Source organism: Streptomyces tardus (assembly GCF_018101125.2).
Lineage (GTDB): Bacteria > Actinomycetota > Actinomycetes > Streptomycetales > Streptomycetaceae > Streptomyces > Streptomyces tardus.
In genome coordinates this window covers 1-115,343 of the sequence record NZ_JAELVF020000001.1, presented here as the reverse complement: position 1 = coordinate 115,343, position 115,343 = coordinate 1, and the positions used below count along the sequence as shown (strand labels likewise).

The window sequence follows — 115,343 nt, the reverse complement described above, 5'->3', positions numbered from 1 at the left end:
CGCACACGCGGCAGTTCCGGTGACCACCACCCGCCCGCCACGGGGGAGTGAACGCCCCGCAGGGGCAAGGGAGTTGAAGCCCATGAGCAGCGCCGTCGAACCCGGGGCCGAGGAGCTCGCCCACGCTGCACCCGAACGTGCCGGCGACTCCGACTCCGACTCCGGCTCCGGCTCCGGAGCCGTCCGGGCGGACACCCACCGCGCCGACGCCCACACCCGCACCGTGGAACCCGATTACGCGGAGGCCCGACTACGGCTGTTGCGGCAGCAGGACGACCCCCTCCCGCAGGGACGCGCCCGCCGCGCCGCACTCGCCGCACTGACCGACCGTTGGCTCGCCTCGCTGCTCGAACGCAGCCCCGTCGGCGGAGTCGCACTGGTCGCCGTCGGCGGATACGGGCGCCGAGAACTCTCTCCGCGCAGCGACCTCGATCTGCTGCTCCTGCACGACGGCACTCTGCCGACCGGAGAACTCACCGCGGTGGCCGACCGGATCTGGTACCCCGTCTGGGATCTGGGCCTCGACCTCGACCACTCGGTGCGCACCCCCGAACAGGCACGAGGGCTGGCCGCCGTCGATCTGAAGGTCCAACTCGGTCTGCTGGATGCCCGGCACCTCGCGGGCGACGCCGGTCTCACCGCCCGGCTGCGCACCGAAGTGCTCGGCCAGTGGCGCAACCTCGCCGCGCAACGCCTCCCGCAACTGCGGGAGTTGGCTCTCGAACGGTCCGAACGTCATGGAGAGCTCCAGTACCTGCTCGAACCCGATCTCAAGGAGGCCCACGGCGGCCTCCGCGACACCACCGTGCTGCGCGCCGTCGCCGCCTCCTGGCTGGCCGACGCCCCGCGGGCGGGGCTGCCGCAGGCCGGCGACACGCTGCTCGACGTGCGTGACGCGCTGCAGCTCACCACGGGGCGCGCCGGCAACCGGCTCGGGCTGCATGAACAGGACCAGGTCGCTGCCGCCCTCGGCCTGCTGGACGCCGATGTGCTGCTGCGCCGGGTCTACGAGGCCGCCCGCGCCATCTCCTTCGCGAGCGAGGTGACCTGGCGCGAGGTCGGCCGGGTGCTCCGCGCCCGCCGACCTGCCCCCATTCCCTCCGCCACCGCGGACCTCGCCCCGCACGCCCCGCCCTCCTCGGCCCCGGATCCGAACACTCCCTGCGCCCCGTACGCCGTCCCTGTGCCGCTGCGGGACCGGTGGCCGTACGTCGCCGGGGGCGACGGGCGTCCGCCCACCGGCGGGCGCGGTCGCCGCCCGGCCATCGCCGTGCCGCTCGCCGAGGGTGTCGTCGAGCAGGACGGCGAGGCGGTGCTCACCCGTACCGCCCGGCCCGGACGCGACCCGGGCCTCGTACTGCGGGCCGCCGCCGCCGCGGCCCGGGCCGGGGTCCCGCCCGCGCTCGCCACCGTTCGTCGGCTGGCCCGGGAGGGCGCAGCGCTCCCGACGCCCTGGCCGGCCGAGGCGCGCGAGAATTTCGTCGCGCTGCTCGGTGCGGGCCGGGCACTGCTGCCGGTCTGGGACGCCCTGGAGTCCGAGGGCCTGGTGTGCGCCCTGCTGCCGGACTGGGAACGGGTGCGGTGCAGGCCCCAGCGGAACGCCGTCCACCGCTGGACCGTGGACCGCCATCTGGTCGAGACGGTCGTGGAGGCCTGCGCTCTGACCCGTCGTGTGAGCCGGCCCGACCTGCTCCTCGTCGGTGCGCTGTTGCACGACATCGGCAAGGGCTGGCCGGGGAACCACAGCGTCACCGGCGAGACCATCGCTCGGGACATGGCGGCCCGAATGGGTTTCGGCGCAGCCGACACGGAGGTGCTCGGGAGGCTCGTCCGACACCATCTGCTGCTGGTGGAGACCGCGACCCGGTGCGATCCGGACGACCCCGGAACGGTCGCCGCTGTCGCCCAACCGGTCGGCGACCGCGGCACGTTGGAGCTGCTCCACGCTCTGACCGAGGCGGACGCGCGGGCGACCGGCCCCGGTGCCTGGTCGAAATGGCGGGCGGGCCTCGTCGCCGACCTGGTCCGCCGAACCGCCGCCTCGTTCGACGACCGCCCGGCCGAGGAGGCCGCCGTGTCCGGGCCTGGTCCGCACAGTCGCCGTCTGGCGGCGGAGGTCGGCAGGACGGGGCGTCCTGCGCTCGTACTGCTCACTCCGGAGCAGCCGGAGTCCGTGGCACCGGACCCGTCCGGTCCCGGTCGCTCCGCGCCCGCCGCCACCCCTCCGGGCCCCGCCGGTGTAGAGCTGCTGATGGCCGTGCCCGGCCGGCCCACGGCCCTGTCCACCGCCGCGGGAGTGCTCGCGCGCCACCGCATCACCGTGCGCTCGGCCGAATTGACCGTGTCGGACGCGGTCCGCGGGACCGCGGTGACGCTGCTGAGCTGGCGCGTCCTTCCGGAGTACGGGGCGCTGCCCCCGCCCGCGCGGCTGCGCGCCGATCTGGTGCGGGCCTGGGACGGCAGCCTCGACGTCGCCGTCGAACCGGCCGACCGCGGGCACTCCGGGAGCACCGTGGGGCGCGCGCGTCCCGCACCACGGGTGAGCGTCCTGACCGGCGACACCGACACGGTGGTCGAGGTGCGAGCCGCGGACGGCACCGGGCTGCTCCGTCGCCTCGCAGCCGCCCTCGAGACGTACGGCGTCGTGGTCCGCGCCGCGTACGTCAGTACGCTCGGCGCCGACGCGGTCGACACCTTCCGGGTGACGGGCCGGGGCGGTGCGCCTCTGTCGCCCTGCGGGGCACGGGCGTTGGCGGAGGCGGTGGAGCGGGCCGCAGCGGTCTGAGGCAGGTGTGGTCCAGGCTCACCGGACCCGCGGGGGCCAGATACCCTTGGGGGTCACCGTCGACTTGACCACCCAGACCGACAACGCGAAGGATCCGCGACCGCCGTGTTCGACACTCTCTCCGATCGCCTGGCAGCGACGTTCAAAAACCTCAGGGGCAAGGGCCGCCTGAGCGAGGCGGACATCGACGCCACGGCGCGCGAGATCCGTATCGCCCTGCTGGAGGCGGACGTCGCGCTTCCCGTCGTGCGGGCCTTCATCAAGCAGGTGAAGGAGCGTGCGGCCGGCTCCGAGGTCTCCAAGGCGCTCAACCCCGCCCAGCAGGTCATCAAGATCGTCAATGAGGAGCTCGTCGGCATCCTCGGCGGCGAGACCCGCCAGCTCCGGTTCGCCAAGAAGCCGCCGACGGTGATCATGCTCGCGGGCCTCCAGGGCGCGGGCAAGACCACCCTGGCCGGCAAGCTCGGCCGGTGGCTGAAAAACAAGGGCCACACCCCGCTGCTGGTCGCCTGCGACCTCCAGCGCCCGAACGCGGTGAACCAGCTTTCGGTCGTCGCCGAGCGCGCCGGTGTCGGGATCTACGCTCCGGAGCCGGGGAACGGCGTCGGCGACCCGGTCCGGGTCGCCCGCGACTCCATCGAGTACGCGAGCACCAAGCAGCACGACGTGGTCGTCGTCGACACCGCGGGACGCCTGGGCATCGACCAGGAGCTGATGGAGCAGGCCGCCGACATCAGGGACGCGGTCAGCCCGGACGAGGTCCTGTTCGTGGTCGACGCCATGATCGGCCAGGACGCGGTCAACACCGCCGAGGCCTTCCGGGACGGCGTCGGCTTCGACGGCGTCGTCCTCTCCAAGCTCGACGGCGACGCCCGCGGTGGTGCCGCGCTCTCCATCGCGCAGGTCACTGGCCGTCAGATCATGTTCGCCTCCAACGGCGAGAAGCTGGACGACTTCGACGCCTTCCACCCCGACCGGATGGCTTCGCGCATCCTGGGCATGGGTGACGTCCTCAGTCTGATCGAGAAGGCCGAGCAGACCTTCGATCAGCAAGAGGCCGAGAAGATGGCCGCCAAGCTGGCGAAGGGGCCCAAGGAGTTCACGCTCGACGACTTCCTGGCCCAGATGGAGCAGGTCCGCAAGATGGGCTCCATCTCCAAGCTGCTCGGGATGATGCCGGGCATGGGCCAGATGAAGGACCAGATCAACAACCTGGACGAGAAGGACGTCGACCGCACCGCCGCGATCATCAAGTCGATGACCCCGGGGGAGCGGCACGAGCCGACCATCATCAACGGCTCCCGCCGCGCCCGTATCGCGGCCGGTTCCGGAGTGGACGTCAGCGCCGTGAAGAACCTGGTCGAGCGGTTCTTCGAGGCCCGCAAGATGATGTCGAAGATGGCCCAGGGCGGCGGAATGCCGGGCATGCCGGGGATGCCGGGCATGGGTGGCGGCCCGGGCAAGAAGAAGGGCAAGCCGCAGAAGAAGGTCAAGGGCAAGCGCCGTTCCGGCAACCCGATGAAGCGCAAGGAAGAGGAGCAGGCCGCCGCGGACCGCAAGGCGGCCTCCGGCAGCGGCGCCTTCGGGCTTCCCGGCGGCGGCGAGGGGCCGGAGTCCTTCGAACTGCCCAAGGAGTTCCGGGACATGCTCCCGCCGGACCAGAAGTAGCGCGCGCACGCCGCCCCGCCGTCGTACCGGCCCCCGCCCTCGTGGTGGGGGCCGCCGCGTTCTCGGCCCACCAGCGGGGCAGCGGCGCGCGGCGAAGGCAGAGTGGAAGCCCGGGGTCAGGCGGCGCGTGCCACCACGTAGTGGAAGAGGTTGGAGAGCCACACCGTGCCGTCGGGGCGCCGCTGCTCCCGCAGCACCTCTGCGAGTTCGCGGCCCACCCGTTCCTCGTCGGCCTCCTGTTCGAGCCGTCGGTGCACCCCGGTCGACAGCAGCCCGCGCACGGCACTGTCCACATCGGCGTATCCGAACGGGCACTGCACCTCGCCGCTGTCGGCGATGTCCAACCCGGCGCCGGCGGCCAAGCCCTCCAGCGCGTCGCGACCGTTCGTCGGCTGGTGGGTGCCGTCCGGATCGGAATCGGAGAGCCGGTGTGCGCGGCGCAGCGCGTCAGTGGCCGCGCACTCCTCGGCCGTGCCCCAGCCGGCGAGGACGACGGGGCTGCCCGGCTGCGTTCTGGCCGCCGCCTCCTGCAGTGCGCCGGCGGAGGAACCCGTGTCGAAGACGGTCACCAGGTCGTAGCTGCGGCCCTGGGGCAGCCGGTCGGGCCCGCCCGGCAGCAGCTGCACCGACCAGGACCGGGCGCCCCACTGCGGTGCGGGGGCGAGCCGGGCACGTGCCAGGGCGAGACGGGCGGGATCGATCTCGGTGCCCACCACCCGGGCGCCCCGTGCCGCGGCCAACAGCAGTGCCAGCCCGGAACCGCAGCCGAGGCCGAGCATCCGGGTGCGGGCGCCGACGCCGAGATGCTGGTACACGGCTTCGTACAGCGGCACCAGCATGCGTTCCTGGATCTCGGCCCAGTCCTTGGCGGATCGCAGGTGCTGGGGGGTGAGCGTTGACATCATGGCGGGCGCCCCAATCGCGGAGGACGGATCTTCGGAACGTGCGTGCCCCCGGTGCCGGCGTACGTCCTCCGGGACGGTCTGCCCGCTCAGCCAGGGAACGTCCATATCCGGGCCCCGTCCAGCGGGACACGGTCGCTCCGGCGGCCTTGCGGTGGGTGTGGTCGGCACGCAACGGTGGGGCGGTGTGGGTGAGACGGTGGTCTCGCCGTAACATGCTTGCCATGCACACGTTCGTTTGAGCGGTGCGTCGCCCGCTCTCCACGGGCGACGAGGCCGAACGGAGATCCGCGGCGGAGCCCGGACGTCCCGGCGGAGCGGCACGCCCTCCCCGGTACGGGTGGCGAGTCGTGAACCGGCGGAGCAGCCGGAACGGTCTTCCCCTGCTCGAGTGAACCGATCTGTGCGCAGGGGGCGACGCGAGAGCGTTCGCGACGGACGGCGGCGGTGCACGGCATCCCGCCGCGCTCCGGCGGGAGCCGATCGCGCCGAGGTGCCGATGTACCGATTCGGCACTACGTCCCGTACTGGGTCAGCTGTGCGAGTCCTCCCGGGATGCTCGCGAACTGACTGGTACGTGCAAAATATTCGATCTGCTCGGGAATCGGAACACTGGGGGCCCTAGGCTCGTTATGTACGACGTGAGCACGACACCACCTGTCCTGGCCGCCGAGCTGGCAGCCGCCTGGGGCGACATTCAGCGCAATCACCCCGAGCTGCCCGACCTGGCCGCGCCCGAATCACTGATCGGAGAGTCCTCGTCCGCCTGCGGCGCGGAGCTCTCTTTCGAACGGCTGCTGCACGAGGCAGTCCACGGCATCGCCGCCGCGCGCGGAATCCGGGACACCTCGCGGGCGGGCCGTTACCACAACCGTCGATTCCTTTCCGTCGCCGAGGAGTTGGGCCTCCAGCATGTGGAGGAACCGCACCCGAGCAGCGGGTTCTCGCTCGTGGCGATGACGCCGGAGTGCCGCAAGCGGTACCGGTCCACCGCCGACCGCCTGCGCCGAGCGCTGCGGGCGCACTCGGTCGCCACCCGCGGTGACACCCCTCGCAGTTTCCGCGGCCCTGCCGCGCGGCACGGCTCCTCCGGGGGTGGTGTGCGGGTCAAGGCCGTCTGCGACTGCGGTCGCAACGTCCGGGTCGTACCGTCCGTGCTGGAGCAGGCGCCGATCATGTGCGGTGCCTGCGGCAAGCAGTTCCGCATTCCGCCCGAGCGCGAGCCGGTCGCGGTGGCGTGAGAGGTCGCGTGAGAGTGAGTGCGCGGACGGTGTCGGCAGTCGTCGGTGACGTCCGCGCCGGGTCACCGGTTCGATGTGATATCGACCGGTGACCGGGCGGGTCCGGCGGTGTGGCACAATGGGCGGCTGTACTCGACAGCCGCACGGACCCCTCTCTCCTCCGGCTGACGCGTCCATCGGACACCTCGGGTACCACAACCCCACGTGGCACCCACCGTGCTCCACCACGTCAAGACCAGGAGACACCACAGCTGTGGCAGTCAAGATCAAGCTGAAGCGTCTGGGCAAGATCCGTTCGCCTCACTACCGCATCATCGTCGCCGACTCCCGCACCCGCCGTGACGGCCGTGCGATCGAGGAGATCGGCCTGTACCACCCGGTGCAGAACCCTTCGCGCATCGAGGTCGACTCGGAGCGCGTGCAGTACTGGCTGGGTGTCGGCGCGCAGCCGACCGAGCCGGTGCAGGCGATCCTCAAGGTCACCGGTGACTGGCAGAAGTTCAAGGGTCTGCCCGCCCCGGAGCCGATGAAGGTCGCCGAGCCGAAGGCCGGGCACGAGGGTCTCTTCGAGTCCCTGACCAAGGCCGCCGGTGACGAGCCCAAGGGCGAGGCCATCACCAAGAAGGCCAAGAAGGCCGACAAGTCCGCCGACGCCGAGGAGACCTCGGCCGAGTCGACCGAGGCCTGAGGATGCTCGAGGACGCCCTCGAGCACCTGGTCAAGGGCATCGTCGATCATCCCGACGAGGTGCAGGTCGAATCCCGCAACCTCCGTCGTGGACGGGTGCTGGAAGTCCGGGTCCACCCGGACGACCTGGGGAAGGTGATCGGCCGCAACGGCCGTACCGCTCGTTCCCTGCGCACCGTCGTGGGCGCGCTCGGAGGCCGTGGCATCCGCGTCGACCTGGTCGACGTCGACGCCATCCGCTGACGCGGAACACAGCACGTCACCGGCACGGGCCGGGGACCGAAGGCCGTTTCGGCCCGCCGTCCCCGGCCCGTGCCGCGTTGTTACACCGGCGCGCGCATCCGGCGCCGCAGGAGACGCGAACCCAGCAGACGCGAAGGACAGACAGTGCAGCTCGTAGTCGCGCGGATCGGCCGTGCTCACGGGATCAAGGGCGAGGTCACCGTGGAGGTGCGCACCGACGAGCCGGAGCAGCGGCTCGGCCCCGGCGCCGTACTGCACACCGACCCCGCCGAGCGGGGCCCCCTCACCATCGAGACCGGCCGGGTGCACAGCGGGCGTCTGCTCCTGCGCTTCGAGGGGGTGCGGGACCGCACGGGCGCGGAGGCGATCCGCAACACTCTGCTGATCGCCGACATCGACCCGGAGGACACCCCGGAGGACCCCGAGGAGTACTACGACCACCAGCTGATCGACCTCGAGGTCGTCACAACCGAGGGCGTCGTCGTCGGGCGCATCGAGGAGATCGCCCATCTCCCGGCGCAGGACCTGCTCATCGTGCGTCGTGCCGACGGCGGCGAGGTGCTGGTGCCCTTCGTCACCGAGATCGTTCCGGAGATCGACCTGGACGAGCAGCGCGCCGTCATCGATCCGCCACCCGGCCTGCTCGCAGAGGATGGCCCGGAGTGAGGCTGGACGTCGTCACCATCTTCCCCGAGTACCTGGAGCCCCTGAACGTCTCGCTCGTCGGCAAGGCGCGAGCGCGCGGTCAGTTGGACGTGCGGATCCACCATCTGCGGGAGTGGACCCACGACCGCCACCACACGGTCGACGACACGCCCTACGGAGGCGGCCCCGGCATGGTGATGAAGCCGGATCCCTGGGGCGAGGCGCTGGACGAGGTCATCGGGTCGGGCGAGGGCGAGCCGGTGATCGTCGTACCGACCCCCAGCGGCCGGCCGTTCACCCAGCAGCTGGCCCAGGAGCTCTCCGAGCGCCCCTGGCTGGTCTTCACCCCCGCGCGGTACGAGGGCATCGACCGCAGGGTGATCGAGGAGTACGCCGAGCGCCACGACGTGCGGGAGATCTCCATCGGCGACTACGTGCTCGCGGGCGGCGAGGCGCCGGTGCTGGTGATGGTCGAGGCGGTGGCCCGACTGCTCCCCGGAGTGCTCGGCAATGCCGACTCCCACCGGGACGACTCCTTCGCGAGCGGCGCCATGGCCAGTCTTCTCGAGGGCCCCGTCTACACCAAGCCGCCGCTGTGGCGGGACCGCGGGATCCCCGAGGTGCTGCTCAGTGGCCACCACGGCCGGGTCGAACGCTGGCGCCGGGACCGCGCACTGGAGCGCACGAGCGCCCACCGCCCCGATCTGATCCGGGAGTTGGGCGCCGGGACACTCGACAGACACGACCGGGCGACTCTTGCCGAGCTGGGCTGGCAGGAGGACCGGAACGGCCGATTTTGGCGACCGGACGTCCCCGTGGAAGAATGACCGGCTGTGCCCGGCGTCGGCGCGCGACCCTGCCACAGGGGGACCAACGCCGCCGGATGTGGGGCAACTCCATCATCATCCACACACTTCCGCCGATGACCTGTGGCATGGGCGAGGAAAGCAGACGAGCATGTCCAACCTTCTCGACTCCGTCGACTCCGCATCGCTGCGCAGCGACATCCCGAACTTCCGGCCCGGCGACACGGTCAACGTGCACGTCCGCGTCATCGAGGGTTCGCGCTCGCGTGTCCAGCAGTTCAAGGGCGCCGTCATCCGCCGCCAGGGCTCGGGCGTCCGCGAGACCTTCACGGTCCGCAAGGTCAGCTTCGGCGTGGGCGTCGAGCGCACCTTCCCGGTGCACACCCCCGTGGTGGAGAAGATCGAGCGCGTGATCCGCGGTGACGTGCGTCGCGCGAAGCTGTACTACCTCCGTGACCTGCGTGGCAAGGCCGCCAAGATCAAGGAGAAGCGCGAGAACTGAGGCCCTTCGCGAGGCCGTGCGCCTCGCGGAGACCCATCGGGTCCGGGTCCGCGAAGAGCTGGACCCACCGTCCGATGGACACCGATCCGATGGACACCTCCGCTCAGCAGCCGGAACGCGACCGCTCGCCCGACCCTTCGCGGGGACGGGTCGGACGGTCGCGTTTCGTGCGTGCGGCCCTGGTCGGGGGCGGGCTGATCGCGGTCCTGATGCTGTTCAGCGGCCTGGTGGCACAGCCGTACGCGATCCCCAGCGGCTCGATGGCGAACACCCTCGAGCCGGGCGATCGCATCCTGGTGAACAAGCTCGCCTACCGATTCGGCAACCTTCCGCAGCGCGGAGACGTTGTTGTCTTCGACGGGACCGGGTCATTCACCGAGGCGACCGAGTCCGATCCGCTGGGTGACCTGGTGCGCTCTGCGGGCGCCGTAGTTGGACTCGCGTCGCCTCCGGGTAGTGACTACGTCAAGCGCGTCGTCGGCACCGAGGGCGACCGCATCAAGTGCTGCGACTCAACGGGGAGGCTCGAGGTGAACGGCAAGCCGCTGGAAGAGCCGTACATCCACCCGCAGGACCGGCCTTCCGAAGTGCCGTTCGACACGGTGGTGCCGATCGGTCGGCTGTGGGTGATGGGCGACCACCGCTCCGATTCCCAGGACTCCCGGCACTTCCTGGGACACCCCGGTGGCGGGACCGTGCCGGTCGACAAGGTGATCGGCCGGGTGGAGCGGGTCATCTGGCCGATCGGCCGATGGGCGGACATCGGGGCGTCCCGTGGGTAAGCGCGGAAAGCCCACATCGGGGCAGAGCCGTGTGGCGGCCCACGGCCGTCACTCCTCCGACGGGGAGCAGCCGCCCGTGCCCACACCCGTCGGCCCGACCCTGCGCGGTCCGGGCGAGGGGCGCGCCGCCCGGCGTCGTGCCGCCAAGCGCATCAAGCGTCGGCGTCGGCTCTCCGCGACCAAGGAGATCCCGATCCTGATAGGGGTGGCGCTGCTGATAGCGCTGTTCCTGAAAACGTTCCTCGTGCAGGCGTTCGTCATCCCGTCGGGCTCGATGGAGCAGACGATCAAGATCGACGACCGAGTGCTGGTCGACAAGCTCACCCCGTGGTTCGGCTCGCGGCCGGAGCGCGGCGACGTCGTCGTCTTCAAGGACCCGGGCGGATGGCTGGAGCCCGGCGAGCTTCCCACGGCCAACGATCCGCCGGTGATCAAGCAGCTGAAGCAGGGGCTGACGTTCATCGGGATCCTGCCGAGCGACGACGAGCAGGACCTGATCAAGCGCGTGGTCGCCGTCGGCGGCGACAAGGTGAAGTGCTGCGACAAGAGCGGCAGGGTGTCGGTCAACGGCGAGCCGATCGACGAGCCCTACCTGTACCCGGGCAACAAGCCCTCCACGATGAACTTCGAGGTGGACGTCCCCGAGGGCCGCATCTTCGTTCTGGGGGACCATCGCGAGAACTCGGCGGACTCCCGCTACCACCTCAAGGACTCCGGGAAGGGGACCATCTCCGAGGACCTGGTGGTGGGCAAGGCGGTCGTGATTGCCTGGCCGTACAAGAACTGGGGCAGCCTGGAGGAGCACGGCGCGTACGCCTCGGTCCCCGACGGCGGGAGCAGCGGCCCCGAGGTGACCAGCAGCAGCGCCGCGCAGCCGGGCAGTATACGCGACGGGCCCGGGCCAGGAGTGGGAGAGAATCTCCTGGTGACTCTCCCGAGCCCTGCGGAACTCCCGCTCGTTATGGGAGTGGTGGGCCTGCGTCGGTTGTCGACCAGGCGGCGAAGCAGCGTGAGGAGTGGATGTGGGGGACTTGGCGGTTGGCGCACGGTCCGGTTCTGGCGGAGACGAGCCCGAGGGGCGACTCGACGACCGGAACGGCGGGCGACTCGGGGCCGAGCACCGCGAGCCGGCCGAGGCGGAGAAGCCGACCGGGACCGAGGAGGCCGAGGACCACGGGACCGGTGGTGACGACGCCGGGCGGCACGCGAAGCGCAAGAAGCAGCGTTCGTTCTGGCGGGAGCTCCCGCTGCTCATCGGTATCGCCCTGATCCTGGCTCTGTTGATCAAGACCTTCCTGCTGCAGGCGTTCTCGATTCCCTCGGACTCGATGCAGAACACCCTTCAGCGCGGGGACCGGGTGTTGGTCGACAAGCTGACACCGTGGTTCGGTTCGACGCCGGAGCGGGGCGAGGTCGTCGTCTTCCAGGACCCGGGCGGCTGGTTGGACGGCCCGGAGGTCTCGGAGAACTTCATCCAGAAGTCGCTGAGCTTCATCGGCCTGATGCCGTCGGCCAACGACAAGGACCTCATCAAGCGAGTGATCGCCACAGGAGGCGACACCGTCGCCTGCGAGGAAGGCGGTCAGGTCACGGTCAACGGCCGGACGCTGGACGAGTCGTCCTACCTCTTCCCGGGCAACATCCCGTGCGAGCGGGACGGGTTCGGCCCTGTCAAGGTGCCCGAGGACCGGCTCTGGGTGATGGGCGACCACCGCCAGGACAGCCTGGACTCGCGCTACCACCAGCAGCTCCCGGGCAAGGGCACGATCTCCGAGGAGGACATCGTGGGCCGCGCGGTGGTCATCGGTTGGCCGCCCAACAGGTGGAGCACGCTTCCGGTGCCCGACGCCTACGAGCAGAACCTCTCGGCTGCCGGAGCGGCGACGCCTGCCGCCCTCGGGCTGCTCGGTGCGCTGCCGATCGTGCTGGTGCGCAGGAGGCGCCTGTTGCGCACCGACCAGGGCGACTGAGCGGGAGCATGCGGCGGGCCGCACGGCCGGTCCGGCCGATTCGTCGGCCGCCGGCCAGCACGCGGTGAGTGATGTGACTCGGCGGTAGGGTGCGCCCAGACCGGCGGATCTCGGGAGCTGTGATGAGCACTGACACGGAAGAACGAGCGGGACGGCAGGCCCGTACGGGACACGCGATCTCCTCGGTCGCGGTGGCGCTGGGCTGCGTACTGTTCCTCGGCGGCTTCGCCTGGGGCGCGTACCAGTACCAGCCGTACACCGTCCCGACGGACTCGATGACTCCGACGGTCTCGGCAGGGGAGCGCGTGCTCGCCCAGCGCATCGACGGCTCGGAGGTCCGCCGCGGTGACGTCGTCGTCTTCGAGGACCCGCAGTGGGGCGACATGCCGATGCTCAAGCGGGTGGTGGGTGTCGGCGGCGACAAGGTCGTCTGTTGTGACGGGCAGGGCCGCCTCACCGTCAACGGCACTCCGGTCGAGGAGCCGTACCGCAGCGGCGGCAAGCGTGCCTCGCCGACCGATTTCAGCGCCACCGTCCCCTCCGGCAGGCTCTTCCTGCTCGGTGACAAGAGGGACAGTTCCCTGGACTCGCGCGAGCACCTCGAGGACAGCGCGGAGGGCGCGGTGCGGCGGGACACCGTACGGGCCAGGGTCGACGCGACCGTCTGGCCGATGGGGGACGCGGGGAAGGTCGGCCGGCCGCCCGCGTTCACCGAGCTGCCGGGAGGCGTCTCTGCGCCGGGTCCGCTGGAGCCGGTGCTGTGGACCTCCGGGGTGGGCGTGGTCCTGATACTGGCGGGCGCCGCGTACGGCCCGTTTGCGCGGCGGGGCGGACGGCAGGCTGCACCCTGACGCACAATGGGGGAACGCACGGCTGAAGGGGAACACCGCCATGAGCGCCGAGGATCTCGAGAAGTACGAAACCGAGATGGAGCTGAAGCTCTACCGGGAGTACCGGGATGTCGTCGGTCTGTTCAAGTACGTGATCGAGACCGAGCGGCGTTTCTATCTCACGAACGACTACGAGATGCATGTCCACTCCGACCAGGGCGAGGTCTTCTTCGAGGTCGCCATGGCGGACGCCTGGGTCTGGGACATGTACCGACCCGCCCGCTTCGTCAAGCAGGTACGGGTGCTGACGTTCAAGGACGTGAACATCGAGGAGCTCAACAAGAGCGACCTCAATCTGCCGGAGGACTCCGGCTTCGGCACCTGACGCCGCAGTCCGTGCCGCCGGCCCGGGCGCCGCAGGGCGTCCGGGCCGGCGGCACGGACTGCGCTTCGGTCCGGGCGGAGGTCGTCATGGGTGCCCCTTCGCCTGCCGGTGAGTTCGCTCGTGCCTGTGCCTTGCCTGTACCGCGCGGGTCCGTGGGGCGCGGTTCTGTGCCGTGTCCGCGTCTCGGCCGTGCTCGGAGTCGAAGGTATCTCCAAGATCACCGCAGCGCGACGGTCGTCCGGCCGAATCACCCGATGACGCGAATCCTCCGCTTTCGCCGGTGCGACCCGGGGCGGATCAGGTAGGGGCGCCCGGGTGCGGTCGTACCGCAGAGAGGTCTGCCTCCCGGCGTGACTTTTCCCCGCCGATGGTGTGGCCCTCTGCCCGAGTGTTGTTGCATCGGCCGCACACAACACCACCGGCCAGTACGGCGTCCGGTGGTGCGAGCGGCGGCGGGTGGCGCACGGCGAGGTGCACCGTTGAGCCGTCGGAGCCGTCGGAGCCGTCGGAGCCGTCGATCGGCGCGTCCGCGGACCGGTGGCTGCCCTCAGGGAGCAGAACGCCCCTTTCGGGTGGCGGAGTTGTCCACAACTGGTGAGTTGTCCACAGAAATTCATCAAGATCCACTTCCTCCTGATTCCTCGTCCAGAGTTCGGCGTGGAGGTGGTGCAGATGAACATGCGCAATGCAATCGGCCGCTATGGAGAGGACCTCGCGGCGCGACGGCTGCGGGAGTCCGGGATGGCGATCCTGGAGCGCAACTGGCGTTGCCGGGAAGGGGAGCTGGACATCGTTGCCCGCCAGGCGGACGCACTGGTGGTGTGCGAGGTGAAGACCCGCCGGCTCGGCGGCTTCGAGCATCCGTTCGCAGCCGTCACTCCGCGCAAGGCTGAGCGACTCCGCAGGCTCGCCTCGCGCTGGCTGTGCGAGCGGTGGATCAGCCGGTACGGCCGCCCGCCGCACGGCGGGGTGCGCATCGACCTGGTGGGCGTTCTGCTCCCCGCGGCGGGCGCGCCGCTGGTCCAGCACGTCAGGGGGATCGCCTGATGGGCTTTGCCAGGACCTGCTCGGTCGCTCTGGTCGGTGTCGAGGGCGTGTTGGTCGAGGTTCAGGCGGATCTGGAGCCGGGCGTCGCGACCTTCACTCTCGTCGGACTGCCCGACAAGTCGCTTGTCGAGAGCCGGGATCGGGTGCGCGCGGCGGTGGTGAACTCCGGTGTCGACTGGCCGCAGAAGAAGCTCACCGTCGGGCTCAGCCCGGCAGCAGTGCCCAAGGGCGGCAGCGGCTTCGACCTGGCGGTCGCCTGCGCTGTGCTCGGGGCGGCGGAGCGAATCGACCCGCGTCGGCTGACCGATCTGCTCATGATCGGGGAATTGGGGCTCGACGGCAGGGTGCGGCCGGTTCGGGGCGTGCTGCCCGCGGTGCTGGCGGCCGCCGATGCCGGGTACCGGCAGGTCGTCGTGCCGGAGCAGACCGCGGCAGAGGCCGCGCTCGTGCCCGAAGTGGCGGTGCTCGGAGTGCGGAGCCTGGGTCAGCTGATCGCGGTGCTGATGGACGAGGCTGTGCCGGAGGAGGAGCCGGCTGCGTCCGACGGCTTGCCCGACCTGGGCCTGGCCGGGCTCGCCGTGCCCGGGGGCGGGCTGTCGGCCGGGGGCGGCGGTGAGGTCGACCTCTGCGAGGTCGCCGGCCAGCACACCGCCCGCGCCGCGCTGGAGGTGGCGGCCGCAGGTAGGCACCACCTCTTCCTCAAGGGGCCTCCGGGTGCCGGCAAGACGCTCCTCGCTGAGCGGTTGCCGGGGATCCTGCCACCGCTCAGCAGGCAGGAGTCGTTGGAGGCGACCGCGGTGCACTCGGTTGCCGGGGTGCTGCCCCACGGTCAACCGCTGGTCTCGCGGCCGCCGTACTACGCGCCGCACCACTCCGCGAGCATGGCCTCGCTCATCGGCGGCGGCACCGGTCTGCCGAGGCCCGGGGCGGTGTCCCTCGCCCATCACGGGGTGCTCTTCCTCGACGAGGCCGCGGAGTGCGCACCGAGGGTGTTGGACGCGTTGAGGCAACCGCTGGAGTCCGGCCACGTCATGATCGCCCGGTCCCAGGGGATGCTGCGGATGCCGGCGAGGCTTCAGCTGGTGCTGGCCGCCAACCCCTGCCCCTGCGGCAGGCACGGCACCACCGCGGGGGAGTGCGAGTGCCGTCCTGCGGCCGTGCGCCGCTACCGGGCGAGACTGTCCGGGCCGTTGCTGGACAGGGTCGACCTTCGGGTGCAGGTCGAGCCGGTGAGCCGGGCGGAGCTGCTCGGAGCCGTTCGCAGCGCGGAGAGCACGGCGACCGTCGCGGCGAGGGTGGCGGTGGCGAGGCAGCGCGCGCAGGAGCGTCTGACCGGCACACCCTGGCGCACCAACAACGAGGTGCCCGGGCACGAGCTCAGAACTCGCTGGCCGCTGGAGCGAGGCGCGCTGAGCACGGTGGAAAGCGATATGGAGCGGGGCTTTCTCACCGCGCGGGGTCTGGATCGGGTGCTGCGGGTCGCCTGGACCCTGGCCGACCTTGCGGACCACGCGCGTCCTACCAAGGAGGATGTCGATCTCGCGCTCGAGTTGCGGACGGGGGTGAGCCGTGGAGCGGTGGCCACCGGAAGCGGCGCGGCGCGGTGAGTGCCGAGGGCGTGGGGCTGCCGGCACGGGGCGAGGGCGGCGGTGTCGGGCTGCCCGCGCAGGGCGGTGTCGCCGGTGAGCCGGACACCTCGCGGCACGAAGACCCCGCGGAGAGCGTCCTGTTGGCCGAGCGCTGTGCCCGTGCCGCGTTGACGAGGGCGGCGGAGCCGGGGGACGTACGGCTGGGACAGCTGCTGGCTGAGCAGGGGGCGCAGTGGGTCTATGGCGCATTGTGCGAGGGCCGGCCGCTTCCGGGGGTCGGTGAGCGTCGACTGAGCACCTGGCAGACGCGTATCGAGGAGGCCAGGCCCGAGGAGGAGCTGGCGGAGGTCGCCGCGCTGGGTGGCCGGTTCCTGTGCCCGGGAGACCGGGAGTGGCCAGTGCAGCTGGACGATCTGGGCGAGGCACGGCCAGTGGGGCTCTGGGTGCGTGGCAGATGCTCGCTGCGGTTCGCCGCACTGCGGTCGGCCGCCGTGGTGGGCGCGCGTGCCTGTTCCGGGTACGGGTTGCAGGTCGCCGCGCAGCTCTCGGCCGAGCTGGCCGACCGCGGTTGGTGCGTGACGTCCGGTGCCGCCTTCGGCGTCGACGGCGCCGCGCACCGCGGGGTGCTGGCAGCGGAAGGGCTGACGATCGGAGTGCTCGCCTGCGGAGTCGACCGTGCCTATCCGGCGTCCAACGGCGAGCTGATCGCCCGCATCGCCGAGAGAGGCGTGCTCGTCGCAGAGCTCCCGCTCGGCGCTCACCCCACCCGGAGCCGGTTCCTCGAGCGCAACCGGCTGATCGCGGCGCTCACCCGCGGGACGGTGGTGGTCGAGGCCCAGGTGCGCAGCGGCTCGCTGGTGACCGCCCGCCGAGCCGCGGAGCTCGGGAGGTATGTGATGGGAGTGCCGGGGCCCGTGACCTCCCAGCTCTCGGCGGGAGTGCACCGACTGCTGCGCGAGGAGGGAGAGTTGGTCACCAGTGCGGCGGAGGTCATCGAGCTCATCGGGGACATCGGCGAGCTCGCGCCCAGGCAGGAGGGTGCTGTTCTGCCTCGGGACCTGCTGCATCCGCGCTGCCGGGAGGTCCTGGAGGCGCTGCCCGCCCGTACGGCCGTTACAGCGCTGAGCCTTTCCCGGCGGCTTCGCATGGTCGAGCCGGAGGTGCACGCCAGGCTGCTGGAGCTCGGCACCCTCGGTTTTGTCGAACGCCAGGGAGGTCACTGGCAGCTCACACGTACGTGCGAGGACCACCAACGGGTGACCGAACGGTCCTTGAACTGCGGCGATTCAGTGAAAAGGTGAGGTCATGCACGCAGTTCGGTGGACTTCGGGACCGCGCGGACGAGGTCAGCCGGCTTGCGTGTACCACCAGGGTGCGGGGCGAAGAACGTATCTGCGGATGTCGGATGGAAGGTTCCTCGCCGGTTGTGGTCGATTGATCACGTTACGCTCACGTGGTTCCCCCACCACGTCAGCCCCTGGTGAATGACCCCGGCGTCAGACCACCGGCCCGCCGATGCCGCCGCCCGGTACTCCGGCACCCTCCGCTGACGCCTCAACCACGGCAGAACTGCTCCAGGTGACGAATGCCCCACCAGACCCCCGTCTCCACACGTATGGCGCCAGCAGCCGCGCCGCGTCCCGCGCCCACCACGTTGGAGGAGCTGTGGGAGCGGTACAAGGGCACCGGGGACGAGAATCTGCGCGAGCAACTGATCCTGCACTACTCGCCGTTGGTCAAGTACGTCGCCGGGCGGGTCAGCGTCGGCCTCCCGCCCAACGTCGAGCAGGCCGACTTCGTCTCCTCCGGAGTGTTCGGACTCATCGACGCGATCGAGAAGTTCGATCTCGATCGCGCCATCAAGTTCGAGACCTACGCGATCTCCAGAATCCGCGGCGCGATGATCGACGAGCTCCGCGCGATGGACTGGATTCCCCGTTCGGTGCGGCAGAAGGCGAGGGCGGTCGAGCGGGCGTACGCCACGTTGGAGGCCGCCCTGCGCCGGACGCCGAGTGAGGCGGAGGTGGCGGCCGAGATGGGGGTCGGCGTCGAGGAGTTGCACAGTGTCTTCAGCCAGCTCTCGCTGGCCAACGTGGTGGCGCTGGAGGAACTGCTCCACGTCGGTGCGGAGGGTGGTGACCGGCTGAGCCTGATGGACACGTTGGAGGACACCGCCGCCGACAATCCCGTGGAGATCGCCGAGGGGCGAGAGGTGAAGAGATTGCTCGCTCGGGCGATCAACACTCTTCCCAACCGGGAGAAGACCGTCGTCACCCTCTACTACTACGAGGGTCTGACGCTCGCGGAGATCGGTGCCGTCCTCGGTGTCACAGAGAGCCGGGTGAGTCAGATCCACACCAAGTCGGTGCTTCAGCTGCGCGCGAAGATGGCCGATGTGGCGGGGTGACGCTGTCGGTGCACTGCGGTGCGGCAGGACTGCGTGCAGGGTGCGGCAGTGACGTGTGTGCTCCGGGGCTTTCGTCGAGCTGGTCGCTTTATCTAAGGTGGGAGCGTGCCCAGGATTCGAGCGGCCTCGGTGGCCGAGCACCGGACGATGCAGCGCGGCGCCCTCCTGGACGCTGCGAGGTCACTGCTGTCGGAAGGCGGCACGGAGGCGCTGACCTTTCCGGCGCTCGCCGAGCGTACGGGCCTCGCCCGCTCCTCCGTCTACGAGTACTTTCGCTCGCGCGCCGCTGTCGTCGAGGAGCTGTGCGCGGTCGATTTCCCGATCTGGGCCGCCGAGGTGGAAATGGCGATGCAGTCGGCCACCAGCGCCGAAGCGCAGATCGAGGCGTATGTTCGCACCCAGCTCGCGCTGGTGGGCGACCGACGCCACCGGGCAGTGGTCGCCATCTCCGCCAGTGAGCTGGACCAGGGCGCCCGGGAGAAGATTCGCGCCGCACACGGCGGGCTGATCGCCATGACCGTCCAAGCGCTGGAGGAACTCGGCCATCGGCAGCCGAGGCTTGCGGCGATGCTGCTGCAGGGCGTGGTGGACGCGGCCGTGCGCCGTATCGAGCTCGGTGTCGCGGAGCCAGGCTCCGAGGTTACGGAGGCGGCCGTGGCGATGGCGCTGCACGGCGTGCGGGGCGAGCGCCCCGGGGCGGCGGGCTAGAGGTCCGCCGGACTCTGCCCCGCCTTCTGGTACGAGACGGTTCGGTGTCCTTCGTTGGCCGCGTGGTCTCGGCGCGGACTCGGGAGCCGGCCCACAGTGCGGCAACCGTGAGGGCCAGAGCCGGCCCGGCCAGGGCGAGGCTCTCCGAGCTCAGGCGGCGTTGGCCGCCGGCCTGTTGTCTGCGATCCAAGATCGCTCCGACGGGCTCCGACGGGTCTTCGCCCGCCGGTCGGCGCCGGTCGACACCGCCGATACCGCCGGCAGAGCCGCCCTCCCCAAGGTGCCCGCCCTCCGCGCGACGCCCGGCCTCTCCAAGGTGCCCGCCCTCCCCGCGACCCCGACCCCCGCCCTCGGCTCCTGAGCCGCCCGCTGCCTGTGTCGGCGCATACTCGGGCAGTGCCGGCCCGGACGAAGGCACCGGTAGCAGGACGGGGCGGACGGGCCGTACGTGCGCCAGTGGATCGAGGTAGCGCTTCCCGCGGAGCAGGCCCCAGTGGAGGCAGACGCGACGGCCGCAGTGAGCGGCTCCGGCCTGCAGCGTGCCGACGGGCTGTCCTGCCGACACCCGCTCGCCCGCGCTCACTTCGGGCTCCACCGGCTCGTACGTCGTGCGCAGCGGAGGGCTCCCGCTGCCGTCGAGCACCAGCGAGACCACCCCTCGGTTTGCCACTGTGCCGGCGAAGGCGACAGTCCCGGGGCCTGATGCGAACACCTCCTGCCCTGCCGGGCCCGCCAGATCCACTCCCCGGTGACCCGCGGCCCACGGCTTCGGAGGCGGCTCGAAGCGGCGCTCGACCCGGACCTCGGACAGCGGCCAGACCAGGGAGAACGCCGCGCTGAGGGCGGCAAGAAGAGAGAGCCACATGCCCAGCACTCTGACACTGCCTCAGATGACTTGGGCGGTTCGGGTGGAATCTGTGGACAACTGCCCAGTTGTGGAAAACTCACCGTGGCGTCAGGTGCCGCGGGGGTCCCGTACACTTCTGAAGGCGACCCGGGTCATCGGGTCGACTTCGCGCGCCCCGCCACCTCGCGAAGGTGGCCGCGTCGCTCGGTCCCTCGAATCGCCCTCACTCCGGGCGGTATCGCGGGCAGCCACGCGCAGGGGCGCCAGGAGCGCTCGCCATCCCGGCGGCGCTGACAACCGAGTACCACAAGGAGAACGGCCATGGCCGTCGTCACGATGCGGGAGCTGCTGGAGAGCGGCGTCCACTTCGGTCACCAGACCCGTCGCTGGAACCCGAAGATGAAGCGGTTCATCTTCACCGAGCGCAACGGCATCTACATCATCGACCTGCTCCAGTCGCTGTCGTACATCGACCGCGCCTACGAGTTCGTCAAGCAGACCGTCGCCCACGGCGGTTCGATCATGTTCGTCGGCACCAAGAAGCAGGCCCAGGAGGCCATTGCCGAGCAGGCCACGCGCGTGGGCATGCCCTACGTCAACCAGCGCTGGCTCGGCGGCATGCTGACCAACTTCTCCACCGTCCACAAGAGGCTGCAGCGCCTCAAGGAGCTCGAGCAGATCGACTTCGAGGATGTGGCCGCCTCCGGCCTCACCAAGAAGGAGCTGCTCGTCCTCTCCCGTGAGAAGGCGAAGCTGGAGAAGACCCTCGGCGGTATCCGCGACATGGCCAAGGTGCCCAGCGCCGTGTGGATCGTGGACACCAAGAAGGAGCACATTGCCGTCGGTGAGGCGCGCAAGCTCCGCATCCCGGTCGTCGCGATCCTCGACACCAACTGCGACCCGGACGAGGTCGACTACAAGATCCCGGGCAACGACGACGCGATCCGCTCCGTCACGCTGCTCACCCGTGTGATCGCGGACGCGGTCGCCGAGGGTCTGATCGCCCGCTCCGGTGCCGCCGAGGCCAAGGGTGGCGAGAAGGCCGCCGAGCCGCTGCCGGAGTGGGAGCGCGACCTGCTCGAGGGTGAGGGCGAAGCCAAGAAGAGCGAGGACGCTCCGAAGGCTGACGAGGCCAAGGCCGAAGACGCCCCCAAGGCTGAAGAAGCTCCGAAGGCTGACGAGGCGAAGGTCGAGGACGCCCCCAAGGCTGACGAGGCTGCCGAAGCCCCGAAGGCTGACGAGGCGCCCAAGGCCGACGAGGCCGAGAAGCCGGCTGAGCAGGCCTGATCTGCGCGTTGGGGCGGGGCACCCGGTGGTGCCCCGCCCCACTCGAACCACTTTCCTCCGCCGAGCGGACTCCGGCAGGCGCCACTCTGCGCCAGACGCCGCCCCCCCCGACCGGGGAGGCGGCCGTCCAGCCGACCGTGACGGCGACCTCATGACCGACGAGCCCATCGAGCGCCGAGCGCCGTACGGGCCCAGTGGACACCAAAGGAACTGAAGGATGGCGAACTACACCGCCGCTGACGTCAAGAAGCTCCGTGAGCAGACCGGCGCCGGCATGATGGACTGCAAGAAGGCCCTCGACGAGGCCGACGGCAACGTCGACAAGGCCATCGAGGTCCTGCGGGTCAAGGGCCAGAAGGGCGTCGCCAAGCGCGAGTCCCGCACCGCCTCCAACGGCGCCGTCGTCTCCCTCATCGCCGAGGACGCCACCTCCGGTGTGCTGGTCGAGCTGAAGTGTGAGACGGACTTCGTCGCCAAGGGCGACAAGTTCCAGGCTGCCGCGAGCGCCCTCGCCGCGCACGTGGCCGCCACCAAGCCGGCCGACCTCGCCGCGCTGCTCGCCTCGGAGCTCGACGGCCAGACCGTGCAGGCCTACGTCGACGCGAAGAACGCCGAGCTCGGCGAGAAGATCGTGCTCGACCGCTTCGCCCAGTTCTCCGGCGGCTTCGTCGCTTCCTACCTGCACCGCACCATGCCCGACCTGCCGCCGCAGGTGGGTGTGCTCGTGGAGCTGGACAAGGAGAACGCCGAGATCGCCAAGGACGTGGCGCAGCACATCGCCGCGTTCTCGCCGAAGTACCTCTCCCGCGAGGACGTTCCGGCGGAGACGCTGGCGCACGAGCGTCACGTCGCCGAGGCGACCGCCAAGGAGGAGGGCAAGCCCGAGGCTGCTCTGCCCAAGATCGTCGAGGGTCGTGTCTTCGGCTTCCTGAAGGAGAACTGCCTTCTGGACCAGCCGTTCGCCAAGGACAACAAGAAGTCGGTCCAGAAGGTTCTGGACGAGGCCGGCGTTTCGCTGAAGCACTTCGCCCGCTTCCGCGTCGGTGCCTGACCGTCTCGCTTACGCCGTAGCCGGTGAGGTGATCGGAGACCGACCCGATAGGGTCGATCCGGCAGCTCTGACCGGGCCGGACACCGCGTCCGAGCCCGTGCGGAGCGCCACAGCTGACACGAGCTGAACCGAGGAGGCCATTGCCCGAGGGAGCCGCGAGGACCCGAGGCAGTGGCCTCCTCGCATGTGCACGAGGAGATCTTCATGAGCAGCAACGGCAGGAACAGCAAGGATGCGGGCGATGCCCACGAGGCCGACGGCGACAGTTCCCGCCGTTTTCTGCTGAAGCTCTCCGGGGAGGCGTTCTCCGGCGGCGGAGGTCTGGGCGTCGACCCCGACGTCGTGCACAAGATCGCCCGCGAGATCGCCTCCGTGGTGCGTGACGGTGTGCAGATCGCCATCGTCATCGGCGGCGGCAACTTCTTCCGCGGCGCGGAGTTGCAGCAGCGCGGGATGGAGCGGGCGCGCTCCGACTACATGGGCATGCTCGGCACCGTCATGAACTGCCTCGCGCTTCAGGACTTCCTGGAGAAGGAGGGCATCGACTCCCGGGTGCAGACTGCGATCACCATGGGGCAGGTCGCTGAGCCGTACATCCCGCTGCGCGCGATCCGGCACCTGGAGAAGGGCCGTGTGGTCATCTTCGGCGCCGGCATGGGAATGCCGTACTTCTCCACCGACACCACCGCCGCCCAGCGCGCGTTGGAGATCCACGCCGAGGCCATGCTGATGGGCAAGAACGGAGTGGACGGGGTCTACGACTCGGACCCGGCGAAGAACCCCGAAGCGGTGAAGTTCGACGAGCTGACCTACGACGAGGTCATCGTGCGCGATCTCAAGGTCGCCGACCTGACGGCGATCACGCTCTGCCGGGACAACAAGCTGCCGATCGTCGTGTTCGAGCTGCTGGCCGAGGGCAATATCGCGCGGGCGGCCAAGAGTGAGAAGATCGGCACGCTCGTGGGCGCCCAGTCGTCCCGCGGCTGACGCCACGAGCCGTACCACAGCGGCAACTTGGGGCCGGTGCCGCCTTCGCGGTTCGGTTCCGAGCGACTCGCCCGCCGGCCGGACACCGCGCGGGTACGGTCTACGAACGGTCGGCAACCGAAGTGTCCCGCAAGGGACGTGGCCGGTGCGTGACCCCGCCGTCCGACCCGAGTCACACCTTTCCTACCCGCTCAGTCATCGAACCCAGGAGCACGTGGTGATCGAAGAGACCCTCCTCGAAGCCGAGGAGAAGATGGAGAAGGCGGTCGTCGTCGCCAAGGAGGACTTCGCCGCGATCCGTACGGGCCGTGCCCACCCGGCGATGTTCAACAAGATCGTGGCGGAGTACTACGGTGCCCCGACCCCGATCAACCAGCTGGCGTCGTTCTCGGTGCCCGAGCCGCGCATGGCCGTGGTGACCCCGTTCGACAAGAGCGCGCTGCGCAACATCGAGCAGGCCATCCGCGACTCCGACCTCGGCGTCAACCCGTCCAACGACGGCAATATCATCCGGGTGAACTTCCCCGAGCTGACCCAGGACCGCCGCAAGGAGTTCATCAAGGTCGCCAAGGCGAAGGCCGAGGACGCCAAGATCGCGATCCGCAGCATCCGTCGCAAGGCCAAGGAGACCATCGACAAGGCGGTCAAGGACGGCGACGTCGGCGAGGACGAGGGCCGCCGCGCCGAGAAGGAGCTGGACGACACCACCTCGAAGTACGCGGCGCAGGTGGACGAGTTGCTCAAGCACAAGGAAGCAGAGCTGCTCGAAGTCTGAGGCGACTCGGGCTGCAAGAGATTTAGGGCTGCCATCAAGTGAACGACTCATCCTGGGGAGCGAACCCGCCCGCCGGATTCCGGGGTCCCCCCGACCAGGGTTCCGCACAGCCGACGGCAGTCTCGCCCAGCGCGCGAGGCACCGCGAAGCCCTGGTCAGGAGGACCCATGTCGACCCCGTCCGACGGCGGAGCCCGGGACGGTCACGAGAGTGACAGCCGGCAGCCCGCGCCCGGCGGCCCGGTCGGCGCCCCGCTCGGCGGTGGCGGCGACCGGAGCCCGCGCGTGCCCGACGGTGCGGCCACCCCCCGGCCGGCCGCCGGGAAGCCCGGTGGCAAGAAGCGCGCGGGCCGTGATCTGCGGGCCGCGATAGGGGTCGGTGTCGGTCTCGGCGTGGTGATCGTGGCCTCGCTCTTCCTGGTGAAGGAAATTTTCGTCGGGGTCCTCGTGGTCGCCGTGGCGGTCGGACTCTGGGAGCTCACCAGCCGGCTGGAGGAGCGTCGCGGCATCAGGGCGCCTCTGATCCCGCTCGCCGTCGGCGGTGCCGCGATGGTGATCGCGGGGTACGTACGGGGCGCCGAGGGCGCCTGGGTGGTGATGGCGCTCACCGTGCTCGCGCTGCTGGCCTGGCGCATGGCCGAGGCGCCGGAGGGGTTTCTCAAGGACGTGAGCGCGGGGGTCTTCGCCGCGTTCTACGTCCCCTTCCTGGCCACCTTCGTGGCGCTGATGCTCGCCGCCGACGACGGCCCGTGGCGGGTGATGACCTTCCTGGTGCTGACGATCGTCAGCGACACCGGCGCGTACGCGGTGGGTTGGCGCTTCGGCAGGCGCAAGCTCGCGCCGCGCATCAGCCCCGGCAAGACCCGCGAGGGACTGCTCGGCGCGGTGACGTTCGCCATGGTGGCGGGTGCGCTCTGTATGCATTTCGCCATCGACGACGGCCGGTGGTGGCAGGGACTGCTGCTGGGCTTCGCGGTCGCCGCCAGCGCGACTCTCGGTGACCTCGGCGAGTCGATGATCAAGCGTGACCTGGGCATCAAGGACATGGGGACACTTCTTCCGGGCCACGGCGGGATCATGGACCGGTTGGACTCGTTGCTGCCGACCGCTCCGGTGGTGTGGCTGCTGCTGGTGATCTTCGTCGGATCGGGCTGAGCCCGACCGGTTACCCTGGTGAGGCCCGCCGCTCCAGTCGGCGGGCCTTGTCGCTCCTCGCGGGTCGCGGGGAGATTCTGAGGGGTCCACCGGCATCCACCGCCTCGACGGCGCCCGCGAAGGCGCCGCGTGAGGGATGCCGGGTCGCAGCGCGGTAGGGCCTCGTTCGTTGGAGGAGTTTTCGTTCATGGCCCCGCCGAAACCCGGAGAGCTCACGTTTGTCGCGCCCCGCGGCGCGAAGAAGCCCCCGCGGCACCTCGCCGATCTGAGTCCTGCCGAGCGCAAGGAAGCCGTCGCCGCGACGGGCGAGAAGCCGTTCCGGGCGAAGCAGCTCTCGCAGCACTACTTCGCCCGGTTCACCCAGGACCCCGAGCAGTGGACGGACATTCCGGCCGGCGCGCGTCAGAAGCTCGCGGACGAGCTGCTGCCCGAGCTGATGAGTGTGGTGCGGCACGTCTCCTGCGACGAGGACACCACCCGCAAGACGCTTTGGCGCCTGCACGACGGCACCCTCGTCGAGTCGGTGCTGATGCGTTATCCGGACCGGGTCACGATGTGCATCTCCTCGCAGGCCGGCTGCGGGATGAACTGCCCGTTCTGCGCGACCGGCCAGGCCGGCCTCGACCGCAACCTCTCCACCGCCGAGATCGTGCACCAGATCGTCGACGGCGTACGGGCGCTGCGGGACGGCGAGGTCCCCGGCGGCCCCGCCAACCTCTCCAACATCGTCTTCATGGGCATGGGCGAGCCGCTGGCCAACTACAAGCGGGTGCTCGGATCGATCCGGCGGCTGACCGACCCCACCCCCGACGGCCTCGGCCTGTCCCAGCGCGGTATCACGGTCTCCACCGTCGGCCTCGTGCCGGCGATGCTGCGTTTCGCCGACGAGGGGCTGAAGTGCCGCCTCGCGGTGTCCCTGCATGCGCCCGACGACGAGCTGCGCGACACCCTCGTCCCGGTGAACACCCGCTGGAAGGTCCGCGAGGTGCTCGACGCGGCGTGGGAGTACGCGGCGAAGTCCGGTCGCCGGATCTCCATCGAGTACGCCCTGATCAGGGACATCAACGACCAGGCGTGGCGCGCCGACCTGCTCGGCCGGCTCCTCAAGGGCAAGCGGGTGCACGTCAACCTGATCCCCCTCAACCCCACTCCCGGCTCCAAGTGGACCGCCTCCCGGCCGGAGGACGAGCAGGAGTTCGTACGGGCACTGCGTGCGCACGGGGTGCCGACGACGGTTCGCGACACCAGAGGGCAGGAAATCGACGGGGCCTGTGGTCAGTTGGCCGCGTCCGAGCCGACCGAGTAGGGATCTCGCCGCCCCCGACGTCCGCCGGGGGCGGCTGATATCGTTCGAACGTACAAGCTCATGCCATCCGACAGGGGAGCGCGCGCAGCGCTGAGAGTGCGGCACCGTCAGGCCGCAGACCCTCGAACCTCGCCCAGGTCATGCTGGGTAGGAAGTTCGGTCTCTCTCGTGCTGCCGCCGTGCGCCCGTGAGCCGAAAGCAGCACGATGAAGCGCCGCACCAACGCCGTTGCCCTCGTCACCGCCCTGGGAGTGGTGGGCCTGACCGCCTGTGGTTCCGGCGGTGGCGAGTCGGATGCGGAGAAGAAGGACGTCACTCTGGTCACGCACCAGTCCTTCGAGGTCTCCAGGGACGTGCTCAAGGAGTTCGAGCGCGAGAGCGGCTACCGAGTGAAGGTGCTTCGGGCCGGGGACGCCGGCGCCGCGGTGAACCAGGCGGTGCTCAGCAAGGGCAGGCCGCAGGGTGACGTCTTCTTCGGTGTGGACAACGCGATGCTCTCCAAGGCGTTGGACGAGGGCGTTTTCGCGCCGCACAAGACCAAGGGCCTGCACAAGGTGCCCGACGAGCTGCGCCTGGACGCCGGCCAGAACCGCGTCACCCCGATCGACACCGGCGACGTCTGCGTCAACTTCGACCGGAGCTACTTCCGCGACAAGGACATCGAGCCGCCCAGCACCCTCGACGACCTGGTCAAGCCCGAGTACAAGGATCTGCTGGTCGTGCAGAACGCCGCCACCTCCTCGCCGGGGCTCTCCTTCCTGCTCGCCACCGTCGGCAAGTACGGCGAGGACGGCTGGCAGAGCTACTGGAAGAAGCTCAGGTCCAACGGGGTCGCAATGGTCGACGGCTGGGAGCAGGCGTACAACGACCGCTTCACCGGCTCTGCGTCCGGCCGGGAGAAGGGCGACCGTCCGCTCGTCGTCTCATACGCGAGCAGCCCGCCTGCGGAGGTCCACTACAGCGAGGGCAAGGCCCCCAAGGAGGGCCCGACCGGCGTGGCCGAGGGCACCTGCTTCCGGCAGATCGAGTTCGCGGGTCTGCTGGAGGGGGCGGGCAACACCGAGGGCGGCAAGGCGCTGCTGGACTTCCTGCTCACCGAGGAGTTCCAGGAGGACCTCCCGCTGAACATGTTCGTACGCCCGGTGCACGAGGACGCCGAGTTGCCCGAGGTCTTCACCCGCTACGGCGTGGAGATCGACGAGCCGCACAACGTGGCTCCCGAGCGCATCGCCGAGAACCGGGACCGGTGGGTCAAGCAGTGGACAAGTCTGCTCAAGTAGCCACCGCGCGGAGCGCGCCGCCGGACACGACGCGTCCGGACGGCCTGCCGGGCTCGCCGGAGCGCGGGACGCCGCGGCGCGCGCTCCGGCGTACGCGGCGCGACTTGTCTGTGCGCCTGGGGCTGATGGCCCTGCCGGTCGCCTTCTTCGGGCTCTTCTTCGGCTACCCGGTCGCCACTATCGTCGGGCGCGGGCTGCGGGAGGACGGGCGGTGGCAACTGGCCCGCGCCGCCGAGGTGGTGACCTCCCCGGACACCGTGCAGGTGCTGTGGTTCACGCTCTGGCAGGCCGCCGCCTCCACCGCGCTCACGCTGGCGATCGCGCTGCCCGGCGCGTACGTCTTCGCCCGCTTCGACTTCCCCGGCAAACGCCTGCTGCGCGCGGTGGTGACGGTGCCCTTCGTACTGCCGACGGTGGTGGTCGGTTCCGCCTTCCTCGGGCTGCTGGGGCGCGGCGGGCTGCTCGATGACCACTTCGGAGTCCGGCTGGACACGGGGGTGTGGGCGATCCTGCTGGCCCACGTCTTCTTCAACTACGCCGTGGTGGTGCGCACCGTGGGCGGGCTCTGGGGGCAGCTGGACCCCCGGCAGGAGGAGGCCGCCCGAGTGCTGGGCGCGAGCCGGTTCGCTGCCTGGCGCAGAGTGACGCTGCCCGCCCTGGCGCCCGCCGTCGCCGCCGGTGCACTGATGGTTTTTCTCTTCACCTTCACCTCCTTCGGCGTCATCCAGATCCTGGGCGGCGCCCGCTACGCGACGCTGGAGGTGGAGATCTACCGGCAGACCGCGCAGCTCCTGGACCTCCCCACCGCGGCGGTGCTCAGCCTGCTCCAGTTCGCGGCCGTCGGCGGGCTGCTGGCCGTGCACGCCTGGACGGTGCGGCGGCGGGAGGGCGCACTGCGGCTCGTGGACGAGCGCCATGCGGCGCGCAGACCGAGCGGCGCGGGTCAGTGGGCGCTGCTGGCCTCGCAGCTGGTCGTCATCGCGGTGCTCCTGGTGGGGCCGCTCCTGGTGCTGGTGGAACGTTCACTCGCGGCTCCGGGCGGCTACGGACTGGACTTCTACCGGGCGCTCAACGCCCCGGTGGACGCCGCCAGCACCTTCGTCGTGCCGCCGCTCGCCGCCGTCGGCAACTCCCTGTCCTACGCCGCGGTGGCGACCCTGATCGCCGTCACCGTCGGCACGCTCGCCGCTGCGGCGCTCACCCACCGGGCGGGACCGCTGGTGCGAGGGTTCGACGCGCTGCTGATGCTGCCGCTCGGGGTGTCCGCGGTGACGGTCGGCTTCGGTTTCCTGATCACGCTGGACGAGCCGCCGCTGGACCTGCGCGCCTCCTGGATTCTGGTGCCGCTGGCCCAGGCGCTGGTCGGAGTGCCGTTCGTCGTCCGCACCATGCTGCCGGTGCTGCGTGCGGTGGACGATCGGCTGCGGGAGGCCGCCGCGGTGCTCGGAGCATCGCCGCTGCGCGCTTGGCGGGAGGTGGACTTCCCGCTGGTTCGCCGCGCGATGCTGGTTGCGGCGGGGTTCGCGTTCGCAGTCTCGCTCGGCGAGTTCGGCGCGACCGTCTTCATCGCCAGGGCGGACGAGCCGACGCTGCCGGTGGCGGTGGAGCGGCTGCTGGGCCGGGCGGGCGAGCTCAACTACGGGCAGGCGATGGCGCTCAGCACCATCCTGATGCTGGTCTGCGCGGTGACGCTGCTGGCGCTGGAGAGGGTTCGTACCAACCGTTCGGGAGAGTTCTAGATGGCCGCGCTCAGAGTCGAGTCCGCCACCGTGCGCTTCGGTGACCGCACCGTGCTCGACGACGTCGACGTCGGGGTCGAGGAGCAGGAGACGGTGTGTGTGCTCGGGCCGAGCGGCAGCGGCAAGTCGACGCTGCTGCGGGCGGTCGCGGGTCTCCGGGAGCCGGACAGCGGGCGGGTGCTGCTCGACGGAGCGGACCAGCGGGGCGTACCGGTGCACCGCCGGGGGCTGGGGCTGATGTTCCAGGACCACCAGCTCTTTCCCCAGCGCGACGTCGGCGGGAACGTCGCTTTCGGGCTGCGGATGCACGGTGTGTCGAAGCAGCGGGCCGCGGCACGCGTCGCCGAGCTGCTGGAGATGGTCGGGCTGCCGGGCGCCGAACATCGCGCCATCGCCTCGCTCTCCGGCGGCGAGCAGCAACGTGTGGCGCTGGCCAGGGCGTTGGCGCCGCAGCCGCGGCTGCTGATGCTGGACGAGCCACTGGGTCAGCTCGACCGTTCGCTCCGGGAGCGACTCGCACTGGAACTCCAGCAGTTGTTCGCGGAGTTGGGCACCACGGTGCTGGCCGTGACCCACGACCAGAGCGAGGCGTTCGCGCTCGCGGACCGCGTACTGGTGATGCGCGAGGGCCGGATCGCTCAGAGCGGCACCCCGCTGGAGGTCTGGCAACGGCCTGCCTCCGCCTTCGTCGCCCGCTTCCTGGGGTTCGACAACGTCGTACGGGCGACCGTCGCTGAGGGCGTCGCGCGTACGCCGTGGGGGCCGATTGCGCTGCCCGGCACGCCTGCGGGCGAGGGGGCTCTGCTGGTGCGGCCGACGGGCGTACGACTGCGCGCGGCCGGCAAACTGGCGTGCCGGGTGCGGGCGCGCACCTTCCGCGGCGACCACGTCGCGCTGCTGCTCGCCCCCGAGCGCGGACCGGAGCTCCAGGCGTCCTGCGCGCTGCGTGAGGCGCCGCGGCCGGGCGAGGCGGTGAGTGTGGACCTCGATCCGGCGGAAGCGGTCTGGCTGGGCGCGGACGAGGAACTCCACCCGCGAGAGGGCGCCCGCTGGGAAGACGGTGACCGCCGGGAAGACGGTGACCGTCCGGACGAGGGTGACCGCCCGGGCTCCTAGCCGAGCTGCGCGGTGAGTGCGGCGGTGGTCGGCAGGAAGACCGCCAGCAGGGCTCCGGCCCGCAGAAGGGCCGCCCGGCGAGGCAGCCCGGCGGGCGCACCGATGCAGTGCAGCGCGGCCCTGGTGGCGGTGCGTCTGGGAGTGCGCCGTCGCGCTGCGAGTACCAGACCGGCCAGCGCGCAGAGCAGCACGACCGCGCAGGCCAGACCGATGTGCGGGGCGGCTGGGTCGGCTGGGGTGAGACGCTGCCGCACTGCCGTGACCGTGTACAGCAGGGCCGTCAGCCCGCCCAACGGGGCTCCCAGCACGCTCGGTTCGGCGAGCAGCGCACGGCCGGCAAGCAGTCGGGCCGGGCCCGGGCGGGCCTGAGTGAGGAGGTGCCCGGCCGCGGCGGTGAGTCCGGGACCGGAGGCCAGGAGGCCGAGCGCGACCAGCGCGGCCCCGGGACGCGAGGCGGTGCCCAGCACCAGCGCGGCCGTGATCGCCACGCCCCCGCACCCCAGCAGGATGAGCGAGCCGCGAAGGGCGGGAAGCGGGCGGCCGACGGTGCGCGAACGCGTCGCCAGGGCGGTGGCGCAGCCGGTGGCGCAGGGCAGCACCAGCAGCAGCGTCAGGGCGGCCGGCAGCGGCAACACTGCGCCCTCGACGGCCGGTTGGGCCGACGCACCGATCACCGTCAGCCCGCCTCCGCCGGTGCCCGTACGCGGCGTCGTTTGGAAGGCGAGCGCCGCGGCACTTCCGAGCAGCGCCGCGGCGGACAGGCAGCGCCAGGAGGCGAGCGCCGCCCGCCCGCGGCTCTCCGCGCCGGACTCCGCAGGGCCGGATGCGGTGGCGGAGCTGCTGCCGGACGCCGTCCACACCGCCAGGGCGACCACAGCCGTCAGCGGTGGAACGCACCACAGCAGTCGCGCGGTTGCGGCCTCCCCGGGTTCGCGCACGGCCTGGGTGAGAGCCGCCAGCAGCAGTACGCCCACCGCGGCGGAGGCGGCGGCGACGAGCGCCGGCGGTGCCAGGGTCGCCAGCCGGGCGCCGCGGATCAGACGGAGGGCGAGCACGGAGCCGCATCCCGTCGGGGGCCGGTGACAGCGGGGCGTACGGGCTCTGGGGGAGCGGGGCGTGCGCGCCCGGTCGGCGTGGGGCGTGCGCGCCCGGCGCGCGCCTGCCCGCCCTCGGCGCGCGGTCGACCGCCGTCTGCGCGCGGTCGACCGCCGTCTGCGCCGGGCCGGCCCTGCTCGGGCGCCCGACGAACCTCCGTGCACCGGCCGTCGACCAGGCGTACCGTGCGGTCGGCCAACTGCGGCGCCTCGTACGGCAGTTGGTCGATCTCCTCGGTCGGCGACGCACCGGCAACCGGTGCGTCCGGACCGGAGAGCACCACGGTCAGACCGTGTGAGCGGGCGGCGGTGGCGAGGGTGCGGAGCAGCAGTCCGCGGTCGCGGCGGTGGAGCGCGGCGGTGGGTTCGTCGGCGAAGAGCACGGACGGTTCGCGGACCAGAGCGCGGGCGAGCGCGACTCGTTGACGCTGCGCCGGGCTGAGTGCGGCCGGGCGCAGATCGGCGAGTTCCGCGACGTCCAGCCGAGCCAGCCAGTCGTTGGCCTGCTTCCGTGCCTGCCGCCCGCGGTGGCCGTCCAGCAGCAGCGGCAGTGCGGTGTTCTCCAGGGCGGTGAGCTCCGGTACAAGATCGGCGCGGCTGCCGACCCACCCGAACCGTTCTCCGCGCAGCCGGTCGAGTGCGGCGGTGCGCAGGGTGTGCAGCGGCCTACTGTTGAACCACAACTCACCGGTGGCCGGGCGCAGTTGACCGGCCAGGCAGCGCAGCAGCGTGGTCTTTCCGCTGCCCCTTGGGCCGACGACGGCGAGGATCTCCCGGTCGCGTACGGCGACGGTGACCCCGGTGAGTACCGCAAAGCCGTCCTGCACATGGTTCAGCGCGAGGGCGCGGAGCACATCGTCGTCGGGGCGGTTGCGGGCGGTCCCGCACGGGTGGCCGCCGCGCGGGACCCGGCCGGCGCTCCTCGACGGCCCGGTGCTGCTGTGCACTGCCCTCACCTCCGCGGCTCGACGTTCCCCCGGCAGAGTGAACGAGCCCCCGGCGCTTCGGTCACTGCGGGGCGCCCCGAGGGGCAGTCAGGTGCGGCGCTCGCCGGGCCGAGCGGAGGGCCCGCCGAGCAGTCGGTCCCGCCGCCCGAGGTGGACGAAGGTCTCGGTGGCGCGCACCCCGGGATGCGTGCGGATGCGGCGGTTGACGATCTCCAGCAGATGGTCGTCGTCCTCGCAGGCGATCTCCACCAGCAGATCGAAGGAGCCCGCGGTGACGACCACGCACTCGACCTCGGCGAGTTCCGCCAGGGCGTCCGCGACGGGCTCCGGGTCGCCCTCGACGGTCAGCCCCACCGTCGCCCGGCGCCACAGCCCCAGCGCCCGCGGGTCGGTGACTGCCGCGATCCGCGTCGCACCCTGCTCGACGAGGCGCTGCACCCGCTGGCGCACCGCGGCCTCGGAGAGCCCGACCGCCTTGCCGATGGCGGCGTAGGGGCGGCGGCCGTCCTCCCGCAACTGCTCGATGATCGCCAGCGACACATGGTCGACGGGCGCCGGCCGGGGGGCTGTTCTGCGGTTGCGGGGCACGGGCCCCACAGTGCATGAGGACTCCTCTGTCACACAAGGCAGTTGCGAGGTGATCCGTTGCGCGGAAGCCCGTTCGCAACGGTATCCGTGGCACCTGGTTCCATAGCCTGTCGAATACGTGAGGAACCCGGTTAGGGTGGATGTCTCACCCATCGGACAACGGAGCAGGAGGGTGCCACGTGACCACTGAGCTGCGTCGACTGCGCAACTACATCGACGGTGAGTTCCGGGACGCCGTGGACGGGCGCACCACGGACGTGATCGACCCGACGACGGGCGAGACCTACGCTCGGGCCGCGCTCTCCGCCGCCGCCGACGTCGACGCCGCCATGGCTGCCGCCCGGACCGCGTTCCCCGGCTGGCGCGACGCCACGCCGGGCGCTCGTCAGCTCGCGCTGCTGAAGGTCGCCGACGCGCTGGAGGAGCGCGCCGACGAGCTGCTGGAGATCGAGTGCCACGACACCGGCAAGCCCCTGGAGCTGACGCGCCAGGAGGAGCTGCCGATGATGCTCGACCAGATCCGCTTCTTCGCGGGCGCTGCCCGCATGCTGGAGGGCAAGTCCGCCGGCGAGTACATGGAGGGGCTCACCTCCTTCGTCCGCCGCGAGCCGGTCGGCGTCTGCGCCCAGGTCGCGCCGTGGAACTACCCGATGATGATGGCCGTGTGGAAGTTCGCCCCGGCCATCGCTGCGGGCAACGCGGTCGTGCTCAAGCCCTCGGACACCACCCCCGCCTCCGCGGTGTTCCTCGCCGAGGTGCTGGGCGGCATCCTGCCCAAGGGCGTCTTCAACGTCGTCTGCGGCGACCGTGACACCGGCCGGCTGATGGTTGAGCACCCCGTCCCCGCCATGGTCTCCATCACCGGTTCGGTGCGTGCCGGCATGGAGGTGGCCGCCTCCGGCGCCAAGGACGTCAAGCGCGTCCACCTGGAGCTCGGCGGCAAGGCGCCCGTCGTGGTCTTCGACGACGTCGACCTCTCCGCCGCCGTCGAGGGCATCCGGGACGCCGGTTTCTTCAACGCGGGTCAGGACTGCACCGCGGCCACCCGGGTGCTGGTGCAGGAGGGCGTGCACGACGAGTTCGTGACCGCGCTCGCCAAGGCAGCGGCCGAGGTCAGGACCGGTGACGTCACCGACGAGGAGTGCGCGTACGGCCCGCTGAACAACGAGGTCCACCTGGAGAAGGTGCGCGGCTTCATCGACCGCCTTCCGGCCCACGCGAAGGTCGAGCACGGCGGCGAACGGGTCGGCGAGAGCGGCTACTTCTTCGCCCCCACCGTCGTCTCGGGCCTGCGTCAGGACGACGAGATCATCCAGAACGAGGTCTTCGGCCCGGTCATCACGGTCCAGAAGTTCAGCGACGAGGACCAGGCCGTCGAGTGGGCCAACGGCGTGGAGTACGCGCTCGCCTCCTCCGTGTGGACCCGTGACCACGGCCGGGCGATGCGGCTCTCCAAGAGCCTGGACTTCGGCTGCGTGTGGATCAACACCCACATCCCTCTGGTCGCCGAGATGCCGCACGGCGGCTTCAAGAAGTCGGGATACGGCAAGGACCTCTCGGCGTACGGCTTCGAGGACTACACCCGGGTCAAGCACGTCATGACGGCGCTCTAGCTGTAGTGATTACGAGCGTTGTCGACGTCCGCGCCGTGACCCGACGGAGGCGCACCGGACACCTCGGGTGTCCGGTGCGCCTCCGCGTTTCGGGGGAAGACCCGGCGACGGGCGACGGGCACTCGTCGACCGCTGAACCGGCGTCGGTGCGCGTGCCGTTGGTGCGCCGGCGGTCCTCGGCCCGGTGCGCCGACGTTCCGAGCTCGGGGCGCCGGCCTCCGAGAGGGCCCGCCGTCCGCGCGGTTCAGCCGTCGTGCGCGGCGAGGTGGGCGTCGATCTCGGCGTTGAGCCGCTTCGCCTCGTCCCGCTCCATGAACGAGGCGGTCACCGCGTTGCGGGCGAGGTCCGCCACCCCGGCCGCGTCCAGCTCCAGCAGCCGCGCGGCGATGGCGTACTCGGTGCACAGGTCGGTGCCGAACATCGGCGGATCGTCGGAGTTGATCGTCACCAGCACGCCGGCGTCCACCATGCTGCGCAGCGGGTGGTGGACGAGATCGGGCACCGCCCTGGTGGCCACGTTGGAGGTGGGGCAGACCTCCAACGGGATGCGGTGCTCGGCGAGATGGGCCAGCAGCGCCGGATCCTGCGCGGAGCTCGTACCGTGGCCGATGCGCTCGGCCCGCAGCACGGTCAGCGCGTCCCACACGGTCGCCGGCCCGGTGGTCTCACCGGCGTGCGGCACGCTGTGCAGCCCCGCGGCGATGGCCCGGTCGAAGTACGGCTTGAACTGCGGTCGCGGTACGCCGATCTCCGGTCCGCCGAGGCCGAAGGAGACCAGCCCCTCGGGCCGGTGCTCGCACGCCAGCCGTACGGTCTCCTCCGCGGCCTCCAGCCCGGCCTCGCCCGGGATGTCGAAGCACCAGCGCAGCGAGAGCCCGAACTCGCGGGCCGCTGCCGCCCGTGCGTCCTCTATCGCCTCCATGAACGCCTGCGGGGCGATACCGCGCCGGGTCGAGCTGAAGGGGGTGACGGTCAGCTCGGCGTAGCGGATGTTCTGCGCCGCCATGTCCCTGGCCACCTCGTAGGTGAGCAGGCGTACGTCCTCCTCGTCCTTGATGAGGTCGACGACGGAGAGGTAGACGTCGATGAAGTGGGCGAAGTCGCGGAAGGTGAAGTAGTCCCCCAGCGCCTCCGCGTCGGCCGGGACCTTCGACTCGGGGTGCCTGGCGGCCAGTTCGGCGACGATGCGCGGCGAGGCGGAGCCCACGTGGTGGACGTGCAACTCGGCCTTCGGCAGCCCGGCGATGAACGCGGTCAGATCGCGGCGGTCGCCCCGGCCGGCCCGGTCGGTGGTGTCGGTGTGTGCGGTCAACGAAGTGCCCTCCCTCGGCAGATCCCACATCGTAGGCGGCGGCTGCGCGGGGGAGACGCTCGGCCGAGGGGCGGTGGCCCGGGGCCGGGGCGTTGACCGACGCCTGACTGTGCGTCCGCCCGGAGTGGCCGGTATCGCCCCAGGTGGGCGACGGCCCGGCCGCACCTCACCCCCTACGATGGAACAGCAGCGCTAGCGGGAGGGGCACCATGACGCACGAGCACGAGCACGAGCCGGACGCGCAGCCGGAGCAGTCCGGCCGACCGGACGCACCGCAGGCGAAGCAGCGACCGGTACGGCTGGACAAGCCCGGCGGCGCCTCTCTCGCGGAGCAGCCGACGCTCGCGGGCGACGGACCGCCGCCCGGGCAGGGCGGGTATCCGCAGGCCGGGTACGCGCAGCCCGGGCCCGCCGCCCACCACCCGTGGCCGGCGCCGGCGGGCCACGGGGGCCCGGGCTGGGCCGGCCCGCCCCCGCGCACCGGCGGAGTCGGTACCGCGGCGATGGTCGTTGGCATCATCTCCGGCGTGCTGGCGCTGACGGTGTACGGGCTGGTGCTCAGTCTCGTGCTCGGCCCGATCGCGCTCGGGCTGGGTATTTCGGCCAGACGGCAGATCGCACGCGCACGGGCCGACGGTGCCGGCCGCCCCGACGGTTCCGGTCTGGCGACCGCGGGATTCGTCCTCGGCATCGTGACCACCGCGATCTCCTGGCTCCTGCTGGTGGTCGTGCTGATCGCGGTGTCCAACACCTAGGTGTACCTGGCAGGGACGTCGCTCGGATCTTCGCCGGGCTCGCGACGCCCTGCACGCGCATCCGCCACGCGGCCGTCAGTCGCCGCCGCTCCGCGGGAGACCCCTCCGCCCGTACTGCACGCACGAGACGCCTCCTCCTGATCCAGAGGGATTCACACGACATATTCGAGGCCGGGCGGCGGGCTGATCCGTGCCCGGCCCGGTGCCCCGTGCGGGGTGCATCGAGCCAGGAACAAACTCGTTCCCCGAACCCGCGTAATAACTCGTGCCCCCGTCGCTCTCCCCTTGGACAACCTGCCCGGACCGTGGGCAGCGCCGAGGGAAGGCAGCAAGCGATGAACGGCGACGCGGGGGCGAAAGCAGCGGTGGAGTGGCTGGCGGCAGCCGCCCCGGATCCGGTGGTCTGCAGGCAGGAGTGGGAGAGCAACCCGCTCGCCGTGACGCTGCTGCCGGCCGGGCGCAGATGGGACGTGCTGATCCTCACCGGCACACTCGGTTGCCCCACCCTGACCGCGCTCCGCCGCTTCGCCGAGCAACCGGGGCCGGTGCTGGGCGACTTCGGGCAGTCGCGCACCGGCTTCTTCGTCCCGCCCGGCACCGCGGACCGCTGGGTCGGCACCGGAGTGCGGGCCGCGGGACGCGGGTCCTGGATCGTGGTGCCCTATCCGGGCCGCCGCACCGGAGGGGTCCGCTGGCTGGTGCCGCCGGACGGCAGCGGAAGGCTCACCGATCCGGTGGCCCTGGAGCTGGCAATGCACGAGGCCGCCGGCGGTCCGATCGGCGGCTGAGGTGTGCCGTCCAGCGGTCGCTGAGGGCTGCCGCCCACAGCAGCAGCCCGCCGAGCGCGCAGCTGGCGACCACGTCCAGTGGCCAGTGGTACCCCCGTACGACCAGCCCGGTTCCGGTGGCCGCCACCAGTGCGAGCGCCGCGACCGAGGCGCACCACCGCGCGCCTCGACGACGCAGCGGCGCCCCCAGCAGCAGCGCCGCGCCGCCGTAGGCGACCACCGCGGTGGCGGTGTGCCCGGAGGGGAAGAAGCCGCTGCCGCCGAGCGGCCCCGGCCGGTCGAAGAGCAGCTTCAACGGGCCCACCAGCAGCGGTACACAGGCCATCGCCAGGGCGCAACCGGCAACCGCCGCGCCCGCCCGCCTCCGCAGCAGCGCCAGGCACATCGCGACGGCGAGGACCGGTAGTGCCACCTCGATGTTGCCGAGATCCGCGGCGAGTTCGGCCGGCCCGTCGGTCACCGGGACCTGCTGTCGGTACTGGCGGGAGAGCGACTCGTCGAAGGTGCGCAGCGGCCCGTCGACCGCCAACTGCCAAGCGGTCAGGGCGAAGAGGAGCACCGAGAGCAGCGGGAGGAGGAACGTGGGGGGCCGCCGCACCGGCTCCTGCGCCCGTCCGGGGCGGGGCATCACCGCGTGCCGGGCGCGGGATCCGCGGAGAGCGGGACGAGCGGGACGGGGGCGAGGCGCCCGGCGAGCGGCTCCCGGACCGGGCGCGCGGAGGCACGGGTTCGAGGGCCGAGGCGTGAGCGCGGCAGCGTCGCGCGGCGTACCGCCGGGGGTGAGCTGGACATCCGGCACACGTTAGTCGGCTGTCCGGTGCGGTGGCCCGTCCGGTGCGGTGGCCCGCTGCCCGGGAACGGCGGCGCGGGGCCGACAACAGTCGGTCGCCGGCCCCGCGCCGAGGGCCGGGTGCGCCTGGACGGAGGCCGTCCGGCGTACGGGCCCCACCGCGAACGGGTCCTACCGCGTACGGGTCCCACCGCGAACGGGCCCCGTCCGGGCCTGGCGACCCGGACGGGGGTGGATCAGCCCACCGATGCGAGGGCGTTCTCCAGGATGTCCAGTCCCTCGTTCAGCAGGTCCTCGCCGATGACCAGCGGCGGCAGGAAGCGGACCACGTTGCCGTACGTGCCGGTGGTCAGGACGAGCAGGCCGTTCTCGTGGCAGGCCTTGGCCACGGCGGCGGTCGCCTCGGGCGAGGGGTCCTTGGTGCCGGGCTTGACCAGCTCGATCGCGATCATCGCGCCGCGTCCGCGCACATCGCCGATCACCTGGTACTGCTCGGCGAGCTTGTGGAGACGCGGCTTCATGACCTCCTCGATGCGCTTGGCCCGGGAGTTGAGGTCCAGCTCGCGCATCGTCTCGATGGCGCCGAGGGCGGCGGCGCAGGCGACCGGGTTGCCGCCGTAGGTGCCGCCGAGACCGCCGGCGTGTGCCGCGTCCATCATCTCGGCGCGGCCGGTCACCGCGGCCAGCGGGAGGCCGCCGGCGATGCCCTTGGCGGTGGTGATGAGGTCCGGCACGACGCCCTCGTCCTCACAGGCGAACCACTGGCCGGTGCGGCAGAAGCCCGACTGGATCTCGTCGGCGACGAAGACGATGCCGTTGTCCTTGGCGAACTCGGCGATTCGCGGCAGGAATCCGTTCGCCGGCTCGATGAACCCGCCCTCGCCCAGCAGCGGTTCGATGATGATCGCGGCGACGTTCTCGGCGCCGACCTGCTTGCTGATCTGGTCGATGGCCTGTGCCGCGGCCTCCTCCGCGCAGTTCTCCGGACCCGTCAGCCAGCGGTACGGGTAGGCGACCGGCACCCGGTAGACCTCGGGCGCGAACGGGCCGAAGCTGTGCTTGTACGGCATGTTCTTGCTGGTGAGCGCCATGGTCAGGTTGGTGCGTCCGTGGTAGCCGTGGTCGAAGACCACCACCGCCTGGCGCTTGGTGTAGGACCGGGCGATCTTGACGGCGTTCTCCACCGCCTCCGCCCCGGAGTTGAAGAGCGCGCTCTTCTTGTCGTGGTCGCCCGGCGTCAGCTCGGCGAGCTGCTCGGCGACCTCCACGTACCCCTCGTAGGGGGTGACCATGAAGCAGGTGTGGGTGAAGTCCGCAAGCTGCGCGCTCGCCCGGCGCACCACGGCCTCGGCGCTGTTGCCCACCGAGGTGACCGCGATGCCGGAACCGAAGTCGATCAGCGAGTTGCCGTCCACGTCCTCGACGACACCGCCGCAGGCGCGCTTGACGTAGATCGGCAGGACGTTGCCGACGCCGTTGGCGACGTACTTCTGCTTGCGCGCGGCCAGTTCCTGCGACTTGGGGCCGGGGATCGCGGTGACGACCCGCCGCTCCTGGGGCAGGGCGTGGGGGCTCGGGGACGAGGTCGAAGGGGAGGTCATCGCGCACTCCTAGGGTCGGGCTGGTGCTGCTCGCTCCTCGCAGGCTAGGGGCAGCGCGAGGGGCGAGACATGCACCGCCCTGGAGAAGTGCCCGTGTCGTGTTGGCCGGGACGGACAGTGGCGTCGCCGCCCTCGCGCACCGACCATCGGCCCGTACGCGAGTTCGCGTCCGGCGAGTGCCACCCGAACGTGTACGAGCAGGACCGTTCGAAGCCGTGCGCCCGCTCCACCCGAAAGTGTGAGGCCCAGAACGCCCGGCCGGGCTCTCCCGCGCTCGCGCATCGGGGCGCACGGGGCTGTGCGCCGGTACCCGTCCCGGGCCCAACACCCCTTCCCCTCCTCTACATTGGGACCGCCGCACACTTCACACAGCGGGTACGCACCCGCAGGTCGGTCAGGGGGCAGGGCGCCATATGAGCACGGACGGTTCCTACAGCGGATACAGCAGCGAAGCCGTACCGCGACCGCCCGCGCAGCCGCCGACACCGCCGCTGCCGCAGCAGTTGCCGGGCACCCGGCTTCCCGCGCTGATCCGCTGGCTGCGGGACCCCAGGCCGGTGGCCGAGCCGGGCGTCTGGCGCCAGGGGTACGAGGCCAGGCCGGAGGAGGAGCCCGAGAAGATCGGCGACCGTCACCTGCTGGGGGCCGCGCTGCTGTCGCTGCTGGTGGGCATGCTCCTCTGGTCGCTGTGCTGGAACGGCTACATCAAGGCCTGGCTCTGGCCGCTGCTGTGGTTCACCCCGGAGAGCTGGCGCGAGGCCGGCGGCAATGTGGCGGCTTTCGATCTCGCCTCGCGCTTCTACTATGTGCTCTTCGGCACGTTGCTCGCGGCGGTCTGCGGCCACTACGGCCGCTGGCCGCGGGTCTGGCGCCGTTTCGCGCCGCGGGAGTGGCAGCGCAGACTCCGCCCGCCGGCCACCGCCCTCGCGCGGACGAAGCCGTACATGCGCGCGGTGGTGGCCCTGCTGTTCGGGGTGCTGGTCGCGCTGCTGTGCGCATCCGGTGCCTGGACGTTCTGGCTCACACCGGGCTGGACGGTCACCCCGGACGACTGGCACACCATGGAGCCGGTCGCCGGACTGGTCTTCTTCAACGTCTACTACCTGCTTGCCGGAGGGCTGCTGCTGGTCCTCACGGCACTGGTCGGCGGCTGGCCCGCCCTGTGGCGCAACCGCAGCGGCGCGAAGAAGGACGGTCAGCCCTGGACCCCGATGCCCGACCGGGCGCCCTCCTCGCAGCTGGAGCACTGGCCCGAGCTGCGCGCAGCCGGCTATCCGGACGCCGCCGACCTGCTCCAGCGCGAGGCGTTCGCCGGTCGGGTCGGTGATCTGGACTACGTCCGGATCGAGCGCGAGTGGCGCAACGTGCGTTCCCGCCCGTCCGCGCTCCCCGAATTCGCCGACGAGGTGCTGAGGGAGGGCGCTGCCGCGTACATCCACCCCTCCGGCGACCGCGATCTGTCCGCACGCATCGCCAAGCACGATCTGCTCACCGGGCAGGTCCGGATCGGCACGGCGGCCGACGAGGAGCGCAACCCCTATCGCTACCGGGGCCACGCCATGGGTCTGGATCCCTCGGTGCTCGGCACCTCGCTGCTCGCGGTAGGCCCGCCCGGCTCCGGCAAGACCGGCCGCATCGTGCGACCCGTCGTCGAGGCGCTCTGCCTCCAGGCGCTGAGTCGGCAGGCGGCGGTCGTCGCCGTCGGCACCCCGCGTGCGGGCCTGGGCCCCGATGACGCCTTCGACGTGGTCCTGCGCCTCGGCGACCGCCGCTCCACCCACGATCTGGACCTGTACGCCGGCATCACCGAGCCCGACGAGGCCGCCGGACTGCTGGCCGAGGCGCTGCTCGGCGCCGAGCTCGGCGACACCCGCGAGGCGACCCGCGCGCTGGCACAGCTGCTCGGCCCGTACCAGGCGGCGTACGGCCGATTCCCGACCGTGCGCGAGCTGCGCGAGCTGCTGGACGACTCGCCGGTCGCGCTCGCCGAGCTGCGCCAAGCTCTCGACGACGCGCGGGAGTTCAGCCAGCAGCGCGAGCTGGATTCCCGCGAGCGCTCCGCCGCGCGCGCCGGCGACCTGGGCCGGCTGCTCGCCGACCGGGTGAGCCTGTTGACGCGGCCGGCTTTCGACGGCTTCTTCGGCGCGGGCGACGGCTCGCCGGGGCAGGGCCCGCCGCCGTTCTCGCTCAGCACCCTCCAGCACCCGATACGGGTCCGGATCGACCTGCCCGACCGCGGCAACGCGGAGGCGTGCCGCATCCTCACCCGGCTGGTGCTGGCGCAGTTCAGCGCGAGCGTCACCGCCCGGCAGGACCGCTCGCTGTTCGCCGTGCTCGTCCTGGACGACGCCACCCATGCCATCACCCCCGACGCCGTCCGCGGACTGCGCGAGCTGAGGGCCGCCAACGCGGGTGCAGTGCTCACCCTGCGCACCCTCGACGAGGTGCCCAAGCGTCTGCGCGCCACCCTGGTCGGCACCGTCGGCTGCAAGGTCGCGCTCTCGGGCGTAACGACGTGGGACGGCGAGGTCTTCGCCCACGGCTGGGGCGAGGACTGGGTCAAGACCGAGGAGCACACCCACAACCCCGACTTCTCCGGCGGCCTGGTCAAGCGCGCCCTGCGCGGTGTGCGCTCGCTGTTCACCGGCGTACGGGCCACGACGACCTCGGTGACCGTACGCTCCGAGCAGCGCGCCCGTTGGTCGGCCTCCGACCTGGCGCACAAGGTGCCGCCGGGCCACGGTGTGCTCTCGCTGACCTCGGTGCGCGGCGAGGCCGCACCGCCCGTCCTCACCCGCCTCGGCCACGAACCGCCGGGAGGGCGGCAAGCCCCGCCCGGGTGAGCGAAGGGAGTACCACCGCCCGCCGCGCTCCGCTCGATCCGCTCCGCTCGATCCACGTGCACGGGTCCTTCCTCCCGCCGTTCAGTCACCCCTGCCACGGCCCTGCGCACAGGCGCCCGGGCTGCGCGCGCCCGAGCCGCGCGCCCGAGCCGCGCGCCGAGCCGCGCCGCGTGCCGGAGGCCGTTCCTGCTGCCCACGCTCAGCTTCTTCCCGTGCACCCGCACGCCTGTACGCTGTGGAGGGTGAGTGCGAGCGCTCGCTCCAACGCGGCGAAATCCTTCTTCACGGCAGCCGCAGAAGTCATCCACAGCCGGCCACACCCGGAACGCCACTCTGGAAGGTCATGCCGCCCACTCTTGCCTCCCTGGTTCAGCACTCCGCGCTCCGGCTGACGGTGCGCGCGGGGGAGGACCGCCTCGGAGCGTCGGTGCGCTGGGCCCAGGTCAGCGAGCTGGCCGACCCCGTCCCGTACCTCGACGGTGGTGAGCTGCTGCTCGTCACCGCGTTGAAGCTGGACGCCGAGGACCACGCGGCGATGCGCGGCTACGTCGCCCGCCTCGCCGACGCCGGGGTGGTCGGGCTCGGATTCGCCGCGGGTGTCAACTACGAGGAGATTCCGGCCGCGCTGGTCGATGCCTGCGCCGAGGCGGATTTCCCGCTTCTGGAGGTGCCCCGCCGCACCCCCTTCATCGCCATCACCAAGGCTGTCTCTGCTGCCATCGCCGCCGAGCAGTACCGCTCGGTCACCGCCGGTTTCGCAGCGCAGCGCGAGTTGACCCGTGCGGCGCTCGCGGCCGAGGGCCCTGCTTCGCTGCTCGCCAGGCTCGCCGTCCACATCGACGGCTGGGCCGCCCTCTACGACGTGTCCGGCGCGGTGGTCGCCGCGGCGCCGACGTGGTCGTCCAGGCGCGCGAGCCGCATCATCGCGGACGTGGAACGCCTCCAGGACCGCCCCGCTCCCGCCAGCGCGGTGGTCAGCTCCGAGGAGAACGACGACCGGGTGGAGCTCCAGACGATCGGCAGCGGTCGCCGCGCCCGCGCGGTGCTCGCGGTCGGTACGGGCTCGCCGCTGGGCACCGCCGAGCGGTACGCGGTCAACTCCACCGTCGCGCTGCTCACCCTCACCACCGAGCGGTCCCGCGCTCTCCAGGAGGCCGAACAGCGCCTGGGCGCGGCGGTGTTGAGAATGCTGCTGACGGGGGAGGCGGGCCACGCCCGAGCGGTCGCGGGCAATCTCTACGGCGGACTGCTCGACATACCTCTTCGGGTGATCTTCGCCGAGGTGCTGCCGCACTCCGCCGCCGCCGAGCGCGCCGAGCGAGAACGCCCCACTCCGCTCCAACTCCTCGCCGACACCGTCGAGTCGGTCGCCGCCCGGAGCGGCGAGTCCGTCCTCGCCGTACCGGACGGGGCACGTCTGATCATGCTTGCCGGTGACGCGGGCGCGGGGCTGGCAGCCTGTGCCGACTACGCGCGCAACGCCCCGGAGGGGCTGGCGATCGGAGTCTCGGCACCTGCGGGCATCGCCGCCGCGGGCTCCGCCTTCAAGCAGGCGGAGCAGGCCCTCTCGGTCGCCCGGCGGCGCGGTGCGGTGCTGGTGGAGCACGAGGAGATGGCGGCCGGCTCCGTACTGCCACTGCTCGCCGACGAGGCGGTCAAGGCGTTCGCCGACGGTCTGCTGCGTCCGCTGCGCGAGCACGACGCCAGCGGACGCGGCGATCTCGTCGCCTCGTTGCGCGCCTGGCTCTCGCGGCACGGCCAGTGGGACGCCGCTGCGGCCGATCTCGGCGTGCACCGCCACACCCTGCGCTACCGGATGCGCAGGGTCGAGGAGATCCTGGGCCGCTCCCTGGACGACGCCGACTCCCGGATGGAGCTGTGGCTCGCGCTCAAGGCCACCCACAGCGCGGAGGCCGAGAACCGGATGCCCTCCCCGGACCGTCCCGACCACGGCTGAGCGCGCGCCCGTCCTGTACCCATCGCGCCGGCCCCGCTCTCACCGGCCCTGCGCAAGCCGGCCGACCTCGTCCGAGCAGCCTCGCTGTCACCGCGTCCGGGAGTCGCGTCCCGGCACTGCCGGGCGGCCGGGAGTGCCGGGCGAGCCGGAGCCCGGCGCCTCCCGAAGGTGTACGAGCAGACGCCCCGCCGACCGCCGCCCCGCGCGTATCCGCGGCGGCTCTCCGGTACCGCCGACCGCCGCCCGGTACCGCGGACGAGTCCCGCCCGGTACGCCGCCGACCGCTCGCCGCCCGGTACGCGGACGGGCCCGCCGGCCGGTCGTGTGACCGGTCGGCGGGCCCGGGAGGCGGGGTTTCGGCGGCTCAGCTGCCGCAGTACTCGGCCTCCTTGCCGATGGAGCGGTACATGCAGTCGGCGTTCTCCAGCAGGATCAGCTGGGCGTCCTTGTTCCGTGAGGTCTCGCGGTCGATGACGCTGCCGGGCGGGTAGAACCCGTCGGGGGAGCCGGAGCCCGGGTACATCTCGAAGGTGTACGAGAAGATGCCCTGGTCGGCCCACATCCAGTCGTTGATGGTGCCGTCCGTGATGTACAGCTCGCTGGACTGCTCGGCGGTGTAGCCGTTGCTGTCGGCCATGGTGGTGCCGACGGCCGCGTGGGCGTCCCGGTCGTCCTGGCTGAGCCCGGGGGCGGTCTCGTCGTAGGTGAAGCCGTACGGCCAGAGGATCAGCTCGCCGTAGGTGTGGAAGTCGATGTGTGCGGTGATCTGCTGCTCACCGCCGACGACCCGGCTGAGCACGAAGTCCTGGACGACCTTGGTCTCCTTGGCGGAGCCGGCCGAGGGGCCGCGGTAGGTCTCGCTGGACGGGTTGTCCGACGAGCCGCCGCAGCAGCCCCACTCGTAGGGCCAGTTGCGGTTGAGGTCGGTGCCGACTGCGCTGCTGCCCTCGTTGGGCTCGCGGTTCTTGCGCCACATCTTGAACTCGCCGGAGTCCTGGTCGAACACCTTGCCGTCGGGGTTGACCGACGGGATGATCCACAGCTCGCGCTCGTCGAGCATCTTGGTGACGCGCTCGTCGGTGCCGTAGCCGCCGGCGAACTCCTCGAGGGTGTACAGCGCCATCTCCACCGTGAGGTGTTCCCTGGCGTGCATGTTGTGGGTGAAGAGGACCTCGGGCTTGTCCCGGTCCTCGGCGACGTCGGCGCTGAGCTTGACCGCGATGATGTCGCGACCCTCGTGGGAGGTGCCGATGACTTCCTTCTTCAGAAGGTCCGGGTACTGCTCGACGAACCCGTCGACGGCCGTGTTCATCTCGTCGTAGCTGTGGTAATCGCCGGGTGCCGCGGCCTTGGCCGACCGCTCGCCCGGTGCCGGTCGGGCCGTCAACTCGTAGCCCTTGTCGCGGAGTTCGGCCGCCTCGGCCTTCCCTGCGGTGATCACGACGGTGTCCTTGCCGACCTCGTCGATCGCCACTCCGGTCCGGGCGAGCCGGGTGCGCTCGGGTGCGGTGCCGATGTCGGCGACCTCGTACTGGCGGGCCTTCCCGGCGTCCTGCTCCGCCGTCGCCGCGGGCCTGTCGCTGCCGGTGGAGTCGGAGGGGGAGGCGATGGCCTGGGCGCCGAGGGGTACGGCGAGCGCGAGGGCGAGGATCGCTGCCGCGGAGGCCTTGCGCCTGCCGCGTTTGGTGGTGCGCATTCGCATCTCCTGGTGGTCCAGAGGTGAGACGGGTGGGGGGTGTCGCACACGCGACCGCCGGCAGGTCTCCCTGCCGAATGGGGCGGTCGCGCTGCGTCATCGTTGCGCGATGTCATGGCGTGGTCAATGACTTCGGGGTGTGGTGCGCCAAAGCGGAGCGACACACCACCGGACTGCTACGCGCAGGACAAGACCTCTCCTCGGACGCGGGCCCTACCGTGGGCACTGTGCGCGGCCCTGTACACGGGTCCGCGCGGCACCGCGCACCACCACCCACGACATCGGAAGGCCGGGTCCCGCAGTGACTGAAGCGACTTCCCCGCACCCGTTCTGGCTCGCAGGCCGCGAGGCGACCGGCGATGACACCCTCGACGTCACCTCACCGTGGGACGGCCGGACCGTCGGCCGCATCAGCGTTCCGACCCCGGACCAGGTCGAGGAGGCCGTCGCCGCAGCCGCGGCGGCCACCGAGAAGTTCTCCGCGACCCCCGCGCACGTACGCGCCGCCGCGCTCGACCACATCGGCCGCCGGCTGGTCGAACGCACCGAGGAGATCGCCCGGTTGATCTCTGCCGAGAACGGCAAGCCGATCAAATGGGCGCGCGGCGAGGTCGGCCGCTGCATCTCCGTCTTCCGCTGGGCCTCCGACGAGGCCCGCCGTTTCAACAGCGGCGAGGCGCAGCGACTGGACTCCGATGCGGGCGGAACCGGCCGGCTCGCCCTCACCCGCCGCTACCCGCACGGCCCGGTGCTGGGCATCGCGCCCTTCAACTTCCCGCTCAACCTCTGTGCGCACAAGGTGGCCCCGGCCATCGCGGTCGGCACCCCGATCATCCTCAAGCCCGCGCCGGCCACCCCCCTCTCCGGACTGCTCATCGGTGAACTCCTCGCCGAGACCGACCTGCCCGCCGGCTCCTGGTCCGTGCTGCCGGTGCCCAACGACGCGATGCCCGCGCTGGTGCAGGACGAGCGGCTGCCGATCATCTCCTTCACCGGCTCCGCGCCGGTCGGCTGGTCGATCCTCGACTCGGTGCCGCGCAAGCGCGTCACCCTCGAACTCGGCGGCAACGGCGCCGCCGTCGTGCTCGGCGACTACTCCTCGGAGGCCGACCTCGACTTCGCCGCCCAGCGCATCGCCACCTTCTCCAACTACCAGGGCGGCCAGTCCTGCATCTCCGTCCAGCGAGTGATCGCCGACGCGAGCGTCTACGACCGGCTCGTGCCGAAGGTCGTGGAGGCCATCGAGGCGCTGGCCACCGGCGACCCCGCCGACGACGCCACCGACGTGGGCCCGCTGGTCAGCGAGGACGCCGCCCAGCGGGTCGAGTCCTGGGTGCAGGAGGCCGTCGACGCGGGTGCGCGCCTGCTGACCGGCGGCAAGCGCGACGGTGCGACCTACGCCCCCACCGCGCTGGAGAACGTTTCCTCCGAGACTCGCCTGGGCCACGACGAGGTGTTCGGACCGGTCGTCTCGTTCACCAGGGTCGACGGTGAGCGGGCCGCCTTCGAGGCTGCCAACGACTCCCAGTTCGGGCTCCAGGCAGGCGTGTTCACCCACGATGTGCAGGCTGCCTTCCGGGCCCACCGTGCGCTGGAGGTGGGCGGCGTGATCATCGGCGACGTGCCGTCCTACCGTGGCGACCAGATGCCCTACGGCGGCGCCAAGCAGTCGGGTGTGGGCCGCGAGGGCGTGCGGTACGCGATGGAGGACTACACCTACGAGCGGGTCATGGTGCTCACCGGCCTCGATCTCTGAGCCGGCTGCCCTGAAGGGCGTCGGATCCGAGCAACTCCGGTACGGGCCACGGCGGAACTTCCGTCGCGGCCCGTACGCGCGGGTCGGCCACTTCTGTCGAACCACCGCACGACGTACGGCAGTGACGACGGCAGGTCCGCGGCTCCTAGCGTCTCCTCCCCTGACCACGCCTCCCGGCCGCTCCACACCATCCGGCAGCCCCACCCGGCGCGGAGGGCCGGCCTCCACCGACGGCCCCGCGTCGGGCGACCCCTCCACGCCACCCCGCGCCGCCGTCCCGCACACCGCGCCCGCGCCGGCGCCCGGGTCGCCTCTCGCGCCGCGATCCGCGCCGCCTCCCGCGCCGGCGCCCGGGTCGCCGGCGGTTCCGTACCCTGCCGCCGTCCGGGTCGCCGCCGCGCCGCCATCCGCAGCGGTCCCCGGTCGGCGCGCGAGCGGGCCCGCGCGCGGTGGTGTGCGCCCCGACGGGCGTGCGCTCGCGCCCGACTTCGCGCGCGGGGTGATGCTGCTGCTCATCGCGCTGTCGAACACCGCGTTCCACCTCTGGAACGCCGAGCGCGGCCCCGACGGCTGGCACCCGGTCGACGGCTCGGCCCTCGACTCCGGCGTTCAGTTCGCGATGATCATCGGGCTGGACATGCGCATCAACCCGCTCTTCGCGTTCCTCTTCGGCTACGGGATGATGTGGATCCACCAGCGCCAGTTGGCGGCCGGCGCCGACAGCGGCACGGCGGTGCGGCTGCTGCGGCGCAGGGGCCTGTGGCTGATGGTGTTCGGCGCTGCGCACGCCCTGCTGCTGATGGCCGGCGACATCGTCGCCTACTACGGCCTGCTCAGTCTCCTGATGTGCTGGCTCTTCGTGCGCCGCCCCGACCGGGTGCTGGTCCGCCGGTGCTGGATCGGCCTCGGTCTGATGCTGCTCTGGGTCGCGGTGGCCGCGCTGCCGTACCTGGTCGACGGTTTCGACACCGGGGGCGGACCCGCCGAACCGTCGCACGAGGCGTACGGCGCCCACCAGAGCGACTGGGCGAGCGCCGCCGGCACCCGTGCGGTCACCCACCTGATCGTCGGCTACGTCGGCCCGTTCGCCGCGCTGCGCTCCGGCACCTTCGTGGTGTTCGTCCTCGGCATGCTCGCAGCCCGGCACCGCGTACTGGAGGAGCCGTGGCGTCATCTGCGGCTGCTGCGCGGCACCGCTGTCGCCGGTCTGGCGCTCGGCTGGCTCGGCCCGCTGCCGCTGGCCCTCGCGCACGTGGGCGCCCTCGACCTGTCCGACGCGATGGTCTCCGACCTGGGCCCGTTGGTCGCGCTGCGCGACGCCACCGGCCAGGCGGGCGGCCTGGGTTACGTCGCCGTCCTCGCTCTCCTCTCCCACGCCCTCGTCACCCGCGGGGCTCACCGTTCCCGGCCGGTCGTGGCGGTCAGCGCCGTCGGCAAACGCTCGCTGTCCTGCTACTTCGCCCACTCGCTGCTCTTCGCCCCGCTGCTGGCCGCCTGGGGGCTCGGCGTGGGAGAGCATCTGGGCAGCGCGACGATGCTGCTGGCCGGCGCCGGCGTCTGGCTGGTGACGGTGGCCGGTGCGTACGCCTTCGAACTGCGCGGCAGACGCGGACCGTTGGAGGTGCTGCTGCGCCGCCTGATGTACGGACGCGCGGCCTCCTCCGCGGTGCGGCAACCGGTGTCCGACGGGCGCACCGACCGGTCCGTGCAGTGCGGGACGCCCGTCCCGCAGCAGGGTTCGGGGGACGCCGGGCCGTAGGCCGCGACGCCCCGCCACGGGGCTGAGCGCTCGGCACCATCGCGCTCCGCACCATCGCGCTCCGCACCATCGCGCCGGGGCACACCGGCACCGTGGGTCCCTGCCCGTTCCGCGCCCCGCCGCAGCGGAGGCCCGGGTGATCGGCACCCGCCTCGACGGCAGGACGTCCTCGTCACCGGGGGCTCCGCCAACATCGGCGCGGCCGTCAGCCGGGCCTTCGCCGCGCAGGGCGCGCGGGTGGCGACCCATCACCTCACCGGAGAACGCCCGCCTCCCGAGGGCACGCGGTGGTCACCTCCGGCACATGCGTCCGAGCGGACAGCGTGCGCACGCTGTCCGAAAATCACCGCAGCAGGCCGAGCCCGTCCCGGGATCCCGCTCCGGGCGGGCCGGCCGCGAAGGCCGGCCCGCACCGTGCCCAACTGCGGCGGAACAGCGTCGAGTTGTCCCGGCCGGTGCGCTCGTGCCGCTGTACCCGCCGGACAGGACTCCCGCACTGCCCGCGAGATTCGGCCGTACACCCTCAACTCCCGTACGGCGGCAGCTGCCCCGGAGCTTGCGAGGACCGCAGGGCGCCGCCCGGGTACGTCCATGCGCCGTCCGACTCCCGAACCGGAGAGGCCACAATGGACCGCATGACGGAATCCCCCCAGGCCCTCGCCGACCCGCACACCAGCTACCGGTCGGCCCACGGCGACCACGACGGACCACGTGACCTCGTGATCCTGGGGTCGACCGGTTCGATCGGCACCCAGGCCGTCGACGTGGTGCTCGCCAACCCCGACCGCTTCCGGGTCACCGGGCTGTCCGCCGCGGGCGGGCGGATCGAGCTGCTGGCCGGTCAGGCACACCGCTTGCAGGTGCGGACCGTCGCAGTGGCCCAGGAGGACCGCGCCGCCGCTCTGCGCCAGGCGCTCCGCGCGCAGTACGGCGCCGGTGAACCGATCCCCGAGGTGCTGGCCGGCCCGGACGCCGCCACCGAGCTCGCCGCCTCGCCCTGCCACACCGTGCTCAACGGCATCACAGGCTCCATCGGCCTGCGCCCCACGCTCGCCGCGCTGGAGGCCGGCCGGGCGCTCGCGCTGGCCAACAAGGAATCCCTGATCGTCGGCGGCCCGCTGGTCAAGGCGCTGGCCGCGCCCGGGCAGATCATCCCGGTCGACTCCGAGCACTCCGCGCTCTTCCAGGCGCTGATGGGCGGGGCCCGGGCGGAGGTGCGCAAGCTGCTGGTCACCGCTTCCGGCGGCCCGTTCCGCGGCCGCACCCGGGCGCAGCTCGCCGATGTCACCCCGCAGGAGGCGCTGGCCCACCCGACCTGGGAGATGGGCCCGGTCATCTCGATCAACTCGGCGACCCTGGTGAACAAGGGACTTGAGGTCATCGAGGCCCACCTGCTGTACGACATCCCCTTCGAGCGCATCGAGGTCGTCGTCCACCCGCAGTCCGCGGTGCACAGCATGGTCGAGTTCGAGGACGGCTCGACGCTGGCCCAGTGCGGCCCGCCGGACATGAAGCTGCCGATCGCCCTCGCGCTCGGCTGGCCGGCCCGGGTGCCGGACACCGGACCGGTCTTCGACTGGCGCAAGGCGATGAGCTGGGACTTCCTGCCACTGGACCACAAAGCGTTCCCCTCCGTGTCGCTGGCGGCGCACGTCGGCGGGCTCGGCGGCACCGCGCCGGCCGTCTTCAACGCCGCCAACGAGGAGTGTGTCGAAGCCTTCCTCGCCGGACGGCTGCCCTTCACCGCGATCGTGGATACGGTGGCCGCTGTGGTTGAGGAGCACGGTGTGCCGGACGGAACCGGTCTGACACTCGACGGTGTCCTCGCATCCGAGGAGTGGGCCCGCGCCCGCGCCCGCGAACTGGCGGCCGAAGCCGCCCGAGCACGTACGGCGGAGGCCCGCGCATGACCATGTTGATGACCCTGATCGGCGTGGTGGTCTTCGTCGTCGGGCTGCTGTTCTCCATCGCCTGGCACGAGCTGGGGCACCTCTCCACGGCCAAGCTCTTCGGTATCCGGGTGCCGCAGTACATGGTCGGCTTCGGGCCGACGATCTTCTCCCGGCACCGGGGCGAGACCGAGTACGGGATCAAGGCCATCCCGCTCGGCGGCTACATCCGGATGATCGGCATGTTCCCGCCCGGCGACGACGGCAAGATCCGCAAGCGCTCCACCTCCCCGTTCCGCGGCATGATCGAGGACGCCAGGGCCGCCGCGTACGAGGAGCTGCAACCGGGCGACGAGAAGCGGCTGTTCTACACCCGCAAGCCGTGGAAGCGCCTGATCGTCATGTTCGCGGGCCCGTTCATGAACCTGATCCTCGCGGTGGTGATCTTCCTCGGGGTGCTGATGACCTTCGGCATCAACACCCAGACCACCACGGTCGGGAGCGTCTCCGACTGCGTGATCGAGGCCGGTGCCGAGACCGACACCTGCCCGAAGAACGCCCCGGACACCCCGGCCAAGGCGGCCGGGCTGCGGGCGGGCGACAAGATCGTCTCCTACGACGGCAAGCCGATCACCGAATGGGGCGCACTCCAGTCCTCGATCCGCGACTCCTCGGGGCCGGTCACGCTCGTCGTCGAGCGCGACGGCGAGCGCCGCGAGCTGCAGGCCACCCCGATCGAGAACAAGGTCGCCAAGAGCGACGGCGACGGCGGCTACGTCGAGGGCGAGTACGTCACGGCCGGCTTCCTCGGCTTCGCCCCGGCCTCCGGCATCCAACAGCAGTCCTTCCCGCAGGCCGTGGACCGCATGGGCGAGATCATGGAGAACGGCTTCGAGGCGCTGATCGCCCTGCCGTCCAAGGTCCCCGACCTGTGGAACGCGGCCTTCGCGGGCGGCGAGCGGGCAGACGACTCCCCGGTGGGTGTCGTGGGCGCGGCCCGGGTCGGCGGCGAGATCGTCACCCTGGACATCCCGCCGAGCCAGCGGGTGGCCACGATGCTCTTCCTGGTCGCGGGCTTCAACCTGTCCCTGTTCCTCTTCAACATGCTCCCGCTGCTGCCGCTGGACGGTGGCCACATGGCGGGAGCGCTCTGGGAGTCGGTGCGCCGCCGAGCCGCCAAGCTCTTCCGACGGCCCGACCCCGGCCCGTTCGACGTCGCCAAGCTGATGCCGGTGGCGTACGTCGTGGCGGGAGTCTTCGTCTGCTTCACCCTGTTGGTGCTCGTGGCCGACGTGGTGAATCCGGTCAGACTGGCCGGCTAGGTCCCCGCAGGGCGTGAGCGGCCACCTGTCGTGCCGCCCACGCCCCGGCCCCTGCCGAGCAGGACCGAGTGCTCCTCGCGCCCCGCCACGGGCCGGGCACGGGGAGCCGCATCGCACACGGCTCGCCGGATTTCCGTTCAGCCGAGTGCCGTACTCTCGTCAGCCGGAGCCCGGCCGATCTCGGGCCCGCGATACACACCTTGGGGTTACGCCTGATGACAGCGATCTCGCTGGGAATGCCGTCCGTACCGATCAAGCTCGCCGAACGGCGAGTCAGCCGACAGATCCAGGTGGGGTCCGTCCCCGTCGGCGGGGACGCTCCGATCTCCGTGCAGTCGATGACGACCACCAGAACCTCGGACATCGGCGCCACGCTGCAACAGATCGCCGAACTCACCGCCTCCGGCTGCCAGATCGTCCGGGTGGCCTGCCCCACGCAGGACGACGCCGACGCGCTCCCGGTCATCGCCCGCAAATCGCAGATCCCGGTGATCGCCGACATCCACTTCCAGCCGAAGTACGTCTTCGCCGCCATCGACGCCGGCTGTGCGGCGGTGCGCGTCAACCCGGGGAACATCAAGCAGTTCGACGACAAGGTCAAGGAGATCGCCAAGGCGGCCTCCGACGCCGGTACCCCGATCCGTATCGGAGTCAACGCCGGCTCCCTGGACCGGCGGCTGCTCCAGAAGTACGGTCGTGCGACCCCCGAGGCGCTGGTGGAGTCCGCGCTCTGGGAATGCTCCCTCTTCGAGGAGCACGGCTTCCGGGACATCAAGATCTCCGTCAAGCACAACGACCCGGTCGTCATGGTGAACGCCTACCGGCAGCTCGCCGCGCAGTGCGACTACCCGCTGCACCTGGGAGTCACCGAGGCCGGGCCCGCCTTCCAGGGCACCATCAAGTCCTCCGTCGCCTTCGGCGCGCTGCTCTCCGAGGGCATCGGTGACACCATCCGGGTCTCCCTCTCCGCGCCGCCCGCCGAGGAGATCAAGGTCGGCAACCAGATCCTGGAGTCCCTCGGACTGCGCGAGCGCGGACTGGAGATCGTCTCCTGCCCGTCCTGCGGACGCGCCCAGGTCGACGTCTACAAGCTCGCCGAGGAGGTCACCGCCGGCCTCACCGGCATGGACGTGCCGCTGCGCGTCGCGGTGATGGGCTGCGTCGTCAACGGACCCGGCGAGGCCCGCGAGGCCGACCTCGGAGTCGCCTCCGGCAACGGCAAGGGCCAGATCTTCGTCAAGGGCGAGGTCATCAAGACCGTCCCCGAGTCGAAGATCGTCGAGACCCTGATCGAGGAAGCGATGAAGATCGCCGAGCAGATGGAGAAGGACGGCGCCGCCTCCGGCGAGCCCGAGGTCTCCGTCAGCTGAACCGCTCTTCCCGTCAGCTGAACCGCTCTTCCCGACGGCGTACGGCGTCGGGCCCGACCTTTCCGGGCCCGGCCGTGCGCCGTCGGCGTGTGTCCGCCCCGTCCGAGGCGTGCGCAACGGGCCGCACGCGCAGCGCGTTGCGTCGGCCGGGGCGGCGTGAGGGCGAGTGGAGGTGCCGGGTCGTGGCTGCGGGGTACAGTCAAAGCCCGTCACGTCGCCCCGCCGCCGCCTCGCGGGCCGGACGACCCCTCCAGCGACAAAGGCTCCTCCGCGCGTGCTGACCACCACCTCCACCCGGGCTCTCGACCCCAGTGATCTGGACGAGGCGTTGGCCGTGCTGGACCGGGAACCGGTGAACAACGCGTTCGTCGCCGCCCGGGTGCACACCGCGGGCCTGGACCCCTGGCGGCTCGGCGGCGAGATGTGGGGCTGGTACCGCGAGGGTCGGCTGGAGTCGCTGTGCTACGCGGGCGCCAACCTGGTCCCCCTCTGCGCAGGGCCCGAGGCGGTCGTCGCGTTCGCCGCGCGCGCCCGCCGCCAGGGCCGCCGCTCCTCCTCCCTGGTCGGCCCCGCCGGTCCGACGGCCGCGCTGTGGTCGCTGCTGGAGCCGCACTGGGGCCCGGCCCGCGAGGTCCGCCCGCACCAGCCCCTGATGGTCACCTCCCGCCAGACCGAGGAGGTGGTGCCGGACCCGTACGTGCGACGTGTGCGCAAGGACGAGCTGGAGGACGTCCTCCCGGCCTGCGTCGCGATGTTCACCGAGGAGATCGGCATCTCGCCGCTGGAAGGCGGCGACGGCGGCCTGATCTACCAGGCCCGCGTCGCCGAACTCGTCGGCACCGGCAGGGCGTTCGCGCGGTTCGAGGACGGCAGTGTGGTCTTCAAGGCGGAGATCGGCGCCGTGACCCCGAAGGTCTGCCAGATCCAGGGCGTCTGGGTCAGCCCCGAACGCCGCGGCGAGGGCCTGTCGGAGACCGGCATGGCCGCCGTGCTGCGCTACGCGCTCACCGAGGTGGCCCCGCTCGCCAGCCTGTACGTCAACGACTACAACACCGCGGCCCGCGCCTCCTACCGCAGAGTCGGCTTCGAGGAGTCCGGCGCCTTCATGAGTGTGCTGTTCTGATCCTCGCGGCAGTAGGCTCTGTGCCCATGCAGTACGAAGTCGCGGTGGGCCACCTCGACCTGGCCGCACGCGTCGACGAGGCGCTCGCCGTCCAGGCGCTCGCGTTCGGCCTCACGGACGAGGAGATCGCCGTACGGCGGCACATCGTGCTGCGCCACCTCGCCTTCCCCGGCGCCCGCGCGCTCGGCGCGACGACCGCCGAGGGGCGGCTGGTCGGCTTCGTCTACGGCCTGCCGAACAGCAGAAACCAGTGGTGGTCGAGCGTCGTCGAGCCGTACCTTCTGCGCAACGGCGCCAGCGGCTGGCTCGACCGCTCCTTCACGATCACCGAGCTGCACGTGCACCCCGCGTTCCAGCAGCGCGGTGTCGGGCGGGAGTTGATCACCCGGCTGACGGACGCCGCCGCCGAGCCGCGCTCGCTGCTGTCGGCCGTCGAGGCCGAGAGCCCGGCCCGCGCCCTCTACCGGCGCCTGGGGTACCGGGACCTGGCGACCGGGGTGAGCTTCCCGAGTGCGGCCACCCCGTACGTCGTCATGGGGGCCGAACTGCCGCTGCACCGCTGAACCGACTAACCTCCAGACCTCACCAGCCCAACCACGCGACCCCGTATGCCGCGACTCGCCCCATACGGTCCGCAACAGGAGAAACCTCATGGCAGCCCGAGTCCAGCGCCTGTCCCGCTCCATGCTGAAGACGCTGCGCGATGACCCGGCCGACGCGGAGACGCTCAGCCACAAACTGCTCGTACGGGCCGGCTACGTACGTCGCACCGCCGCCGGCATCTGGACCTGGCTGCCGCTGGGCAAGCAGGTGCTGGACAACGTGAGCCGCGTCGTCCGCGAGGAGATGGACGCCATCGGCGCCCAGGAGGTCCTGCTGCCGGCGCTGCTGCCCAAGGAGCCGTACGAGGCGTCCGGCCGCTACGAGGAGTACGGCCAGCTGCTCTTCCGCCTCCAGGACCGCAAGGGCGCCGAGCTCGCGCTCGGGCCCACGCACGAGGAGATCTTCACCCAGGTCGTCAAGGACCAGTGCACGTCCTACAAGGACATGCCGGTGATCCTCTACCAGGTGCAGACGAAGTACCGCGACGAGGCCCGTCCCCGCTCCGGTGTCCTGCGGGGCCGCGAGTTCCTGATGAAGGACTCCTACTCCTTCGACGTCTCGGACGAGGAGTTGGCGCAGTCCTACGCCCTGCACCGCGCCGCGTACACCCGCATCTTCGAGCGTCTGGGCCTGGACTACCGCATCGTCTCCGCGGTCTCAGGCGCCATGGGCGGGTCCGCCTCCGAGGAGTTCCTGGCCCCCGCCGCAGCCGGCGAGGACACCTTCGCCGACTGCCCCAACTGCGACTACGCAGCCAACACCGAGGCCGTCACCACCGAGTTGACGACGGTCGAGGGCGCCGACCAGCCCCCGCTGGAGGAGCTGGACACCCCGGACACCCCGACGATCGACACCCTCGCCGCGTACCTCAACGTGCCCGCCTCGGCCACGCTGAAGAACCTGCTGGTCAAAGTCGACGGCGAGATCGTGGCGGTCGGTGTGCCCGGCCACCGCGAGGTCGACCTGGGCAAGCTCGGCGAGCACCTGGCGCCCGCCGAGGTCGAGCTGGTCACCGCGGAGGACTTCGTCGACCGTCCCGAGCTGGTGCGCGGCTACGTCGGACCGCAGGGCCTGGCGGAGCACGAGATCCGCTACCTCGCCGACCCGCGCGTCGCCCCCGGCACCAGCTGGGTCACCGGCGCCAACAAGGAGGGCAAGCACGCCCGCAACGTGGTCTGCGGCCGTGACTTCACCGTCGACCAGTACCTCGACGTCGTGGTCGTCGAGCCCGGCGACCCCTGCCCCAAGTGCGGCACCGGGCTCAGGCTCGACCGGGCCATCGAGATCGGCCACATCTTCCAGCTCGGCCGCAAGTACGCCGACACCTTCGGCCTCGATGTGCTCGGGCGCGACGGCAAGCCGGTCCGGGTGACCATGGGAAGCTACGGAATCGGCGTCTCCCGCGCCGTCGCCGCGCTCGCCGAGCAGACCGCCGACGAGCAGGGCCTGTGCTGGCCCGAGGAGATCGCCCCCGCCGACGTGCACGTGGTGGCCGCCGGCAAGGCCGCCCAGATCGAACTGGCCGTCGAGGTGGGCGACAAGCTCGGCGCGGCGGGCGTACGGGTCCTGGTCGACGACCGTCAGGGCGTCTCGCCCGGCGTGAAGTTCACCGACGCCGAGCTGATCGGTGTGCCGCAGATCCTCATCGTCGGCCGCGGAGCGCCCAAGGGCCTGGTGGAGCTCAAGGACCGCCGCAGCGGCGAGCGCGTCGAACTGCCGGTGGAGGAAGCGATCCAGCGGCTCACCCGCTGATCCGAAACCCGCACCGCGCTGCCCCGCCGCCCGCACCGGGCCGCGGGGCAGCGCCGTCGGCAGGGGCAGGCCCGCCGACAGGGGCAGCGGGACCGGTACGGTACGCGGCCGTCGGGCGGGACGAGTGCGTACGTCGCCCGGTCGTACGGGCGCTGTGGCCCTCAGACCCAGCCGGCGAACTCCAGCAGCATCTCGCCGTCCTCGCGGTCGCCGGTCAGCACCTGCCGCACACCGGACTCCACCGCCCGGTAGAGGGTCCAGCCGCGCAGCCGCTCCCGGTCCAGATCGAGTGAGTCCGCCAGCTTCCGGATGCGTCGCCGCACCTGTGCCGGGGCGCCGGGAGAGGCCATCAGATCGTGCAGCCGGTCCCGCACCAGACGAGCGAGGTCGTACTCCGGCTCGCCCACCAGCGGCTGCGGGCCCGCAGCCAGCCACTGCGCTCGGGGATCGTCGGTGGCGAGCACCACGCCCTGCCGGAAGTCGCCGTGCAGCAGCACCATCGGCGCGGGCGTGCCGAGCAGTTCCTCGCGCGCCGCGATCGCCTCGCGCACCAGCGGGCGCACCTCCTCGGGCGCGGACCCGAGCACCCGGTCGACCTGTACGCCGGTGTGGTCGTCCACTGTCGTGAAGGGGTGTTCGCCGGGCGGCACCCAAAGCCGCCGCACCGTCGACATCGCCTCCAGCGTGGCCTTCGCGTCCGGCAGCGAGCGCAGAGAGGTCTCGCCGTGCAGCCGTTCCAGGAGCAGCGCGCCGGCCCGCGGGTCGGCCCGGAGCAGCCGTACGGCGCCCAGCCCGTCCCAGCGCCGCAGAGCCGCGGCCTCGTCGGCGACCAGGCGCTCGTCCGCGGCGAGCAGCTTCAGCGCCGCCGGCGTGCCGTCCGCCCGGCGCACCAGCGCCACCGTGCTCTCCCTGCCGCCCGGTGCCACCACCCGCTCGAACGTCAACTCCCAGTCGTGCAGGAGGCGTTCGGCGAGTTCCGGCAGTCTCGCGAGCCAGGGGTGCCCGGGGCCCAGGGTGCGCACCAGCCGCTGCGGAGGTTCGTAGCGGGGGAGATCGGCCATGCCTTCGCGCGCCTTCCCTCGAACGGCTATCGGTCGGCGGGCCCGTCCTCGCGATCGACCAGCCCAGGGAAGGCTACGCCGCGACCGCGCCAGCGCGCGGACCGGACCGCCGCTTCACGCAGCGCCGTTGCCGCGTCCCGCCGCCGCCGACCGTCCGCTGCCCGTACGAGGTCCGCGTACGCCCCGGCGAGCCGGTCCTCCAGCTCGGCGGCCAGGCGCAACGCGCTCGCGTGGTCGGGCACCGGGAACGGCAGCGCGTACGCGGCCTGCGCCTGCACCGGTTCACCGCCCAGGTCCAGCACCGCGCGGGCCAGCGCGTCCCGGCGGGCGCGGTGCGCGTCGTACGCCTCCCGGGCATCGGGACGGCGGCCTTTGTCGACCCGGCCACCGACGACGCCGTACCCGTAGATCGCCGCGTGCTCGGCGGCCAGGGCAGCGCGCAGCGCGTCCAGCGCCTCCCCGTCCGAGGCCGGGCGCGCCGGTGCGGGGCCGTGTGCGGACGTACTCATCTCGGCCCACCTCTGCCGGACGTACTCATCTCAGTCCACCTCCGCGCGCAGTTCGGTCAGCAGATATCCGTGGGCGGCGCCGGCCGCCGCCACCGAGGCCAGCACCATCGCGGCCTGCGGTGGCGCTGTGTCCAGCGCCTTCGTCCTGGCGTCCACGGTCCGCCGTTCGGCCTTCGCCAGTGCGGCCAGTGCGGCCCGCGGCTCTCCCGGCACCTTCCTGGCGCCGGCAGCCGCACTGTCCGCCTTCTCCCGGCGCTCGGTGTCCGGCTGCCTGCGACCGCTCCGGCCGTCGAACTCGGCCAGGTGCCGCGCCACCGCGGCTCGCAGCGGTGCCAACGGCTCGGCGAGCGAGGGATGCGCGCGGACGGTGGCGTCGTACCGCTCCAGCAGCTCCCGGCTCTGCCGCGCGGCCTCGCCCCGCACCTCTTCCGCCGGGGACGCCTTCGGCGCACTCGGCGGCTCGTCCGCGCCGCCGCCCGTGCACGCCGTGGCGAGCAGGGCGACGGCTCCCGCTGCTCCTGCGGTGACGAAGGTCCGACGCTGAGGGGTGGGCGACACGTGAACACTCCACGAGGGTCGGGCCGGCCGCGGGCACGGGGGCAGCGACCCCTTCGAGCCGGACGACCTGTCCCCTGCCGAGGAGCTGGCGGCCCGGGCGACTGTGGCGATCGACAACGCGCGGCGCTACTCGCGCGAGTAGCGCCGCGCGTTGTCGATCGCCACAGTCGCCCGGGCCGCCAGCTCCTCGGCAGGGGACAGGTCGTCCGGCTCGAAGGGGTCGCTGCCCCCGTGCCCGCGGCCGGCCCGACCCTCGTGGAGTGTTCACGTGTCGCCCACCCCTCAGCGTCGGACCTTCGTCACCGCAGGAGCAGCGGGAGCCGTCGCCCTGCTCGCCACGGCGTGCACGGGCGGCGGCGCGGACGAGCCGCCGAGTGCGCCGAAGGCGTCCCCGGCGGAAGAGGTGCGGGGCGAGGCCGCGCGGCAGAGCCGGGAGCTGCTGGAGCGGTACGACGCCACCGTCCGCGCGCATCCCTCGCTCGCCGAGCCGTTGGCACCGCTGCGAGCCGCGGTGGCGGGGGAGGAACAAGCGGTGAGGGGCGCCGAGTTGGCAGGCGTGAGCGACACCGGAACAGGTGATCAGTGCTGCGACGAGCGTACCCGTCACGAACAACCGTCCTGGTCGCCCGCCCCCGACGCGCTGGCCGCTGCACCCGTGCGGCGGCCTGGTCAGTGCGACCCGACGCAGGCGCTAGGCTGTATCGGGCATGCCGGGAGGTGTTTTCCGGTGCTCGGCACCGGGTCTGGACTTGCCGCACCCCGCATCGCAGGCGCGGCAACGCACGCCGAGCGTCCCGTACCTGACAACAGCACACGCGGCCGAGGAGTCATTCGGATGAGCACCACCCAGATCGACAGGCTGCGAGGGCTGTTGGAGCCGCTGGTCTCCGCGCATGGTCTGGATCTCGAGGACGTCACCGTCACTCCCGCCGGCAAGCGCCGGGTACTGCGGGTCGCTGTCGACTCCGACGAGGGTGTGCAGCTGGACGCCTGCGCCGAGCTGAGCCGCGAGATCTCCCCGGTCCTGGACGACAGCGACGTGATGGGCGGAGCGCCCTACGTCCTGGAGGTCACCTCGCCGGGTGCGGACCGGCCGCTCACCGAGCTGCGGCACTACCGCCGCGCTGTCGAGCGTCTGGTCAAGCTCCAGCTGCACGAGGGCGGCGAGCTGGTCACCCGCATCCTCGCGGTGGACGACGACGGCCTCGACACCGAGGTGCCCGGCGTCAAGGGGCGCAAGCCCACCGCGCGCCGTGTCTCCTTCGACGAGATCGCGAAGGCCCGGGTGGAGATCGAGTTCAGCCGCAAGGACGGCAAGGACAACAAGGACAAGAAGGAAGAGGAGGAGGCGTAGCCGTGGACATCGACATGAGCGCCCTGCGGGGACTCGTACGGGAGAAGGAGATCTCCTTCGACCTGCTCGTGGAGGCGATCGAATCCGCTCTCCTCATCGCCTACCACCGCACCGAGGGCAGCAGCAGGCACGCCCGTGTGGTGCTCGACCGCGCCAGCGGCCATGTCGTCGTGTGGGCCAAGGAGGACCCGGCCGACCTCGAGGAGGGCCAGGAGCCCCGCGAGTTCGACGACACCCCCTCGGGCTTCGGACGGATCGCCGCGACCACCGCCAAGCAGGTCATCCTCCAGCGTCTGCGGGACGCCGAGGAGGAGGTCACCTTCGGGGAGTACGCCGGACGCGAGGGCGACGTCGTGACCGGTGTGGTGCAGCAGGGCAAGGACCCCCGCAGCGTGCTGGTCGACATCGGCCGGCTGGAGGCCATCCTGCCGCCGCAGGAACAGGTCCCGGGCGAGGAGTACCAGCACGGCACCCGGCTGCGCACGTACGTCATCCGGGTCGCCAAGGGCGTGCGCGGGCCGTCGGTCACGCTCTCGCGCACCCACCCCAACCTGGTGAGGAAGCTCTTCGAGCTGGAGGTCCCCGAGATCTCCGACGGCTCGGTGGAGATCTCCGCCATCGCACGCGAGGCGGGGCACCGCACGAAGATCGCCGTACGGTCCAACCGCTCCGGTCTCAACGCCAAGGGCGCCTGCATCGGCCCGATGGGCGGCCGGGTCAGGAACGTGATGAGCGAACTGGCCGGTGAGAAGATCGACATCGTCGACTGGTCCGACGATCCGGCGGAGTTGGTGGCGAACGCGCTCTCCCCGGCCCGGGTGACAAGGGTCGAGGTGGTCGATCTGGCCGCGCGGTCCGCCCGTGTCACCGTGCCGGATTACCAGCTGTCGCTGGCGATCGGCAAGGAGGGGCAGAACGCCCGTCTCGCTGCCCGCCTCACCGGCTGGCGGATCGACATCAGGCCGGACCAGGAGGCGGACGCGGGCCGGGAGCCGGACGCGGACGCACAGTAGGGCCGTTGCCCGCTCGTCGACCGGATGTCGTCGAGCGGGGGAGCGGCGGGCGCACGCTCGTACCCCGTGGCGGGATGCGGTGCGTGCAGGGAGGTAGACTGAAGCAGTGTCTGGCCGGACGCGTTCCCGCGCACGTCCCGAACGTACCTGTGTCGGGTGTCGGAAGCAGGCGGCCAAGGCCGATCTGCTGCGTGTGGTGTTGGTCGAGGGGCGAAGTGTTCCCGATCTTCGCGGTACGCTGCCCGGCCGGGGAGCGTATATCCACGCTGTCCCCGGCTGTCTTGAACTGGCGGTTCGCCGCAGGGCGTTCCTGAGAGCCTTCCGTGTCAGGGGAGGACCGGGTCCGCCGGACACGACGGAGCTCGAGCGCCACCTGCGCGGAGCACCGAGCAATGAACCGTAAGACGACCCGCACGGATTCCCTGTGCGGGAGCTAACTCGCGAGTCGGAAGCAGGTCGAGATTGCGATGAGCACTCGATGAGTACGCGATGAGCGCCCATGCATAAGTAGCGAAGGTCCGGCGGAAGCCCCCCGGACCAGAAGGAGCGAAGTGGCTAAGGTCCGGGTATACGAACTCGCCAAAGAGCTTGGTGTGGAGAGCAAGGTCGTCATGGCCAAGCTCCAGGAGCTCGGTGAGTTCGTTCGTTCGGCGTCCTCGACAATCGAGGCGCCGGTCGTTCGCAAACTGACTGACTCATTCGGCACGGGCGGTGCCCCCAGCGGCGCCAAGAAGTCCGCGGCGAAGCCGGCGGCCCCCAAGAAGGCCGTCCCCAAGCCGGGAGCACCCAAGCCGGGTGCGCCCGCAACCCCCTCCCCCTCTCCGGCCCAGGAAGCACCGAAGCCCGGTGCGACCCCCGGCCCCCGTCCGGCAGCGCCGAAGCCGGCAGCCGCCGAGGAGCCGAAGGGCGGTGCGCCCAAGCCGGGTGCCGCGCCCAAGCCCGGCGCCTCCGCGCCGCGCCCCGGCCCGGCTAAGCCGGAGTTCACCGCGCCGCCCGCTGAGCAGCGTCCCGCTCCGAGCCGTCCCGGCCCGCAGGGCGGACCCGCCAAGCCGGCTGCCGGTGGCGCCAAGCCCGCCGCCGGCGGTGCCAAGCCCAGCAGTGCCCCGAAGCCGGGTGCACCGCGTCCCGCGGCTCCCAAGCCGAGCGGTCCCCGCACTGCGGGCCCGCGTCCGGGCAACAACCCCTTCACCTCCGGTGGTTCCACCGGCATGGCCCGTCCCCAGTCGCCGCGTCCCGGCGGCGGTGCGCCCAAGCCCGGCGGTCCCCGTCCGGGCGGTCCGTCCGCGGGCCCGGGCGGTCCCCGCCCGCAGGCTCCCGGCGGCAGTCGTGCCACTCCGGGCAACATGCCCCGTCCGCAGGGCGGCGCAGCCCCGGGCGGTCCGCGTCCCGGCGGCGGCGGTGGCAACCGTCCGAACCCGGGCATGATGCCGCAGCGTCCCGCTGCCGGCCCGCGTCCGGGTCCCGGTCGCGGCGGTCCCGGCGGCGGTCCCGGTCGTCCCGGTGGCGGCGGCGGTCGTCCCGGTGGCGGTGGCGGTCGTCCCGGTGGTGGCGGCGGTTTCGCCGGTCGTCCCGGCGCCCCCGGTGGCGGTGGCGGTTTCGCCGGTCGTCCCGGTGGCGGTGGCGGTCGTCCCGGTTTCGCCGGTCGTCCCGGCGGCCCCGGTGGTCGCGGCGGCACACAGGGCGCGTTCGGTCGCCCGGGCGGTCCCGCGCGCCGCGGTCGCAAGTCGAAGCGGCAGAGGCGCCAGGAGTACGAGCAGATGCAGGCGCCGTCGGTCGGCGGCGTGATGCTGCCGCGCGGCAAGGGCGAGGTCGTACGCCTCTCCCGCGGCGCGTCGCTCACCGACTTCGCGGAGAAGATCAACGCCAACCCGGCGTCGCTGGTCCAGGTCATGTTCAACCTGGGCGAGATGGTCACCGCGACCCAGTCCGTCTCCGACGAGACTCTGAACCTGCTCGGCGAAGAGATGAACTACGTCGTTCAGATCGTGAGCCCGGAGGAGGAGGACCGCGAGCTGCTCGAGTCCTTCGACATCGAGTTCGGTGAGGACGAGGGCGGCGAGGAAGAGCTCGCGGCCAGGCCGCCGGTGGTGACCGTCATGGGTCACGTCGACCACGGCAAGACGCGTCTGCTGGACGCGATCCGCAAGACCAACGTCATCGAGGGCGAAGCCGGCGGCATCACCCAGCACATCGGTGCGTACCAGGCCTCCACCGAGGTCAACGGCGCGGACCGGAAGATCACCTTCATCGACACCCCGGGCCACGAGGCGTTCACCGCCATGCGTGCCCGTGGTGCGAAGTCGACCGACATCGCGATCCTCGTGGTGGCGGCCAACGACGGTGTGATGCCGCAGACGATCGAGGCGCTGAACCACGCCAAGGCGGCCGAGGTGCCGATCGTGGTCGCGGTCAACAAGATCGACGTCGAGGGTGCGGACCCGACCAAGGTCCGCGGCCAGCTGACCGAGTACGGCCTGATCGCCGAGGAGTACGGCGGCGACACGATGTTCGTCGACATCTCCGCCAAGCAGGGCCTGCACATCGACAGCCTGCTGGAGGCCGTGGTCCTCACCGCGGACGCGGCTCTGGACCTGCGCGCCAACCCGACGCAGGACGCCCAGGGCATCGCGATCGAGGCGCACCTGGACCGCGGTCGCGGTGCGGTTGCCACGGTGCTGGTCCAGCGCGGCACGCTGAAGGTCGGCCAGACCATGGTCGTCGGCGACGCGTACGGCCGTGTCCGGGCGATGCTCGACGACAAGGGCAACAACATCCAGGAAGCGGGTCCCGCGACCCCGGCCCTGGTGCTCGGTCTGACCAACGTCCCCGGCGCCGGCGACAACTTCCTCGTTGTCGACGAGGACCGCACCGCCCGGCAGATCGCCGAGAAGCGTGCGGCCCGCGAGCGCAACGCCGCATTCGCCAAGCGCACCCGCAGGGTCTCCCTGGAGGACCTGGACAAGGTGCTCAAGGCGGGCGAGGTCGAGCAGCTCAACCTCATCATCAAGGGCGACGCGTCCGGTTCGGTCGAGGCTCTGGAGTCCTCGCTGCTCCAGCTCGACGTCGGCGAAGAGGTCGACATCCGCGTCCTGCACCGCGGTGTGGGTGCGGTCACCGAGTCGGACATCAACCTGGCCTCCGGTTCGGACGCCATCGTCATCGGCTTCAACGTCCGGGCCGAGGGCCGCGCGACGCAGATGGCCGAGCGCGAGGGTGTCGACGTCCGGTACTACTCGGTCATCTACCAGGCGATCGAGGAGATCGAGGCGGCCCTGAAGGGCATGCTGAAGCCGGAGTTCGAGGAGGTCGAGCTGGGCACCGCGGAGATCCGCGAGGTCTTCCGCTCCTCCAAGCTCGGCAACATCGCGGGTGTTCTGGTCCGCTCCGGCGAGGTCAAGCGCAACACCAAGGCGCGCCTGGTGCGTGACGGCAAGGTCGTCGCGGAGAACCTCAACATCGAGGGTCTGCGCCGCTTCAAGGACGACGTCACCGAGATTCGTGACGGCTACGAGGGCGGTATCAACCTCGGCAGCTACAACGACATCAAGATCGACGACGTCATCGCCACCTACGAGCTGCGCGAGAAGCCGCGCGGCTGAGGCGAAGCACAGCGGTGAACGCGGTCCGGGGCCGGTCGGTGAAGCTACCGACCGGCCCCGGGGCCGTCCCCGGCCCGGGCAGCCCGGCCCCGGGCGCCCGCAACCCCCCACCGGGCGAAAACGCGTCGATACCGTCCCGCCCGGACGTGTACCGTTCTTGTGTTCCACCCCGAGTCCGCAGCACCACTGAGGCCTTCCGGGTCGGCCAGACCCGTACTGCATGTATGTAGGGACACTGTCCTTCGATCTTCTGCTCGGCGACGTGCGTTCGCTCAAGCAGAAGCGCTCCGTCGTCCGTCCGCTCGTCGCCGAGCTGCACCGCACGTTCGCGGTGAGCGTCTCCGAGGTCGGCGAGCAGGATCTGCTCCGCAGAGCCACCGTCGGGCTGGCCGTCGTCTCCGGTGACGTCGGCCGGGTGACCGACGTGCTGGACCGCTGCGAGCGTCTTGTCGCCGCCCGCCCCGAGTTGGAGCTGCTGTCGGCGCGACGGCGTCTGTACGGCGAGGACGACGAATAGCGCGCCCGGCCACGCGTTCCTGCCGGGGCGGCTCCGCGCCGTACGCACCGCGGGGCGGGCGCCCGTACGGGCAGGCCGGCACGGGCATCCGTGCCGCGCCCCCGCCCCGACCGAAACACCGACCGACAATCACCGACCGACCGAAACACCGACTGACCGAACAGAGAGAAGTGAGCCGCATGACCGACACCGCGCGGGCACGCAAGCTGGCTGACCGCATCAGGGTCGTCGTCGCCGAGACTCTTCAGCGACGCATCAAGGACCCGCGGCTCGGCTATGTGACCATCACCGATGCCCGGGTCACCGGCGACCTGCGGGAGGCCACGGTCTTCTACACGGTCTACGGCGACGAGCAGGAGCGAGAGGCCTCGGCCGCGGCGCTGGAGTCCGCCAAGGGCGTGCTTCGCTCCGAGGTGGGCCGCCAGACCGGTGTCCGCTACACGCCGACGCTCGCCTTCATCCCGGACGCCCTGCCGGAGAACGCGAAGACCATCGACGATCTGCTGGCCCGCGCGAAGGCGTCGGACGAGCAGGTGCGCGAGGCGTCCTCGGGCGCCGAGTACGCCGCCGGCGCCGACCCGTACCGCAAGCCCGCCGAGGACGACGAAGAGGACGGGGCGGACGGCGACGTGCCCGCGGACGCCGCGGACCGCCCGGCCGCCGGTTCCGCGGAGGTCTCCGCCGGCGGGTCCGCCGACGGGTCCGCCCGGGGCAAGGACGACTGAGCGTGGGATCAGCGAAGGACAGCGGGGGGCCGGACGGCCTGATCGTCGTCGACAAACCGGCCGGCTTCACCTCTCACGACGTGGTCGCCAAAATGCGCGGTATCGCCCGCACCCGCCGGGTGGGGCACGCCGGGACGCTCGACCCGATGGCGACCGGGGTGCTCGTCCTCGGCCTCGGCAGAGCGACCCGACTTCTGGGGCATCTCGCGCTGACCGAGAAGGAGTACGTCGCGACCGTGCGGCTGGGCCAGGCCACCGTGACCGACGACGCCGAGGGCGAGATCACCTCCAGCACGCCCGCCGCCGGGCTGGACCGGGTGGCGGTGGACGCCGCCGTCGCCCGGCAGACCGGTGCCATCCAGCAGGTGCCGTCCAAGGTCAGCGCCGTGAAGATCGACGGCAAGCGGGCCTACGCCCGGGTGCGGGCCGGGGAGGAGATCGAGCTCGCGGCGCGTCCGGTGACCGTCTCCTCCTTCGTCGTGCACGACGTGAGCGAGTCCGAGGCGGAGGACGGGACCGCCGTCACCGACCTGCTGATCTCGGTCACCTGCTCCTCGGGCACCTATGTGCGGGCCATCGCGCGCGATCTCGGCGAGGAGCTGGGCGTCGGCGGGCACCTGACGGCGCTGCGCAGGACAAGGGTCGGGCCGTACGGGATGCGTGAGGCGCGGACGCTGGACCAGCTCCAGGAGTCGCTGGACATGCTGCCGATCGCGGAGGCCGCGGCCCGTGCGTTCCCGCGCTGGGACGTGCCGGAGAAGCAGGCCAGGCTGCTGGGCAACGGCGTTCAACTGGCGATGCCCGAGCTGCCGGCGGGACCGATCGCGGTCTTCGGCCCGGGGGAGCGCTTCCTCGCGCTGGTCGAGGACCGCAAGGGCAAGGCGAAGAGCCTCGCGGTGTTCGGCTAGGCGGAGCCCGAGGGCAGGCAGAAGGGACGGACGTCGCGCGGCGCGCGGGTCCGTCCCTTCTGCCGTTCCCGTTACCGGTTCGGAGGTGGCCTGTTCCCGTTCGGCGGGCGGGGCCGGACGTCGATTCAGGGGTGGCGGCGTGCTCCCGTCGGGCAGCGAGTGGCCGACCGGTTTCGCTCAACCGTCCGGGCGCCGGGGGGAGTTCACCCCATCGAGCGGGCGCTGGAAGTGAACAGGGGGCGCGCGGGGGCGTGTTCGCCCTCGGTGTGCCCCTGCGGCCCGCGGCTGGACATACGGTCTGGAGACAGGCACAGGAGGTTCAGCGCACATGGCAGTACCCGCGGCGCCCGGGTTGATCCAGATCTGCGACCTCGCAGGCCGGGCTCGGGGCACCGGTTTTCTCGCCGACGACCGGGGCACCCTGCTCACCAGCCACGAAGCTGTCGACGGGCTCAGCAGGCTCGTGCTGCGCACCACCGAGGGCGACACCGTGCTCGTGGAGTCCGACGGCATCACCCCGCTGCCCGGTTGCGACCTCGCACTGGTCGCCGCGCCGGAGCTGACCGGTCTCCCGCTGGTGATAGCGACCTCGCGACTGCCCGGGACCCGCGTCCTCGTCCGTACCGGCGAAGGCTGGCTGGACACGGTCGTCGGGGCGACGGCCGACGTCACCTACACCGCCACCGACCGCTTCCACACCCTCGAGGGCGCGTTGGAGCTGGAGCTGCCCGAGCGGGTGGGCGATGCGCTGCGGCTCAGTCCGCGGGTCACCGGAGCTCCGGTGCTGGACGCGGTCACCGGCGCGGTGGTCGGTGTTCTCGGTACCGCGCTGCACAGCCCGAGACGGGCCTGCGGGTACGCGGTGCCGCTGCGGCCGGACCCCGCCGCCGTGGCCACGCACGAGTACGCACCGCTCGCCGCGCTGCTCGCCCGCAACGCACTGGCCGCGCCCGGATACGGCGCCGACCTCAACCTCGCCGGCGCACTGCTGCTCACCGGTGCCTCCGTCGCCGCTGCTGCGGTGCCGCCGCCGGCCGCTCGTACACCGCGGCGCAGGCCGGCGACCGAGAGGGCCTTCGAGGACTTCCTCGACACCCCCGCCTGCCTGCTGGCGCTGGTCGGCGAGCCGGGCGCGGGGCGCAGCACCGAGCTGGCGGGCTGGGCCGCGCGCCGTGTTTCCGCCGCCGAGCCCCGGCCGACCCTCTGGCTGCGCGGCGCCGACCTGCGTGCCGGGGACAACGGGGTACAGGACGCCGTACAGCGGGTACTGGCCGACGCGGGCAGCCTGCTCGGGCGGCGGGACAGCGATGCTCCGGGGCCGGTGACCATCCCGCCCCCCGCCCACCCCGACGTGGTCGCCCGGCTCGCCGCCGAGGCCGGCCGACCGCTGCTCGTCCTGCTGGACGGGCCCGAGGAGATGCCTCCGCATCTGGCGCACGAGCTCCGCCGCTGGTGCCTGGGCACCGCCAACTGGCTGAGGGTCTCCGGGGCACACCTCGCGCTCGCCTGCCGCCCGGAGTTCTGGGACCGGGCGGGCCGGTACTTCCCCGAGGAGCTGCTGTACGGATCGAGCGGGGTCAACTCCTCGCCCCCGCAGCCCTCCTGGGGGCTGCAACTGCGCCCGCACGTGCCGCTGGAGGCCTTCCCCGGAGGCCACCCGTTGACCGACCGGATACTCGCTCAGCTGCGTCCCGTGGACACCCCGAGCCGTCCGCCGGACCGCCGGGAGGTGTACGAGGCGTGGGTGGCGCTGGTCTCACTGCGGATCGCCACCAGCCTCGGCGCGAGCCGCCGACCGCCGGTGGCGGACGCGGCACTGCGCCGCCTCGCGGCGACCGCGTCCGGCCGACTGCATCTGGCGGCGCGCCGCTGCCTGGGGCCCGGCCAGGGCGGGTTGAGCCGGTCCGAGTTCGAGGCGGTCTTCCCGTGGAGCGGCGGGTGGGCGACCGCGGTGCTCTCGATCGGGGTGCTCCAACCCGCCGGAGAGGGCTACCGGTTCAGCGACGAGGCGCTGGGGGACTGGTTGCAGGGAGCCCATCTGGAAGTGGACGCGGCGCTGGACGCGCTGGTGCACCACCCGCGGCAGAGCGAGGCCGTACCCGTTCCGCGGCACCGAGTCGGCCCGGTGGCCGAGGCGCTGCTGCTCTGCCACCACACCATGGGGCCGCGAGGGCTCGGACCCCGGCTGCGGGAGCTGATCGATGCCGTCGACCGCGGCGGCGACGAGGGCTGGTGGGCCTGCCGACTGCTGCGCCAGACCCTGCTGAGAGTGCCGGATGCCCGCCCGTACCTGCCGGTGCTGCGGGTGCTCGCGACGCGTCTGCTGCACGGTGGCGGACACCCCGCGTTCGGCCCCTCCTTCTGGGCCCGGCTCACGCTGGAGACCAGCCAACTCATCGATCTCCTGCGGCAGTTGCTGCCGCTGGACGACGCGCCGCCGGCCGCGGGGGAGCGGTACATGGACGTGGTGGCCCGGCTGCTGGCCGAGCGGCCCCGGGCGGTCACACCGCTGCTGTGCCGCTGGTTCAGCGACGGACGCGAGTTGCGTGCGCCCGGAGCCACCGTGGCGGGCGCGGCGGGCGCGCTGCTCTACGCGCACCGCCGGGTCGCCACCGACGAACTGGCCGATTCGCTGGTTGCCGCGCTGACCACGGTCGGCGGAGGTGCGGCCCGCGGCCTGCTGGAGGAGCTGGTCCAGGACGAACCGGTCGGCCTCGGCCGAGCCGTGCACCGGTGGTCGCGGGATGCCCGGGAGGACCGCCGCAACGCCGCCGCCCGCTATCTGCCGGCCCTCGCCGCCCGAACCGAGGCGGACCGGGGCGAACTCGCCGCCGCCGCACGCCAGTTGCTGCGCGGGCCGGACGAGGCGGGCAGACTGCACCCGGCCGCGTACGCGGTGCTGGTGCAGGACCGCTCCACCCGCGCCTCCTACCTCTCGGCCGCCCAACTGCGGTTCGCTCGCGAGCCGTTCGACCAGGACCTCGCCCGCGCGCTCGTCGGCGCACTGCACACCCACCCCCGGCAGGTGCTCGCCGCGCTTCGGCACCGGCTGTGCGGACCGGCTCCCGCGCGGCCGGAGACCGCGCGCGGGCTGCTCACCCTGCTCGGCGACGTCCACACCCCCGCGCTGGCCCGGCCGCTGTCCGTGATCGTCGGCGAACTCGCCCGCAGACGGCCGGAGTCGGCCGCCGAGCCCATCGCCCGCTTCGTCGACCGCAGGCTCGGCGCGGGCGCCTCGGCGAGAGCCGGCCTTCGCCCGCTGGTCGGCGAGCTGCTCAGCCTGCGCGCCACCGCCCCCCGTACGGCGCTGGCGCGCGTACTCGCCGCACATCGCGAAACGGGCGCTCTCGCGGAGGAGTTGGCGCAGGCGATGCTCGCCGTGGAGCGGGATCCCGCGGTACGGGGCGCCCTCGAAGGGGCGAGAGCCGTCCCCGCGCTGCCGGTTCCCACTCACCGGGTCGTCAGGCCCCGCGACCCGGTGCCCGGCGACCCGGCGACCCGCGACGCGGCATCCGGCGATACGGCGTCCGGCGGTACGGTGCCCCGCGACGCGGCCGGGCGCTCGTCGAATCTGCCGCCGGGCGCACCTGCGCCGTCCGCACCTGCGCCGTCCGCACACGCTCCGGGCGCGCACCTGTACGGTTCCGGCGCCCCGGCCCCCGGCAGTGCCTGGGGCGGTCCGGAGCTGCTCGGGGGACGGCCACCGGACGGGCTCGCTCCGGCACCGGGCCGGCCCGCGGTCGTTGCGGAGGAGTGCCCGAGTCCGTCCCCGCGTGAGGACGCGGCGCGCCCGAGCCCCTCCCCGCACGCGGACCGGACGCCGCCGCAGGCCGAGGAGAGCGGTGCGGAGGCGGAGGCCGGGCGCGTTCGTGAGCGCCTCGCGCTGGACATCTCCTGACGGGCCCGCCTGCGGAGTTCCACCCGACTCCCCGGCCCGTACCGGCCGCGCCCGCCCGGTGGGGGCGCGCGCCGCGGGCCTTCCCCGACATGGCAGGCTGGGGACCGTCAGGAACAATGCGCATTTTGGGCGAGGAGCGGGCACAGTGCAGCGCTGGCGCGGTTTGGCGGACATCCCCGATGACTGGGGGCGCAGTGTCGTCACCATCGGCTCGTACGACGGAGTCCATCGCGGGCACCAGCTGATCATCGGAGAGGCGGTCGCACGCGGCAGGGAGCTCGGACTGCCCACTGTCGTGGTCACCTTCGACCCGCACCCGAGCGAAGTGGTGCGCCCGGGTACGCACCCGCCGCTGCTCGCCCCGCACCCCCGCAGGGCCGAACTCATGGCCGAACTCGGGGTGGACGCGGTGCTGGTGCTGCCGTTCACGGCGGAGTTCGCCAAGCTGCCGCCCGAGGAGTTCGTCGCCCGCGTACTGGTGGAGAAGCTGCGTGCGCGGACCGTGGTGGAGGGGCCCAACTTCCGTTTCGGCCACCGTGCCGCGGGCGATGTGGCCCTCCTCGCCGCGCTCGGCGAGAGCGCGGACTTCGACTTCGACGTGCTCGTCTTCGACCTGTACCAGCGGGGCGAGGCGGGCGGCGGAGACGCGTTCTCCTCCTCGCTGGTGCGCCAGCTGGTCGGTGACGGCGACATGACGGCGGCCCTGGAGGTGCTGGGCCGTCCGCACCGCGTCGAGGGCGTCGTGGTGCGCGGCGCGCAGCGCGGACGCGAGCTGGGGTACCCCACTGCCAACGTCGAGACCCTGCCGCACTCGGCGATCCCGGCGGACGGCGTCTACGCCGGATGGCTGGGCGTCGAGGGCGAGTTGATGCCCGCGGCGCTCTCGGTGGGTACGAACCCGCAGTTCAACGGAGTCGAACGGACCGTGGAGGCGTACGCGATCGACCGCGTGGGACTCGACCTCTACGGGCTGCACGTCTCGGTCGATTTCCTCGCGAGGCTGCGCGGCCAGGAGACCTTCGACTCCCTGGACGGGCTGCTGGAGCGGATGGCCGAGGACGTACAGCGCTCGCGGGAGCTCGTCGCCGCGCACGGGGCGCCGCTGCCGCGCTGAACCCGGCCCGCGCCGCGATGGCGCCCGGCCGGACGGGATACGAGAAGGGGCGGGACCTCGACCGAGGTCCCGCCCCTTCTCGTTATCACCGAACTACTGCGGCGGGGGCTGCTGCTGCGTCCAGGAAGCGGGCACGGCGCCCGACTGCTGCTGCCCGGCCGGCGGCGCCTCCTGCTGCTGCGGCGGCCAGGGAGCGTGCTGCGGGTACGGCTGGCCCGTCCGCGGATCGATCTGCTGCTCGCCCTGGCCGTACTGCTGCTGCGCCGGCGGGTACCCGCCCTGGCTCTGCTGGCCGGGCTGACCGTACTGCGGCGGTGCGCCCTGGCCGGGCTGACCGTAAGGGTCGCCCTGACTGTAGGCGTCGCTCTGGCCGTAGGGGTCGCCCTGGCCGGGTCGGCCGTAGGGCTGCTGCTCGGGCGCGCCGCCCTGGCCGTACTGCGGGGGCGGGCCCGGCTGACCGTACGGGCCCGGCTGGCCGTACTGCGGCTGTCCCTGCTGGTCGGGTGCGCCGTAGGGCTGCGGCTGGCCCGGCAACGGGGGAGCGACCTGCGGCGGGTGGGCCGCCTGGCCCTCCGCGGTCCAGAGCCCTTCGGCCTGCTGCGCGTGGGAGAAGTCCTCGGCGACCAGCGAGGCGAGGTGGAAGTACGCCTCTCGCGTCTTCGGCCGCATCATGTCCAGGTCCACCTCGGCGCCTGCCGACAGGTGCTCGTCGAAGGGGACGACCACCACTCCGCGGCATCGCGTCTCGAAGTGCGACACGATGTCCGCGGTCTTGATCATCTTGCCGGTCTCCCGGACACCGGAGATCACCGTGATGCTGCGCTGGACCAGGTCGGCGTAACCGTGTGCCTGGAGCCAGTCGAGTGTGGTGCTGGCGCTGCTCGCCCCGTCGACCGACGGGGTGGAAATGATGATCAACTGCCGGGCGAGGTCGAGGACTCCGCGCATCGCGCTGTACAGCAGGCCGGTGCCCGAGTCGGTGAGGATCACCGGGTACTGGCGGCCCAGCACCTCGATCGCCTGCCGGTAGTGCTCGTCGTTGAACGTGGTGGAGACGGCCGGGTCGACGTCGTTCGCCAGGATCTCCAGACCGGACGGGGCCTGGGAGGTGTAGCGCCGGATGTCCATGTAGCTGTTCAGGTGCGGCAGCGCCTGGACGAGGTCGCGGATCGTCGCGCCCGTCTCGCGACGCACCCGGCGGCCCAGTGTGCCGGCGTCCGGGTTGGCGTCGATCGCCAGGATCTTGTCCTGCCGCTCCGAGGCGAGGGTCGCGCCCAGCGCGGTCGTGGTGGTCGTCTTGCCGACGCCGCCCTTGAGGCTGATCACCGCGATGCGGTAGCACGACATCACCGGAGTACGGATCAGGTCCAGCTTGCGCTGGCGCTCTTCCTCCTCCTTGCGACCGCCGAGCTTGAAGCGCGAGGGCTGGTTGATGTTGGCGCCCGGCTTCTTCTTCTTGGGCTGGCGCTGGAGAAGCCGGTCGGAGCTGAGCTCGACCGACGCCCCGTAGCCGAGCGGCGCACCGGGAGCGGCCCGCTGCGGCTGCTGCTCGCCCGGCTGCGCGAACCCGTAACTCCCGGCGCCCTGCGGCTGGTTGGGGTTCGGGTTCAGCGGGGCGGGCTGCTGGGGGTTCGGCTGCGGAGGCTGCGCGGGCCCGGCGCTGTGCGGTGCGAACTGCGCGGGGTCCTGGCCCTGCGCGGGCTGCTGCTGCGCGTACGGGGGCTGCCCCGGCGCCTGAAGGCCCGGCGCGGGCTGCTGGGCGGCCTGCTGAGGCGGTGCCTGGTCGGGCTGCGGATAGCCGTAACCCTGCTGCTGGGCGGCCTGCTGCGGGTACCCGTAACCCTGCGGGGTCTGCGGCGGGTACTGGCCGGGCTGCTGGGTGTGCGGCGCCTCGGGTGCCTGCGGTGCGGGCTGCTGCGGTGCGGGCTGGGGCTGGGCCTGCTGCGCGGGCCGGGGCTGCGCCTGCGGGTAGCCGTAGCCGGACTGCGGGGGCTGTTGCTGCGGGTAGCCGTAGCCTCCCTGCTGCGGGAACTGGCCCTGCTGCTGGACCGGTTGCGGGTATCCGTAGCCGTCCTGCGGAGCGCTCGGCTGACCGGCCTGCTGGCCCTGCTGGGGCGGTGCCGCGTGCTGCTGACGGGGGTCGGCGGCCTGGTAGTTGGGCGGCAGCGGAGGCAGCGCGCCCTGCTGGGGCTGCGCACCGGCGCCCCACGGCTCCCCGCCGGCGGGCGGCGCGCTGTGCGCCTGCTGCGGTGCAGCCGCCGGGTTCTGCGGGGCCTGCTGGTGCTCGGGCTGGTACGGCGCCTGGGGGTGCTGCGGTGCCGATGCCTCGGGTGCGGGCTGGGCCGGCTCGGGCGCCGGGGGCTGGGCGGCGGCCGGCGGCACACTGTCCGGCTGCGGTACGGAGTCGGGCTCGGGCTGCGAAGCCGGTGCGGCCTGCGCCGCCTCCTGCTGCGGTGCCTGCGGAGCTTCCGCCGTGGCCCGGACCGGCTCGGGATGGGCCTGGACCGGCTCCGGACGGGCCGGCTCGGTGGTCTGGGTCTGGTGGTCCTGGTGCGGTGCGGACTGCGACACCTCGTCCGCCGCGATCCGAGCAGCCGCTCCGTCCGAGCCGTGGTCGGTGCTCTCGGCCCGGGGGCTCAAGTGCGCGGCTGCAACGGGCTCATCGTCGTCATCGTCGTCGCCCCACACGTCCGCGGAGGGGTCGACTCCCGTACCGCTGCGGAACCGTGCGCTCTGCTCGTCGCCCGCGGCCGATCCGGCAGGCTCGGGCCCGCCGGCGGGCTGCTCCTCGGCAGGGGCGGCGGCTGCCCTGTCCTCCGTCGCTGCCGAGACCGGAGCGGCGGCGGGCTGCTCGTCGGCCGGCTGCAGTGTCGGGAAGGCGGGCGGCGCCGGCGCACCTGCTGAAGGCGCACCTGCTGAAGGCGTACCGGCTGCTGGGGTGCCGGTGGGCGGTGCCGGGGGAGCGGGCTCGGAGGCCTCAGCGGGCTGGAGCGTGGGGAAGGCGGGCGGCGCCGCGCCGTCCACCGGTGACTGCTGTGCCTGCGGTGTCGGTGCGTCGGACGGCGGTGCGGGTTGGCCTGCGCCCTGCGGGGGTGACTGCGGGGGAGCGGCTGCCGGGAAGGCTGGGCCCGACGGGCCGCCCGGGCCGCCCGGGCCGGTCGCGTGCAGCGGGGTGCCCACCGGTGGCGGGGGCGAGGAGGAGGCCCGGCCCGCGGAACTGCCGACGCCGCTCTCCTGCGAATACCAGGCAGGCGCGGTGAAGTCGAGCTGGAACTCGCCCGTCAGCTCGATGTCCCCGTCGTCCTCTTCCGGACGGAACTCGTCCCGATCGCGGTTCACTGTGCCTCCTGGACTGAAACGCACCTGAACGGCTTGACCGGAAACAGGCGGATCATGCGGTTGTCGCTGGCGCGGCTGTTCACGAGGTCGTGCCTCACCGTCGTACTCTCCCCCGAAGTGGCGTTCCTGCTGTGGTTCCTGCCGCTCGGAAGACAGCCTAGTCATTCGCGCCGACGGCCCGGCAGCTGAGTCTGCCTCGTTGCCGGTTCCGGCTGAGCGCTTGAAGTATGTGGTTGCGTGCGGCCCGAACACCCCAGTCAATCTCTTCCTTACTGTCGGGTCAATGTGTCACTCCCGCCGCTCGTCCAACGCCCCCGGCGGCACAGCCGGTTGGCCGGGCCGTCCCTGTCGGAGGCCCCGGAAGGCGTACGGCGCGCGGTGCGCAGCACGGACTCCCCGCGAGGGTGCCGTTGGCCCCCGTGTGGGGTAAATACCCGATCGTGTGCGGCTGTTGGCGACCGGTGGTGTGGAATCGGTCACAACCCGGCGCGCACGCCCCGTCACCCGCCCGGGGTGCGCCCGGCGCCCGCCCGGCCTCTGTCGTCCGGACAGAGGAACGCCCCGTTCCCGGACAGCGGTTGCTGCCGAAAGACGGGGCGCACTCGGGGCGCGTACGGCCGGCGGCTCGTGTCGTGTTCGCGCACGGCTGGATCGGTGCGGGGCGCGCCGGTTCGAACCGGTGGCGGGCCGTCGCCTCAGTCCATGCGCCGGGGCGCGCCCAGCAGGCCCGTCTCGGCGTCGGTGGGCTCCGTCAGAACGAACTGCTGGTGGTCCTTGGTGCACCACAGCAGGGCGTTGTCCGAGAGCGTCGGTATCGTCGCCGCGACCTGCCGCGGCAGCCGCATGACGCGTGCCACGATCTCCGTCTCCTGCGGCGAGAGCCGCTGAAGCCCCACCAGGTCCGCGCGGTTGAGCAGCCGGGGCGCCTTCGGGCCGAGGAAGGGCAGCACGGTTGCCACGCCCTGCCAGGGGCTGGGCGCGAGCTGGTTGCGGGGCGGCTGCGCGCCGCAGTCCCGTACGACCAGCACCGGGCTGGACACCGACGGCCCCTGCGGCGCGATCTGCCGCACATCGTGCACGGAGACCGACTGCTGGCCACCGCCCGCGGCCTGCGCCATCTGCGTCCACGCGGGAGTGCGGGCGGTCTCCACCGCGACCCTGGCGCCGACCGCCACCGCGCGCAGCGCCAGCAGTTGGGCGATCCACAGGCTTCCCACCAGCAGGACGTCCAGCGGCTTGGGCCGCAGCAGGCTCAGCACCGCGGGCTGGTTCTGCGGGTCGACGCCGATGACGATGCCGTCGTCGCCCACCGGGAGACTGAGCTGCCCGAGTGACTCCGCCGGCAGCAGGTGCCGGTCGCCGCGCGGCCCGCGCAGTCCGAAGCCCGCGTGCGAACGGCGCTGACCGGGCAACTGCGCGGGGGCCGCGTCCGGTTCGGGACTGGGCAGGTGCGAGGGGCGCCCCGGCCGGGCCGCTCCCCAGCCGCCGTCGCCCGTCCAACCGCCGGCCTGCGGAGGGTACGTGGGAGTGGACATCAGCGGGTACCTCCGAGCGGCAGCGTGGCGAGCAGACCGGGCAGTTGCTCACGGTCCAGCCGTACGAGCCCCGCCTTCGCGGAACGCGCCCGGCCCTCCAACTCCTGCTGCGCCGCCTCCAGTTCGTTCTCACTGCGGGAGGCGAGGCGTACGTGGCCGGCAAACGCGTGGGCGTTGTGGGTGCCGCGCGTCGCGGTCAGGCTGAACACGCTGGCCATCGCCCTGCTCCCGGAGAGCAACTGTGCGACGCCCGCCAACGGCGCGGCACCGACGCCCAGTTGGGGCCAGCCGCGCACCCAGTACGTGGTGTGCCAGCGGTCGTCGCAGCGCCAGGCGCGGGCGGCCTCCTCGGTGCGCCGACGGGTCTGGTTGTCCCGGCCCGCCGCGACGTTCGCGCGCGGACTGGCGCAGACGGCGATGCCGAGCGCGTTGACCAGGTCCCGCTCCTCCAACACCCGCGCATCCAGGCCGTGTCCGCTGAGCCGACTCACCAACTGGTCGGCAGCCCGCAGCAGCGAGCGCTGCGCGCCGCCGAGATCGCCGCCGCGCGCCTCCACCGCCTCGGGACACAGCTCCGGGTCGAGCTTCAGCGCGATCCAGGTCATCTGCACCGCGGGTGTCTGGGTCTGCGCCTGGATCGGCGCGTAGGAGATCGCCGCCACCGCCCGCTCGGGCAGGTGCGGCGCGGGCGCGGGCTGGGTGTACTGCACGAACTGCGCGGACTCCAGCCGGATGTCCTCGATCTCCAGCGCCGAGTGCAGCAGGTCCAGCGGCACCGTACGGCTGCCGCGCGGCGGACGCAGCGGCTCGTCCTCGGCCTCCACCTGCACCAGCGCGGTGAGGAACGTGCCGTCGCCGACGAAGCCGACCGGACGCCCCTCGCGGTCCATGTACTCGTACGTGCGCAGGCTCGGGTCGCACTCCACGATCGGCGCGAACGCCGACTCGACCCCGGGCGGCACGGACGTGACCGCCTGGCGGCGGCGCTTCATCGCCCGCACCGTCGCGAACCAGTCGGGCAGCGGGATCTGCCGCCAGCGGCCGAGTGCGGCGATCAGCAGGCCGGCGCCGAGAATCGTCATCAGCGCGGCGACGATCAGGTGTACGGCGAGACCCACCAGCACCAGCGCGACCGCCACCTGGATCAGTACGATCTGCTGCACCCGCACCACACCCAGGCTGCCGGTCTGCGCCCGGAGCCGAGGTGTGACGGGCCCGGTCGGCTGCGGCGCGCTCTGGGCCGGCGGGTGTGGGCCGCCGCCGTGGGCCGGCGGGGCCTGCCGCGCTCGGCTGCGGCGTCGTGACCTGGTGGCGGTGGACATCCCCCGGCCTGCTCCTTAGTTCTGGGCGTCCGGCGCTGACGCGGATGCGCGCGCCGCGGACGCCGATGTGGCGTGTGCGTGCCCGGTCGGTCTTCCCCCGCCCGTATCGGCCCAACCCGTCGTGGTTCGGGCCCTGCCGGGCCGTGGGACCGGTCCCACCGATGACGGTACGCCGCGCATGTGTGCACCGGACACCCTTGCGGAACAAGGCAGTTCGCACGAGGCTCGCTGTACGGGATCGCTCGGCCGCCCCGCTTCGTGCGATGCGAGACCCGGACCGTACGGACCGATCATCACACGGCATAGTAGAGGGCGCGCCGGCACCGCCGGACAGTGGTCACCCGACAGAACTTGGGACACGGGGAGTCAACGCAACCATGGCATCACGCCGGGACGAGCTGAACGCCTACAACTTCGCGCGCAAGCGCACAGTTGCCGCCTTCCTGAAGCCGCTGCCGAACGGCTCGGTGGAGAGCGCCCCGCGTCCCGTTCGCGCGCTGGTCCCCACCATCGTGCTGTCCGTGCTGATCGTTGTCGGCTTCGGCGGCTGCGGACTCCTGAAGCCCGCAGCCCCGCAGGGGTGGAACGCGCCCGGCGAGAAAGTGATCGTGGGCGACAAGTCCACCACCCGCTACGTGGTGCTGAAGAGCAAGGAGAAGGGCCCGGACGGCAAGGCGAAGACGCTGCTGCACCCGGTCCTCAACCTCAGCTCGGCCCGACTCCTGCTGGACCCCTCCAAGTTCGAGGTGGTCAAGGTCAAGGAGTCCATCCTGGACGGCGGCGACGCACCGCCGCAGGGCCCCACCATCGGCATCCCCTACGCCCCGGACCGGCTGCCGGACTCCAAGGACGCCGGCGCCAAGAAGACCTGGGCCAGTTGCGAGCGCCCGGCCAGCAGCGAGGGGGGCCGCATCCAGCAGAGCACCTTCGTCTTCAAGGACGGCGACGAGCACCTCGGAAAGCTCACGGCGGGCGGCAAGGGCAAAGTGGGCAAGCGCAGTTCGCTCTTCGTCCAGGACCCCAAGGGCGACGACTACCTGGTCGACGACCGCGGCGTCGCCCACCCGCTGGACGCCACCGCGGCCCGGGACCAGCTCGGCGACAGGGCGACCCCCGAGGAACGCGAGCGCATGAACGGCCTGCTGCGCGGCATCCTCTTCGGACAGAAGGGCGAGCCGCAGAAGGTCAGCGAGGAGTGGATGGACACGCTGATCAAGAGTGAGCTGCCCATCTTCTTCCCGCCGGTGCCGGGCGCGGGCGAGACGGCCGACACCGAGGGCGTGCCGCAGGAGCACCGGAAGGTCGGCCGGATCGTCGAGGGCGACGGCGCGTACTTCGTCGTACTGAAGGACGGCGTGGCCAACGTCTCGCCGTTCGTCGCGAAGCTGCTGCTCCAGGGCGAGGTGGGGGAGTTGGCCTACCCCGGTCAGGCGCCCGAGCCGGCCGTGCTGCCGCTGGCCAGCATCGAGGCGGAGGAGCCCGAGTTCATGGGCAAGCTCCCCACCGGCCAGGAGGTCGTCTGGCCGGAGGAGCAGACCCAGCAGGCCAACAACGCCCACGAGGAGGACGGCAAGCGCGTCGTCTGCAGCGTCTACCACGGCGGCAACCAGAAGATCGCCGGACAGGAGCTCTCCGTCCCGGAGATGACGACCTGGGCCGGCACCGGCAACCCGGCGCCCATCGTGGACGGCAGCGGCAGCACGTACGTCTCGCCCGGCAGCGGACTCCTCTACCGCGAGGTCACCGGCAAGGCCAAGGACAGTGGTTCGCTCTTTCTGGTGACGGACACCGGACTGCGCTACTCGGTGCGCGTCAACAACGACAGCTCCGAGAAGGCCGGCAACGCGGAGAAGGACCAGAACCAGGCCCAGATCAGGCTGGGTTACGGCGATCTGGCACAGCCCCTGGCCATTCCCCGGGTCTGGTCCAGGCTGCTGTCGGCCGGCCCCAGCCTCAACACGGCCGACGCCAAGCAGCCGCAGGGCTCCTGAGGCCGAGCGCCCAGGGCGCGGTCAAGCACCCACGGTCGGCGGGCGGTTGCCCCGCCGGCCGTTCGGGTTCCCGCCCCCGGTGCCGGTGCCGGGGCCACGCATCGGCGGTGCGGGGGTCGGCCACGCATCGGTGGTGCGGGCGGTGGCCATCGGGTCGTTCCCGGCATCCCGGACGGAAGATCGAATGTGTCCCCGGGGAAAGCGGAGCGGTTCCGTCCATCGTGTCCGCATTGGCGTTTCGATGGGCTAATTCGCTTGCTTTCCTGGGTAGTTGGGAAGTGTAGTGAACGCGTCACAATAGGCAGCCCTCTCATTGGGTGTGTCGGACCCAGTGGTTACAGTGGCTGTTATGGGCACCGACAAGGGGGTGCCACCACGGCAGCGCTGGCCTCGGCGGCACCGTGGTCAAGGTGCGAGTCTCATGGGGGACGTTGACTTATGGGCGGAAAATTCACGACGACCGAAGAAGAGATGGTTGCGTTCAGCAACAAGATCTCTTCTGTCAACAGCTCGATCCAGGGCGAGATCAAGCGACTTCAGACCGTCGTCGACACGGTCACCGGTGGCTGGCAGGGTGCTGCGGCGACCTCGTTCAACACCATGCAGAGCCAGGTGAACACCGACGCCACCAAGCTCAACCAGGTGCTCGGCGAGATCAAGGAAGCCATCGACTCCACGACGAAGAACTACGCCGCCTCCGAGGAGGAGCAGCGTCAGATCGTCACCAAGTCGGCCGGCGAGTCCTCGCCCTTCGGGTGATCCGCCCCCGTTGATCTCCCGCGCCCCGTGAGGGCCGCGCGGGACTTCACCGCACCCAGATCACTTCAACTCCCCGAGGAGACACCATGTCCGGCAGGATTCTGGTAAACGTCCAGACCATCAAGCAGGCTTCCAGCGATGTGCGCACCACCGCCGGAAACGTCCGCTCCCAGCTCGACGAGCTGGAGAGCGGCGTCAAGAAGATCGCCGCGAGCTGGGAGGGCTCCGCGAAGGAGGGCTACCAGCAGCGTCAGCAGGAGTGGGACAAGCGCGCCGCCTCCCTGCACGCCACGCTGCTCTCCATCGCCAAGGCCCTCGACACCGCGGCGGACAACTACGACGCCACCGAGCGCAAGAACGCGGGTATCTGGAGCTGAGGCACTCCTCGGACTTCGGATCGGCCCGCCGCGGCGTCGTATGCACGCCGCACGTCCGGGCCGCGGGGCGGACGCGCTGGGACAGTGCGTCCGCCCTCACCCGGGTCGGGCACCGTCGCGGACCGCACGACGCCCGTCCGGTGCGCGCGGTCGCCTTCAACGGACCGCCGCCCGCGCGAAGTTGAAGCCGTACGGCAGTGGTGATCCGTTCGGCCCGGGGCTCCGGCCCGGTGCCGGCACGCAGGAGCACCGCGCTCGCCACCACCGGGTCCGCCTCGGCGGGTCCGGATCACTACTCGCCAACGGAAGAGCGGAACACTCGTGGGACACCGAGCCACAGGACAGCGAGCCGGGCGGCTGCGCCGCAGCGCGCGCACAGCGGTGATCACACTGTGCGTCACCGGCCTGTTCGGTGCGCCCGTTCTGCCGGCCCAGGCGGACGAGGGGCCGAGCGCGCAGGACGACAACCCCGGCACCGTCCTGAACAACGGCGAGTGCGATTTCCCCGCCGACCCGATCGCAGGCACCCCGTGGGCTCTCCAGCGTCTCCTCTTCGACCAGATCTGGGAGGAGACCAAGGGTAAGGGCGTCGAGATCGCCGTCATCGACAGCGGCACCGACAACCAGCACCCGCAGCTCAAGAGCGCGGTGTCCAAGGGCCGCGACGTGATCACCAAAAAGGGTGACGGCACCTCCGACCAGGCCGGTCACGGCACCAAGGTCGGCGGCATCATCGCCGCCCGCCCGGCGGGCGGCACCGGCTTCGTCGGCATCGCGCCCGAGGCGACCCTCTTCCCGATCCGGCAGAACGACAACGAGGTCAAGGGCACCGTCAAGACGATGGTGCAGGCGATCGACGCCGCGATCAGCCGCAAGGTCGACATCATCAACATCTCGCAGGGCACCAGCGCCCAGCTCGCCGACGACTCGCCCCTGCACCGCGCCGTGGCGCGTGCGCAACGGGCCAACATCCTCGTCATCGCCTCCGCGGGCAACGACGGCGCCTCCGGCGAGGAGAAGGACAACTTCCCGGCCTCGATCCCCGGCGTCCTCGGCGTCGCCGCCTCCGACCGCAACAACGAGCGTGCCGGCTTCTCCCAGTCCGGCGAAGCCGTCGACATCGCCGCGCCCGGTGTCGACATCGTCTCCACCGTTCCCGGCGCCGGCCACTGCGTCGACAACGGCACCAGCTTCGCCGCACCGTACGTCGCGGGCGTCGCCGCCCTCGTACGCGCCAAGTACCCCAAGTGGGACTACAAGCAGGTCAGTTGGCACCTCCAGGAGACCGCCGACCGGGTCAGCCTCAACCGCGACAAGAACGTCGGCTGGGGAGTGGTCGACCCGATGGCCGCGCTGGGCGGCGACGGCGAACCCCCCGCCGGGCCCCCCGCGCCGGACAAGGCAGAGAACACCGGCGTCAACGCGGACAACATCCTCCCGGCCCCCGTCGTCCTCGGCGAAACCCCCCAGGAGCGCCGCGTCCGCTACGGGCTCTACATCTTCACCGGCGGCGTACTCGGTGTCGCCGTCGTCGTCGGCACATCCATCGCCATCCGCGACTGGCGCCGCAAGACATCACACAACCTTCACGGGGAGGCCATCAATGGCTAAGGGCGACTACCGCGTTGACCTGAGCTCACTGGAGCAGGTCATCAAGGAGCTGAACGGAGTACTTAAGTCCCTCAGCGGCGCTGATTCGGATGCGAAGTACAAGACCAACCTTCCGCCCGGCGCACTGGGTTCGGACTCCGGCGGATTCATCTTCCAGGAGGCCGAGGGGCTCACCAAGGCGCACTCCGTGATGAAGACGCACATCGAGGAAGTGGTGCAGCACCTCAACGACGTGACGGACAAGTTCGGCAAGAAGACGTCCAAGGCCCACGGCGCGTACCAGGACCAGGACGCCGACGTCGTGAAGAGCATGCGGGGCTGACGTGGCGGGCTCTGCGGACAGCGCAAGCAACGGAACCAGTGACACCAGGGGGCTGCAATCATGAGTGACGGTCCGAGGTACAACTCGACCTACAACCCGGCTCAGCAGTGCTTCAACGAGAAGCACACCACCAACTTCGTCCACCTCGAGACTCCGGTGCTCAAGGGGATGATCACTTCGGCCAGCCCCAGCCAGGTCGCGACCGTGGCGGAAGGGTGGTCGGGGCTCTACACGAAGCTCGTGGGCGGCAAACCGAGTGACACCGAGGTCGCGGGTGGCGGAATCCTGAAGGATTTCGAACGCGCGGTGGACAAGGTCCTCGAGGACTGGCAGGGCGACGCCGCGGACAAGTTCAAGGCCGAAGCGGCAAAGATTAAGAAGAAGATCTCCGACGGTGCCCAGTACGCGAAGTACACGCACATCGCCATGGACAGCACCGCCCGGGTACTTGGAGACATCAAGCCCAAGATCGTCAACGCGGAAGCACCCGACAAGGGGAGCAGCGCGGGCGACTTCGTGAAGGACCTCGGCAGCCGCGACGACAGCGGCTTCCGCAGCGACATCGCAGCCGGTATGTCCACCCAACAGGCGCTCGACAAGCACCGCGGCGACCTCTCGAAGGGCAAGGAGTTCCACGTCCAACTCGCCATCGAGATGGAGCGCTTGGGCTCGCTCTACAACTCCCAGGCCAAAGCCATGGGCTCCTGGGAGCGGCGGAGTGCGCGGCTGGACGGCGAGGACTACCCCGGAGACCCCGGGGGAATCCTGCCTGTAGCAGCGGTGCTGCCGCCGAACAGCTCGGGCGGGAACCCCGCTGGTCTGGACGCCGGGAAGCTGGGACAGAAGGGGCCTGCCTTCGATGGTGGCGGGCTCAACTCGCCGCGCCCGGACGGCATCGCGGGTGGTATCGGTACCGGGGGGCCGGGATCCGGACCCTCCTCGCAGGTGGGGACCGGCCTGAACAGCGCAGGCGTGGGCTCCGGCATCTCCGGCGGCGGAGGTCTGGGCACCCTGGGCGCGGGTAACCCGGGCGGCCCTCCCGCCGGTGGTGGTGGCGGGCCTTCAGGCGTGGGCGCCCTTCCTCCCGGTGGCATTGCCGGCGGTTCTGCTCGTGGCGGTGGTGCGGGAACGAGAGGCCGCATGGGCGGCGTCCCCGGCATGGGCGGCGCCAATGCTGGAGCAGGTGGCGCCAAGAAGGGCGGCACCGGCAAAGGTGGCATCGCAAAGGCCAAGGGCGGGGTCGTCGGCGCGAGCGGGAAGAATGCGGCCCGAGCGCAGGGGGGGGCAGGGCTGCATCGGAGCAGAGGAGGGTCCCAGAAGGGGAAGCCCGCTGGGCGTGGCGCAGGCATGGTCGGTGCACCTGGAGCTCGCGGCAAGGTGGACGAGAAGAACGGCGAGGGGAAGCGCCCTGACTACCTCGTGGAGGACGAGGAGACCTGGGTGCCCAAGAAGAACGTATCCCCTCGCGTAGTCGAATGACCTGAGGCGTGCAGTCGGGCACTCGGGGGCGGCCCACGCATTCAATAGCTTTCTGTTGAAAGGAATGAGTATGAATGTCTCGCGCACCTGGCGTGCGGTGACTGGCATCGTACTGGCGAGTGGGTTGCTCCTTGGTGCCTCCTCTACAGCTTCCGCTGATCAAGTCAGGGACGATCAATGGCCGCTTGAAGCCTTTGGTGCTGAGGACATCTGGAAGGTCAGCACCGGGAAGGGCGTGACAGTAGCCGTCATCGATGACGGTGTCTACGCCAAGCATCGTGATCTGCGCAACAACGTAATAGAGGGTAAGGATTTCATCGACGATAGAGGCGCGACCAACCCCGACGGGAATCACGGAACCGGAATGGCCGGTCTTATTGCTGGTCACGGGCACGGTCCCAGCGGATCCGAGGGAGTGAAGGGACTCGCGCCTGATGCTACCATTCTCGCGATTCGCGACATGGGATTGAGTGGTAAAGGCCTCAGCGAGTCCATTCGCTATGCCGTAGACGAAGGCGCTGACGTCATCAATATGTCGATTGGTGGCACGCCGAACTCGCATGACGCTGCCGCAATCGAGTACGCCCTGGATAATGACGTATTGCTGGTTGCGGCCTCGGGAAATACAGGCGAAGGGCCAGGTGGCGATAACTACCCGGCTCGCTATCCAGGTGTTTTGGGTGTGGGGGGTATTAAAAGTGATGGCGAGCTCTGGGAGAGTAGCAATTTTGGTCCGCATGTTCTGTTGACTGCCCCAGCTAAGAGTGTGGTGACCACTGGCGGAGAAGCGGAACTCGGTGAGTACGGAAAAGGTTCCGGAACTTCGAGCTCTACCTCCTACGTCTCAGCAACCGCGGCGCTCATCAAGTCGAAATTTCCTGACCTGACTCCGGGGCAGATCGTCAACCGCATGGTCAAGACGGCAGGTCTTCCCGACTCGGCGAAGGGTCTTTCGTTGCCCGACCAGAAGTACGGTTACGGCTACATCCAGCCGCTCGCCGCGCTCACCAAGGACATTCCTGCCGGTTCGAAGATGGGGCAGCTCAAGTCCCCCGAGGTGCCGAGCTCGGAACCTTCTGCTCCTCCAGCGGGCGGGGCCGAGCCCGGGGCGGACGCCAGCGCTTCGGAGAACAGCGGCTCCGACAGCACGAACATGTTGCTTCTCGGTGGTGGGGTCGTCGCCTTCCTGGCGGTCGCGATTGGCGCAGCCGTCCTGTTCATGCGCCGTCAGACGAGGCGTGCGGCCGTGCCCTCCGGCAACGCCGCACATGGAGCAGGGATGTACGGCGGGCCCGGCCTTCCGCATCAGCCGCCACCCGGCCCTCCGCCCGGGAGCAGCTACCCGCCCCCTCCGGCGCAAGGCCCGCACAGGCCATAGCCGCTCACCCATGAGGGCCGCCTCGCACAGCCAAGAAGCGGTGCGAGGCAATGGCTAGGTGAATTCTGAAAATTGTGCAGAGTAATCTAATTGGGTCCACAGGTGTTTCGGCTGGGCCAGTGAACTGAAAGGCAGAATGTGTCTATCTCTCGCGCGCGGCGGGTGGCGCGGCATGTGCGGGAGCGGCGCTCTTGTCAACTGCTACGCCAGCTGTCGCAGACGAAACTCGAGACAAGCAATGGGCCTTGAACTATCTCAATGCCGCAAAGGCATGGGAGGAATCCACGGGCGAGGGAGTTACTGTCGCGGTCATCGACGATGGCGTTGACGGGAGCCACCCAGACCTAAAGCGGAACGTGCTGAATGGGCGGAACTTCACCGGCAGCGCCGGGGAGGCCAATGCTGAGACGAAGAACGACCACGGTACTGCTATGGCTGGGCTGATCGCAGCTCATGGCAGCGGGGCTGATGGTGAGAACTGAATCAGGGGTATCGCTCCTGATGCCAGAATTCTTCCGATCAAGGATTCGGACTCGGAGGACGAGGGTACCCGGTCGTATCTGGAAGCAGTGATGTACGCTGTCGACCAGGGGGCAAAAATGATCAATATGTCCTTCGCTACCCCCGGCGAACCTCGCAGCGATGATCAAGAGGCCATCGAATATGCCGCTGAGCGCGACGTCCTCCTTGTCGCTGGTTCTGGCAATGTTGGCTCGGAAATTCCAAATCATCCAGCTGTCGCTCCGGGTGTCGTCGCAGTTGGAGCGGTAGACAGGAACGGAAAGATCTGGGAAGACTCCAGCTATGGCGAACATCTGATGCTGGCTGCCCCGGGCGTAGATATCCAGGTTCCAACTGTAACCAGTCCTTACGGTCGAGCTTCGGGCACTTCTAACGCCACCGCCTACGTGTCAGGCGCTGCTGCGCTTGTTCGCGCCAAGTACCCCGATCTGACTGCCGGACAGGTTGCCAATCGCCTTGTCAAGACTGCCAAGCGGGCGGGAAGTGCGACGGAGGACAAGGCGGACCCGAAGTACGGCTACGGGATCATCCAGCCGTACGAGGCGCTGACCGCCGACATTCCGGCCGGCTCGAAGCAGGGTCCGCTGAAGACCCCCGACGGCGGCCTGTACGACGACGAGGCGCCCAAGTCACCCGACCAGGCGTCCGGTTCGAGCTCGGACGACGACGACACGCTGTTCATCGCCGCTGCCACCATCGGTGTCTTCCTGCTCGTGGTCCTCGGTGTCGTACTCCTCGTGGTACGGGCCAAGCGCAAGAAGCGTGAACGCCAGCTGCACGGGGGCGGTCACTATCCGGGTCCGCCGTCCGGTCACTACCCGCAGCCCGGTCAGGGCCACTACGGCCCGTAGACCTGAGGCGATAGCTCGAGCATTCCGCAAGGCCGCGTTCGGTGCACAGGCCAAGCACCGGTCGCGGCCTTGGTGTGTGTTGGCGGGCCGGCTTACCGTCACATCCGGCAAAGAGTGCAATCCGACCTCATTCTCAACTTCACTTGCATAGCGGGCAGTTGCTGTAGTGAGCGCGTCACAATCGGGCACACCCATATTGGGTGGCATCAAGCTGACGGCTACAGTTGTCTTCAGGTGCGCTCGCCTCGTGTGGCGCCGAAAGGGCGTCGGTCGACGCGGCTTGCACACGTGGGCAGTGCCTCAGAACACGTCATCGGGGAGGAAGCTTTGTCCGGCGATCAGTACGGGGTGGACCTGGACGCCCTTGACCAGGTGGTCAAGGAACTCAACCAGGTGATCAAGGACATGGGCGGGCCCAAGTCGAAGGCGAAGGACTCCACTTACCTCAAGCCTGGTTCGCTGGGTAAGGGGTTCAAGGAGGAAAGTGACCTACGCGACGCTCACAGCGAGGTCAAACGAGACATCGAAACGATTGTGGACAAGATCGAGGATCTCGTCGACGACTTCGGAAAGAAGTCCAATCAGACGATGGGCGCGTATCAGAACGCCGAAGCCGACAACAAGGTCAACCTGGCCTGAGGAATGCTGGTTTCGAGCCTGGGTCACATGGACCAGGGGGCTGAGCAACAGGGGAGAGCTGATGTCTGATTCCGACTTGAGGTACACACCTGCAGAGGTCGGGCAGGGCGGTGAGAGTGGCAATCCGTACGGTTCGCAGCAGCCGTATGTACCTCCGCCACCGCCTCCCGCCGGCGGCGGATCGGGCGAGTACTCCGCCCGGCCACCCACGGCGGGTGGTGGACCTGAGGCAGGCGCGGACCTCGTCAGCCGTCAGCAGTTCATCGACAAGGGGCTCGGCGAAGTCAAGGAGATGGTCTCGGGAGCGGATCCTGGCCACGTCCGGACGGTGGGGGAGAACTGGGTAGAGCTTCACGATGACTTGGTGGGCAGAGACGGCGACGGCGGGTTGAAGAAGAAGTTCGACGACGCCGTCCTGAAGGTGCTTGATACCTGGCACGGCAAATCTGCTGAGAAGTTCGCGAAGCGCGCGCAGAAGATCAGCGAAGAGTTCGCCAAGGCTTCGTACAAGCCTTCCGCGGTCGGGAGTGTGCTGGAGCAGACCGCGCAACGTCTCTACGAGGTGATGGACTTCGTCGACTCGGTGAAGGAGCCGAGCCGATTGGAGCGGCTGAAAGACCGGGGCAGCGACATGTTGGGCTCTGGTCCTGTCGGCGCCGCATCAGTCCTTAGCCCCGCCATCGCAGGTTTCAACCTCGCCACAGGCGCAGGCAGGGACGACAGCGGCCTGGATCGTGATCTGAACAACCCCGCTATCAGTATCGCGCAGGCGGTGAACAACAACGCGGGCAGCCTGTCAATCGGCCGTGAGCGTCAGCTCGAGGCAGCGCACTATGTAGAGCAGTTGGCGGCCGTCTATCGGTCAGCCACGAAGGAGATCGACGACGCAAGGCGGGAAGTCACAGGGCCCGATATGCCGAAAGGGCCTGGAGGTCCCAACGGGCCCGGTGGCCCCGGTGGCGTGCCGGACATCTCGCCCTTCAAGCCCGGCGGGGGCGGTCCGGGTGCGGGTCCAGGCGCTGAGATGCCGACGGCCGATGTGCCGGGCTACGAGGGTCAGAGTCCGGGATTCAAGCCGGGCACGGGCGATTTGGACCGGATCGGTGGCCCGAAGCCGGGCAGCGAGGTCGGTACCGGGCTCGAAGGAATCGGTGCGGGCGCGGGGGGCGCCGGTTCCGGCGCGGGCAATCTGGGTGGCCTCTCCGGCTCCGGCTCCGGCGGCGTCGGTTCGGGTACAGGTGCCGGAAGCGGTGGTGGAGCAGGTGCAGTCGGCGGGCTACCTGGCGGCATATCCGGAGCTGGTGGCGCGGGTGCTGGTGGTGCGGGGCGAATGGGAGGCATGCCGGGCATGGGAGGTGGTGCCGGTGGCGGTGCGGCAGGCAAGGGCGGGGCTGGGCGTGGCGGGCTCGCCAAGAAGAGCGGCGGCGCCGTGGGCACTCCTGGTCGTGGCGGCGCTGGGGCTCAGGGCGGCTCAGGTTTGCATCGCAGCCGTGGCGGATCCCAGGCGGGCAAGGGCACCGGGCGCGGTATGGGCATGATGGGCGCCCCTGGCTCACGCGGTGCCGGAAGCAACGACAAGAATCGAAGTGACCGTCCCGACTACCTGGTTGAGGACGAGGAATCCTGGACACCGAAGAAGAACGTCGCTCCTCGCGTCATCGAGTAAGGCGGCGTGTCGTCAGCGGCTGTGACCAGAAGTCATCTGCCAACCGGTAAGGCGGGCGCCTTCGTGAAGGGAACGTCAGAGGATGAAGCTCGTGTACTCAGTGCGTGTCGTAGGCAGCGTGACACTGGCTGGAGCATTGCTGGCGGGAACCGCGCCGACGGCCGCGGCAGACAGCACCCGCGACAGTCAGTGGGCGTTGGAAGCATTCGACGCCGAGAAGGTCTGGCAGGAGTCCCAGGGGCAAGGTGTCACGGTTGCCGTGATCGACAGCGGTGTTGACGGCAGCCATGCTGACCTTCGGGACAACGTGCTGCCTGGCTGGAACGCTCACAGCGGTGGCCCGGGCAACGTGAATGGCAAGGATCACGGCACCGGTGTCGCCTCGCTCATCGCGGGCCACGGCCACGGACCGGGCAACCGGGACGGAATTGTCGGCCTGGCGCCGAAGGCCAAGATTCTTCCCGTGAAGGCCGACCGTCCTGACGGCAAGTACAGCGGCCACACGCTGGGTGCCGCCATTGACTACGCGGTCGAGCAGAAGGCTGACATCATCAACGTGTCGATCGCCGGAAGCTTCGCTTCATCTGCTGAAGAAAAGGCGATCAAGCTTGCCTGGGAGAACGACGTGGTCGTCGTCGCCGGTGCGGGGAACGACGGAGGGCGGGGAATCGCTTATCCGGCGAATTCCGATGGAGTTGTTTCCGTCGGTGCTGTCACCGAGGCCGGTAATCTATGGGAGGAGTCCAATTACGACGACGGGCTGACTCTGACCGCGCCGGGAGTGGATATCAACACCGCGGCGGTCAGGAAGGATTACGAGTCGGCGAACGGTACTTCCCTGGCCACTGCTTACGTTTCCGGTGCCGCCGCGTTGCTGAGAGCCAAGTTCCCTGATCTCACTGCAGGCCAGATCGTCACTCGGCTGACAGAAACCGCATTGCTGCCGGAGAAGATGGGCAAGGCGCCCAACGAGTACTACGGCTACGGAATGATCCGTCCGCTGCGAGCGCTCACCAGCGATGTTCCCGCGGGGTCGAAGGACGGCCCGCTGACCGCGCCGGAGGGGGCCGGCGAGCCCGGCTCCAGGGACACCGGGGGCCGGGCTGAGCGTGAGGCAGAGGCTGCGGACGCGATCCGCAACGGGGGCGACGACACCAACCCCTACAAGCTGCACGGGATTCTGGGTCTCGTGGGCTTTGGAGCGATCGCCGTCCTGGCCACCGTGTTCGCCCTGGTGTCCCGGAACAGGCGTCGGCGGAACAATCCGCCTCCGCCGCCGGGCTGGGGCGGGCCGGGTGGCCCGCCGGGGCCGTTCCCGCATCAGGGGCAGCCGCCCATGCCGGCCAACTACCCCCAGAGCCTGCCCAGTCACCATCCGCCCGGGCTGCCCGGCCATCATCCGCAGGGCCCGTCGCCGGGCGGCCCGCGAGGACACTGACGTACACGCAGTGGTGCCCCGAAGTCACACGGCTTCGGGGCACCACTGCGTGTACGGGTTGCTGTTCAGCTGTCAGGGCGTCCCTTCCGAGACGAACGTCTCCCGCTGCGGTACGAGTGATCCCGTACGTCGCAACGGTCGGGACCGCTGCCGGCCTTCTCCTCGGCCCGTGGGTCGAGTTCGCCGAACGGGCGGGGCAGGCGCAGTGATGACGGCGCCGTACTGCCTTGGCTGCGACCCGCCCTGTGAACCGGACGCGGTCGAGGTCGCCGAGGTCTGGACAGCAACCTTCTCCGGGCACGACTCGAGCCCCCAGCCCCAGCTCTGTGACCCCGACGCCCGAGACGTCCGAGGCGGTCCCGTGCCCGTGGCTAGTCGTTCTGGGTGGCGAGTTGGCGCAGTGCGGTGGCGTGTTCGGTGAGGCCGTCTTCCGTGAACGCCGCTTCCAGAAGCTCCGCGCGACGCGTCGGCGGGACGTCGCCGTCGATGAGTGCGGGGGCGGTGCGGAGGTACGTACGGGCTGCCGCGCCGAGGGAGTCGGCGGGTACGGAGGCGACCGCGGCGTGCAGACACACCGGGTCCGCGTAGGTGAACAGGCCCGGGTCGGTGAGGAGTTGGGGGAGCAGACCGGCGGCCAGGGTGTGGGAGGCGATGTGGTCGCGCACGTACGGGTCGGCCTTCGACCAGTCCTGTTCCGGCACCTCCTCCAGGAGTGCCATCGCTGTCCGGGTCTGTGCGGTGCCCACGTCCTGGAGACCGGCGCGGACGGTGTCGGCGAGGGCCGGGTGGACCAGGCGCAGCAGCGTCCGCGTCCGGTCGCCGTCGTGACCCTCCACGCGTTCGACGAACGGCTCGGTGAGCGCGGCGAGTTCGGCCACCGTGGTGTTCATGTCGCGTCCTGCGACGGCGCTCGCGAGCGGGCCGTGCAGCTCGGCCGGCAGCCCCTGGTGTTCGGCCAGGGCAAGCGGTGTGAGTACGGCGCGCAGGGTGGCCGGCGCGACGCCCGCGCGAGTGGCGTGAAGGTCGAGTACGGCGGAGAGGTCGGTCGGCAGCGTTTCTGCGAGCGCGGTGACGGGATCGGCCGGGGTCCCCGCCGAGGCATCGGGTGCTGGTTCCGCCCGGACGACGTTTCCGCGATGGGCGAGGAACCAATCGGCCTGGGTCAGCGCGGAGCTGAGCGCAAGGCGCACGGTCAGCCGGCTCTCCGCGCCTGGGTCGAGGCGGGCGACGTACGCCTCCGCGAGCTTGCGGCGGTGCGTGGCCCCAGGGCCGAGCAGCGGGTGGACCGCCCCGCTCATGGTGCCTGCAATGCCCGTCGCCCCCGTGCCACCCGCCGTGCCACCCGCCGCGCCACCCGCCGCGGCGGCGGCCGTGTCCAGGTGGCTCGCGGCCTGGTTGACCAGGCCCTCCAGGTCGGACCAGCGTTTCTCGTCCAGGTCGATCAACAGGGCGGTGCCCGGCGTCGGTTCGCGCTTCAGCTCCGTCGCGAGGGCGCGCGGCACCGCTGCCACCAGTCGTACGGTCGGCAGCGCGGCCAGCGGTTTCAGCAGCTCTCGCACCAGCCGTACGGGTTCCTCCGCCGCCGCGACCGGGCCCGCACGGTCGACCTCCGGTACGACGAGCGCCAACGGCTCCGTACGCGCGGCGAGTTCGGCGAAGACGCGGTCCGGCTCGGCGGAGGGCAGACTGAGCACTCCCGCAAGGTCGGCGAGGAGCTGGCCGGTGGTGCGTCCGGCGGGGGAGAGGACTGTCGGCGGGGGAAGGTCGGGCGGCACGGTCGCGGGGTCGAGCGAGTCCGGGTCGAGCCGGGCCCGTTGCTCGGGGTCGCCGAACATCAGAAAGCCCTCGAGGATACGGGTGCGGCCGGTGCCGGGGCTGCCAGTGAGGACGACGACGCGGGGCGCGCCCGGCCAGTCCATCTGCCAGGCGGCGAGGGTGCGCAGCACGGCGTTGCGCCCACCGATGTAGGGGTGGGGCCGGTGGGGCTGCGACGAGCCGGTCATGGTCTCCCCGTCCTCCGCTGTCGCGTCGACGCCGACGGCGGAGCGTGGCTCCGGGGCGCTGTCGACCGTTCGTGCCGTACGCGAACGTCAAACCGTACGTGGGAAATCGTATGTGCGAGCCCACTGGTGGGGACGAGTGGGCCGGGTACGGCGGGGTCGAGCGCTGACGAACCCGGTGCGGACGCACGGCCGTTCGTCGCGGGTTGTGATCAACTCCCCGCTCCGTGGATGCAATTGACACCCCGTCATCGCGTCCGCCGTACGCGGTCGGTGCAGTTGCCGAGCTATCTGCCCGAGTTCTCCGCAGCTGTACGCCGCCTTGCGCGGCCGGACGGGTGCGCCGTACGAGGCCGCCGTCGCACGCCCCTTCACCGCAGCAGAGGGGCTGCGGTCGCCACAGCGGGCGGGAGCTGCGGTCGCCGTAGCCCCCAGGCCACCGCAGCTCCCTCCCACCGCAGCCGTCGCAACAGCAGCCGTCGCAACGGAAGCCGTCGCAGGAGCGGCGACCGGTGTGCGCAACACCGCCCGCACGCGGCCGCTCGGCGTCCGGACCGGACACCGAGCGCGGGAAGGCGAATGCCCGTCGGTTCAGAGGCTCCCGCATACCTGGCTCGCCGCATCGCTCGGGGCCCTCAGCCCCTCAACCGGACAAGCGGCGGCCCCTCGGGCGAGCAACTGCGGTTCTCACGCGGACAACCGCGGCTCTCGGGCGAAGAACCGCCGCTCCTCACTCGCACAACTGCGGCTCTCAAGCGGCCGACTGCGTCTCCCACGCTGCCCAACCCCGCCCCACACGCGTACACCCGCACGCGCAGCCGTGCGCCGTCGCGCCCGCCGTCGGGGGGTCAGCCTCCGCCGGGCCCCGCCGCGCGTCACACCCGCCGCACCGCCGCCCGCCACGCGTCACTGCCCGCCGCACCGCCGCCCACCGCCCGCGGCGCCGACCGCCCGCCGGAACCGCCGGCCGGGGTCAGCCGCCGCCGAGGTGGGGGATCTTGCCGATGCCCAGCTTCTCGGCGCGGGCCTCCTCCGCCTTGACGAGCGAGTCGTTGAAGTCCTCGTTGACCTCGTGGTTGTCGCCCATCCCGGTCATGCCCTTGCCGATGTCGTCCACCCGGCCGACCAGGTGCCCCATCGACTCGTACATGCCGTCCCGGAACCCCTCGTACAGGGCGCCGAAGCTGCTGCCGATGTCGTCGCCGCCCCAGGGCGGGCGGTCGCCCGTCTCGATGCCGGTCAAGGTGTTCTTGAGTGTCGTCAGCGCGGTGTTGAAGTCCGTGCTGACCTGTTGCATGTTCTTGCCCTCGGTCTGAAGGACCGCCGGCTTGGACTGCAGGCTCTCGTTCGACATGGCCACCCCCGATTCTCCCGCGCGCTGTCACCGGACGCCGCGCGCTGCCACTGGTGCTGCTCGCCCGTCCACCGTCGCACAGTCGGCGAAAGGCGTCATCGGCCAACTCCCGTGTGGGACAGGGTCGTCACACAGGAGCCGCTGTTCACTGACCGCCGCGGTGGCGCGGTTTCGGGCCGTTCTCCCTGGCCTCCCGAGCCGCCTGCTCGCGCTCGGCGTCCTCGCGGGCCGTGTCCTCCTCCTGCTGCCGGAAGAACTCGGCGGCCTGCTCCTTGGAACGTTCGCGCTCCTCGGGGGTCATCCGGTCGTCCCGCTCCTGGAGTTCGCGCATGTTGTCGCCGAGTGCGGCGAGGTAGCGCGGGTTCTCGATGATGTCCTTGAGCCCCGTGCGGCCGGAGAGCAGTTCGCGTGCCATCTCCTGGAGGCGCGGGTCGACGCCGGGAATGGTGCGCAGCTGCTCCAGCGACCTGCGCACGTCGCGGGCCTGCATCGGGTCCTCGAGATCCTCCATGAGGTTCTCTTCCTGAATGTCCCGCTCGTCCTTCACCGGGCTCCCCTCCCTCGCGTCGTTGCCGCGGCCCGTGCTCCCGGCCGCTTCCTCATATTCTCAGCCCTCGCCGCCGCTGCCCACCAGAGGGTTGGCCGGGCCGGGCACGGTCGGGCGGGAGCCTTCACCAACCGGCAGTGGTGTGCGGCACGTTCCCAACCGTCGTAGGGCCGCCCGAACCGGGGTAGGCGGAGGGAGCAGGGTCTGCGCGGACCTTTGTCGGATGATGTGTGTTACATCTGTGAAAGCTGTACGGCGGCCGATGCGGGAGAAGAGATGTCCGACAGACTCCATGTGAACACCGAAGAGCTGGGGCAGCTCGGCAACTCGCTCGCGCACCACGCCTACGACCTCGGCAGCTACGTGTCGGACTTCCGCCGCAGTACGGACCTGGAGCCGGTGCGCGAGGTGCTGGAGCGGTTGGACTCCGTCTCCTACGAGCAGTTGGCCGAGGCCGTCGAGCTCGCCGGGTCCGTGGTGGGCAAGCTCCAGGACCGGCTGGACGAGGCGTCCAGCGGCGTCAAGGAGGTCGTGCGCAACACCTCCTCCGTCCAGGACGACTTCGCCGACGACATCAGGGACCTGCTGTGAGCGACCGGAACGAAGCTGTACAGGCGCTGCGGGAAGCCGCGCGCGGCTGGCGCGAGCTCGGCGCCAGGGTCGACGAGACCGTGCAGGCGCTCGACCGGCAGGTGGGCGGCGTACTCACGGGCGACTGGCGCGGCTCGGGGGCCGAGGGGTTCGCCGGTCAGTGGGCGCTGCTGTGCTCCGCGGTCCAGGAGGCCGTGCCCGCCTTCGAGTTGGCCGCGGGCGACCTCGAACAGGCGGCGGACGCCGCCGAACAGCTCGCCGGCGACCACACCGGGGCGGGCGACGCCGGCATCGGCGGCGACCAGCTCGCGGGCAACGAGGCCGGCGGCTCGGACGATTCGGTGTCCGCGAGCAGCCTCTCCCGTACGGAGGCGCACGGCGCTTCGGACGGGAAGCCGGACGGCGCTGCGAGCACCGGCGGCGACTCCACGAGCGCACTCGACGGCTCCGTCGGCCAGCAGTTGGGGGCGGGGCTCACCCACGGCAGCCTGGCGCTGGGCAGCGACCTCTCCTCCACCGGTGCGCCCGCGGAGAGCCCGTCGGGTCCCTCAACAGCCGCTCCGGCGCCGGGAGTCGGCGCCGGAGCCGGGCCCGGGGGCAGTGACGGGGACGGCCCGGCGGCCGGTGTGCTGCCGACTCCGATGAACACCGAATCCGTCGTCTCCGCCCTCGCCAAGCTGGCCGCCACCATCGCCACCGTCTTCGAGCGCACCGGCGGCGGGGGCGCCGGTGCGGGCGTTCCCGCGCTGCCCACCACGCCGTACGACCCGGCCTTCCTGCGCCGCTCGGAGGGCATGCTCGGCGAGAGCACGGGGGCCGAACCGATCGAGGGCGGCGACCCCGGCGACGGCGCGGGCGAAGGTTCCGGGGACCGCGTCCCCGGCGAAGGGCGGGACGGCAGCGCGGGCGGAGGAGATTCGGCGGGCAGCCGGATCGACAGCGACCTGTTCCCGGACACCGGCACCGATCCCGGCACCGGCGCGGGGGACCGCGATCGCCCGGACGCGGGGAACGTGGACCCGGAGGGCGCGGACCCCGAAGGTGTCGATCCGGCTGCCCGCCGAATCTCCTCCGCCCGCGCTGCCCACCACGCCGTACGACCCGGCCTTCCTGCGCCGCTCGGAGGGCATGCTCGGCGAGAGCACGGGGGCCGAACCGATCGAGGGCGGCGACCCCGGCGACGGCGCGGGCGAAGGTTCCGGGGACCGCGTCCCCGGCGAAGGGCGGGACGGCAGCGCGGGCGGAGGAGATTCGGCGGGCAGCTTGTACAGACCGGTTGGCTGCCGCCGCGGAGCTGAGGGGCGTGTGACAGGCGGAGGGCGGGCCCGGTGAAGACTCCACCGGGCCCGCCCTCCGCCTGTCACACGCCCCTCAGCTCCGCGGCGGCAGCCAACCGGTCTGTACAAGCTGCCCGCCGCCCTTGCGGGTGACGAACTGCCCACGGCCCGGTGTCAGCCTGGTCGCCTTGAAGTTGCCCATCAGCGGGCCCTCCGCCGGGTCGCCGGACAGGATCAGGCCCTGCGCGCCCAGCTCCTTCGTACGCTGCATCACCGGTTCGAAGGACGAACGCGACGCACCCGCCGAGCTGCGCGCCAGGATCAGCCGCAGGCCGACGTCGCGCGCGAACGGCAGGTACTCCAGCAGCGGGTTGAGCGGGTTCTGACCGCTGGCCACCAGGTCGTAGTCGTCCACGATGACGAAGGCGTCCGGCAGGTCGTACCAGCTGCGGTTGCGCAGCTGCTCGGGCGTCACGTCGGGTCCCGGCATCCGGCGTCCGAGCGAGCCCGCGAGACCCTCCAGGACCTCGTGGAGCTGCGGTCCGGCCGCGCAGTACTTGTAGACGTGGCTGTCCGGCAGTTCGCCGAGCAGCGCACGGCGGTAGTCCGCGACGACCAGGAGCGCCTTGTCCGTCGCGTACCGTTCGGCGATCTGCTTGGCGAGCAGCCGCAGCACGGAGGACTTGCCCGATTCGCTCTCGCCGAAGATGACGAAGAGCGGGTCGCTCTCGAAGTCGATGAACGCGGGGGAGAGCGTCGTCTCGTCGACGCCGAGCGCGACACCGCGGTGCGGTTGGTCCCCGCCGGCCGGGATCTCGTTGACCGAGAGCATGGTCGGCAGCATCCGCACCTTGGGGGCCGGGCGGGCCTGCCAGTGCTCGGAGACGGTCGCGACGAAGTGCGCCATGCCGTCCGAGAGGTCCTCGGCGTTGCCCGAGCCGTCCATCCGCGGCAGGGCGCCGAGGAAGTGCAGCTTGTCGGGGGTCAGACCGCGACCGGGCTGGCCGGTCGGGACGTTCTCCGCTCGCTTGCGGTCGAACTCGGACTCCATCGGGTCGCCGAGCCGCAGCTCGACGCGGTTGAGCAGCTGGTCGCGCAGCGCGGGGCGCACCTCGGTGTAGCGGGAGGAGGTGACGACCAGGTGGACGCCGAAGCCCAGACCGCGACTGGCGATGTCCAGGATGACCGGGTCCATCATCTCGTAGTCGGTCTTGAAGGTGGACCAGCCGTCGATGAGCAGGAAGACGTCGCCCCACGCCTGGTCCGGGTACTGGCCGGCGTTGCGGCGCTGCCGGTAGGTGCCCATGGAATCGATGCTGTTGTCCCGGAAGAACTCCTCGCGGGCGTTGAGGATGCCGACGACCTCGGCGACCGTGCGCCGCACCTTCTCCGCGTCGAGCCTGGTCGCCACACCGCCCACGTGCGGCAGGCCCTCGAAGGCGAGCATGCCGCCGCCGCCGAAGTCCAGGCAGTAGAACTGCACTTCGAACGGGGTGTGGGTGAGCGCGAAGGCGCCCATGATGCCGCGCAGCATCATCGACTTGCCGGACTGCGGACCGCCGACCACCAGGCCGTGGCCGAGCTGGCCGGAGAAGTTCATGTACATCACGTCGCGGCGCTGCTCGAACGGCTTGTCCACGATCGCCGCCGGCACCACGAGCTTGCCGGTGGCGGTGTAGTCGGCGGCGTGCACTCCGCGTTCGGGGGTGACCGCGAGTGCGGGCAGCAGCCGGTCCAGCGACGGCGAGTCCTCCAGCGGGGGCAGCCACACCTGGTGGGCGGGCGGGCCCTGGCCCTGGAGCCGCTGGACGATGACGTCCAGCACCGTGTCGGCCAACGCGTCGTCCTCGTCGGGCTGTTGGTTCTGCGGCTCGTCCGGCTCCTCGATGACGTACCGCTCGACGTGCGAGGCGGTGAAGAGCACCGGCAGCCGGTCGGTACGGCTGCCGCCCCCGCCGCCGCCCCCGCTGCCCGCGCGGTAGGGGCCGGAGACGTACGCCGCCTTGAACTGCACCATCGTCTCGGTGTCGTACTTCAGGTAGCCCGCACCCGGCACGTTCGGCAGGTGGTAGGCGTCCGGGACGCCGATCGCCGCCCGCGACTCGGCCGCGGAGAAGGTCCGCAGACCGATGCGGTACGAGAGGTAGGTGTCCAGACCGCGCAGCCTGCCCTCTTCCAGGCGCTGCGAGGCCAGCAGCATGTGTACGCCCAGGGAGCGGCCGATCCGACCGATCTGGATGAACATCTCGATGAAGTCCGGCTTGGCGCTGAGCAGTTCGGAGAACTCGTCCAGCACCATCACCAGCGAGGAGAGCGGCTCCAGCGGTGCGCCGGCCGCGCGCGCCTTCTCGTAGTCGGTGATGTTGGCGTAGTTGCCCGCCGAGCGCAGCAGCTCCTGCCGGCGCTGGAGTTCACCGGTGATCGCGTCGCGCATGCGGTCGACCATGGTGAGGTCGTCGGCGAGGTTGGTGATGACGGCCGCGACGTGCGGCATGTCCGACATACCGGTGAAGGTCGCGCCGCCCTTGAAGTCCGCGAGGATGAAGTTCAGCGTCTCCGAGGAGTGCGTCACCGCGAGGCCGAGCACGAGCGTGCGCAGCAGCTCCGACTTGCCGGAGCCGGTGGCGCCGACGCACAGGCCGTGCGGGCCCATGCCCTCCTGCGAGGCCTCCTTGACGTCGAGCATGACCGGCATGCCGTCCTGGCCGACGCCGATCGGCACTCGCAGCCGCTCGTGCAGCGTCCGCGGACGCCAGGTGCGGGAGACGTCGACCGAGCCGGCGTCGCCGATGTTCATCAGATCGGTGAAGTCCAGGTTGGCCAGCAGCGGTTCGTCGCCGTCGGCGCTGCCCGCCCGCAGCGGGGCCAGCTGCCGCGCCAGGGACTCGGCTTCCGAGACGGAGAGCACGTCGGGCACACCCTCGTACACCGCGCCGCCCGAGGACTCCAGCTCCAGCCGTCCCGGTCGCACCATCACGGCCAACGAGCTGCGCAGCTCGTCGAGTTCACCGGGTACGACCTCGATGATCGTGACGCCCTGCAGCCCTTCGGAGCCGGCGATCACCGAGTCCAGCGGCACATTGCCGCCGTCCAGGACGACCACCACGTGCTGGGTGTCGGCGACAGGGGCGCTCTTGGGGTTGAAGCGCGTACGGCCGTCCAGCGCGTCGCCGAGCAGCTCCTCGATCTCGCCGAGATCGTCGGTGATCAGCCGGCTGGTGCCGGCGCCGTCCAGCGCCGAATGCTGCGTGTGCGGGAGCCACTTGGCCCACTCCCACTCGGCCAGCGCACCGGGTGCGGCGACCACCGCGACGGTCAGGTCCTCCGGCGACTGGAGCGTGCACAGCTGCGCGACGATCGCCCGCGAGGTCGCGTACACGGTGTCGGGCTCGCCGGAGACGGTGATGTGGTAGAAGGCGCGCAGCGAGACGGCGAGCGGCAGGCCGTCGAGAGTGCCGTGCACCGCGAGGAACTGTTTCATCGCGTGTGCGGTCAGCGGCTCCAACTCGTCCAGCGGCGCGGTCTCCGGGGCCTTGAGCGGGGTGGCCAGCTGCTGCGGTCCGAGCCCCACCCGGATCTGGGCGAAGTCGGCGTCCGAGGCGCGGCGTTCCCACACCCGCCGGCCCTCGGCGACGATCGACCACAGCTGGTCGGGCGCGGGGTGGAGGAAGAGCTGGTTGTCCCGCTGCCGGTGCGCGGTCCGGCGGATATCGCGCCGCTTCTGGGACAGGTACTTCAGATAGTCCTGGCGGTCCTGCGTCATCTGACCGGACGGTCCCTGCCGGGCCTTGACGATCTGCGCGACCACCATCGCCAGCGTGGACGCCATCATGATCACGCCCATGACCTTCATAAACGGGTTGCCCATACCCGGCATGAAGAAGAACGCGGCCGAACTGCCCATTCCCAGCATGGGAAGGAGGTTCATCAGCATGTTGTTGTCGGTCTCGCGCGGAATCTCCGGCGGAGGTTCGAGCGTGACCTCCTCATCGGGTATTTCGGGCGGAAGGGCCCGAGGAGGGCGCTTGACGACAATCACGCTCACCGGCGCACCAGTCCTTCAGCTTCTCGCAAGTGTCGGACCGCTCCCGTGTGTAGCGATCCCCCCGACCCACTGCCACCACCCACGTGTCACATACACCGCACTGGTACCGACAGACACGCGTCGATCGAAGTTGGCCCTGCCCGTGATCCTACTGACATGCAACAACACCCGGGGTGGGTGGGGCCGTTGCCCTGTCCGACGGTACGCTGACGCTCCGCCGCCGCACATCCCTGCAGGCGTTCGGACGACACCCAAACTTCAGGCCGAGGGGGCACCGCCAGGTGAGTACGACCGCAGGTACCGGCTTCTGCCGGGTCACCGTTGCCGCGCCGGACGCACGGATAGACGTGGCGCTGCCCGAGGACGTGCCGCTTGTCGATATCTATCCGGAGATCCTCCAGCTTTCCGGACAGTCACAGAATGAGGGAAGTCCGACCGGATATCACCTCGTTCGTCGTGACGGCACCGTGCTGGACGCCGGACGCTCCCTCGCGGAACAGCGCATTCTCGACGGAGATGTACTGCTGCTGCGGCCTTTCGCGGAATCGCTGCCGCCCGCGGTCTTCGACGATGTCTCCGACGCAGTCGCCTCCACCGTCCGCCGCGACCGCCGGCGCTGGAGCGACGACCTGATGAACCTCGCGGGGCTCACCGCCGGTGTGCTCCTGCTCAGCATGATGGCGTTCGTCCTGTGGTTCTCCAACCCGCTCGAGCGCGACATGCACAGCCTGGCAGGCATCATCGCCGGCGTGACCGGTGTCGCGCTCGTCGCGCTCTCCGGTGTACGAGCCCGGGTCTACGACGACCGCGGCTCCTCCATCGCCCTCGGCCTCGCCTCCCTCCCGCATCTGATGCTCGCGGGCTCCGGCGTCTTCGGCCTGGACGGCGGGGAGGGCCCCGGCCGGCTCCACCTGCTGGTCGGCTGCGTCGTCGTACTGATCGCCTCGGTGCTCCTGGTCGCGCTGCTGCCGCACGGCGACTCCCCGTTCGTCGCCGCCGCGTTCCTCGCCGCGGCCGGCACCGTGGCCACCTTCGTCGGCATCCTGACCGACGCGCCGCCGCGCGAGGTCGCCGCCGTCACCGCCGTCGTGGGCATCGCCCTGGTGGCCTGGCTCCCCGGCCTCTCCGCCCGCTTCGCACGCCTGCCGATCGGCTACCGCTCGCCCGACCAGATCGCCCAGGGCCGCGAGTACGACAGCAAGAACCAGAACCACGACGAGGCCGTCGACTTCCTGCGCATCGGCGCCCAGGCCCGCCGTGGCCACGAGCTGCTCCTCGGCCTGGTCGCCGGCTCCTCCGCGCTGGTCGCGATCGCCGCCGGCGTCATCCTCGGCTTCACCGACAACACCTGGGCCCAGCTGCTGGCGCTCTCCTGCGGTCTGGCGCTGATACTGCGCGCCCGACTCTTCGACTACACCTCCCAGGTCGCCTGCCTGATGATCGGCGGCCTGGTGACCATCCTGCTGCTGCTCCTGGGCATGACGCTCGACCCGCCCGTCGAGGCGCTCCAGTCGCTCTACCGGGACGGCGACAGCGGCCCGCTCAACGTCCACACCGTCTGGTTCGCCAGCAGTATCGCGATCGGCGCCGCGGTCATCGTCGGTGTCGGTCTGATCGTGCCGACCAAGGGCGTATCGCCGTTCTGGGGAAGGCTGTTGGACATGTTCGAGGGGCTGGTGCTGCTCTCGCTCCTGCCGCTCGCCCTCGCAGTGCTCGAGGTGTACGCGGCGGCCAGGTCGATGACGAGTTGACCCCGCCGGGCCCGGCTCCCGCCCGCCCGAGACCCCCGAACGGCCGCCCTCCGGCCTCGTGTACCCTGAGGGCGGCCGTTTGTGTACGCACCCCGGACCCGCCGAAGCGCGGAGATCCGGTGGAAGCGCCCAGCGCGCCCGCCTCCCGAGTTACGGAAGCTCCCCTGTGAACGAGACCAGGGGCACTCGAAGGCTGCCCCACCAGGGCAAACGACTCACCAAGGAGTACGCGTGTCGTCTCTCGATGCTGCCACCAAGACCAAGATCATTTCGGACTTCGCCACCAAGGAGGGTGACACCGGCTCCCCCGAGGTCCAGGTTGCCCTGCTCACCCAGCGGATCACCGACCTGACCGGGCACCTGAAGACCCACAAGCACGACCACCACTCCCGCCGTGGTCTGCTGCTGCTCGTCGGCCAGCGCCGCCGCCTGCTGCAGTACCTGGCGAAGAAGGACATCCAGCGCTTCCGTGCCCTGGTCGAGCGCCTCGGCATCCGCCGCGGTGCGGCCGGCGCCCGCTGAATGACATGCAGGGAGCGGTTCCCGACCGGGGACCGCTCCCTTCGTCGTACCTCGCTCATCCCGACGGGCCGCGCCGCCCCGGGAGCGGAACCTTTGTAGGCTGGTTCCAGCTCGTCACGAGGTACGGCCTCGGCCCGACGCAGGCGCACGCGCCGCACACGGGCCCGACGGACCGACGAGCACGGCAAGCACAACACCACCACTGACGGCAGACCGGACACATCGAGTCCCGGCCTGCACCACGAGGCGGAGCGCACCCCCTCGACGCCGGTCCTCGGTAGTGGCGCTCGGACACGCACACCGCGTCCGGGTGCTTCGATCGAAGACCGGCCCGCACCGGGGGCGCTCCACCGCTGAGGAGTCCGCGGCGACACGCGTCGCGGACACAGACGAGGAGAAACACCTAGTGGAGAACGAAACCCACTACGCCGAGGCCGTTATCGACAACGGTTCCTTCGGCACCCGCACCATCCGCTTCGAGACGGGCCGCCTGGCCAAGCAGGCCGCCGGCTCCGCCGTCGCGTACCTGGACGACGACACCATGGTGCTGTCGGCCACCACCGCGTCCAAGAACCCCAAGGACCAGCTCGACTTCTTCCCGCTCACGGTGGACGTCGAGGAGCGGATGTACTCCGCCGGCAAGATCCCCGGCTCCTTCTTCCGCCGCGAGGGCCGCCCCTCCGAGGACGCGATCCTCACCTGCCGCCTGATCGACCGTCCGCTGCGCCCCTCCTTCAAGAAGGGCCTGCGCAACGAGATCCAGATCGTCGAGACGATCATGGCGCTCAACCCCGACCACCTCTACGACGTGGTCGCCATCAACGCCGCCTCCTGCTCCACGCAGCTCGCCGGCCTGCCCTTCTCCGGCCCGATCGGCGGCACCCGTGTCGCGCTGATCAAGGGCCAGTGGGTCGCCTTCCCGACCCACAGCGAGCTGGAGGACGCCGTCTTCGACATGGTCGTCGCCGGCCGTGTCCTGCCCGACGGCGACGTCGCGATCATGATGGTCGAGGCCGAGGCCACCGAGAAGACCGTCGAGCTGGTCAAGGGCGGCACCCAGGCGCCGACCGAGGACGTCGTCGCCGCCGGACTGGACGCCGCGAAGCCCTTCATCAAGGCGCTCTGCAAGGCCCAGTCGGACCTCGCCGCCAAGGCCGCCAAGCCCACCGGCGAGTTCCCGATCTTCCTCGACCACCAGGACGACGTCCTGGAGGCGCTGTCCGCCGCCGTCCGCGACGAGCTGGCCCAGGCGCTCACCATCGCAGGCAAGCAGGAGCGCGAGAGCGAGCTGGACCGCGTCAAGGGTCTCGCCGCCGAGAAGCTGCTCCCGCAGTTCGAGGGTCGCGAGAAGGAGATCTCCGCCGCGTACCGCGCGCTCACCAAGCAGCTGGTCCGTGAGCGCGTCATCAAGGAGAAGAAGCGCATCGACGGCCGCGGTGTCACCGACATCCGCACCCTGGCCGCCGAGGTCGAGGCCATCCCGCGGGTGCACGGCTCGGCGCTGTTCGAGCGCGGCGAGACCCAGATCCTGGGCGTCACCACGCTGAACATGCTGCGCATGGAGCAGCAGCTGGACACCCTCTCCCCGGTGACCCGCAAGCGCTACATGCACAACTACAACTTCCCGCCGTACTCCACCGGTGAGACCGGCCGCGTCGGCTCCCCGAAGCGCCGCGAGATCGGCCACGGCGCGCTCGCCGAGCGTGCGCTGGTGCCGGTGCTGCCGACGCGCGAGGAGTTCCCGTACGCGATCCGCCAGGTCTCCGAGGCGCTGAGCTCCAACGGCTCGACCTCGATGGGCTCGGTCTGCGCCTCCACCATGTCGCTGCTGAACGCCGGTGTGCCGCTGAAGGCCGCCGTCGCCGGTATCGCCATGGGCCTGATCTCCCAGGAGATCGACGGCGAGACCCACTACGTCACCCTCACCGACATCCTCGGTGCGGAAGACGCCTTCGGCGACATGGACTTCAAGGTCGCCGGCACCCGTGAGTTCGTCACCGCGCTCCAGCTGGACACCAAGCTGGACGGCATCCCCGCCTCCGTGCTCACCGCCGCCCTCGGGCAGGCGCGCGACGCCCGGCTGCACATCCTCGACGTGATGAACGAGGCCATCGACGTCCCCGACGAGATGTCCCCGAACGCACCGCGGATCATCACCGTCAAGATCCCGGTGGACAAGATCGGTGAGGTCATCGGCCCCAAGGGCAAGATGATCAACCAGATCCAGGAGGACACCGGCGCAGACATCACCATCGAGGACGACGGCACCATCTACATCGGTGCCGCCGACGGCCCGGCCGCCGAGGCCGCCCGCACCACGATCAACGGCATCGCCAACCCGACGATGCCCGAGGTCGGCGAGCGCTACCTGGGTACGGTCGTCAAGACCACCACCTTCGGTGCCTTCGTCTCGCTGCTTCCCGGCAAGGACGGTCTGCTGCACATCTCGCAGATCCGCAAGCTCGCCGGCGGCAAGCGCGTGGAGAACGTCGAGGACGTCCTCGGTGTCGGCCAGAAGGTCCAGGTCGAGATCGCCGAGATCGACCAGCGCGGCAAGCTCTCGCTGATCCCCGTCCTGGAGGACGAGGACGGCGAGCAGGCCGAGGACTCCGCGGACGACTCGAAGGACGACGCCGCCAAGTGACGCACCCGTCCTTCCCGACGGCCCGTCCCACCGCACAGGTGGGGCGGGCCGTCGCCCGTCAGCCGCTCACCGGTACGCCCTCCGCCCAGACTCCGGTCGAGGGCAGGGACGGCGTCGGCACCGTCCGCAGAACCGTGCTGCCCGGCGGCCTGCGCGTGGTCACCGAGAGCCTGCCGTCGGTCCGATCGGCCACCTTCGGCATCTGGGCACACGTCGGTTCGAGGGACGAGACGCCCGCGCTGGCCGGGGCCACCCACTGTCTGGAGCACCTGCTCTTCAAGGGCACCGAGCGACGCAGCGCGCTGGACATCTCCGCCTCCCTCGACGCCGTCGGCGGTGAGATGAACGCCTTCACCGGCAAGGAGTTCACCTGCTACTACGCACGGGTCCTGGACACCGACCTCCCGCTGGCCATCGACGTCGTCTGCGACATGCTCACCGGTTCGCTGATCCGCGCCGAGGACCTGGACGCTGAACGCGGCGTCATCCTCGAGGAGATCGCGATGACCGAGGACGACCCCGGCGACTGCGTCCACGACCTCTTCGCCGCCACGCTCTTCGGTGACACTCCGCTCGGCCGCCCGGTGCTCGGCACCGTCGATTCGGTGACCGCGCTCACCCGCGACCGGCTCACCGCGTTCCACCGGGAGCACTACGACCCCACCAGGCTGGTCGTGGCCGCCGCCGGCAACGTCGACCACGACACCGTGGTGCAGCAGGTGCAGGCCGCGTTCGCGCGGGCCGGCGCCTCCACCGACCCGGAAGCCGTACCGCTGGCGCCGCGCGCCGGCAGCCTGCACATCCCGGCGCAGGGTCGCGTCGAGGTGGTGCGCCGCAGCACCGAGCAGGCACACGTCGTGATGGGAATGCCGAGCATCTCCCGCACCGACGACCGGCGTTGGGCGCTGTCGGTGCTCAGCGCGGCGCTGGGGGGCGGGATGAGTTCACGGCTCTTCCAGGAAGTGCGCGAGAAGCGCGGACTGGCTTACGCCGTGTACGCCTACAACTCCGCCTTCGCCGACTGCGGCCACTTCACCGTCTACGCAGGCTGCCGCCCGGGCCAGGTGTACGACGTGCTGCGTCTGTGCCGGGAACAGCTTCACGAGGTCGCCGGCAACGGACTGTCCGGCGAGGAGCTGCGCCGCGCAGTGGGGCAGCTCTCCGGTTCCACCGTGCTCGGGCTGGAGGACACCGGCGCGCTGATGCACCGCATTGGCAAGGGCGAGCTGTGCTTCGGCGACCAGCTGTCGGTGGACGACATGCTCGGCCGCATCGCGGCGGTCACCCCGGACGAACTGCGCGAGGTGGCGGCCGACATCCTGGAGCGCACCCCCTCGGTCTCGGTCATCGGCCCGCTGACGGACCGGCAGACCGCACGGCTCGACCGGATCGTCGCCTGACCACTCCCGTCCCCGCACCACCGGAACAGCGAAGGAACACCCACGAGATGAGCAAGCCGCGCGTCGCCGTCATCGGAGCCGGGGGCAGGATGGGCGCCGAAGCCGTACGGGCCGTGGAGTCCGCGGAGGACCTGGAGCTGGTCGCCGCGCTCGGTCGGGGCGACAGCCTGGACGCACTGACCGGGGCCGGCGCCGAGATCGCCGTCGAACTCACCCATCCCGACTCGGTGATGGAGAACGTGGAGTTCTGCGTCCGCAACGGCATCCACTGCGTGGTCGGCACCACCGGCTGGACCGACGAGCGCCTGGCGACCCTGCGCGAGCTGTTGCCCGGATCGCCGGGCACGGGCGTGCTCATCGCCCCGAACTTCGGCATCGGCGCCGTCCTGACCATGCGCTTCGCCCAGCAGGCGGCCAGGTTCTTCGAATCCGTCGAGGTCGTCGAGCTGCACCACCCGAACAAGGCCGACGCCCCGAGCGGTACGGCGGCCCGTACCGCGCAGCTGATCGCCGCCGCCCGGGAGGAGGCCGGCTGCCCGCCCCAGCCCGACGCCACCAGCACGGCGCTGGAGGGGGCCAGGGGAGCGGACGTGGACGGCGTACCCGTGCACGCCGTACGGCTGCGCGGCCTCGTCGCGCACCAGGAGGTCCTCTTCGGCGGTGAGGGGGAGATCCTCACGATCAGGCACGACTCGATGAACCGCGGCTCCTTCATGCCCGGAGTCCTGCTCGGCGTACGCCGGATCGCCCAGTCCCCGGGGCTGACCTTCGGACTCGAGCACTTCCTCGACCTGGACGGCTGAGCCCAACGATGCGAGCGAAGATCACCTACTTCGTCCTGGCCGCCCTGCTGCTGGTGTACTTCCTGCTGGTCGGCGGCCGGGGCGTGGCCCTCATCCGGCACGGCACCGCCGCGACCGTCGCCTTCGGCGTCGCGGTGCTGGTGCTGCCGCTGATCGGGCTCTGGTTCCTCTGGCACAGCACCCTCTTCGCCCAGCGGGCGGGGCAGCTGTCCAAGCAGCTGGAGGAGGAGGGCGGTCTGCCTGTCGACGAACTCGAGCGCACACCCAGCGGCCGTATCGACCGCGCCTCGGCCGACGCGGTCTTCACCCGCCGCCAGGCGGAGACCGAGGAACAGCCGGATGACTGGCGCAGCTGGTTCCGGCTCGCGGTGGCGTACCACGACGCCGGCGACACCCCGCGCGCCCGCAAGGCGATGCAGCACGCCATCACCCTGCACCGCCGACCCTGACCCAACGCGCCCGTACGCCCGGCTCCCCGAACGGCGCCGGCCGCCCCCGGGAGGCGGGCGTACGGGGTTCGCGCGCGGGGCTGCTCAGACGGACTCGGCCCGGTAGTCCTCCGCCCAGCTCTCCAGTACGTCAGCGGCCCGGTCGAATGCCGCGGGCTTCCCCAGGAAGTCCGCGCTGTGGTCGGAGAGCAACACCCGCAGCGGGTCGCCGTCGCGGCGGTGCACCACCAGAGCCTGGCCCTGCACCGTGCGCGGCAACCCGAGCCAGCGCACCGGCTGCTGCACGGTGCGCACCGCGGCAACACGGGTCCAGTCGAGCGTCGTGGTCCAGAAGAGGCCGACCTGACGGATCCCCTGGGAACTCACCCAGATCCCCACGCGCAGCATCCGCAATGAGCAACCGATCACCAGGACTCCGAGCGCCAGGCTCAGCCCGGCCGCGGGCAGACTGCCGGCAAGGGTGCTCAGCACCGCGGTCATCAGCAGGAACGCTGCCAGAAGCAGCAGCACCGCGGAGCGCGCCACCCGCCACGGCCCGGGGCGGTAGGGACGACGCCAGCGCCCCCGGTCCTCGTACGGCAGGGGGATGTCGGCGGGCTCGGACGGCGAGTGCAGCTCACGGTCGGCCGTCAGGAAGGGCATGGGCACGGCGGATCCTCGTTCACGGTCGCGATCTCGTGGCAGGCCGAAGCCTGTGACGGGTGAGGCTAGCGGTCCGCTCGCCGACTCTCCAGGCGGTCGGGCCGAAGCCCGCACCACCGTGCCACCTCAACGCCCACGGACGAAGCGCGACTTGACCGGGTACGCCCGATCACGACACCTCCGCGCGTCTGCCTCCCACCGGCCGCCCGCCGTACCCGACGAACTGCCCGTCCGCGCCCACGGACGGCGCTCAGCGCTCGTGCCCCGCCTGCTCCTGTTCCTGGATGCGCTCGCGCTGCTGCTCCGCGTCGAGCGCGGGCATCCCGAGCAGGAGCGAGCCGACCAGCCCGGCGACCACGACGAGTCCGGTCAGTGTCCGCCCGGCCACCTGACCCAGCGAGGCGCGCTCCCTGGGCGGCGGCGCGACGTTGTCCCGGAACTGCTCGCCCTCGGCGACGAAGGAGAACGGAACCCTCTCGGAACGCCTGAACATCTCTTACCTCTCCCCAACCACAACTTCCTGTGCTATGGGTTCAGACGAGCGAGCGATCCCGTTCGTTGCCCGTTTCCGGCAACGTTCTGGTCACACCGCCCGTTTCGTGTCACCCGATCGAGCGGGAGGCGGGCCGGGGCTGTCACCTCCCGGCCGTAGGCTGTACGCCGCACGCACCGCTCCACCTGGGAAGGACCCCACCGGTGACCGACGCCGACACTCCACGCTTCCGCAGTGACATGACCGTCGAGCTGGTCAAGCACACCGCCACCGACACGGACGTGCTCTGGGCGGCCCGGGTCTCCACGGCGGGGGAGCAGTCCCTGGAGGAGCTGGACAAGGACCCCGCGCGCTCCAAGGGCCTGATCAACTACCTGATGCGGGACCGCCACGGCAGCCCCTTCGAGCACAACTCCATGACCTTCTTCATCAGCGCCCCGCTGTTCGTCTTCCGCGAGTTCCACCGCCACCGCGTCGGCTGGAGCTACAACGAGGAGAGCGGGCGCTACCGGCAGTTGGAACCGGTCTTCTACATTCCGGACGCCGCCCGGAAGCTGGTGCAGCAGGGCCGTCCGGGCAAGTACGAGTTTGTCGAGGGCACTCCGGAGCAGCTGGAGCTGGTCGGGCGCAGCATGGCGGACTCCTACCGCCGGTCCTACGAGGCGTACCAGGAGATGCTGGCCGCCGGGGTGGCGCGCGAGGTCGCCCGTGCGACGCTGCCCGTCGGTCTGTACTCCTCCATGTACGCCACCTGCAACGCCCGCTCGCTGATGCACTTCCTCGGTCTGCGCACCAAGCACGAGCAGGCGAAGGTGCCGTCCTTCCCGCAGCGCGAGATCGAGATGGTCGCCGAGCTCATGGAGGAGCAGTGGACCAAGCTCATGCCGCTGACCCACGAGGCGTTCAACACCAACGGTCGCGTCGCTCCGTAGCGCGCCCTACCCGGCAGCGGGCGGCGAGTGCACGGATCGCGGTGTCCGAATTGCGGCTTTTCTCCATTTTCATCTAGGCTGAAGTCCGGACCCGGTACTGCCTGAACCCCCGAGCAGGCAGTACCGGGCTCCCTCATGACCTCCCCCGAGGGAGCGCCGAACAGCCTGCTGCGAGTAGCGTGGGATCCATGGCTCCGACCTCCACACCGCAGACGCCCTTCGGGCGGGTTCTGACCGCGATGGTCACCCCGTTCGCCGCCGACGGCGAACTCGACCTCGACGGCGCGCAGCGTATCGCTGCCCACCTGGTGGACGCCGGCAATGACGGCCTGATCGTCAACGGCACCACCGGCGAGTCTCCGACCACCACGGATGCGGAGAAAGCCGCGCTCGTGCGCGCCGTGGTGGAGGCGGTCGGTGACCGTGCCCACGTCGTCGCGGGCGCCGGGTCCAACGACACCCGGCACAGCCTGGAGCTCGCCCGCGCCGCCGAGGCCGCGGGTGCGCACGGACTGCTGGCCGTGACGCCGTACTACAACAAGCCTCCGCAGGAGGGCCTGCACCGGCACTTCACCGCGATCGCCGACGCCACCGAGCTGCCGGTGATGCTCTACGACATCCCTGGTCGCTCCGGTGTGCCGATCAACACCGAGACGCTCGTGCGGTTGGCCGAGCACCCGCGCATCGTGGCGAACAAGGACGCCAAGGGCGACCTGGGCAGGGCGAGTTGGGCCATCGCCACGAGCGGCCTCGCCTGGTACTCCGGCGACGACATGCTCAACCTCCCACTGCTCTCCGTCGGCGCCGTCGGGTTCGTCTCGGTGGTCGGCCACGTCGTCACGCCCGAGCTGCGTGCCATGCTCGAAGCCCACCTGAGCGGTGACGTCACCAAGGCGACGGAGATCCACCAGCAGCTGCTGCCGGTCTTCACCGGCATGTTCCGCACTCAGGGCGTGATCACGACCAAGGCGGTGCTGATGAGCCAGGGCCTGCCCGGCGGACCGCTGCGCCTCCCCCTGGTCGAGCTCACCGACGAGGAAGCTGAGCAGCTCCGTCGCGACCTGACCGCCGGTGGCGTACGCCTGTCACCCGCAGACTCCACAACTGCATAGCGAACGACCCACAACTGCAAGCGCACAAAGATCGCACGCGCCACGGCCCCTTGGACGGGTGCGTGGCGTGTGCGGTGAGGAGAGTCTTTTGAGTCACCCACACCCCGAACTCGGCCCGCCGCCCAAGCTGCCCGAGGGCGGTCTGCGCGTCACACCGCTCGGCGGCCTGGGCGAGATCGGCCGAAACATGACCGTCTTCGAGTTCGACGGCCGTCTGCTGATCATCGACTGCGGCGTTCTCTTCCCCGAGGAGGAGCAGCCCGGCATCGATCTGATCCTGCCCGACTTCACCACTCTGCGGGACCGCCTCGACGACATCGAGGGCATCGTCCTCACACACGGCCACGAGGACCACATCGGAGCCGTCCCCTATCTCCTCCGGGAGAAGGCGGACATCCCGCTGATCGGCTCCAAGCTGACGCTCGCCCTCATCGAGGCGAAGCTCCAGGAGCACCGCATCCGGCCGTACACGCTGGAAGTCGAGGAGGGGCACCGCGAGCGGATCGGCCCCTTCGACTGCGAGTTCGTCGCGGTCAACCACTCCATCCCCGACGCACTCGCCGTGGCCGTGCGCACTCCCGCCGGTCTCGTCGTCCACACCGGCGATTTCAAGATGGACCAGCTGCCGCTCGACGGGCGGCTCACCGACCTGCGCACCTTCGCCCGCCTGGGCGAGGAGGGCATCGACCTGCTCCTGTCGGACTCCACCAACGCGGAGGTCCCCGGCTTCGTCGCGCCTGAGCGGGAGATCTCCCAGGTGCTGCGCCAGGTGTTCGCCGACGCCCAGAAGCGCGTCATCGTGGCGAGCTTCGCCAGCCACATCCACCGCATCCAGCAGATCCTGGACGCCGCCCACGAGTACGGCCGCCGCGTGGCCTTCGTCGGCCGGTCGATGGTCCGGAACATGGGCATCGCCCGTGACCTCGGCTATCTGAAGGTGCCCGGCGGCCTGGTGGTGGACGTCAAGACGCTGGACGACCTCCCCGACCACGAAGTCGTTCTGGTCTGCACCGGTTCCCAGGGCGAGCCGATGGCCGCGCTCTCGCGGATGGCCAACAGGGACCATCAGATCCGGATCGTCCCCGGCGACACGGTGATCCTGGCCTCCTCGCTGATCCCGGGCAACGAGAACGCGGTGTACCGCGTGATCAACGGACTGACGCGCTGGGGCGCACACGTGGTGCACAAGGGCAATGCCAAGGTGCACGTCTCCGGCCACGCCTCGGCGGGCGAACTGCTGTACTTCTACAACATCTGCCAGCCGAGCAACCTCATGCCGGTGCACGGTGAATGGCGCCACCTGCGCGCCAACGCCGAGCTGGGCGCGTTGACGGGTGTACCGCACGATCAGGTGGTCATCGCCGAGGACGGCGTGGTGGTCGACCTCGTCGAGGGCAAGGCAAAGATCGTCGGCAAGGTCCAGGCCGGCTATGTGTACGTGGACGGCCTCTCGGTCGGTGACGTCACCGAGACCGCCCTGAAGGACCGTCGCATCCTGGGCGACGAGGGGATCATCTCGATCTTCGTGGTGGTCGACAGCTCGACCGGGAAGATCACTGCAGGTCCGCACGTCCAGAGCAGGGGATCCGGCATCGACGACGCGGACTTCACCGCTGTCATCCCGAAGCTGGAGGAAGCCCTCAACCGCTCTGCACAGGATGGCGTGACCCAGGTGCACCAGCTCCAGCAGCTCGTGCGCCGCACGCTGGGCAAGTGGGTGTCGGACAACTACCGCCGCAGGCCCATGATCCTGCCCGTGGTCGTCGAGGTCTGACGACCCCTCAGCAGCCGGGAACCGGAGCGGGGCCCTCGATTTGCAATCGAGCGCCCCGCTCCAGTACGTTTACGAACCCGTCGACGGGGCCGCGCCGCAGACACTGCGAGCAGCCTGGCTCCGAGGGGCAAACCAGATCCACATCTTCCGATGCGGAACGGTGCGCCCGGCGACGGACGGGCTTTCAACCGCCCGCAGAGCAGATTCGATCCGATGGAAATCGGG

Annotated in this window: 89 protein-coding genes and 3 pseudogenes; 71 read left to right on the top strand and 21 right to left on the bottom strand. The window is 71.1% G+C overall.

Annotated features, from left to right (window positions below; genetic code table 11):
• Positions 1 to 82 precede the first annotated feature (82 nt).
• On the top strand, positions 83 to 2,785 hold the full coding sequence (locus JGS22_RS00465; protein WP_216814795.1) for a [protein-PII] uridylyltransferase: 2,703 nt from the start codon (positions 83 to 85) through the stop codon (positions 2,783 to 2,785).
• Between the two features lie 105 nt (positions 2,786 to 2,890).
• Entirely contained in the window at positions 2,891 to 4,453 is a 1,563-nt protein-coding gene (ffh, locus tag JGS22_RS00460) for a signal recognition particle protein (RefSeq protein ID WP_211042043.1), read from the top strand.
• 116 nt (positions 4,454 to 4,569) lie between these two features.
• Here the strand turns inward: ffh and JGS22_RS00455 are convergent, their stop codons facing one another.
• Positions 4,570 to 5,358 carry a methyltransferase domain-containing protein gene (locus JGS22_RS00455; RefSeq protein WP_372454168.1) on the bottom strand — a complete coding sequence of 263 codons (789 nt, stop codon included), beginning with the start codon at positions 5,356 to 5,358 and terminating at the stop codon, positions 4,570 to 4,572.
• A gap of 629 nt (positions 5,359 to 5,987) precedes the next feature.
• Between JGS22_RS00455 and JGS22_RS00450 the strand changes: the two genes are divergently transcribed.
• The 16 genes and pseudogenes from JGS22_RS00450 (at position 5,988) to JGS22_RS00375 (ending at position 19,197) form a co-directional block, all read left to right on the top strand.
• Positions 5,988 to 6,596, top strand: a complete 609-nt coding sequence (locus JGS22_RS00450) for a hypothetical protein (RefSeq protein WP_211042045.1) — start codon at positions 5,988 to 5,990, stop codon at positions 6,594 to 6,596.
• A 253-nt stretch (positions 6,597 to 6,849) separates the two neighbouring features.
• A complete protein-coding gene (gene rpsP / locus JGS22_RS00445; protein WP_211042046.1) occupies positions 6,850 to 7,284 on the top strand; it encodes a 30S ribosomal protein S16 in 435 nt (144 codons plus the stop codon).
• A gap of 2 nt (positions 7,285 to 7,286) precedes the next feature.
• Complete coding sequence (locus tag JGS22_RS00440) at positions 7,287 to 7,526, top strand: RNA-binding protein (protein ID WP_211042047.1); 240 nt, start codon at positions 7,287 to 7,289, stop codon at positions 7,524 to 7,526.
• A gap of 144 nt (positions 7,527 to 7,670) precedes the next feature.
• Positions 7,671 to 8,192 carry a ribosome maturation factor RimM gene (rimM, locus tag JGS22_RS00435; RefSeq protein ID WP_211042048.1) on the top strand — a complete coding sequence of 174 codons (522 nt, stop codon included), beginning with the start codon at positions 7,671 to 7,673 and terminating at the stop codon, positions 8,190 to 8,192.
• Positions 8,189 to 8,998, top strand: coding sequence for a tRNA (guanosine(37)-N1)-methyltransferase TrmD (gene trmD, locus JGS22_RS00430; RefSeq protein WP_211042049.1), 810 nt, complete (start codon positions 8,189 to 8,191; stop codon positions 8,996 to 8,998). Before rimM ends, trmD begins: the two co-directional genes overlap by 4 nt.
• Positions 8,999 to 9,128: 130 nt before the next feature.
• Positions 9,129 to 9,479 carry a 50S ribosomal protein L19 gene (rplS, locus tag JGS22_RS00425; protein ID WP_211042050.1) on the top strand — a complete coding sequence of 117 codons (351 nt, stop codon included), beginning with the start codon at positions 9,129 to 9,131 and terminating at the stop codon, positions 9,477 to 9,479.
• 89 nt (positions 9,480 to 9,568) lie between these two features.
• On the top strand, positions 9,569 to 10,261 hold the full coding sequence (gene lepB, locus JGS22_RS00420; protein WP_211042057.1) for a signal peptidase I: 693 nt from the start codon (positions 9,569 to 9,571) through the stop codon (positions 10,259 to 10,261).
• Positions 10,254 to 10,979 (top strand): annotated as a pseudogene (lepB, locus tag JGS22_RS27235) (signal peptidase I); the annotation flags it as partial. The gene lepB (JGS22_RS00420) and the pseudogene lepB (JGS22_RS27235), both read left to right, overlap by 8 nt.
• A gap of 313 nt (positions 10,980 to 11,292) precedes the next feature.
• Positions 11,293 to 12,231 carry a signal peptidase I gene (gene lepB / locus JGS22_RS00410; protein ID WP_211042051.1) on the top strand — a complete coding sequence of 313 codons (939 nt, stop codon included), beginning with the start codon at positions 11,293 to 11,295 and terminating at the stop codon, positions 12,229 to 12,231.
• A 122-nt stretch (positions 12,232 to 12,353) separates the two neighbouring features.
• Positions 12,354 to 13,082 carry a signal peptidase I gene (gene lepB / locus JGS22_RS00405; RefSeq protein ID WP_211042052.1) on the top strand — a complete coding sequence of 243 codons (729 nt, stop codon included), beginning with the start codon at positions 12,354 to 12,356 and terminating at the stop codon, positions 13,080 to 13,082.
• A 40-nt stretch (positions 13,083 to 13,122) separates the two neighbouring features.
• On the top strand, positions 13,123 to 13,446 hold the full coding sequence (locus tag JGS22_RS00400; RefSeq protein WP_211042053.1) for a DUF2469 domain-containing protein: 324 nt from the start codon (positions 13,123 to 13,125) through the stop codon (positions 13,444 to 13,446).
• A 672-nt stretch (positions 13,447 to 14,118) separates the two neighbouring features.
• Positions 14,119 to 14,493 carry a YraN family protein gene (locus JGS22_RS00395; protein ID WP_211042054.1) on the top strand — a complete coding sequence of 125 codons (375 nt, stop codon included), beginning with the start codon at positions 14,119 to 14,121 and terminating at the stop codon, positions 14,491 to 14,493.
• Positions 14,493 to 16,100, top strand: a complete 1,608-nt coding sequence (locus tag JGS22_RS00390; RefSeq protein ID WP_211042055.1) for a YifB family Mg chelatase-like AAA ATPase — start codon at positions 14,493 to 14,495, stop codon at positions 16,098 to 16,100. The genes JGS22_RS00395 and JGS22_RS00390 overlap by 1 nt, the downstream gene beginning before the upstream one ends.
• Positions 16,097 to 17,383 carry a DNA-processing protein DprA gene (gene dprA, locus JGS22_RS00385; RefSeq protein WP_372454167.1) on the top strand — a complete coding sequence of 429 codons (1,287 nt, stop codon included), beginning with the start codon at positions 16,097 to 16,099 and terminating at the stop codon, positions 17,381 to 17,383. Before JGS22_RS00390 ends, dprA begins: the two co-directional genes overlap by 4 nt.
• A 284-nt stretch (positions 17,384 to 17,667) precedes the next feature.
• Positions 17,668 to 18,489 (top strand): RNA polymerase sigma factor WhiG, encoded by an 822-nt coding sequence (gene whiG / locus JGS22_RS00380; protein ID WP_211042056.1) that lies wholly within the window; start codon positions 17,668 to 17,670, stop codon positions 18,487 to 18,489.
• 129 nt (positions 18,490 to 18,618) lie between these two features.
• Positions 18,619 to 19,197, top strand: a complete 579-nt coding sequence (locus JGS22_RS00375; protein WP_216815058.1) for a TetR/AcrR family transcriptional regulator — start codon at positions 18,619 to 18,621, stop codon at positions 19,195 to 19,197.
• On the opposite strand, the gene JGS22_RS00370 is transcribed toward JGS22_RS00375, so the two are convergent.
• Positions 19,130 to 20,062, bottom strand: coding sequence for a M23 family metallopeptidase (locus tag JGS22_RS00370; protein WP_216814794.1), 933 nt, complete (start codon positions 20,060 to 20,062; stop codon positions 19,130 to 19,132). The two genes, JGS22_RS00375 and JGS22_RS00370, sit on opposite strands and share 68 nt — an antisense overlap.
• A 303-nt stretch (positions 20,063 to 20,365) precedes the next feature.
• Between JGS22_RS00370 and rpsB the strand changes: the two genes are divergently transcribed.
• The 9 genes from rpsB (at position 20,366) to JGS22_RS00325 (ending at position 30,739) form a co-directional block, all read left to right on the top strand.
• Positions 20,366 to 21,331 (top strand): 30S ribosomal protein S2, encoded by a 966-nt coding sequence (gene rpsB / locus JGS22_RS00365; RefSeq protein WP_211042356.1) that lies wholly within the window; start codon positions 20,366 to 20,368, stop codon positions 21,329 to 21,331.
• A gap of 217 nt (positions 21,332 to 21,548) precedes the next feature.
• Positions 21,549 to 22,382 carry a translation elongation factor Ts gene (gene tsf / locus JGS22_RS00360; protein WP_211042355.1) on the top strand — a complete coding sequence of 278 codons (834 nt, stop codon included), beginning with the start codon at positions 21,549 to 21,551 and terminating at the stop codon, positions 22,380 to 22,382.
• Positions 22,383 to 22,586: 204 nt separating this feature from the next.
• The gene (gene pyrH, locus JGS22_RS00355) at positions 22,587 to 23,369 is read left to right on the top strand and encodes a UMP kinase (RefSeq protein WP_211042359.1); all 783 of its coding nucleotides are present in this window, start codon (positions 22,587 to 22,589) and stop codon (positions 23,367 to 23,369) included.
• Between the two features lie 217 nt (positions 23,370 to 23,586).
• On the top strand, positions 23,587 to 24,144 hold the full coding sequence (gene frr, locus JGS22_RS00350; protein WP_211042354.1) for a ribosome recycling factor: 558 nt from the start codon (positions 23,587 to 23,589) through the stop codon (positions 24,142 to 24,144).
• Between the two features lie 167 nt (positions 24,145 to 24,311).
• Positions 24,312 to 25,298 (top strand): phosphatidate cytidylyltransferase, encoded by a 987-nt coding sequence (locus tag JGS22_RS00345; protein WP_236072979.1) that lies wholly within the window; start codon positions 24,312 to 24,314, stop codon positions 25,296 to 25,298.
• Positions 25,299 to 25,485: 187 nt separating this feature from the next.
• The gene (gene rlmN, locus JGS22_RS00340) at positions 25,486 to 26,604 is read left to right on the top strand and encodes a dual-specificity RNA methyltransferase RlmN (RefSeq protein ID WP_211042352.1); all 1,119 of its coding nucleotides are present in this window, start codon (positions 25,486 to 25,488) and stop codon (positions 26,602 to 26,604) included.
• A gap of 206 nt (positions 26,605 to 26,810) precedes the next feature.
• On the top strand, positions 26,811 to 27,884 hold the full coding sequence (locus JGS22_RS00335; RefSeq protein ID WP_211042351.1) for a thiamine ABC transporter substrate-binding protein: 1,074 nt from the start codon (positions 26,811 to 26,813) through the stop codon (positions 27,882 to 27,884).
• 110 nt (positions 27,885 to 27,994) lie between these two features.
• Positions 27,995 to 29,623: an ABC transporter permease gene (locus tag JGS22_RS00330; RefSeq protein ID WP_308405783.1), complete on the top strand. Its 1,629-nt coding sequence runs from the start codon at positions 27,995 to 27,997 to the stop codon at positions 29,621 to 29,623.
• Positions 29,624 to 30,739 carry an ABC transporter ATP-binding protein gene (locus JGS22_RS00325; RefSeq protein WP_211042350.1) on the top strand — a complete coding sequence of 372 codons (1,116 nt, stop codon included), beginning with the start codon at positions 29,624 to 29,626 and terminating at the stop codon, positions 30,737 to 30,739.
• On the opposite strand, the gene JGS22_RS00320 is transcribed toward JGS22_RS00325, so the two are convergent.
• The 3 genes and pseudogenes from JGS22_RS00320 to JGS22_RS00310 form a co-directional block, all read right to left on the bottom strand.
• Positions 30,736 to 31,794 (bottom strand): hypothetical protein, encoded by a 1,059-nt coding sequence (locus JGS22_RS00320; protein WP_211042349.1) that lies wholly within the window; start codon positions 31,792 to 31,794, stop codon positions 30,736 to 30,738. The two genes, JGS22_RS00325 and JGS22_RS00320, sit on opposite strands and share 4 nt — an antisense overlap.
• Before the next feature lie 152 nt (positions 31,795 to 31,946).
• Positions 31,947 to 32,687: pseudogene (locus JGS22_RS00315) on the bottom strand (ABC transporter ATP-binding protein); the annotation flags it as partial.
• Between the two features lie 180 nt (positions 32,688 to 32,867).
• Entirely contained in the window at positions 32,868 to 33,377 is a 510-nt protein-coding gene (locus JGS22_RS00310) for an Lrp/AsnC family transcriptional regulator (protein WP_372454166.1), read from the bottom strand.
• 170 nt (positions 33,378 to 33,547) lie between these two features.
• Between JGS22_RS00310 and JGS22_RS00305 the strand changes: the two genes are divergently transcribed.
• Positions 33,548 to 34,981: a gamma-aminobutyraldehyde dehydrogenase gene (locus JGS22_RS00305; RefSeq protein WP_211042346.1), complete on the top strand. Its 1,434-nt coding sequence runs from the start codon at positions 33,548 to 33,550 to the stop codon at positions 34,979 to 34,981.
• A gap of 244 nt (positions 34,982 to 35,225) precedes the next feature.
• On the opposite strand, the gene JGS22_RS00300 is transcribed toward JGS22_RS00305, so the two are convergent.
• The gene (locus tag JGS22_RS00300; RefSeq protein WP_236072977.1) at positions 35,226 to 36,293 is read right to left on the bottom strand and encodes an adenosine deaminase; all 1,068 of its coding nucleotides are present in this window, start codon (positions 36,291 to 36,293) and stop codon (positions 35,226 to 35,228) included.
• A 209-nt stretch (positions 36,294 to 36,502) separates the two neighbouring features.
• On the opposite strand from JGS22_RS00300, the gene JGS22_RS00295 reads away from it, so the two are divergent.
• Positions 36,503 to 37,048, top strand: coding sequence for a hypothetical protein (locus JGS22_RS00295; RefSeq protein WP_216814793.1), 546 nt, complete (start codon positions 36,503 to 36,505; stop codon positions 37,046 to 37,048).
• 335 nt (positions 37,049 to 37,383) lie between these two features.
• Positions 37,384 to 37,836, top strand: a complete 453-nt coding sequence (locus tag JGS22_RS00290; protein WP_211040966.1) for a hypothetical protein — start codon at positions 37,384 to 37,386, stop codon at positions 37,834 to 37,836.
• Here the strand turns inward: JGS22_RS00290 and JGS22_RS00285 are convergent.
• A complete protein-coding gene (locus JGS22_RS00285; protein ID WP_308405443.1) occupies positions 37,772 to 38,434 on the bottom strand; it encodes a phosphatase PAP2 family protein in 663 nt (220 codons plus the stop codon). The genes JGS22_RS00290 and JGS22_RS00285 overlap by 65 nt on opposite strands.
• Before the next feature lie 428 nt (positions 38,435 to 38,862).
• The gene (gabT, locus tag JGS22_RS00280) at positions 38,863 to 40,227 is read right to left on the bottom strand and encodes a 4-aminobutyrate--2-oxoglutarate transaminase (protein WP_211040964.1); all 1,365 of its coding nucleotides are present in this window, start codon (positions 40,225 to 40,227) and stop codon (positions 38,863 to 38,865) included.
• A 413-nt stretch (positions 40,228 to 40,640) separates the two neighbouring features.
• Here gabT and JGS22_RS00275 point away from each other — a divergent pair, with 413 nt between their 5' ends.
• Both JGS22_RS00275 and JGS22_RS00270 read left to right on the top strand, forming a co-directional pair.
• Positions 40,641 to 43,070, top strand: coding sequence for an ATP-binding protein (locus JGS22_RS00275; RefSeq protein WP_211040963.1), 2,430 nt, complete (start codon positions 40,641 to 40,643; stop codon positions 43,068 to 43,070).
• A gap of 343 nt (positions 43,071 to 43,413) precedes the next feature.
• Complete coding sequence (locus JGS22_RS00270; protein WP_211040962.1) at positions 43,414 to 45,027, top strand: PucR family transcriptional regulator; 1,614 nt, start codon at positions 43,414 to 43,416, stop codon at positions 45,025 to 45,027.
• Positions 45,028 to 45,391: 364 nt separating this feature from the next.
• Here the strand turns inward: JGS22_RS00270 and JGS22_RS00265 are convergent, their stop codons facing one another.
• Positions 45,392 to 46,723 carry a M14 family metallopeptidase gene (locus JGS22_RS00265; RefSeq protein ID WP_372454165.1) on the bottom strand — a complete coding sequence of 444 codons (1,332 nt, stop codon included), beginning with the start codon at positions 46,721 to 46,723 and terminating at the stop codon, positions 45,392 to 45,394.
• Between the two features lie 301 nt (positions 46,724 to 47,024).
• On the opposite strand from JGS22_RS00265, the gene JGS22_RS00260 reads away from it, so the two are divergent.
• The 8 genes from JGS22_RS00260 (at position 47,025) to JGS22_RS00225 (ending at position 58,297) form a co-directional block, all read left to right on the top strand.
• A complete protein-coding gene (locus JGS22_RS00260) occupies positions 47,025 to 48,479 on the top strand; it encodes an aldehyde dehydrogenase family protein (RefSeq protein ID WP_211040960.1) in 1,455 nt (484 codons plus the stop codon).
• 454 nt (positions 48,480 to 48,933) lie between these two features.
• Positions 48,934 to 50,238: a DUF418 domain-containing protein gene (locus JGS22_RS00255; protein ID WP_308405441.1), complete on the top strand. Its 1,305-nt coding sequence runs from the start codon at positions 48,934 to 48,936 to the stop codon at positions 50,236 to 50,238.
• Positions 50,239 to 50,873: 635 nt separating this feature from the next.
• Complete coding sequence (dxr, locus tag JGS22_RS00250; protein ID WP_211040959.1) at positions 50,874 to 52,148, top strand: 1-deoxy-D-xylulose-5-phosphate reductoisomerase; 1,275 nt, start codon at positions 50,874 to 50,876, stop codon at positions 52,146 to 52,148.
• A complete protein-coding gene (locus JGS22_RS00245; protein ID WP_211040958.1) occupies positions 52,145 to 53,449 on the top strand; it encodes a M50 family metallopeptidase in 1,305 nt (434 codons plus the stop codon). The genes dxr and JGS22_RS00245 overlap by 4 nt, the downstream gene beginning before the upstream one ends.
• A gap of 215 nt (positions 53,450 to 53,664) precedes the next feature.
• Positions 53,665 to 54,819 (top strand): flavodoxin-dependent (E)-4-hydroxy-3-methylbut-2-enyl-diphosphate synthase, encoded by a 1,155-nt coding sequence (gene ispG, locus JGS22_RS00240; protein ID WP_211040957.1) that lies wholly within the window; start codon positions 53,665 to 53,667, stop codon positions 54,817 to 54,819.
• A gap of 274 nt (positions 54,820 to 55,093) precedes the next feature.
• Positions 55,094 to 55,942: a GNAT family N-acetyltransferase gene (locus JGS22_RS00235; RefSeq protein ID WP_211040956.1), complete on the top strand. Its 849-nt coding sequence runs from the start codon at positions 55,094 to 55,096 to the stop codon at positions 55,940 to 55,942.
• 26 nt (positions 55,943 to 55,968) lie between these two features.
• Positions 55,969 to 56,505, top strand: coding sequence for a GNAT family N-acetyltransferase (locus JGS22_RS00230; protein WP_211040955.1), 537 nt, complete (start codon positions 55,969 to 55,971; stop codon positions 56,503 to 56,505).
• A gap of 88 nt (positions 56,506 to 56,593) precedes the next feature.
• Positions 56,594 to 58,297 carry a proline--tRNA ligase gene (locus JGS22_RS00225; protein WP_211040954.1) on the top strand — a complete coding sequence of 568 codons (1,704 nt, stop codon included), beginning with the start codon at positions 56,594 to 56,596 and terminating at the stop codon, positions 58,295 to 58,297.
• A gap of 161 nt (positions 58,298 to 58,458) precedes the next feature.
• Here the strand turns inward: JGS22_RS00225 and JGS22_RS00220 are convergent, their stop codons facing one another.
• The 3 genes from JGS22_RS00220 to JGS22_RS00210 are packed head-to-tail and all read right to left on the bottom strand — an operon-like array spanning position 58,459 to position 60,425.
• Complete coding sequence (locus tag JGS22_RS00220; RefSeq protein WP_211040953.1) at positions 58,459 to 59,358, bottom strand: aminoglycoside phosphotransferase family protein; 900 nt, start codon at positions 59,356 to 59,358, stop codon at positions 58,459 to 58,461.
• 26 nt (positions 59,359 to 59,384) lie between these two features.
• Positions 59,385 to 59,867, bottom strand: coding sequence for a ferritin-like domain-containing protein (locus JGS22_RS00215; RefSeq protein ID WP_211040952.1), 483 nt, complete (start codon positions 59,865 to 59,867; stop codon positions 59,385 to 59,387).
• Between the two features lie 30 nt (positions 59,868 to 59,897).
• On the bottom strand, positions 59,898 to 60,425 hold the full coding sequence (locus tag JGS22_RS00210; RefSeq protein WP_216814792.1) for a hypothetical protein: 528 nt from the start codon (positions 60,423 to 60,425) through the stop codon (positions 59,898 to 59,900).
• Between the two features lie 835 nt (positions 60,426 to 61,260).
• On the opposite strand from JGS22_RS00210, the gene rimP reads away from it, so the two are divergent.
• The 9 genes from rimP to JGS22_RS00165 all read left to right on the top strand — a co-directional run bounded on the left by rimP (position 61,261) and on the right by JGS22_RS00165 (position 73,553).
• Positions 61,261 to 61,779 (top strand): ribosome maturation factor RimP, encoded by a 519-nt coding sequence (rimP, locus tag JGS22_RS00205; RefSeq protein ID WP_211043698.1) that lies wholly within the window; start codon positions 61,261 to 61,263, stop codon positions 61,777 to 61,779.
• A gap of 2 nt (positions 61,780 to 61,781) precedes the next feature.
• Complete coding sequence (nusA, locus tag JGS22_RS00200; protein WP_211043700.1) at positions 61,782 to 62,792, top strand: transcription termination factor NusA; 1,011 nt, start codon at positions 61,782 to 61,784, stop codon at positions 62,790 to 62,792.
• A gap of 106 nt (positions 62,793 to 62,898) precedes the next feature.
• Positions 62,899 to 63,195, top strand: a complete 297-nt coding sequence (locus tag JGS22_RS00195) for a YlxR family protein (RefSeq protein ID WP_211043702.1) — start codon at positions 62,899 to 62,901, stop codon at positions 63,193 to 63,195.
• 148 nt (positions 63,196 to 63,343) lie between these two features.
• Positions 63,344 to 66,391 carry a translation initiation factor IF-2 gene (infB, locus tag JGS22_RS00190; protein WP_216814791.1) on the top strand — a complete coding sequence of 1,016 codons (3,048 nt, stop codon included), beginning with the start codon at positions 63,344 to 63,346 and terminating at the stop codon, positions 66,389 to 66,391.
• 220 nt (positions 66,392 to 66,611) lie between these two features.
• Complete coding sequence (locus tag JGS22_RS00185; RefSeq protein WP_211041245.1) at positions 66,612 to 66,908, top strand: DUF503 domain-containing protein; 297 nt, start codon at positions 66,612 to 66,614, stop codon at positions 66,906 to 66,908.
• Between the two features lie 179 nt (positions 66,909 to 67,087).
• On the top strand, positions 67,088 to 67,633 hold the full coding sequence (gene rbfA / locus JGS22_RS00180) for a 30S ribosome-binding factor RbfA (protein WP_211041244.1): 546 nt from the start codon (positions 67,088 to 67,090) through the stop codon (positions 67,631 to 67,633).
• Between the two features lie 2 nt (positions 67,634 to 67,635).
• Positions 67,636 to 68,541 carry a tRNA pseudouridine(55) synthase TruB gene (gene truB / locus JGS22_RS00175; RefSeq protein ID WP_211041243.1) on the top strand — a complete coding sequence of 302 codons (906 nt, stop codon included), beginning with the start codon at positions 67,636 to 67,638 and terminating at the stop codon, positions 68,539 to 68,541.
• A gap of 328 nt (positions 68,542 to 68,869) precedes the next feature.
• Positions 68,870 to 72,439, top strand: coding sequence for a S1C family serine protease (locus JGS22_RS00170; RefSeq protein WP_211041242.1), 3,570 nt, complete (start codon positions 68,870 to 68,872; stop codon positions 72,437 to 72,439).
• Positions 72,440 to 72,584: 145 nt separating this feature from the next.
• Positions 72,585 to 73,553 (top strand): bifunctional riboflavin kinase/FAD synthetase, encoded by a 969-nt coding sequence (locus JGS22_RS00165; protein WP_211041241.1) that lies wholly within the window; start codon positions 72,585 to 72,587, stop codon positions 73,551 to 73,553.
• A 93-nt stretch (positions 73,554 to 73,646) separates the two neighbouring features.
• Here JGS22_RS00165 and JGS22_RS00160 read toward each other — a convergent pair whose 3' ends face one another.
• The 3 genes from JGS22_RS00160 to eccE all read right to left on the bottom strand — a co-directional run bounded on the left by JGS22_RS00160 (position 73,647) and on the right by eccE (position 79,596).
• Complete coding sequence (locus JGS22_RS00160) at positions 73,647 to 76,892, bottom strand: SCO5717 family growth-regulating ATPase (protein ID WP_308405440.1); 3,246 nt, start codon at positions 76,890 to 76,892, stop codon at positions 73,647 to 73,649.
• Between the two features lie 695 nt (positions 76,893 to 77,587).
• Positions 77,588 to 78,427: a hypothetical protein gene (locus tag JGS22_RS00155; protein WP_211041239.1), complete on the bottom strand. Its 840-nt coding sequence runs from the start codon at positions 78,425 to 78,427 to the stop codon at positions 77,588 to 77,590.
• Entirely contained in the window at positions 78,427 to 79,596 is a 1,170-nt protein-coding gene (gene eccE / locus JGS22_RS00150) for a type VII secretion protein EccE (RefSeq protein ID WP_308405781.1), read from the bottom strand. The genes JGS22_RS00155 and eccE overlap by 1 nt, the downstream gene beginning before the upstream one ends.
• Positions 79,597 to 80,126: 530 nt before the next feature.
• Between eccE and JGS22_RS00145 the strand changes: the two genes are divergently transcribed.
• From JGS22_RS00145 to JGS22_RS00090, 11 genes and pseudogenes are all read left to right on the top strand, one after another.
• Positions 80,127 to 81,740 carry a type VII secretion protein EccB gene (locus tag JGS22_RS00145; protein ID WP_211041237.1) on the top strand — a complete coding sequence of 538 codons (1,614 nt, stop codon included), beginning with the start codon at positions 80,127 to 80,129 and terminating at the stop codon, positions 81,738 to 81,740.
• A 438-nt stretch (positions 81,741 to 82,178) separates the two neighbouring features.
• Complete coding sequence (locus JGS22_RS00140; protein ID WP_211041236.1) at positions 82,179 to 82,499, top strand: WXG100 family type VII secretion target; 321 nt, start codon at positions 82,179 to 82,181, stop codon at positions 82,497 to 82,499.
• Between the two features lie 86 nt (positions 82,500 to 82,585).
• Entirely contained in the window at positions 82,586 to 82,876 is a 291-nt protein-coding gene (locus tag JGS22_RS00135) for a WXG100 family type VII secretion target (protein ID WP_211041235.1), read from the top strand.
• A 321-nt stretch (positions 82,877 to 83,197) separates the two neighbouring features.
• Positions 83,198 to 84,487 (top strand): type VII secretion-associated serine protease mycosin, encoded by a 1,290-nt coding sequence (gene mycP, locus JGS22_RS00130; protein ID WP_211041234.1) that lies wholly within the window; start codon positions 83,198 to 83,200, stop codon positions 84,485 to 84,487.
• On the top strand, positions 84,480 to 84,809 hold the full coding sequence (locus tag JGS22_RS00125) for a hypothetical protein (protein ID WP_211041233.1): 330 nt from the start codon (positions 84,480 to 84,482) through the stop codon (positions 84,807 to 84,809). The genes mycP and JGS22_RS00125 overlap by 8 nt, the downstream gene beginning before the upstream one ends.
• Positions 84,810 to 84,869: 60 nt before the next feature.
• Positions 84,870 to 86,288, top strand: coding sequence for a hypothetical protein (locus tag JGS22_RS00120; protein ID WP_211041232.1), 1,419 nt, complete (start codon positions 84,870 to 84,872; stop codon positions 86,286 to 86,288).
• A gap of 70 nt (positions 86,289 to 86,358) precedes the next feature.
• Positions 86,359 to 87,666: a S8 family serine peptidase gene (locus JGS22_RS00115; RefSeq protein ID WP_211041247.1), complete on the top strand. Its 1,308-nt coding sequence runs from the start codon at positions 86,359 to 86,361 to the stop codon at positions 87,664 to 87,666.
• Positions 87,667 to 87,857: 191 nt separating this feature from the next.
• A pseudogene (locus JGS22_RS00105) lies at positions 87,858 to 89,039 on the top strand (S8 family peptidase).
• A gap of 327 nt (positions 89,040 to 89,366) precedes the next feature.
• A complete protein-coding gene (locus JGS22_RS00100) occupies positions 89,367 to 89,678 on the top strand; it encodes a hypothetical protein (RefSeq protein WP_211042514.1) in 312 nt (103 codons plus the stop codon).
• Positions 89,679 to 89,739: 61 nt separating this feature from the next.
• Entirely contained in the window at positions 89,740 to 91,344 is a 1,605-nt protein-coding gene (locus JGS22_RS00095; RefSeq protein ID WP_211042513.1) for a hypothetical protein, read from the top strand.
• An 82-nt stretch (positions 91,345 to 91,426) separates the two neighbouring features.
• Positions 91,427 to 92,782 (top strand): S8 family serine peptidase, encoded by a 1,356-nt coding sequence (locus JGS22_RS00090; protein WP_211042512.1) that lies wholly within the window; start codon positions 91,427 to 91,429, stop codon positions 92,780 to 92,782.
• Between the two features lie 371 nt (positions 92,783 to 93,153).
• Here JGS22_RS00090 and JGS22_RS00085 read toward each other — a convergent pair whose 3' ends face one another.
• From JGS22_RS00085 to JGS22_RS00075, 3 genes are all read right to left on the bottom strand, one after another.
• Entirely contained in the window at positions 93,154 to 94,785 is a 1,632-nt protein-coding gene (locus tag JGS22_RS00085; RefSeq protein ID WP_211042511.1) for an ATP-binding protein, read from the bottom strand.
• 970 nt (positions 94,786 to 95,755) lie between these two features.
• Complete coding sequence (locus tag JGS22_RS00080) at positions 95,756 to 96,136, bottom strand: hypothetical protein (protein WP_211043578.1); 381 nt, start codon at positions 96,134 to 96,136, stop codon at positions 95,756 to 95,758.
• Between the two features lie 145 nt (positions 96,137 to 96,281).
• A complete protein-coding gene (locus JGS22_RS00075; RefSeq protein WP_211043580.1) occupies positions 96,282 to 96,683 on the bottom strand; it encodes a hypothetical protein in 402 nt (133 codons plus the stop codon).
• Positions 96,684 to 96,959: 276 nt separating this feature from the next.
• On the opposite strand from JGS22_RS00075, the gene JGS22_RS00070 reads away from it, so the two are divergent.
• On the top strand, positions 96,960 to 97,274 hold the full coding sequence (locus JGS22_RS00070; protein WP_211043582.1) for a hypothetical protein: 315 nt from the start codon (positions 96,960 to 96,962) through the stop codon (positions 97,272 to 97,274).
• Entirely contained in the window at positions 97,271 to 98,572 is a 1,302-nt protein-coding gene (locus tag JGS22_RS00065) for a WXG100 family type VII secretion target (RefSeq protein ID WP_216814790.1), read from the top strand. The genes JGS22_RS00070 and JGS22_RS00065 overlap by 4 nt, the downstream gene beginning before the upstream one ends.
• A gap of 73 nt (positions 98,573 to 98,645) precedes the next feature.
• Here JGS22_RS00065 and eccCa read toward each other — a convergent pair whose 3' ends face one another.
• Positions 98,646 to 102,596: a type VII secretion protein EccCa gene (eccCa, locus tag JGS22_RS00060; RefSeq protein WP_211043528.1), complete on the bottom strand. Its 3,951-nt coding sequence runs from the start codon at positions 102,594 to 102,596 to the stop codon at positions 98,646 to 98,648.
• A 281-nt stretch (positions 102,597 to 102,877) separates the two neighbouring features.
• Between eccCa and eccD the strand changes: the two genes are divergently transcribed.
• The 6 genes from eccD to JGS22_RS00030 all read left to right on the top strand — a co-directional run bounded on the left by eccD (position 102,878) and on the right by JGS22_RS00030 (position 110,165).
• Positions 102,878 to 104,347: a type VII secretion integral membrane protein EccD gene (gene eccD / locus JGS22_RS00055; RefSeq protein WP_216814789.1), complete on the top strand. Its 1,470-nt coding sequence runs from the start codon at positions 102,878 to 102,880 to the stop codon at positions 104,345 to 104,347.
• Positions 104,348 to 104,578: 231 nt separating this feature from the next.
• Positions 104,579 to 104,869 carry a 30S ribosomal protein S15 gene (gene rpsO, locus JGS22_RS00050; RefSeq protein WP_211042130.1) on the top strand — a complete coding sequence of 97 codons (291 nt, stop codon included), beginning with the start codon at positions 104,579 to 104,581 and terminating at the stop codon, positions 104,867 to 104,869.
• A 406-nt stretch (positions 104,870 to 105,275) separates the two neighbouring features.
• The gene (locus JGS22_RS00045; RefSeq protein WP_211042131.1) at positions 105,276 to 107,513 is read left to right on the top strand and encodes a polyribonucleotide nucleotidyltransferase; all 2,238 of its coding nucleotides are present in this window, start codon (positions 105,276 to 105,278) and stop codon (positions 107,511 to 107,513) included.
• On the top strand, positions 107,510 to 108,913 hold the full coding sequence (locus JGS22_RS00040; RefSeq protein ID WP_211042132.1) for a M16 family metallopeptidase: 1,404 nt from the start codon (positions 107,510 to 107,512) through the stop codon (positions 108,911 to 108,913). The genes JGS22_RS00045 and JGS22_RS00040 overlap by 4 nt, the downstream gene beginning before the upstream one ends.
• A gap of 47 nt (positions 108,914 to 108,960) precedes the next feature.
• Complete coding sequence (gene dapB / locus JGS22_RS00035; RefSeq protein WP_211042133.1) at positions 108,961 to 109,716, top strand: 4-hydroxy-tetrahydrodipicolinate reductase; 756 nt, start codon at positions 108,961 to 108,963, stop codon at positions 109,714 to 109,716.
• An 8-nt stretch (positions 109,717 to 109,724) separates the two neighbouring features.
• Positions 109,725 to 110,165: a tetratricopeptide repeat protein gene (locus JGS22_RS00030; protein WP_211042134.1), complete on the top strand. Its 441-nt coding sequence runs from the start codon at positions 109,725 to 109,727 to the stop codon at positions 110,163 to 110,165.
• 84 nt (positions 110,166 to 110,249) lie between these two features.
• Here JGS22_RS00030 and JGS22_RS00025 read toward each other — a convergent pair whose 3' ends face one another.
• Positions 110,250 to 110,813, bottom strand: coding sequence for an SCO5741 family PH domain-containing membrane protein (locus tag JGS22_RS00025; RefSeq protein ID WP_211042135.1), 564 nt, complete (start codon positions 110,811 to 110,813; stop codon positions 110,250 to 110,252).
• A 244-nt stretch (positions 110,814 to 111,057) separates the two neighbouring features.
• Positions 111,058 to 111,300, bottom strand: a complete 243-nt coding sequence (locus JGS22_RS00020; protein WP_211042136.1) for a hypothetical protein — start codon at positions 111,298 to 111,300, stop codon at positions 111,058 to 111,060.
• Between the two features lie 239 nt (positions 111,301 to 111,539).
• On the opposite strand from JGS22_RS00020, the gene thyX reads away from it, so the two are divergent.
• The 3 genes from thyX to JGS22_RS00005 all read left to right on the top strand — a co-directional run bounded on the left by thyX (position 111,540) and on the right by JGS22_RS00005 (position 115,118).
• Complete coding sequence (gene thyX, locus JGS22_RS00015) at positions 111,540 to 112,232, top strand: FAD-dependent thymidylate synthase (RefSeq protein ID WP_211042139.1); 693 nt, start codon at positions 111,540 to 111,542, stop codon at positions 112,230 to 112,232.
• A 188-nt stretch (positions 112,233 to 112,420) separates the two neighbouring features.
• On the top strand, positions 112,421 to 113,344 hold the full coding sequence (dapA, locus tag JGS22_RS00010) for a 4-hydroxy-tetrahydrodipicolinate synthase (protein WP_211042137.1): 924 nt from the start codon (positions 112,421 to 112,423) through the stop codon (positions 113,342 to 113,344).
• 88 nt (positions 113,345 to 113,432) lie between these two features.
• Complete coding sequence (locus JGS22_RS00005; protein ID WP_211042138.1) at positions 113,433 to 115,118, top strand: ribonuclease J; 1,686 nt, start codon at positions 113,433 to 113,435, stop codon at positions 115,116 to 115,118.
• Positions 115,119 to 115,343: the final 225 nt, after the last annotated feature.

Bases quoted from the DNA above. Each gene is read 5' to 3' on its own strand.
- JGS22_RS00465 (WP_216814795.1), top strand. From the start codon at position 83: ATGAGCAGCGCCGTCGAACCCGGGGCCGAGGAGCTCGCCCACGCTGCA.
- JGS22_RS00455 (WP_372454168.1), bottom strand. From the start codon at position 5,358: ATGATGTCAACGCTCACCCCCCAGCACCTGCGATCCGCCAAGGACTGG.
- JGS22_RS00450 (WP_211042045.1), top strand. From the start codon at position 5,988: ATGTACGACGTGAGCACGACACCACCTGTCCTGGCCGCCGAGCTGGCA.
- JGS22_RS00440 (WP_211042047.1), top strand. From the start codon at position 7,287: ATGCTCGAGGACGCCCTCGAGCACCTGGTCAAGGGCATCGTCGATCAT.
- rplS (WP_211042050.1), top strand. From the start codon at position 9,129: ATGTCCAACCTTCTCGACTCCGTCGACTCCGCATCGCTGCGCAGCGAC.
- lepB (WP_211042057.1), top strand. From the start codon at position 9,569: ATGGACACCTCCGCTCAGCAGCCGGAACGCGACCGCTCGCCCGACCCT.
- lepB (WP_211042052.1), top strand. From the start codon at position 12,354: ATGAGCACTGACACGGAAGAACGAGCGGGACGGCAGGCCCGTACGGGA.
- JGS22_RS00400 (WP_211042053.1), top strand. From the start codon at position 13,123: ATGAGCGCCGAGGATCTCGAGAAGTACGAAACCGAGATGGAGCTGAAG.
- JGS22_RS00395 (WP_211042054.1), top strand. From the start codon at position 14,119: ATGAACATGCGCAATGCAATCGGCCGCTATGGAGAGGACCTCGCGGCG.
- JGS22_RS00390 (WP_211042055.1), top strand. From the start codon at position 14,493: ATGGGCTTTGCCAGGACCTGCTCGGTCGCTCTGGTCGGTGTCGAGGGC.
- whiG (WP_211042056.1), top strand. From the start codon at position 17,668: ATGCCCCACCAGACCCCCGTCTCCACACGTATGGCGCCAGCAGCCGCG.
- JGS22_RS00370 (WP_216814794.1), bottom strand. From the start codon at position 20,062: ATGTGGCTCTCTCTTCTTGCCGCCCTCAGCGCGGCGTTCTCCCTGGTC.
- rpsB (WP_211042356.1), top strand. From the start codon at position 20,366: ATGGCCGTCGTCACGATGCGGGAGCTGCTGGAGAGCGGCGTCCACTTC.
- tsf (WP_211042355.1), top strand. From the start codon at position 21,549: ATGGCGAACTACACCGCCGCTGACGTCAAGAAGCTCCGTGAGCAGACC.
- pyrH (WP_211042359.1), top strand. From the start codon at position 22,587: ATGAGCAGCAACGGCAGGAACAGCAAGGATGCGGGCGATGCCCACGAG.
- JGS22_RS00345 (WP_236072979.1), top strand. From the start codon at position 24,312: ATGTCGACCCCGTCCGACGGCGGAGCCCGGGACGGTCACGAGAGTGAC.
- rlmN (WP_211042352.1), top strand. From the start codon at position 25,486: ATGGCCCCGCCGAAACCCGGAGAGCTCACGTTTGTCGCGCCCCGCGGC.
- JGS22_RS00335 (WP_211042351.1), top strand. From the start codon at position 26,811: ATGAAGCGCCGCACCAACGCCGTTGCCCTCGTCACCGCCCTGGGAGTG.
- JGS22_RS00325 (WP_211042350.1), top strand. From the start codon at position 29,624: ATGGCCGCGCTCAGAGTCGAGTCCGCCACCGTGCGCTTCGGTGACCGC.
- JGS22_RS00295 (WP_216814793.1), top strand. From the start codon at position 36,503: ATGACGCACGAGCACGAGCACGAGCCGGACGCGCAGCCGGAGCAGTCC.
- JGS22_RS00290 (WP_211040966.1), top strand. From the start codon at position 37,384: ATGAACGGCGACGCGGGGGCGAAAGCAGCGGTGGAGTGGCTGGCGGCA.
- gabT (WP_211040964.1), bottom strand. From the start codon at position 40,227: ATGACCTCCCCTTCGACCTCGTCCCCGAGCCCCCACGCCCTGCCCCAG.
- JGS22_RS00275 (WP_211040963.1), top strand. From the start codon at position 40,641: ATGAGCACGGACGGTTCCTACAGCGGATACAGCAGCGAAGCCGTACCG.
- JGS22_RS00270 (WP_211040962.1), top strand. From the start codon at position 43,414: ATGCCGCCCACTCTTGCCTCCCTGGTTCAGCACTCCGCGCTCCGGCTG.
- JGS22_RS00265 (WP_372454165.1), bottom strand. From the start codon at position 46,723: ATGCGCACCACCAAACGCGGCAGGCGCAAGGCCTCCGCGGCAGCGATC.
- dxr (WP_211040959.1), top strand. From the start codon at position 50,874: ATGACGGAATCCCCCCAGGCCCTCGCCGACCCGCACACCAGCTACCGG.
- JGS22_RS00245 (WP_211040958.1), top strand. From the start codon at position 52,145: ATGACCATGTTGATGACCCTGATCGGCGTGGTGGTCTTCGTCGTCGGG.
- ispG (WP_211040957.1), top strand. From the start codon at position 53,665: ATGACAGCGATCTCGCTGGGAATGCCGTCCGTACCGATCAAGCTCGCC.
- JGS22_RS00230 (WP_211040955.1), top strand. From the start codon at position 55,969: ATGCAGTACGAAGTCGCGGTGGGCCACCTCGACCTGGCCGCACGCGTC.
- JGS22_RS00225 (WP_211040954.1), top strand. From the start codon at position 56,594: ATGGCAGCCCGAGTCCAGCGCCTGTCCCGCTCCATGCTGAAGACGCTG.
- JGS22_RS00220 (WP_211040953.1), bottom strand. From the start codon at position 59,358: ATGGCCGATCTCCCCCGCTACGAACCTCCGCAGCGGCTGGTGCGCACC.
- JGS22_RS00215 (WP_211040952.1), bottom strand. From the start codon at position 59,867: ATGAGTACGTCCGCACACGGCCCCGCACCGGCGCGCCCGGCCTCGGAC.
- rimP (WP_211043698.1), top strand. From the start codon at position 61,261: ATGAGCACCACCCAGATCGACAGGCTGCGAGGGCTGTTGGAGCCGCTG.
- JGS22_RS00185 (WP_211041245.1), top strand. From the start codon at position 66,612: ATGTATGTAGGGACACTGTCCTTCGATCTTCTGCTCGGCGACGTGCGT.
- rbfA (WP_211041244.1), top strand. From the start codon at position 67,088: ATGACCGACACCGCGCGGGCACGCAAGCTGGCTGACCGCATCAGGGTC.
- JGS22_RS00170 (WP_211041242.1), top strand. From the start codon at position 68,870: ATGGCAGTACCCGCGGCGCCCGGGTTGATCCAGATCTGCGACCTCGCA.
- JGS22_RS00155 (WP_211041239.1), bottom strand. From the start codon at position 78,427: ATGTCCACTCCCACGTACCCTCCGCAGGCCGGCGGTTGGACGGGCGAC.
- JGS22_RS00145 (WP_211041237.1), top strand. From the start codon at position 80,127: ATGGCATCACGCCGGGACGAGCTGAACGCCTACAACTTCGCGCGCAAG.
- JGS22_RS00140 (WP_211041236.1), top strand. From the start codon at position 82,179: ATGGGCGGAAAATTCACGACGACCGAAGAAGAGATGGTTGCGTTCAGC.
- JGS22_RS00135 (WP_211041235.1), top strand. From the start codon at position 82,586: ATGTCCGGCAGGATTCTGGTAAACGTCCAGACCATCAAGCAGGCTTCC.
- JGS22_RS00125 (WP_211041233.1), top strand. From the start codon at position 84,480: ATGGCTAAGGGCGACTACCGCGTTGACCTGAGCTCACTGGAGCAGGTC.
- JGS22_RS00120 (WP_211041232.1), top strand. From the start codon at position 84,870: ATGAGTGACGGTCCGAGGTACAACTCGACCTACAACCCGGCTCAGCAG.
- JGS22_RS00115 (WP_211041247.1), top strand. From the start codon at position 86,359: ATGAATGTCTCGCGCACCTGGCGTGCGGTGACTGGCATCGTACTGGCG.
- JGS22_RS00095 (WP_211042513.1), top strand. From the start codon at position 89,740: ATGTCTGATTCCGACTTGAGGTACACACCTGCAGAGGTCGGGCAGGGC.
- JGS22_RS00090 (WP_211042512.1), top strand. From the start codon at position 91,427: ATGAAGCTCGTGTACTCAGTGCGTGTCGTAGGCAGCGTGACACTGGCT.
- JGS22_RS00085 (WP_211042511.1), bottom strand. From the start codon at position 94,785: ATGACCGGCTCGTCGCAGCCCCACCGGCCCCACCCCTACATCGGTGGG.
- JGS22_RS00080 (WP_211043578.1), bottom strand. From the start codon at position 96,136: ATGTCGAACGAGAGCCTGCAGTCCAAGCCGGCGGTCCTTCAGACCGAG.
- JGS22_RS00070 (WP_211043582.1), top strand. From the start codon at position 96,960: ATGTCCGACAGACTCCATGTGAACACCGAAGAGCTGGGGCAGCTCGGC.
- dapB (WP_211042133.1), top strand. From the start codon at position 108,961: ATGAGCAAGCCGCGCGTCGCCGTCATCGGAGCCGGGGGCAGGATGGGC.
- JGS22_RS00030 (WP_211042134.1), top strand. From the start codon at position 109,725: ATGCGAGCGAAGATCACCTACTTCGTCCTGGCCGCCCTGCTGCTGGTG.
- JGS22_RS00020 (WP_211042136.1), bottom strand. From the start codon at position 111,300: ATGTTCAGGCGTTCCGAGAGGGTTCCGTTCTCCTTCGTCGCCGAGGGC.
- thyX (WP_211042139.1), top strand. From the start codon at position 111,540: ATGACCGTCGAGCTGGTCAAGCACACCGCCACCGACACGGACGTGCTC.
- dapA (WP_211042137.1), top strand. From the start codon at position 112,421: ATGGCTCCGACCTCCACACCGCAGACGCCCTTCGGGCGGGTTCTGACC.